Annotated in this window: 106 protein-coding genes and 2 pseudogenes (1 of these 108 running past the window's edge); 60 read left to right on the forward strand and 48 right to left on the reverse strand. The window is 69.2% G+C overall.

The features are described from left to right. From ACODT0_RS19205 to ACODT0_RS19235, 7 genes and pseudogenes are all read left to right on the forward strand, one after another. Positions 1–1196: pseudogene (locus ACODT0_RS19205) on the forward strand (hypothetical protein); the annotation flags it as partial. 93 nt (positions 1197–1289) lie between these two features. Beyond that, positions 1290–1796 carry a peptidoglycan-associated lipoprotein Pal gene (pal, locus tag ACODT0_RS19210; RefSeq protein WP_057594320.1) on the forward strand — a complete coding sequence of 169 codons (507 nt, stop codon included), beginning with the start codon at positions 1290–1292 and terminating at the stop codon, positions 1794–1796. 102 nt (positions 1797–1898) lie between these two features. After that, the gene (locus ACODT0_RS19215) at positions 1899–5012 is read left to right on the forward strand and encodes a glutamate ligase domain-containing protein (protein WP_057594321.1); all 3114 of its coding nucleotides are present in this window, start codon (positions 1899–1901) and stop codon (positions 5010–5012) included. Further along, positions 5009–5302: a hypothetical protein gene (locus ACODT0_RS19220; RefSeq protein ID WP_057594322.1), complete on the forward strand. Its 294-nt coding sequence runs from the start codon at positions 5009–5011 to the stop codon at positions 5300–5302. The genes ACODT0_RS19215 and ACODT0_RS19220 overlap by 4 nt, the downstream gene beginning before the upstream one ends. An 83-nt stretch (positions 5303–5385) precedes the next feature. Beyond that, positions 5386–7200: a peptidase domain-containing ABC transporter gene (locus tag ACODT0_RS19225; protein ID WP_057594323.1), complete on the forward strand. Its 1815-nt coding sequence runs from the start codon at positions 5386–5388 to the stop codon at positions 7198–7200. A gap of 80 nt (positions 7201–7280) precedes the next feature. Beyond that, complete coding sequence (locus ACODT0_RS19230) at positions 7281–8597, forward strand: HlyD family type I secretion periplasmic adaptor subunit (RefSeq protein ID WP_489042021.1); 1317 nt, start codon at positions 7281–7283, stop codon at positions 8595–8597. Then, positions 8594–10153 carry a TolC family protein gene (locus ACODT0_RS19235; protein ID WP_057594325.1) on the forward strand — a complete coding sequence of 520 codons (1560 nt, stop codon included), beginning with the start codon at positions 8594–8596 and terminating at the stop codon, positions 10151–10153. The genes ACODT0_RS19230 and ACODT0_RS19235 overlap by 4 nt, the downstream gene beginning before the upstream one ends. A gap of 45 nt (positions 10154–10198) precedes the next feature. Here the strand turns inward: ACODT0_RS19235 and ACODT0_RS19240 are convergent, their stop codons facing one another. The 17 genes from ACODT0_RS19240 to ACODT0_RS19320 form a co-directional block, all read right to left on the reverse strand. Further along, the gene (locus ACODT0_RS19240) at positions 10199–11635 is read right to left on the reverse strand and encodes a sigma 54-interacting transcriptional regulator (RefSeq protein ID WP_057594326.1); all 1437 of its coding nucleotides are present in this window, start codon (positions 11633–11635) and stop codon (positions 10199–10201) included. A gap of 50 nt (positions 11636–11685) precedes the next feature. Further along, a complete protein-coding gene (locus tag ACODT0_RS19245) occupies positions 11686–13533 on the reverse strand; it encodes a TadG family pilus assembly protein (protein ID WP_489042022.1) in 1848 nt (615 codons plus the stop codon). Between the two features lie 55 nt (positions 13534–13588). Continuing rightward, positions 13589–14089, reverse strand: coding sequence for a TadE/TadG family type IV pilus assembly protein (locus ACODT0_RS19250; RefSeq protein WP_489042023.1), 501 nt, complete (start codon positions 14087–14089; stop codon positions 13589–13591). Continuing rightward, complete coding sequence (locus tag ACODT0_RS19255; RefSeq protein WP_489042024.1) at positions 14086–14577, reverse strand: TadE/TadG family type IV pilus assembly protein; 492 nt, start codon at positions 14575–14577, stop codon at positions 14086–14088. Before ACODT0_RS19255 ends, ACODT0_RS19250 begins: the two co-directional genes overlap by 4 nt. A gap of 43 nt (positions 14578–14620) precedes the next feature. Beyond that, positions 14621–15067, reverse strand: coding sequence for a DUF3613 domain-containing protein (locus ACODT0_RS19260; protein ID WP_489042025.1), 447 nt, complete (start codon positions 15065–15067; stop codon positions 14621–14623). Further along, positions 15064–16017 carry a tetratricopeptide repeat protein gene (locus ACODT0_RS19265; RefSeq protein ID WP_489042026.1) on the reverse strand — a complete coding sequence of 318 codons (954 nt, stop codon included), beginning with the start codon at positions 16015–16017 and terminating at the stop codon, positions 15064–15066. The genes ACODT0_RS19260 and ACODT0_RS19265 overlap by 4 nt, the downstream gene beginning before the upstream one ends. Continuing rightward, positions 16014–16973 (reverse strand): type II secretion system F family protein, encoded by a 960-nt coding sequence (locus ACODT0_RS19270; RefSeq protein WP_489042027.1) that lies wholly within the window; start codon positions 16971–16973, stop codon positions 16014–16016. Before ACODT0_RS19270 ends, ACODT0_RS19265 begins: the two co-directional genes overlap by 4 nt. Next, a complete protein-coding gene (locus ACODT0_RS19275) occupies positions 16970–17983 on the reverse strand; it encodes a type II secretion system F family protein (RefSeq protein ID WP_489042028.1) in 1014 nt (337 codons plus the stop codon). The genes ACODT0_RS19270 and ACODT0_RS19275 overlap by 4 nt, the downstream gene beginning before the upstream one ends. Beyond that, on the reverse strand, positions 17976–19292 hold the full coding sequence (locus ACODT0_RS19280; protein WP_489042029.1) for a TadA family conjugal transfer-associated ATPase: 1317 nt from the start codon (positions 19290–19292) through the stop codon (positions 17976–17978). Before ACODT0_RS19280 ends, ACODT0_RS19275 begins: the two co-directional genes overlap by 8 nt. Positions 19293–19299: 7 nt before the next feature. Next, entirely contained in the window at positions 19300–20595 is a 1296-nt protein-coding gene (locus tag ACODT0_RS19285; protein WP_489042030.1) for a CpaE/TadZ family protein, read from the reverse strand. Between the two features lie 35 nt (positions 20596–20630). After that, positions 20631–21851 carry a type II and III secretion system protein family protein gene (locus ACODT0_RS19290; RefSeq protein WP_489042113.1) on the reverse strand — a complete coding sequence of 407 codons (1221 nt, stop codon included), beginning with the start codon at positions 21849–21851 and terminating at the stop codon, positions 20631–20633. Positions 21852–22042: 191 nt separating this feature from the next. Continuing rightward, positions 22043–23032: a Flp pilus assembly protein CpaB gene (gene cpaB / locus ACODT0_RS19295; protein WP_489042032.1), complete on the reverse strand. Its 990-nt coding sequence runs from the start codon at positions 23030–23032 to the stop codon at positions 22043–22045. Between the two features lie 70 nt (positions 23033–23102). After that, the gene (locus ACODT0_RS19300) at positions 23103–23591 is read right to left on the reverse strand and encodes an A24 family peptidase (protein ID WP_489042033.1); all 489 of its coding nucleotides are present in this window, start codon (positions 23589–23591) and stop codon (positions 23103–23105) included. Between the two features lie 36 nt (positions 23592–23627). Beyond that, positions 23628–23807 (reverse strand): Flp family type IVb pilin, encoded by a 180-nt coding sequence (locus ACODT0_RS19305; protein WP_489042034.1) that lies wholly within the window; start codon positions 23805–23807, stop codon positions 23628–23630. A 413-nt stretch (positions 23808–24220) separates the two neighbouring features. Beyond that, positions 24221–25759, reverse strand: a complete 1539-nt coding sequence (locus tag ACODT0_RS19310; RefSeq protein ID WP_082322186.1) for a L,D-transpeptidase family protein — start codon at positions 25757–25759, stop codon at positions 24221–24223. Then, entirely contained in the window at positions 25759–26907 is a 1149-nt protein-coding gene (locus ACODT0_RS19315; RefSeq protein WP_489042035.1) for a tetratricopeptide repeat protein, read from the reverse strand. Before ACODT0_RS19315 ends, ACODT0_RS19310 begins: the two co-directional genes overlap by 1 nt. Positions 26908–27067: 160 nt before the next feature. Next, positions 27068–28615: an amino acid permease gene (locus ACODT0_RS19320; RefSeq protein WP_057594342.1), complete on the reverse strand. Its 1548-nt coding sequence runs from the start codon at positions 28613–28615 to the stop codon at positions 27068–27070. A gap of 95 nt (positions 28616–28710) precedes the next feature. Between ACODT0_RS19320 and ACODT0_RS19325 the strand changes: the two genes are divergently transcribed. The 14 genes from ACODT0_RS19325 (at position 28711) to ACODT0_RS19390 (ending at position 43200) form a co-directional block, all read left to right on the forward strand. Further along, positions 28711–29655, forward strand: coding sequence for a LysR family transcriptional regulator (locus tag ACODT0_RS19325; RefSeq protein WP_057594343.1), 945 nt, complete (start codon positions 28711–28713; stop codon positions 29653–29655). Between the two features lie 130 nt (positions 29656–29785). Further along, the gene (locus tag ACODT0_RS19330) at positions 29786–30325 is read left to right on the forward strand and encodes a cupin domain-containing protein (protein ID WP_489042037.1); all 540 of its coding nucleotides are present in this window, start codon (positions 29786–29788) and stop codon (positions 30323–30325) included. A 26-nt stretch (positions 30326–30351) separates the two neighbouring features. Next, a complete protein-coding gene (locus tag ACODT0_RS19335; RefSeq protein WP_057594345.1) occupies positions 30352–31359 on the forward strand; it encodes a hypothetical protein in 1008 nt (335 codons plus the stop codon). Positions 31360–31493: 134 nt separating this feature from the next. Continuing rightward, the gene (locus tag ACODT0_RS19340) at positions 31494–32957 is read left to right on the forward strand and encodes an aldehyde dehydrogenase family protein (protein WP_057594356.1); all 1464 of its coding nucleotides are present in this window, start codon (positions 31494–31496) and stop codon (positions 32955–32957) included. A gap of 45 nt (positions 32958–33002) precedes the next feature. Then, positions 33003–34256: an ABC transporter substrate-binding protein gene (locus ACODT0_RS19345; RefSeq protein ID WP_261213373.1), complete on the forward strand. Its 1254-nt coding sequence runs from the start codon at positions 33003–33005 to the stop codon at positions 34254–34256. A gap of 5 nt (positions 34257–34261) precedes the next feature. Then, positions 34262–34981 carry an ABC transporter ATP-binding protein gene (locus ACODT0_RS19350; RefSeq protein WP_057594347.1) on the forward strand — a complete coding sequence of 240 codons (720 nt, stop codon included), beginning with the start codon at positions 34262–34264 and terminating at the stop codon, positions 34979–34981. Beyond that, positions 34978–35697 carry an ABC transporter ATP-binding protein gene (locus ACODT0_RS19355; protein WP_489042039.1) on the forward strand — a complete coding sequence of 240 codons (720 nt, stop codon included), beginning with the start codon at positions 34978–34980 and terminating at the stop codon, positions 35695–35697. The genes ACODT0_RS19350 and ACODT0_RS19355 overlap by 4 nt, the downstream gene beginning before the upstream one ends. Continuing rightward, positions 35690–36550, forward strand: a complete 861-nt coding sequence (locus ACODT0_RS19360) for a branched-chain amino acid ABC transporter permease (RefSeq protein WP_489042040.1) — start codon at positions 35690–35692, stop codon at positions 36548–36550. The genes ACODT0_RS19355 and ACODT0_RS19360 overlap by 8 nt, the downstream gene beginning before the upstream one ends. 7 nt (positions 36551–36557) lie before the next feature. Continuing rightward, the gene (locus tag ACODT0_RS19365) at positions 36558–38150 is read left to right on the forward strand and encodes a sulfatase-like hydrolase/transferase (protein WP_489042042.1); all 1593 of its coding nucleotides are present in this window, start codon (positions 36558–36560) and stop codon (positions 38148–38150) included. Positions 38151–38193: 43 nt separating this feature from the next. Next, complete coding sequence (locus ACODT0_RS19370; RefSeq protein ID WP_489042043.1) at positions 38194–39192, forward strand: Bug family tripartite tricarboxylate transporter substrate binding protein; 999 nt, start codon at positions 38194–38196, stop codon at positions 39190–39192. Positions 39193–39204: 12 nt separating this feature from the next. Further along, positions 39205–40209, forward strand: a complete 1005-nt coding sequence (locus tag ACODT0_RS19375) for a branched-chain amino acid ABC transporter permease (protein ID WP_422095918.1) — start codon at positions 39205–39207, stop codon at positions 40207–40209. 78 nt (positions 40210–40287) lie between these two features. Further along, a complete protein-coding gene (locus tag ACODT0_RS19380; RefSeq protein WP_422095919.1) occupies positions 40288–41295 on the forward strand; it encodes a Bug family tripartite tricarboxylate transporter substrate binding protein in 1008 nt (335 codons plus the stop codon). A 47-nt stretch (positions 41296–41342) separates the two neighbouring features. After that, the gene (locus ACODT0_RS19385) at positions 41343–42230 is read left to right on the forward strand and encodes a helix-turn-helix transcriptional regulator (protein WP_489042044.1); all 888 of its coding nucleotides are present in this window, start codon (positions 41343–41345) and stop codon (positions 42228–42230) included. 46 nt (positions 42231–42276) lie between these two features. Continuing rightward, the gene (locus ACODT0_RS19390; RefSeq protein WP_489042045.1) at positions 42277–43200 is read left to right on the forward strand and encodes an SDR family oxidoreductase; all 924 of its coding nucleotides are present in this window, start codon (positions 42277–42279) and stop codon (positions 43198–43200) included. Between the two features lie 14 nt (positions 43201–43214). Here the strand turns inward: ACODT0_RS19390 and ACODT0_RS19395 are convergent, their stop codons facing one another. Continuing rightward, positions 43215–44003 carry an IclR family transcriptional regulator domain-containing protein gene (locus ACODT0_RS19395; protein ID WP_489042046.1) on the reverse strand — a complete coding sequence of 263 codons (789 nt, stop codon included), beginning with the start codon at positions 44001–44003 and terminating at the stop codon, positions 43215–43217. A gap of 129 nt (positions 44004–44132) precedes the next feature. On the opposite strand from ACODT0_RS19395, the gene ACODT0_RS19400 reads away from it, so the two are divergent. The 8 genes from ACODT0_RS19400 (at position 44133) to ACODT0_RS19435 (ending at position 53929) form a co-directional block, all read left to right on the forward strand. Next, positions 44133–44834 carry a 3-oxoacid CoA-transferase subunit A gene (locus ACODT0_RS19400; protein ID WP_489042048.1) on the forward strand — a complete coding sequence of 234 codons (702 nt, stop codon included), beginning with the start codon at positions 44133–44135 and terminating at the stop codon, positions 44832–44834. Further along, positions 44831–45478 (forward strand): 3-oxoacid CoA-transferase subunit B, encoded by a 648-nt coding sequence (locus tag ACODT0_RS19405; protein ID WP_489042050.1) that lies wholly within the window; start codon positions 44831–44833, stop codon positions 45476–45478. The genes ACODT0_RS19400 and ACODT0_RS19405 overlap by 4 nt, the downstream gene beginning before the upstream one ends. Before the next feature lie 143 nt (positions 45479–45621). Further along, positions 45622–46827 carry a 3-oxoadipyl-CoA thiolase gene (gene pcaF / locus ACODT0_RS19410; protein WP_057596895.1) on the forward strand — a complete coding sequence of 402 codons (1206 nt, stop codon included), beginning with the start codon at positions 45622–45624 and terminating at the stop codon, positions 46825–46827. Positions 46828–47428: 601 nt separating this feature from the next. Next, positions 47429–49624 (forward strand): poly-beta-1,6 N-acetyl-D-glucosamine export porin PgaA, encoded by a 2196-nt coding sequence (gene pgaA, locus ACODT0_RS19415; protein WP_479670824.1) that lies wholly within the window; start codon positions 47429–47431, stop codon positions 49622–49624. Continuing rightward, on the forward strand, positions 49621–51744 hold the full coding sequence (gene pgaB / locus ACODT0_RS19420) for a poly-beta-1,6-N-acetyl-D-glucosamine N-deacetylase PgaB (RefSeq protein WP_489042051.1): 2124 nt from the start codon (positions 49621–49623) through the stop codon (positions 51742–51744). The genes pgaA and pgaB overlap by 4 nt, the downstream gene beginning before the upstream one ends. Continuing rightward, positions 51741–53048 carry a poly-beta-1,6-N-acetyl-D-glucosamine synthase gene (gene pgaC, locus ACODT0_RS19425; protein WP_489042053.1) on the forward strand — a complete coding sequence of 436 codons (1308 nt, stop codon included), beginning with the start codon at positions 51741–51743 and terminating at the stop codon, positions 53046–53048. Before pgaB ends, pgaC begins: the two co-directional genes overlap by 4 nt. Next, on the forward strand, positions 53005–53631 hold the full coding sequence (gene pgaD, locus ACODT0_RS19430) for a poly-beta-1,6-N-acetyl-D-glucosamine biosynthesis protein PgaD (RefSeq protein ID WP_082322244.1): 627 nt from the start codon (positions 53005–53007) through the stop codon (positions 53629–53631). Before pgaC ends, pgaD begins: the two co-directional genes overlap by 44 nt. Before the next feature lie 70 nt (positions 53632–53701). Beyond that, complete coding sequence (locus tag ACODT0_RS19435; protein WP_489042054.1) at positions 53702–53929, forward strand: hypothetical protein; 228 nt, start codon at positions 53702–53704, stop codon at positions 53927–53929. Positions 53930–53951: 22 nt separating this feature from the next. Here ACODT0_RS19435 and ACODT0_RS19440 read toward each other — a convergent pair whose 3' ends face one another. Genes ACODT0_RS19440 through ACODT0_RS19455 form a run of 4 tightly spaced genes read right to left on the reverse strand, consistent with a single transcriptional unit; the run spans position 53952 to position 58500 of the window. Beyond that, the gene (locus ACODT0_RS19440) at positions 53952–54680 is read right to left on the reverse strand and encodes a hypothetical protein (protein WP_489042055.1); all 729 of its coding nucleotides are present in this window, start codon (positions 54678–54680) and stop codon (positions 53952–53954) included. A gap of 12 nt (positions 54681–54692) precedes the next feature. Then, a complete protein-coding gene (locus tag ACODT0_RS19445; protein ID WP_489042056.1) occupies positions 54693–55718 on the reverse strand; it encodes an AraC family transcriptional regulator in 1026 nt (341 codons plus the stop codon). Beyond that, positions 55715–56176 (reverse strand): (2Fe-2S)-binding protein, encoded by a 462-nt coding sequence (locus ACODT0_RS19450; RefSeq protein WP_489042057.1) that lies wholly within the window; start codon positions 56174–56176, stop codon positions 55715–55717. The genes ACODT0_RS19445 and ACODT0_RS19450 overlap by 4 nt, the downstream gene beginning before the upstream one ends. 32 nt (positions 56177–56208) lie before the next feature. Further along, positions 56209–58500 carry a xanthine dehydrogenase family protein molybdopterin-binding subunit gene (locus tag ACODT0_RS19455; RefSeq protein WP_489042058.1) on the reverse strand — a complete coding sequence of 764 codons (2292 nt, stop codon included), beginning with the start codon at positions 58498–58500 and terminating at the stop codon, positions 56209–56211. 405 nt (positions 58501–58905) lie between these two features. Between ACODT0_RS19455 and ACODT0_RS19460 the strand changes: the two genes are divergently transcribed. From ACODT0_RS19460 to ACODT0_RS19480, 5 genes are all read left to right on the forward strand, one after another. Continuing rightward, entirely contained in the window at positions 58906–60327 is a 1422-nt protein-coding gene (locus ACODT0_RS19460; protein ID WP_296741574.1) for an EAL domain-containing protein, read from the forward strand. Continuing rightward, entirely contained in the window at positions 60324–60656 is a 333-nt protein-coding gene (locus ACODT0_RS19465) for a hypothetical protein (protein WP_057596902.1), read from the forward strand. Before ACODT0_RS19460 ends, ACODT0_RS19465 begins: the two co-directional genes overlap by 4 nt. Positions 60657–60781: 125 nt before the next feature. After that, entirely contained in the window at positions 60782–61549 is a 768-nt protein-coding gene (locus tag ACODT0_RS19470) for a Crp/Fnr family transcriptional regulator (protein WP_057596903.1), read from the forward strand. Between the two features lie 178 nt (positions 61550–61727). After that, the gene (locus ACODT0_RS19475; protein WP_261213419.1) at positions 61728–61991 is read left to right on the forward strand and encodes a hypothetical protein; all 264 of its coding nucleotides are present in this window, start codon (positions 61728–61730) and stop codon (positions 61989–61991) included. A gap of 183 nt (positions 61992–62174) precedes the next feature. Continuing rightward, positions 62175–62603, forward strand: coding sequence for a hypothetical protein (locus ACODT0_RS19480; protein ID WP_489042061.1), 429 nt, complete (start codon positions 62175–62177; stop codon positions 62601–62603). Positions 62604–62636: 33 nt separating this feature from the next. Here ACODT0_RS19480 and ACODT0_RS19485 read toward each other — a convergent pair whose 3' ends face one another. From ACODT0_RS19485 to rtcR, 5 genes are all read right to left on the reverse strand, one after another. After that, positions 62637–62921, reverse strand: coding sequence for a hypothetical protein (locus tag ACODT0_RS19485; protein ID WP_489042062.1), 285 nt, complete (start codon positions 62919–62921; stop codon positions 62637–62639). A gap of 134 nt (positions 62922–63055) precedes the next feature. After that, positions 63056–64027 carry a bifunctional Delta(1)-pyrroline-2-carboxylate/Delta(1)-piperideine-2-carboxylate reductase gene (gene lhpI, locus ACODT0_RS19490; RefSeq protein ID WP_261213421.1) on the reverse strand — a complete coding sequence of 324 codons (972 nt, stop codon included), beginning with the start codon at positions 64025–64027 and terminating at the stop codon, positions 63056–63058. Beyond that, complete coding sequence (locus ACODT0_RS19495) at positions 64024–64908, reverse strand: alpha/beta hydrolase (RefSeq protein ID WP_489042064.1); 885 nt, start codon at positions 64906–64908, stop codon at positions 64024–64026. Before ACODT0_RS19495 ends, lhpI begins: the two co-directional genes overlap by 4 nt. Next, positions 64905–65468 carry a 3'-5' exonuclease family protein gene (locus ACODT0_RS19500; RefSeq protein ID WP_413762371.1) on the reverse strand — a complete coding sequence of 188 codons (564 nt, stop codon included), beginning with the start codon at positions 65466–65468 and terminating at the stop codon, positions 64905–64907. The genes ACODT0_RS19495 and ACODT0_RS19500 overlap by 4 nt, the downstream gene beginning before the upstream one ends. 17 nt (positions 65469–65485) lie before the next feature. Then, positions 65486–67096, reverse strand: a complete 1611-nt coding sequence (gene rtcR / locus ACODT0_RS19505) for an RNA repair transcriptional activator RtcR (protein ID WP_057596594.1) — start codon at positions 67094–67096, stop codon at positions 65486–65488. A gap of 696 nt (positions 67097–67792) precedes the next feature. On the opposite strand from rtcR, the gene ACODT0_RS19510 reads away from it, so the two are divergent. From ACODT0_RS19510 to rtcA, 6 genes are all read left to right on the forward strand, one after another. Continuing rightward, complete coding sequence (locus ACODT0_RS19510) at positions 67793–68944, forward strand: slipin family protein (protein WP_057596595.1); 1152 nt, start codon at positions 67793–67795, stop codon at positions 68942–68944. A 289-nt stretch (positions 68945–69233) separates the two neighbouring features. Then, positions 69234–70460: an RtcB family protein gene (locus ACODT0_RS19515; protein WP_057596596.1), complete on the forward strand. Its 1227-nt coding sequence runs from the start codon at positions 69234–69236 to the stop codon at positions 70458–70460. Between the two features lie 60 nt (positions 70461–70520). After that, positions 70521–71438 (forward strand): zinc-ribbon domain containing protein, encoded by a 918-nt coding sequence (locus ACODT0_RS19520; protein ID WP_489042065.1) that lies wholly within the window; start codon positions 70521–70523, stop codon positions 71436–71438. Beyond that, complete coding sequence (locus tag ACODT0_RS19525; protein ID WP_489042066.1) at positions 71435–72112, forward strand: hypothetical protein; 678 nt, start codon at positions 71435–71437, stop codon at positions 72110–72112. The genes ACODT0_RS19520 and ACODT0_RS19525 overlap by 4 nt, the downstream gene beginning before the upstream one ends. Positions 72113–72139: 27 nt before the next feature. Then, positions 72140–73018, forward strand: a complete 879-nt coding sequence (locus ACODT0_RS19530) for a nucleotidyltransferase domain-containing protein (RefSeq protein ID WP_489042068.1) — start codon at positions 72140–72142, stop codon at positions 73016–73018. Positions 73019–73084: 66 nt separating this feature from the next. Then, positions 73085–74170, forward strand: a complete 1086-nt coding sequence (gene rtcA, locus ACODT0_RS19535) for an RNA 3'-terminal phosphate cyclase (RefSeq protein WP_489042070.1) — start codon at positions 73085–73087, stop codon at positions 74168–74170. A 9-nt stretch (positions 74171–74179) separates the two neighbouring features. Here rtcA and ACODT0_RS19540 read toward each other — a convergent pair whose 3' ends face one another. Further along, entirely contained in the window at positions 74180–74629 is a 450-nt protein-coding gene (locus ACODT0_RS19540; RefSeq protein WP_057596600.1) for a MarR family winged helix-turn-helix transcriptional regulator, read from the reverse strand. A 73-nt stretch (positions 74630–74702) separates the two neighbouring features. On the opposite strand from ACODT0_RS19540, the gene ACODT0_RS19545 reads away from it, so the two are divergent. The 6 genes from ACODT0_RS19545 to ACODT0_RS19570 all read left to right on the forward strand — a co-directional run bounded on the left by ACODT0_RS19545 (position 74703) and on the right by ACODT0_RS19570 (position 80848). After that, positions 74703–75689: a Bug family tripartite tricarboxylate transporter substrate binding protein gene (locus tag ACODT0_RS19545; RefSeq protein ID WP_489042072.1), complete on the forward strand. Its 987-nt coding sequence runs from the start codon at positions 74703–74705 to the stop codon at positions 75687–75689. Between the two features lie 7 nt (positions 75690–75696). Beyond that, positions 75697–76668: an amidohydrolase family protein gene (locus tag ACODT0_RS19550; RefSeq protein WP_208508077.1), complete on the forward strand. Its 972-nt coding sequence runs from the start codon at positions 75697–75699 to the stop codon at positions 76666–76668. Position 76669: 1 nt separating this feature from the next. Further along, positions 76670–77890, forward strand: a complete 1221-nt coding sequence (locus ACODT0_RS19555; RefSeq protein ID WP_489042073.1) for a 3-hydroxybenzoate 6-monooxygenase — start codon at positions 76670–76672, stop codon at positions 77888–77890. Beyond that, positions 77887–79278 carry an MFS transporter gene (locus ACODT0_RS19560; protein WP_489042074.1) on the forward strand — a complete coding sequence of 464 codons (1392 nt, stop codon included), beginning with the start codon at positions 77887–77889 and terminating at the stop codon, positions 79276–79278. The genes ACODT0_RS19555 and ACODT0_RS19560 overlap by 4 nt, the downstream gene beginning before the upstream one ends. Further along, complete coding sequence (locus tag ACODT0_RS19565) at positions 79275–79688, forward strand: DoxX family protein (RefSeq protein ID WP_489042076.1); 414 nt, start codon at positions 79275–79277, stop codon at positions 79686–79688. The genes ACODT0_RS19560 and ACODT0_RS19565 overlap by 4 nt, the downstream gene beginning before the upstream one ends. Before the next feature lie 98 nt (positions 79689–79786). Then, a complete protein-coding gene (locus ACODT0_RS19570; protein ID WP_489042077.1) occupies positions 79787–80848 on the forward strand; it encodes a maleylacetate reductase in 1062 nt (353 codons plus the stop codon). A gap of 45 nt (positions 80849–80893) precedes the next feature. Here the strand turns inward: ACODT0_RS19570 and ACODT0_RS19575 are convergent, their stop codons facing one another. Next, positions 80894–81355: a hypothetical protein gene (locus ACODT0_RS19575; RefSeq protein WP_261213452.1), complete on the reverse strand. Its 462-nt coding sequence runs from the start codon at positions 81353–81355 to the stop codon at positions 80894–80896. 168 nt (positions 81356–81523) lie between these two features. Next, positions 81524–83167 carry an adenylate/guanylate cyclase domain-containing protein gene (locus ACODT0_RS19580; RefSeq protein WP_489042078.1) on the reverse strand — a complete coding sequence of 548 codons (1644 nt, stop codon included), beginning with the start codon at positions 83165–83167 and terminating at the stop codon, positions 81524–81526. A gap of 53 nt (positions 83168–83220) precedes the next feature. Between ACODT0_RS19580 and ACODT0_RS19585 the strand changes: the two genes are divergently transcribed. Then, a complete protein-coding gene (locus ACODT0_RS19585) occupies positions 83221–83967 on the forward strand; it encodes a Crp/Fnr family transcriptional regulator (RefSeq protein WP_489042079.1) in 747 nt (248 codons plus the stop codon). Positions 83968–83979: 12 nt separating this feature from the next. Here ACODT0_RS19585 and ACODT0_RS19590 read toward each other — a convergent pair whose 3' ends face one another. Both ACODT0_RS19590 and ACODT0_RS19595 read right to left on the reverse strand, forming a co-directional pair. Next, complete coding sequence (locus tag ACODT0_RS19590) at positions 83980–84444, reverse strand: DoxX family protein (RefSeq protein WP_413762385.1); 465 nt, start codon at positions 84442–84444, stop codon at positions 83980–83982. A 145-nt stretch (positions 84445–84589) separates the two neighbouring features. Then, positions 84590–85522: a LysR family transcriptional regulator gene (locus tag ACODT0_RS19595; RefSeq protein WP_057596609.1), complete on the reverse strand. Its 933-nt coding sequence runs from the start codon at positions 85520–85522 to the stop codon at positions 84590–84592. A 163-nt stretch (positions 85523–85685) separates the two neighbouring features. Between ACODT0_RS19595 and ACODT0_RS19600 the strand changes: the two genes are divergently transcribed. The 3 genes from ACODT0_RS19600 to ACODT0_RS19610 all read left to right on the forward strand — a co-directional run bounded on the left by ACODT0_RS19600 (position 85686) and on the right by ACODT0_RS19610 (position 88058). Next, complete coding sequence (locus ACODT0_RS19600) at positions 85686–86561, forward strand: intradiol ring-cleavage dioxygenase (RefSeq protein ID WP_057596615.1); 876 nt, start codon at positions 85686–85688, stop codon at positions 86559–86561. Positions 86562–86590: 29 nt separating this feature from the next. Then, positions 86591–87196 carry a nuclear transport factor 2 family protein gene (locus ACODT0_RS19605; protein WP_489042080.1) on the forward strand — a complete coding sequence of 202 codons (606 nt, stop codon included), beginning with the start codon at positions 86591–86593 and terminating at the stop codon, positions 87194–87196. Between the two features lie 100 nt (positions 87197–87296). Next, complete coding sequence (locus ACODT0_RS19610; RefSeq protein ID WP_057596611.1) at positions 87297–88058, forward strand: sulfite exporter TauE/SafE family protein; 762 nt, start codon at positions 87297–87299, stop codon at positions 88056–88058. A 16-nt stretch (positions 88059–88074) separates the two neighbouring features. On the opposite strand, the gene ACODT0_RS19615 is transcribed toward ACODT0_RS19610, so the two are convergent. From ACODT0_RS19615 to ACODT0_RS19635, 5 genes and pseudogenes are all read right to left on the reverse strand, one after another. Then, positions 88075–88434: a DUF1428 domain-containing protein gene (locus ACODT0_RS19615; RefSeq protein ID WP_057596612.1), complete on the reverse strand. Its 360-nt coding sequence runs from the start codon at positions 88432–88434 to the stop codon at positions 88075–88077. A gap of 64 nt (positions 88435–88498) precedes the next feature. Further along, positions 88499–89974: a DHA2 family efflux MFS transporter permease subunit gene (locus tag ACODT0_RS19620; RefSeq protein WP_489042081.1), complete on the reverse strand. Its 1476-nt coding sequence runs from the start codon at positions 89972–89974 to the stop codon at positions 88499–88501. A 64-nt stretch (positions 89975–90038) separates the two neighbouring features. After that, positions 90039–90455: pseudogene (locus tag ACODT0_RS19625) on the reverse strand (VOC family protein); the annotation flags it as partial. Positions 90456–90504: 49 nt separating this feature from the next. Beyond that, on the reverse strand, positions 90505–91041 hold the full coding sequence (locus tag ACODT0_RS19630) for an SRPBCC family protein (RefSeq protein ID WP_479670798.1): 537 nt from the start codon (positions 91039–91041) through the stop codon (positions 90505–90507). 45 nt (positions 91042–91086) lie between these two features. Next, complete coding sequence (locus ACODT0_RS19635) at positions 91087–91512, reverse strand: VOC family protein (protein ID WP_057596447.1); 426 nt, start codon at positions 91510–91512, stop codon at positions 91087–91089. Between the two features lie 160 nt (positions 91513–91672). Between ACODT0_RS19635 and ACODT0_RS19640 the strand changes: the two genes are divergently transcribed. Then, positions 91673–92338: a TetR/AcrR family transcriptional regulator gene (locus tag ACODT0_RS19640; RefSeq protein WP_422095955.1), complete on the forward strand. Its 666-nt coding sequence runs from the start codon at positions 91673–91675 to the stop codon at positions 92336–92338. Between the two features lie 17 nt (positions 92339–92355). On the opposite strand, the gene ACODT0_RS19645 is transcribed toward ACODT0_RS19640, so the two are convergent. The 5 genes from ACODT0_RS19645 to ACODT0_RS19665 form a co-directional block, all read right to left on the reverse strand. Further along, positions 92356–92856, reverse strand: a complete 501-nt coding sequence (locus ACODT0_RS19645; protein WP_057596449.1) for a MarR family winged helix-turn-helix transcriptional regulator — start codon at positions 92854–92856, stop codon at positions 92356–92358. 76 nt (positions 92857–92932) lie between these two features. Continuing rightward, positions 92933–93928: a Bug family tripartite tricarboxylate transporter substrate binding protein gene (locus ACODT0_RS19650; RefSeq protein ID WP_489042082.1), complete on the reverse strand. Its 996-nt coding sequence runs from the start codon at positions 93926–93928 to the stop codon at positions 92933–92935. Between the two features lie 29 nt (positions 93929–93957). Continuing rightward, complete coding sequence (locus ACODT0_RS19655) at positions 93958–94722, reverse strand: SDR family NAD(P)-dependent oxidoreductase (protein WP_489042083.1); 765 nt, start codon at positions 94720–94722, stop codon at positions 93958–93960. 29 nt (positions 94723–94751) lie between these two features. Beyond that, positions 94752–96611: a feruloyl-CoA synthase gene (locus tag ACODT0_RS19660; protein ID WP_489042084.1), complete on the reverse strand. Its 1860-nt coding sequence runs from the start codon at positions 96609–96611 to the stop codon at positions 94752–94754. 42 nt (positions 96612–96653) lie between these two features. Then, positions 96654–97427, reverse strand: a complete 774-nt coding sequence (locus ACODT0_RS19665) for a crotonase/enoyl-CoA hydratase family protein (protein WP_057596453.1) — start codon at positions 97425–97427, stop codon at positions 96654–96656. Between the two features lie 103 nt (positions 97428–97530). Here ACODT0_RS19665 and ACODT0_RS19670 point away from each other — a divergent pair, with 103 nt between their 5' ends. Beyond that, positions 97531–98409 carry an amidohydrolase family protein gene (locus ACODT0_RS19670; protein ID WP_489042086.1) on the forward strand — a complete coding sequence of 293 codons (879 nt, stop codon included), beginning with the start codon at positions 97531–97533 and terminating at the stop codon, positions 98407–98409. Here ACODT0_RS19670 and ACODT0_RS19675 read toward each other — a convergent pair whose 3' ends face one another. Beyond that, positions 98410–99297, reverse strand: a complete 888-nt coding sequence (locus ACODT0_RS19675) for a MurR/RpiR family transcriptional regulator (protein ID WP_261213479.1) — start codon at positions 99295–99297, stop codon at positions 98410–98412. It lies immediately after the preceding gene. A gap of 134 nt (positions 99298–99431) precedes the next feature. Here ACODT0_RS19675 and ACODT0_RS19680 point away from each other — a divergent pair, with 134 nt between their 5' ends. Together ACODT0_RS19680 and ACODT0_RS19685 are read left to right on the forward strand one after the other, a co-directional pair. Beyond that, on the forward strand, positions 99432–100427 hold the full coding sequence (locus ACODT0_RS19680; RefSeq protein WP_489042087.1) for a Bug family tripartite tricarboxylate transporter substrate binding protein: 996 nt from the start codon (positions 99432–99434) through the stop codon (positions 100425–100427). Continuing rightward, positions 100424–101374, forward strand: coding sequence for a M14 family metallopeptidase (locus ACODT0_RS19685; protein WP_489042089.1), 951 nt, complete (start codon positions 100424–100426; stop codon positions 101372–101374). The genes ACODT0_RS19680 and ACODT0_RS19685 overlap by 4 nt, the downstream gene beginning before the upstream one ends. Here ACODT0_RS19685 and kefC read toward each other — a convergent pair. Both kefC and kefF read right to left on the reverse strand, forming a co-directional pair. After that, the gene (gene kefC / locus ACODT0_RS19690; RefSeq protein ID WP_489042091.1) at positions 101371–103221 is read right to left on the reverse strand and encodes a glutathione-regulated potassium-efflux system protein KefC; all 1851 of its coding nucleotides are present in this window, start codon (positions 103219–103221) and stop codon (positions 101371–101373) included. The two genes, ACODT0_RS19685 and kefC, sit on opposite strands and share 4 nt — an antisense overlap. After that, positions 103222–103938, reverse strand: coding sequence for a glutathione-regulated potassium-efflux system oxidoreductase KefF (kefF, locus tag ACODT0_RS19695; protein WP_057596459.1), 717 nt, complete (start codon positions 103936–103938; stop codon positions 103222–103224). Positions 103939–104017: 79 nt separating this feature from the next. On the opposite strand from kefF, the gene ACODT0_RS19700 reads away from it, so the two are divergent. After that, entirely contained in the window at positions 104018–104638 is a 621-nt protein-coding gene (locus ACODT0_RS19700; protein ID WP_057596460.1) for a ParA family protein, read from the forward strand. 94 nt (positions 104639–104732) lie between these two features. After that, positions 104733–105194, forward strand: a complete 462-nt coding sequence (locus ACODT0_RS19705; RefSeq protein ID WP_172705582.1) for a MaoC family dehydratase — start codon at positions 104733–104735, stop codon at positions 105192–105194. Between the two features lie 21 nt (positions 105195–105215). Here the strand turns inward: ACODT0_RS19705 and ACODT0_RS19710 are convergent, their stop codons facing one another. The 3 genes from ACODT0_RS19710 to ACODT0_RS19720 all read right to left on the reverse strand — a co-directional run bounded on the left by ACODT0_RS19710 (position 105216) and on the right by ACODT0_RS19720 (position 106838). Continuing rightward, positions 105216–105509 (reverse strand): DUF4148 domain-containing protein, encoded by a 294-nt coding sequence (locus ACODT0_RS19710; RefSeq protein WP_479670793.1) that lies wholly within the window; start codon positions 105507–105509, stop codon positions 105216–105218. A 131-nt stretch (positions 105510–105640) separates the two neighbouring features. Continuing rightward, entirely contained in the window at positions 105641–106102 is a 462-nt protein-coding gene (gene trmL / locus ACODT0_RS19715; RefSeq protein ID WP_261213487.1) for a tRNA (uridine(34)/cytosine(34)/5-carboxymethylaminomethyluridine(34)-2'-O)-methyltransferase TrmL, read from the reverse strand. A 19-nt stretch (positions 106103–106121) separates the two neighbouring features. Next, on the reverse strand, positions 106122–106838 hold the full coding sequence (locus tag ACODT0_RS19720) for a ComF family protein (RefSeq protein ID WP_489042093.1): 717 nt from the start codon (positions 106836–106838) through the stop codon (positions 106122–106124). A 23-nt stretch (positions 106839–106861) separates the two neighbouring features. Between ACODT0_RS19720 and ACODT0_RS19725 the strand changes: the two genes are divergently transcribed. The 4 genes from ACODT0_RS19725 to ctaD all read left to right on the forward strand — a co-directional run. Continuing rightward, positions 106862–107779, forward strand: coding sequence for a methyltransferase domain-containing protein (locus ACODT0_RS19725; RefSeq protein WP_057596465.1), 918 nt, complete (start codon positions 106862–106864; stop codon positions 107777–107779). A gap of 178 nt (positions 107780–107957) precedes the next feature. Further along, positions 107958–108434, forward strand: coding sequence for a DUF2244 domain-containing protein (locus ACODT0_RS19730; protein ID WP_057596472.1), 477 nt, complete (start codon positions 107958–107960; stop codon positions 108432–108434). Between the two features lie 60 nt (positions 108435–108494). Beyond that, on the forward strand, positions 108495–109667 hold the full coding sequence (coxB, locus tag ACODT0_RS19735; protein WP_261213491.1) for a cytochrome c oxidase subunit II: 1173 nt from the start codon (positions 108495–108497) through the stop codon (positions 109665–109667). A gap of 62 nt (positions 109668–109729) precedes the next feature. Then, positions 109730–110744: the 5' portion of a cytochrome c oxidase subunit I gene (gene ctaD / locus ACODT0_RS19740; RefSeq protein WP_057596467.1), read on the forward strand. It continues 623 nt past the right edge of the window; the window shows 1015 of its 1638 coding nt (coding positions 1–1015); it begins with the start codon at positions 109730–109732; the stop codon falls past the right edge of the window.

Raw genomic sequence — 110744 nt, forward strand, 5'->3', positions numbered from 1 at the left:
ACGGCCTGCTGGGTGGCGTGCTCGGCGGTGACGGCGGCCTGCTCGGCGGCGTCCTTGGCGACGGCGGCCTGCTGGGTGGCGTGCTCGGCGGCGACGGCGGCCTCCTGGGCGGTGTCCTGGGCGATGACGGCCTGCTGGGTGGAGTGCTCGGTGGCGTCCTCGGCAACGACGGCCTGCTGGGCGGCGTGCTTGGCGGTGACGGCGGTCTGCTCGGCGGCGTCCTCGGCAACGACGGTCTGCTGGGCGGCGTGCTTGGCGGTGACGGCGGCCTGCTCGGCGGTGTCCTGGGCGATGACGGCCTGCTGGGTGGCGTGCTCGGCGGTGACGGCGGCCTGCTCGGCGGCGTCCTCGGCAACGACGGCCTGCTGGGCGGCGTGCTTGGCGGTGACGGCGGCCTGCTCGGCGGCGTCCTCGGCAACGACGGCCTGTTGGGCGGCGTGCTCGGCGGTGACGGCGGCCTGCTCGGCGGCGTCCTCGGCGGCAGCGAAGGCGGCCTGCTCGGTGGCGTCCTCGGCAACGACGGCCTGCTGGGCGGCGTGCTCGGCGGCGACGGCGGCCTGCTCGGCGGCGTGCTCGGTGGCGACGGCGGTCTGCTCGGCGGTGTCCTCGGCGGCAGCGACGGTGGCCTGCTGGGTGGCGTGCTGGGCAACGACGGCCTGCTGGGCGGCGTGCTCGGTGGCGACGGCGGTCTGCTCGGCGGTGTCCTCGGCGGCAGCGACGGTGGCCTGCTGGGTGGCGTGCTGGGCAACGACGGTCTGCTGGGCGGCGTGCTCGGTGGCGACGGCGGCCTGCTCGGTGGCGTCCTCGGCAACGACGGTCTCGTCGGCGGCCTCCTGGGCAACGACGGCCTGGTCGGCAGCCTGCTCGGCTCGCTCGGCGGCGACGGCCCCGTGGCCAACATCCTGCAGCCGGTGACCGATGTCGCCAGCGGCCTGAGCACCACGCTCGCCCCGGTGGTCGACACGCTGACCGGCGCAGGCTCCGGTGCCCTGGCTCCGGTGACCGACATCCTGGCGGGCGCCTCGGGTGCCGCGGCCCCGGTGGTCGAGCCGGTGGCCAACGTGCTGGACAGCGTGGACCATGCCCTGGGTACCAACCTGGCCCAGACCGTGACCCCGATCACCAGCCAGGTCGAGCACACGGTGGGCAACGTGGTGACCCCGGTCACCAACATCCTGCACGGCCTGCTGGGCTGATCCGGTCACGCGAACAGTGGACGGAAAAAAGAGAAGAACGAGCAGCAGAAGAAAGGACGGACCGGCGACGGTCCGTCCTCTGAAAGGAACGGTATGAAGACGAGTTTCCGGATACTGGCCATCGCAGCGCTCGGCGCCAGCCTGGTGGCCTGTGGCACCGCGCCCAAGCCGGGTCGCGACGACGCGACCTACTACTACTCCAACAAGGGCGCGAGCGCGGTCGCCAAGGTCGAGCCGCCGCCCCCGCCGCCGGTGCAGAACGGCCCGGCCGGCGTGTCGAAGATCGTCTACTTCGACTTCGACAAATACGACATCAAGCCCGAATATCGCGGCATCGTCGAGGCGCACGCCAGCTTCCTGCGCAACCGCCCGACGAGCCGTGTCGTGCTCGAAGGCCACACCGACTCGCGCGGTGGCCGCGAATACAACCTCGCGCTGGGCCAGCGCCGTGCCGAAGCCGTCCAGCGCGCCCTGACGCAGCTGGGCGTGCCCGCCGAACGGCTCGAAGCCATCAGCTGGGGCATGGAAAAACCCGCGTCGCTTGCCAACACCGAGGAGGGCTACCAGCTCAATCGCCGCGCCGAATTCAGCTACCGCTGAACCAGGGAACTGCGATGCCTTCGATGGCAGCTCCCGGTCTTCCGAGTCATCGCGGCAACGCATGACGAAGACGACCGGTTGCCCGTTTTCGACCGGGGCCGAATGATGTCCTTTTCCGATCAGCTCCACGCCTGCCACGAGCGACTCGTCTCGGTGTGCGCGGCGCTGCCGGCGCCCTACCCGGCCTTCACGCTGTTCTTCTCGGTGAGCGACGGCACGCAGCGGGCGCACGTGGTGCACACCCGCGCGGCCGTGCTCGAGACCGCCTGGCGCGAAGGCGCCGAACAGGTCGAACGCTGGGTGCGCGAGCACGGCATCGCCACGCCCTGGTTGCGCATCGACTGGGTCGAGGGCGCGAGCCCGATCGACTGGACCCAGTTCAAGGGACAGCTCGCGTCGGTCAAGCGCAACTACTTCCGCCTCGGCCTGGCCTTCGACAAGGACTTCGAGCTCGCCTTCACCGAGCAGGAGCTCAACGCGAACGCGATGCTCAGCGGCGACTCGACCATCGCGCACGCGGTGGTGAATCCGCGCAATTTCGAGCTCTATGCCGACGAGCGCTTTGGCCGCCGGCTCTCGCTCGACCTGCCGGGCGACCAGCCGGTGTTCCTGCTGGCGACCGTGGGCCTGTTCTGCCAGCCCGACGGCGTGGTGCACAAGCTCGTGGGCACGGGGCTCGATGCCGGGCGGCGCCAGCTGCCCGCGCTCAATCCGCAGTCAACGCTCGACCTGGTGCGCAGCGGCGCCTCGTACCTGGCGCGCCAGGTGCAGGCCGACGGCCTGTTCGTCTACGGCTACTTCCCCTGCTTCGACCGGCGCATCCCGACCTACGACGCGATGCGCCATGCGAGCGCGCTCTACGCCATGATCGAGGCGTGGGAGATCACGCGCGACGAGACGCTGCGCGCGGCCATCGAGCGCGCGCTCGATCGCCTGGTGCACCACCTGATCCGCGACTACAAGCTCGCCGACGGCCGCGACATCTCGTTCCTGGTCGACACCGGCGGCGAGATCCGCCTCGGCGGCAACGCGGCCTGCGTGCTGGCGCTCGTGAAGTACTGCGAGGCCATGGACACGCGGCGCTGGCTGCCGCTGCTCGACAAGCTCGCGCTGGGCATCTCCTCGCTGCAGGACCCGGCGACGGGCCGCTTCAACCATGTCATCCATGCGAACGACCTGACGCTCAAGCAGGCCTCGCGGATCATCTACTACGACGGCCAGGCCTCGTACGGCCTGCTGCGCCTCTATGGCCTCACGCGCGATCCCCAGTGGCTCGCGGTGGTGGAGAAGGCCTTCGACCATTTCATCGCCAGCCAGCACTGGCAGGCGCACGACCACTGGTTGAGCTGCTGCGTCAACGAGCTCGCGCGCTGGAGCCCGCAGGAGCGCTACTTCCGCTTCGGGCTGCAGAACGTCGCGGGCTACCTCGACTTCGTGCTCGACCGCAAGACCACCTTCCCGACGCTGCTCGAGCTGATGCTCGCCGCGCAGCAGATGCTGCAGCGGCTCGAGGGCATGCCCGCGATGCGGCACCTGCTCGACGAGCTCGACGTCGAGAAGTTCTACCGCGCGCTCGACTACCGCGCGCACTACCTGCTCAACGGCTACTTCTGGCCCGAGATGGCGATGTACTTCCGCCGTCCCTCGACCATCGTCGGCTCGTTCTTCATCCGCCACCACGCCTTCCGCGTGCGCATCGACGATGTCGAGCAGTACGTCTCGGGCTTCGTGGCCTTCCACCGCTACCTGGTGGAGCGCCGCACGCTGCACGGCACCGGTGCCGGCGCGGTGGCCGGCGGCGGCATCTCGGTCGGCCAGGGCGGACCGCGCGACGACGGCGGCACCTGGACCGCGAGCGAGATGGCGCGCGTGACCGGCGGCGAGTGGGTGGTGAAGCCCGAGGACGGCTGGCGCGCCAGCGGCGTCGCGCAGCGCTCCTTCCTGCGCAAGGGCCGCGTGGTGTTCGAGAACCAGACCCGCAATGCCAAGGCCCCGCTCGCGGCCGTTGCGCTCAAGGGCGTGCTGCAGCCCGCGGCCGCCGTGCTGTGCGTCGATCCCAAGCCGCACCTCGACAAGCGCGTGCCCGTGCTCAAGGTGGCCGACCTGCCGCAGGCCGTGCTGCAGCTCGGCACCCATGCGCGCGCCGAGTTCGACGGCGGCGTCTGCGCGGTGGTGGGGCAGGGCGTCACGGGCTCGACCGTGGCGGCCATGATGGCCAGTGCGCTCACCGTGTGGGGCGAGGTCGGCCAGCCCGAGGGCAGCATCAGCCTGCCGTCCGGCATCGCCTGGAACCTCACCTGCCTGCCGCGCCACGCCGCCTACTGGGTGCTCGACATGAGCCAGTCGCAGCTGCCCGCGTCGACGCAGCTGGTGCGCCCGACGCTCGCGGTGATCGCCGGTCCCTCGGCCGCGGCGCAGAAGCACCGCGGCCCGGCCGAGGCCGCCGCGCGACAGGACGCGCGCATCTTCCTCGGCATGACCGCCGGCGACAGCGTGGTGTTGAACCGCGACATGCTCGAGTACCCGGTCTTCGCCGAGGTCGCGGCCGAACGCCAGCTGCAGGTGGTGAGCTACGGCGAGCATCGCGCGGCCGACGTGCGGCTGGTCTCCTTCGACCATGGCGAGGTGAAGGCGGTGGTGGCCGGCGAGCCGCTGCAGCTGCGGCTGAACGCGCCGGGCCGCCACATGGGCATGAGCGCCGTCGCCGGCCTGGCCGCGCTGACCGCGCTGCGCCTGCCGCTGGCCGCGGCGGTCGAACCCTTCGCGCAGTTCGAGCCGCCGGGCGGCCGCGGCGCGCTGCACACCATCCACATCGGCGGCGGCAGCTTCAAGCTGATCGACGAGACCTACGACGCCAATCCGAGCTCGATGCGCGCCGCGCTCGAGCTGCTGGCGCAGGCCCCGTGCGAGCCCGCGCGCCGCGTGGCGATCCTCGGCGACATGCAGGAGCTGGGCCCCGCGGCCCAGCGCCATCACCTCGACCTCGAACCCGAGCTGCTGGCCACGCAGGCCGACCGCGTGCTGCTGTGCGGACCGCTGATGCGGGCCCTGCATGCGCGCATCAGCTCGAAGGTGCGTTCGCACTGGTTCGTCGACGTCTCCGATTTGTCGACCGCGCTGGGCAGCCTGCTGCAGCCGGGCGACTGGGTGCTCGCGAAAAGCTCCGCGGGCGTGGGTCTGTCCCGGCTGGCCCGGGTTCTGAAAGCACTGCCATGACCAGACTGGATGCACTCCTTCATCTGCCCGCGCAGCAGGAAGCCGCCCCGGCACGCCGGTGGTGGACGGGCTGGGCCCAGCTGCTGTGCGCGTGGGTCGTCTGCATGCTGCTGTGCGTCAACGTCGCGATCCTGCTGGATCGGGGTTTCTTCGGAGACGACGAACCCGCGCAGGCACGCAGGACGGTGGCTTGCGCCGGCATCGTGCTGCCCACCGAAACCGTCTCGCACCGAGCGGCGACAGGGACTGACCGACCCCTGACCAAAGCCTCGAATTGCACTGCTTTCTAGAGTGAAATATTGCCTTGTAACAATCGGGTAACAGTTGATAATGAAGCCGTTGCGTCATCGCCTGACGGGATCGGCTTTCGCCCATGATCAAGTTTCTCCTGCCCACTCAACTGGTCGCCGAACGGCCCGTGGAGCCCGGTGCCAGTCCCTACGCGGGCGCCCTCCACGCCGCGTTCCGTGATGCCTACCCGCTGATCAAGAGCGCGGCCTGGCGCTCCATTCCGATCAGCCTGTTCGGGCTGCTGCCCTCGATCTTCCTGCTGCAGGTCTACGACCGCGTGCTCTCGCGCAGCGGCGTCTCGACGCTGGCGGCGCTGGTCAGCGGCATCCTGTTCTTCCTGTGCATCGAGTTCTGGCTGCGCACGCGCCGCTCGCGCCTGCTGCGCAACGCGGGCGCGATCATCGACCACGGCGTCTCGGGCGCCTTGATGGGCTCCATGCTCGGTCGTCCGCTGCGCGCGCTCGAGGCGCGGCCGGCCTCGGTGTGGCACCTGTACTTCCGCGACGTCGGCTCGGTGCGCGGCACCGTCACCGGCGGCCTCGCGCAATCGATCTTCGACCTGCCGATGGCGGTGTTCGGGCTGGTGGTGATCGGCATCGTCGCGCTGCCGGTGCTGCCGGTGGTGGTGGCCTTCCTCGCCATCCTCTCGTTCCTCGCCTGGTGGTGGGCCGACGAAGTGCGCGCCGGCCGCGTCGAGGAAGTGCAGCGCGGCCGCGGCCTCGACCGCATGACGGCCGAGATCTGCCATGCGCGCGAGACGCTCAAGTCGCAGGCCAACGACGGCCCCATCATCGAGATGTGGCAGAAGACCTACAACGACTGGCTCACCGAGAGCTTCACCAAGAACGGCCAGATCGAGACCGCGCGCGACGGCACCACGGTGCTGCTGACGGTGTTCTCGGTGATCGTGGTCACGGTGGGCGCGATCTCGGTGATGGAGCAGTGGATGACGGTCGGCGGCCTCGTGGCCTCCAACATGCTCGCGCTGCGCGCGCTGCAGCCGATCGCCGGCCTGGTGTCGAACTGGCGTTCGCTGGCCACCGCCAAGGAAGCCGCCAAGCGCCTGGAGACCGTGCTCGGCGAGCCGGTGGAGAAGCCGCCGGTGGGCATGGCGCTGCCGCAGCCGCTGGGCCGCATCACGCTCAAGGACGTGAGCTTCAGCTTCACCGAGAACGCGCAGAAGGCGGTCATCGAGAACCTCGATCTCGACATCGGCCCCGGCGGCCTGCACGTCATCGTCGGGCGCAACGGCGCCGGCAAGTCCACGCTGGTCAAGCTGCTGTCGGGCCTGTACACGCCCACGCACGGCGTCGTCAGCATCGGCGAGTACGACCTCTCGCAGTTCGGCCGCGAGGAGCTGTCGCGCTGGATCAGCTACCTCTCGCAGGAGGTCTACTGGTTCGGCGGTTCGCTGATCGACGTCATGCGCCGCACCGCGCCGGGCCAGAGCGACGAGCAGATCGTCGCGGCCTGCAAGCTCTCGGGCGCGCACGAGTTCATCTCGCGGCTGCCCGACGGCTACCGCTCGATGGTGGGCGAGGGCGGCACCGGCCTGTCGGTGGGCGAGCGCCGCAAGCTCGCGCTGGCCATGAGCTTCCTGCGCAAGCCCTCGGTGCTGGTGCTCGACGAGCCCAGCAACGACCTCGACTTCCAGAGCGAGCGCGCGCTGCTGGCCACGCTGCTGGCGGTGGCCAAGGTGCGCACCGTGGTGGTGGTCACGCATTCGCTGCGCATCGTCTCGGCCGCCAGCCATGTCTACCACGTGACCGGCGAGGGCACGGTGGAGCAGGGCACGGCCGCGGCGATGGTGCCCAAGCTGTTCGGCGTGAAGAAGGCGCTGGTGGCGCTGCCCGAAGGCGGCGAGGACGGCGAGTCCTCCGCGCGCTCGATCGCCTGAGCTTCGACTTTGTTTATGGATTGGACCGATCGACCGATGACCGAGTGCGACGACCGAGTGACCGCAAGGGAGGCGAGATCTTGAAAGCCGATCTGCCGCAGGTCCTGCAGACCGAAGAACAGAGGCGCGCCGCCCAGGTCACGCCCCAGGGCCGCCGGCGCCAATGGCTGCTCGGCGGCCTGATCGGCGTCTTCGCGTTGGTCGGCCTGGGCTTCCCGATGGAGACCGTCGTGGTCGCGCCCGGGCGCGTGATCCCCTCCGACCGCGTGAAGTCGATCCAGCATCTGGAAGGCGGCATCGTCAGCGCCGTGCTCGTGAAGGAAGGCGACCACGTCAAGCAGGGCCAGTCGCTGGTCGAGATCGACCTCGGCGGCGGTGGCCTCAACCTCGAGGAACTGACCGCGCGCTATGCCGCCACCCAGGCCACGCGCGTGCGCCTGCTGGCCGAGAGCCGCGGCCAGCCGCTCAAGCGCGACAGCTTCGCCAAGGACATCGACGAGGGCGTGTACGCCGGCGAGACCGGCGCCTACGACGCGCGTGCGCTCGAGCAGCGCGGCGTGATGGCCGGCGCCATCTCCGGCCTCGAGGCCGCGCGCAGCCGGCAGCTCGAGCAGCAGGCCAAGGTCAAGGGCCTGAGCGACCGGCTCGACCTGATGCAGAAGGAACTCGAGGTGTCCGAGCAGCTGCTGAAGGAAAAGCTGGTCGGCCAGGTCGAGGTGCTCGAGAAGCGCCGCCAGGCCGAGGCCGCGCGCAGCGAACTCGCGGTGGCGCGCCAGGGCGTGATCTCGGCCAACGCCGCCATCACCGAGGCCCAGGCCAAGATGGCCGAGGCCGAAGGGCGCTTCCGGCGCCGCGCGTCCGACGAACTCGCCACCGTCGAGCGCCAGTTCGCGAGCCTGAGCGAGGACCTCGCGCGCGCACGCACGCAGCGCTCGCGCACCGAGGTCAAGGCGCCCTCGGACGGCATCGTCAAGGGCCTGCGCAGCGGCAGTCCCGGCTGGGTCGTGAAGCCCGGCGAGGCCATCCTCGAGGTGGTGCCCGACAAGGACGAGATCATGGTCGAGGCGCGGCTCAACCCGAACGACCGCGGCTTCGTCGAGATCGGCCAGGCGGCCACCGTCAAGATCACCGCCTACGACTACCTGCGCTACGGCGCCGTCGAGGGCAAGGTCACGCTGGTGGCGGCCGACGCGGACCGCGACCCCGCGATCTCGAACGGCGCGCCGTACTACCGGCTCCTGATCAGCACCGACAAGTCCTTCGTCGGCCACAAGGAAAACCGCATCACCGTCGGCATGGAGTCCGAGGTCGACCTCAAGGTCGGCACCGACCCCTTCATCTGGTACATCCTGCGTCCCGTGCTCAAGCTTCGGCGCGAAGCCTTCCGCGAACCATGAAGCGCCGCATGACCAACGGCCGGCGCCCCGCGGGCACCGGCGTGCTGTGCGCGGCGCTCGCCGCCAGCTTCGCGCTGCCGCCCGCCGCGATGGCGCAGGAGCAGCAGGATCCGCCGCCCTCGCTGGTGCTCGCGCGGCGCCTGTCGCAGCCCTCGATCGGCACCGCCGGCTACGTGCAGCGCGTGAAGCAGGCGCTGGTCGCGCTGTCGCAGGAATACCCCGAGGTGCAGACCGCGCAGGCCGCCGCCAACACCAGCGGCTTCCAGATCGACCAGGCGAAGAAGGCGCGCTATCCGCGCTTCAAGGTCGGCACCTCATCGGGCAACTACAACAGCGGCGCCGCCAACGCGCAGACCCAGAGCTACAACGTGATCACCGCCGAGGCGCGCATGAGCCTGCTCGACGGCGGCGCGATCAGCGCCTCGATCCGCGCCGCCGAGGCCGGCAACGAGGCCGACGGCCAGGCTGTCACCACCACCTCGCAGAAGGTGGTGCTCGATGCCCTGACCGCCTACCTGCAGGTGCAGCGCTTCGACCTCAAGAAGGAGATCGCGCACCGCTCCACCGAGATCGTGGCCGAGCTCTCGAAGGCCGAGGCGCGCCGCGTCGCGCTCGGCGCCACCGGCGAGAACGACCTCAACATGGCCAGCGCGCGCCGCGCCAGCGTGGCCGCGCGCGAGGCCGACTTCGAGGCCCAGCGCGACGAGGCCATCGCCAAGTTCCGCAGCTACTTCAAGTTCACGCCCATCACGCGCAACCTGCCGGTGCTGGCCGCGCCGCCGCAGTGGCGCATCGACTCGCAGGCCGAGGCGCTGCGCCGCGCCGAGGAGCGCAGCACCGAGATCGCCGAGGCGCAGGGCCGCATCAACAAGGCCAAGGCGCTGGTCGAGCAGCAGGAGGCCAGCATCTGGCCCACCGTCGAGGCCGTGATCGTGAAGAGCAAGGACCCGCGCGGCGTGTCGCCGCAGGATCCCACGCGCACCGCGCTCGAGCTGAGCTGGAACTTCGGCAGCGGCTTCGACCGCCAGCTGCGCGTGCGCACCGCCATGGCCGAGGTCGAGAACCAGGAGGCCAAGCTCGAGGGCGTGAAGCTCAACCTGTTCGAGCTCACCAGCGCCTCGTGGTCGCGCACCGTGTCGGGCCGCGAGCGCGAGCGCCAGCTGATGGAGGCCGTGAGCACCTCGGGCCAGGCCTTCCGCGGCCGCCGCCGCCTGCTGGAGTTCGGCCGCGACACCCTGCCGCAGGTGCTCGATGCCCAGCTCGAGTACTACAACCTGCTGTTCGATTACGTCGATGCCGTGTTCGACCTGCGCGTCAACGAGCTGCGCCTGGCGCGCACCACCGGCGAACTGCGCATCGACCCCGAGGGCGGCAACGAATGGGTCGACCGCGTCTTCGGCGCGCCGAGCCGTACCGTGCTGACCGAGGACGGCCTGTTGAGCGGCCCGTGCCTCGCGAGCAATTCGACCTGCGCGAGCGAGGCGCGCGTGGATCGCTCGGAGAACGCGCAGACCGTGACCCTGCGGCGCGCCGAGCGCCTGCCGGCCGGCAACTGACGAACAGAGAAGAAGGGGTGCGCGGCGCGCCGGGCGCGCCGCGGCTCAGGCGTCTTCCGGAATGCCCGGTTCGCCGTCGAGGATCTGGTACTTGCGCATCTTCTCCCACAGCACCTTGCGGCTGATGCCCAGGTGCTGCGCCGTGTCCTGGCGCTTCCAGTCGTTGATCTCGAGCGCCGCGATGATGCGGTTGCGCTCGCTGCCGTTCCAGCCCTTGCGCTGATCGCCGCCGGCGGCATCGAAGGCGCTGCTCGTGCCCACCGCGTTCGCGCCCAGTCCCATGCCGCCGCCCGCGCCGGTGGAGGGCGTGCCGCGGGTCAGCGCGATCGCGCGCTGGATCAGGTGCTGGTCCCAGCTGTGCAGCTGCCGCGCGATCACGCCCACGCGTTCCGCGAGGTTGCGCAGCTGGCGCACGTTGCCGGGGAAGTAGGTCTCGGCCACCGCGTCGCTGAGCCAGTGCGGCGTTTCGCCGAGCGCCTCGAGCTGGTCGCCCAGCACGTTGGCCAGCAGTGCCTTGAAGATCGCGATCTTGTCGATCTCGCCGCGTTCCTCGAGGCTGGGCACGTGCAGCTCGATCACCGCGAGGCGGTAGAACAGGTCGGCGCGGAATTCGCCGCTGGCCACCATCTCGCGCAGGTTGCGGTTGGTCGCCGCCACCAGCCGGAAGTCGACCCGGATCGGAGAGGTCGCGCCGAGCCGCGTGACCGCGCCGTCCTCGAGCACGCGCAGCAGCTTCACCTGCTGGTACTTCGGCAGGTCGCCGATCTCGTCGAGGAACAGCGTGCCGCCCGTGGCCTGCTCGAAATAGCCGCGGTGCGCATGCACCGCGCCCGTGAACGAGCCCTTGGCGTGGCCGAAGAACAGCGACTCGAACAGCCCGTCGGGAATCGCGCCGCAGTTCACTGCTACGAACGCACCCTTGCTGTAGTTCTGGTGCCCCAGGTGCAGCTGCTGCGCGATGCGTTCCTTGCCCACGCCGGTCTCGCCGCGCACCAGCACGCTGTGGTCGCAATCGGCGAAGGCATTGACCTCGGCCAGCAGCGACTTCATCGCTTCGGAGTGCGCCACCAGCTCGTCGAGCGGCTGCGGCGCCACGTCGCGCGCGCGCAGTTGCCGCACCAGCTTCGCGACCATCGTGCGCAGTTCGGCGCAGGTGAAGTCGTAGGGCAGCACGTGCAGGTACTCGGGCGGATAGGTGCGCGAGTCGCGCTCGCGCGAAGCGGCCGCGACCCAGATCACCGGCATGCCCTGCAGCAGTTCGGTGGCCTGCGGCAACCCGCCGCCATCGATGACCGTGACGCTGATGATCGCCACCGACGGCCGCATCGCCGCCGTGCGGTCCTGCGAGGGAGGCGGCATGCCGTCGGCCCGGATCACCTCGACATCGAAGCTCGCCATGCAGCGGGCGATGCGGTCGAGGATGTCGGCCTTTCCTTCCCAGACAAAGAGGTCGAGTTCGTCGAAATTGGGGGAGGCGCTCATCAAGATGCGATTGCTATGTAGATCACGAAATAATTAAATAGGAGAAGAAATCAATGAACCAGCTTCGCTTTGCTTTGACAACTGGCGGAAAGTAGTTGCACATCTGCATATCCCAACTGAAGGCCAAGCGCCTTGAACAGAGGACCCAGTACTGCGCCATCCAGAAGATCTAGTACCGGAGTGAGGATAATATTAAGAACGCCCAACAATCCATTGACGATCGTGATGAGGTTGTTTACGAGTGCATTTAGCACATTGGTTACCAGGCCAAGACCACTCGTATTAAGTACAACATCCAGCGCTCCAGAACTGATTGCACTTCCAATGGCAGCTCCTAGTCTTTGCTCAAGACCGACGGCCTGTATTAAATTTTGCTGAGATGTTGGAATATTGGGGTCAAATCTGTAATTTAATGTTGTTCTGGCAATTGATCCGTTGGCTGGAATTGATAGATCCAGCTTCGCCAGTAAGTCGACCGTGATGGGCGGCGTAAGGATACTTCCTAACAGATCAATTCGTAAGCTCACTAGCTTGAAACGCTCTTTGGGTAAGCTAGCCCAAGGGCTGGTCGTGTTGGTGAAGGCTGTAGGAATATTGCCAAGAAAAACGTGCGCTAATCCCGGGGCTGCGTTTATAGCTACATCGTATTTCCCATCTGCCGCGGTACAGCGGACATCATCCAAGTTGGCGTCACCAGATGCGACTTCCGCATATATAGGAAGATTAATTAATTGGCCTGCGGGAAGGGAAACTCGAAGAAGCAATGGGATATCTAGAAGGCTGTTGTTTCCGCCTGCCGCCGTCAAGACTTGAACATTCAGCCCGGCTCGAATCTGGCCTGTATGCGCTTGAGTTTTTGCGGTGCCATCAGGGTAGTAACCTGGAGGGCCAATCGCGATGGTGGGCGGTTCGATCACTTTGGCGCGCACACCTACTTTTGCCAAGGGTGGTAAAGAGATAGTAGTGGCAGCCGCAGCCGCAGATTGGCCATTTGCGACCTGTAGTGCTACTGACAGGAGGTTTAGTACACTGACGTTTCCATTTAAAGCGCTCCGCGGATCTGTAGTATCTAGGTCTAGACTTAGTAAGCCAGCTTGCTCGGCGGTTTTCAGTAGATTGATGGTCACAGTATTTAGGTCTAGCCCCCCTGTCAGATTTAGCATACCTCTGAGCAGGCTGGCTACGAGGCTGACGGTTTGGCTGTCGTTTCCTTGCGGCAGCACTTCTATGGCAGCATTCAGCAGTTGTGCCAGGGTAATGTTGCTTTGGGCAAGTTGATCCACTGTCCCTGCGTTGAGATGAAGTGCATCTACCATTCCGAGTAGGTTGAGTTTGGCGTTGGCCAGTCCCGTGTAATCGGCGAGACTCAGATTGATGGCCGTACCAAGTAAAAGACTTAATAGTTGGTTCAGGGCGCCTTGGTTCAATCTGGCAACGCCACTACCCACTGAGAAGGACGCTTGCGGCTCGTCCAGCGCTGCAACGGCTTGGACACAAATCGTGCGGTCCCAGGGGAAAAACGGCATCAAGGTTGGTGCTGGTCGATTGATTCGAATTCGAATCGCATTGAGCGGAGTTCCTCCAGTGAGGAAGTTGTCATCCGTATTTGCAAAGCACCCGGCGGCGGCCTCAGAGGCTTGTCCCGCTCTCCAGTTTCCACAGTCGGGAGGGTTAATTGCAATTCCTGGAAGGTTTTGACTGGCATTGCTGATGGCGACGCCAGCTGCCAGACTACAGCGGTTTGTAGCCGTCGTGGTTTGGAGTTTCTGCGCACCTGCCAATGCAGCCAGGTCGGCGGCTTTCTGAAACTCCCGTTTCATAAAGAACAAGTATCCAAGCTCCGTCCCGATCAGAGCGATGATGATCAGACTGAGCGCAATGGCCGCGATGACGATCACGGAGCCACGTTGCCGACGACGGGTTGTGGAGCGTTTCGGTCTCATGGAGGGCGTCTTATGAGGCTGGTCGCATAGCTATTGCCTTTCCTACGAGCTGGGAAGGCATCCAGCCGTTGGTCCAAGGCACAACGCGTGGAAGAACGGGGCTAGCGCTGTACGGATAGGTAACCCTAACTAGGATCTGTTCGGTAGACTGCTGAGAAATCTCCGGTGGTTGCCTGGATCCCATCTGCGTACGTAGCCATGCCTTCTTTTGGGCCACGCTTGTTCCTGCCTCAGGAGGGGTGATCAGTGCAGATGCGAGCGCGTCATAGATGACTTCCTGCACGCGTGAATCGTTTGTTTGGACGCCCTGTCCCAGCCGCAGCACTGCCCGCGCACCATCTTCGGCAGACCTGGATACCACCTGCTGCGTGTACAGAACAACCCCGAACGTGACGATGCCGTACATAGCAAAGAACAGCAAGCTGAACACCAACGCGAACTCAACGGCTGCGATGCCACGCTGGCGTCGCATGATGCTTGTTCGCAATTTGTGAGAAAGTCGCCCAGTCATGAAGAGCTCCCATCAAGCAGCATGCTGGCCTGGCCTGCGATCTGACTCGGTAGCACCACGCTGAATAGCGGTGGGAGCACCGATTCCATCCCCCGTGCTCTCACTGTCACGACGATCCTGCAGCGTTGATCCCACGATGCGTTCGATGTGCAAGTGCTGGTAGTGCATGGACCCGCCTCGCCACCAGCCACGCTGCATTGCGCCGTCACTTCCAGTGGTTTCACGGCCGCCGGCATCCACAGGCTGCGCTGGGTTGCAACCTGAACGGCAGCAACAGCACGTTCCGGCGAGGTCGGCTTGTAGCGCAGGGCTGCCCGCGCGCCATCTTCGGCCGCGTTCTGCAAACCCATGCGAAACGTCAAGAGCATCCCGTAGCTGACGATCCCATAGAGAACCGCGAAGAAGATCAGGAAGACAAACGCAAACTCGATTGCGTACACCCCGCGTTGGAGCCGGATGGGCGAACCATGATGGCGCTTGCTTGTCATGCCGGGCCTTCAGAAGAATGAATTCGGTGCCGGGAATACCAGATCACCTCCCGCTGCTTCCGCTTGTCGATTTGACGGAGGAATTGAATTTCTCGGGAATCGGATAATCGAAGCTCTTGAGATAGCGTTCATAGCTTCGATTAGCTACGATGCCCGCGATAGGGCGAGGCGTGGTCGAGGAAACTTGGCCGCTTCGCTGCCAAGCGAGAAGATTCGAAGTCGCATCGCCGACCTGAAGTGGGATGTCGTAGAACTCTTCTTCCTCTTCTGCCGTTGCCCGCTCATCCTGTGCCGGCGTCATGGCAGTCAGCGCGCCGGGTTGCATGGCCTCGCTCGTCTCGGGCGCTTTGTTTGTCGAGGCGCTGTCTTGACCGGTTCTCGTGGGGGCTGTTTCCGCAGAGGTCGCCGTCGTCAGGAAGAAGAGTGCCGAGGCAAGGACGCATGCGGACAAGGTAGCCATCCGGTTGGCGAACTCGTTGTTGTTGGTCATGGTGTGCCTTGTGAGGTCGGGGTTGGTGAGGGAGAAGCCTCCAGGGTCGAGGCCTGCGGGTTCAATTGGCTGGCGGTTCGGACGCCGCCCATGCCGGCCCAGCGGGACGGCTTGAGTGCCAGCGGGACGGTCGCATCCTCGTGGCTGGCCTGGAGCGAGATGCCGTTCGGCGTGCTGGCGGCTGCTGCGTCTACGGCCACGGCAGAACTGCCGGTTGTTCGCATCTGACGTGCTGCTTCGCGCACGGCGGCGCGCGTCGCTTCCGGCATGCGATTCGCATCCATCAAGGCGGTCGCTTGCTCGCGCTGGTTTGTGACCTCTAGATAGAGCGCGACGTTGGCTTGGGCCTGTTTGCTGTCGGGTTGTAGTTGCAAGGCTTGCATCAGCGGCAGGCGTGCCTCCTCGACCCGGCCGGCCCGAAGGTTGGCATAGCCCAGGTCGCTCAGCAGCAGTGGATCTGTCGGCGTACGGCGTTGCGCCTGCTTCAGCAACTGCGCAGCTTCCGCATAGTTACCACGCGCTCCCGCAATCAGGCCTAGGCCCCTGTAGCCCGCGCTCTCCATCGGAGTGGATAGCAGGCGCTTGTAGGTGGTTTCGGCAAGGTCGGCCTGCCCGGTCTGACGCAGAGCATCGGCACGCAGGCGCGTCGAATCGGGCGTGATCCCCCAGCGCTGTTCCAACGCATCGATGTGTGCGAGCGAAGCGAACCACAAGCCTTGCTGCTGCATCTGGTCCACGACCTTGACGTAGGTGGCTTGGGTGTCGATGTTGGCGCCGGTCTTCGTTTCGCTGGCTGCCTCGAAGGCTTGCCGCTGCTGGGCGTCTTCGCTTGCGGCGTAGTGGTCCTTGGTTGCGGCACAGCCGGCCATTGCGAGTACAGAACCCACAATTGCGGAGTACGCGGTGGCACGCAGGATCGATGGGTGCGCAGGAGAGACGATGGTTCTCATTTGGCGGTGCTCCCCAGTGCACGGAAGATAGCGATGAATCCAGGGCCGGCCGTCACGATCACCAGGGCAGGTAGCAGCGTCGTGACCATGACGGCAGTCATCTTCACGGTGATCTTTCCAATGCGCTCTTTCATCTCGGAGCGGCGATGTTCGCGAAGGCGATCGCTGAAGGTCCGCAGCGGTTCCTGGACGGCTCCGCCGTGGCGATCGACTTGCACCAGCAGCGCCACGAGGCTGCGCAGGTTCTCGTTCTTGTGCAATGTGGCCAGGCGGTGCAGGGAATGCTCGCGGGTACGGCCTTGTGAGTACTGGCGATTGGCAAGCGTCAGTTCGTACCCCAGCACACGCAGCACGTGCGAAAAGTCGGCAGCCATGATCTGGAGACTTTGGTCCAAGCTCATTCCCACGCCCTGCAGCAACTTCAGCAGATCCACGAAGAGAGGGAGTTCCTTGGCGACGCGTTCGCGGCGATTGGCAGCGATCCGTCCGAGCACCCATTTGGGGCTCATGAAGCCCACGACGAAAAGAGCGGCCAGAACTGGAACGACGATGTTCTGCTTTTCCCCCGGATTCCAGAACACGAAGGCAAATGCTGGCAATAGCAATGCGAGGAAGATGCGCGTCACCAAGAAGATCAACTGTGTGCGTTGCGACGACAGCCCGCATTGGTCGATGAGATTGCGGTCCTCGTCCGCGACCAGTGCGCGTCCCAGTGGTGATCGCAGCCAATGGAAGGGAAGCTCGACCTCAGATGCATACGGTTGACCAAGGTCGATCGACGCATCGGTCGAGGTCCCGGGAAGCGCCGTCGTCCCGCGCTCGATGGCCTTGTCGATCGCCTGTCCGCTGCGCGTGCGGCGAAGCTCCGCCGCGACTAGCGTACCGCCGGCGATGAGAAGACCAAGCGCCAGCAGTGCGAGGCTGATGGCGGTCAGTGTATCGGGCGTCAAGGTCATGTGAGTCTCGCGAGCCTGTACAGCAGCAGTGCACCCGTCAGCTGAAGGCCGACACCGGAGAAGATGAGCACGCGGCCAGTGCCGTCGTGCCACATTCCGAGGAAGTAAGCGGGGTTGCTCGCGATGATGGCCGTGCCCACGAGCAATGGAAGCAGGCCAAGGATCCAGGCTGACAGTCTCGTCTCGGAAGACAGGGCGACGAGTTCGTGCTCTGCCTGCTCGCGATCGCGCATGAAGTTGCTCACTCGCTCGAGAAGTAGGTCCGCCCGACCGCCGTATCGCACCCCCAGCCCGAGAATCGACGACAGCAGGAACATCTCCTCGACGCGCGCGTGGGTTGCCGTCTGGTACAGCGCCTTGTCCAAATCCACGCCAGCACGAACCAGCGCAGCGGAACGTTCCAGATGTCCGCGAAGCGGTTCCTGTGTACTGCCGATCGCGAGCTGGAATGCAGCCTGCGTTGAATTACCGATGGTGATGAGGCGCACCATGGTGTCGATGTAGCCGGGCAGTTGGCTGACCAGCTTGCGCCGTACTTTCTGCAGCCGCAGCCAAACGGCGAAGGCACCGAGCAGCGCCAGCAGTACCAAGACGGAAAACCCTGCGAGCCAGCCGCCAAAAGAGCCAGCGATCAGCGACAGCACGACAATGGCGACGATGCCTGCGACCAGCGTCCGGACTTCGATCACTCCCACCAACCAGTCGGGGAGTGCCCGTTCGAGCCAGCGTGTGGGGCGGGCCGCGTTCGCGATCGTTGTCTCGGTCTGCAGCCAGGGATCGGAAGTCAACCCGGTAGAGAGCTCATCGGTGAGCCCGATGGAACGTGGTGGCGGTGCGGCGCCGAATGGCGGGGGAGCTGCCGTGCTTGCGCCAGCTTGTATCTGCAGATCGAGGTGCCGCCCAACAAGGTGCTGTGCTTGGCGCTTTCTTGCCCATTGCCATAGGAAAAGGCCGGACGCCGCCAGCAGCAAAGCCACCACCGCCACTCCGAGCAGCACGGTCTCACGCACGGTGATCTCCCTGCTGTGAGCGCGTGAAAGACTGCCGGAATCGAGCGATCTTCGGTGAATGAGGCGCTATGCCAAGCGATACCCAGCGGTCCTTCTCCTCTCCGTCGGGGGCGACAAGGGGTTCGTAGCGATACAGCTCCTGCATCGCCACCACGTTGTCGTTGACACCTGTAACTTCGCTGAGCGAGATGATGCGGCGCTTGCCATTGGACATGCGGCCAATCTGTACGATGAAATCGATCGCGCTGGCGATCTGCCGACGCAGGCTCACTTCGCTGCCTTGATAGCCGGCGAAACCCGAAAGCATTTCCAGGCGATAAAGGCATTCGCGTGGCGAGCTCGCGTGGATCGTTCCCATCGAGCCTTCGTGGCCCGTGTTCATCGCCTGCAGCATCTCGATCACTTCGGCGCCGCGCACTTCGCCCACGATGATGCGGTCGGGCCGCATGCGCAGGCTGTTGCGCAGCAGGTCGCGGATCGACACCACGCCCTGGCCGTCGAAGCCACCGGGGCGGCTCTCGAGCCGCACCACGTGACTCGTGCTCAGCGAGAGTTCGGCCGTGTCCTCGATCGTGATCACGCGCTCGCGCGAGGGAATGAAGCTCGCCAGTGCATTGAGCAGCGAGGTCTTGCCCGAGCTGGTGCCGCCGCTCACGAGCACGTTGCAGCGTGCGCGCACCGCGATCTCGAGCAGTTGCGCCATGCCGGCATCGAAGGTGCCGAGCTTGACCAGGTCGGCCGGCGTGAGCGGCTCCTTGCGGAACTTGCGGATCGAGACCGACAGGCCGTCGATCGCGAGCGGCTCGATGATCACGTTGATGCGCCCGCCATCGGGCAGGCGCGCGTCGACCATCGGGTTGGCTTCGTCGAGCCGGCGACCCAGCGGCGCGAGGATGCGGCGAACGATGCGCATCACGTGCTCGGAGTCGGCGAAGCGCAGGGTCTCGCGCTCCAGGATGCCGTGGCGCGAGACGTAGACGTTCTGGTAGCCGTTGATCAGGATGTCTTCGACCGCCGGGTCGTTGAGCAGGTCTTCCAGCGGACCGAAGCCCGCGAGTTCCTTCGTGAGCGCATCCGAGATGAGCTGCATCTCGCGGTCGTTGATCGGCACGCGGCGCAGGCGCACGAAGCTGTCGACCTCGAGCTCGACGAACTGCTGGATCGAGGCGCGCGACCAGCGTCCGAACTCCGCGCCCAGCTCCTCGATGCGACTGAGCAGGTGATCGTGCGTCCAGCTCTTGATGTCCTGGAACTGCTGGGATGTGATGAACGCCTGGTCGTCGTCGGCGAATTCGATATCGGTGGACATGGGCTGTTCAACCTTGGGTAGGGCTATTGCGGAAGCCGGTGACTTTCGACATCAGCGCCGTCCAGCGTGGATCCTTCGCCGGTTGCGGGCTGGAGCCAGAGGTGTATTCCTGATGCAGGCCGCGTGCGAGGCCCGCGATGGCTTGCGAGTACGGGTCGTTGCGCGCGGTGCGCACCAGCATCTCGCCGCGGCTCGAGGCCGCCAGCAGCTGCGTGCCGCGCGCGGGCAGCACGTGGCGCAGCGGCAGTTCGAGCCGCTCGGCAATGTCCTTGGCCGCGAGGCCGACGTGACTGTCGAACTTGTTGACCACCAGCGACATCTGGTCGGTCTCGAGGCCACGTGTGCGCAGTTCCTTGAGCATGTTCGCGGTGGAGACGATGGCGCCGATGCTCTGGTCGCAGACGACCCAGCAGCGCTGGGCTTCCTTCGCGGTCTGCGCCACGAAGTCGATGGTCGAGAAGCCCCCGAGGTCGGCGATCTGGAAATCGAAGAAGTCGCCGAGCCGCTTGATCAGTGCGACAGAGTCGGCGTGCGAGATTTCGCGCACTTGCGCGAGTGTCGCTGGCAGCGGCAAGACAGCCAGGCCACTGGTGTGATGTGCGAGTGCGGTATGCAGCAGCGTCTGGTCGAGACGACGTAGATTGCGTACTCCATCGACAAAGCTGAAGCCGCTCTGCGTGTCGAGGTACAGAAGGCCATCGCGCGCCGGCAGGCCCAGATCGAGCAACGCGACTCCATGGCGCGCATTGCGGGTCTGCGGCTGTCCGGAGGCCGGCGCTTGAGGTTGAGTCAGTTGGTCGTTGAGCAGCAGCGACAGGCTGGTCGCGAGCGTGGTCACGCCGACTCCGGCGCGTGCACCTAGCAGCGCGAGAGTGCATCCGCGCGTTCCGACCTGCATGCTGCTGCGCCGGTCCAGCAGCTTGTGCAATGTAAGGATGGCATCGGAGGGCGGCGCGGCCATGTCGACGAAGTCGTCCACGCCAGCGCGTAGCGCGGCCAGCATGGAAGCGGGCTCTACCGAGATGCCGGTCGCCAGCACTGCCAGCGCCGGCCAGTCGCGTTTCAAGCGCTGGTTTAAAGCCGCCGCCGCCTGCGATTGATCCCCCGAGAAATCGAGGAAGACCGCAGAGGGGCTGAGCAAGGCGATGCGTTCATCGATCGACTTGGCATCGGGCGGTAGAACCACCACTGTGCCTAGCTTGCCGAGTGCGTCTGTCAGCCACGTGATGTGGCTGCCATTGCCCGAAGCGAAGACATACGTCTCTGCGCCGGTCTCGGGAAGGTGATCGCGAGGAGCGTTCATGGCGTCGGCCACAGGTCGTGCGCAGTTGGTTCCACTCAACGGGAGAAGCCCGGTACCGTCGTACCGGAGGCAGGCCCCAGCAGGTGAGCGCGCCACACAGGGCCGTCCCGTTGCTCCGCACCACCAGGCAAATAGGGCGTGAGGTCAGTGTCGCGGGCGATGGGCTTCACGAGATGCGGTGTCACGAGGATCACCAGTTCCTTCTCGTTCATCTGGTACTTGTTCTGCTTGAAGAAGGTACCGAGCACCGGGATGTCGCCGAGCAGCGGCACCTTGTCGGCGTTCGAGGTCGTGGTGCGGCTCACCAAACCTCCGATGATGAAGCTCTCGCCGTCTCCGAGCTCCACGGTGGTGTCTGCTCGGCGCGTGGTGATAGCGGGCACTGCAACGCCGCTGATGCTCAGCGAGTTGGTGTAGTCGAGATCGCTGGCTTCGGGTGCGACCTTGAGCACGATGCGATCGTTGGACAGCACCGTGGGCGTGAGCGTCAGGCCGATGCCAAAGGGCTTGTACTCGATGCTGGTGGTGCCCAAGCCTTGAGGGGCTGGGACCGGCAGTTCGCCGCCGGCAAGGAAGCTGGCGCTTTGGCCCGATAGCGCAACGAGCGTGGGTTCGGCGAGTACGCGTGCCATCCCGTTGCCTTCTAGAAAACCGACGTTCAAGCCGATGCCGGCCTTGCCAAAGTTGAAGAGCAGGCTGAAGGCTTGGGAAAGAGGGTTGTTGTAGTCGCCGCTGATGCTTCCGTCCGAACCGAAAGTCGCGGACTTCAGCGACCCCGGTGTGAACGATCCGAAGCTGAAGCCGTTCGAGTTGGCGCGCGTGCTGAAGATATTTAGGCCGGCCTGCTTGAGTACGCTCCGGTTGAACTCGACAACCTTCACCTCGACTTGAACGGTGTTGCTGCGCACGTTGACAACGGAGCGATCGACCAGTGGGGACTTTTCTGCGCCGGCTGCCATTGCGGTGTCGCGCGCTTCTTGGTACGCGATCACGCTGTCGAGCGAACCCGTAAGCGTAGAGCTGCGTCGGCGCACCTCGAGCGAGTAGACGGTCGCGGATGGCTGGCCCTTTTCCCAAATCATCAGTGTGGTCCGACCCGCAGCCTTGCCAGTGATGAGCAGACGCGCGGCTGCGGAGTTGGGCGATTGACGGGTGAGCGTCACTCCCGCCACTGCCTCGTCCGCGATGGCCATGCGCTCAATGCCTTTAGGGATGAGCAGTTCCTTTTGTGTACCGGTATCCAGCAGCAGCTGCATTGGTGCGCGCGCGGCGAGGGCTTGCGCATCGGCTGCCGAAGACGCGACGGGCCATACGCTCGGTGCCAGCAGGCACAACGCCACGAGGATCGGGCGCAGCGCATGGGCCGGGGCATTGGATTTCGCGCGGGGTGGAAGCGTCATGGTGTTTTTTTCCTGCGAGGCATGCATGGCGTGGCGCTGATCGGAGCTCAATAGCGGATGGTTTCGCTGCGGTCGCCGCGGATGACTTCGACCTGAAGTCCGCCACGGTTGCCGCCGCCGTTGCCAGCGGACGGGGCGCGTTGAACAACCGCGATGGGCGGGCGCACGACGCTGGGCTTGCCTCCGGTCACGAAATCGGCAGTCGTCACACCGGCCTGCGCACGGTCCAGCCCTTCGAGCGGGGACCGGCGCGGCTCACCAGGCTTGGTTGGTGCAGGCTGCAAAGCCGTGGGCAGTTCTGCGAATAATTTTGGATCGGGTTCCGACATGTCGGTAGGGTTGCGCAGGGCCAACAGCAGGCGACCGCTGTTCTCCCCGAGCGTGAGGCGGTTGACATCGTCCACCGGCACTGCGAGCACAGCCGTTCGTGCTGCTTCGGCACGTTGCTGTGCCTGCTGATTGCCGCTCTTGTCTGTCTTGGAAGGCAGACCGTCCACCGAGGCATTGCCGAAGGCAAGCACGCGCTTGCGCGACAGCAGCAGGCGTGCTTGGCTCCGGTCGATGTCCTTGCCGTCAGACTTGAGCATCAGAAATACATCGACGAAATCGCCCGGTTGGACCTTGTTTCCCACGCCCATGATCTCGTCAGCTTTGACCGCTACTGCGCGCTCGCCTTCTGTGACGCGCAAGGAGAGGCCTGAAACCAGCTGGCCTTCGAGAAGCGGCGACCCCTCACCCAGGTCGATTACCGGAACGCGACCCGCGAGGGGAGCCGTCTCCTTGAAGGCTCCCGTCGGATTGATCGGCAGTTGCTCGATGCGCAGGGCATCGACCGGAATCGCTTGGCCCGCAGGTAGCGGCTTCGCCGCGACGACGACGGGGAATGTCTGCACCTGTGCGCTCCTCGCAGGCGTGGCGCCGGTGTCTGCTGCCACGGGCGGCGGCGGCGCTTTGCGGCTGAGGACCCATGCATAACCCCCGAGTGCGAGAGCCAGAAGCACAAGGATGGCGGCGAGGATTTTGGTGAGATTGATCATGGGCAGTAGCCAAGGGATGTGGGCTGGCAATCAGGACTTGTCGAGGAGAAACCAGTGTCCAGGGGCGGTATCACCAGAGGTTCTGTCGCCCCCAAGACATCCACGCCACGCTCGCAAACGCAAGGTAGGCCGCATAGGGAATGAATCGGGTTCGTCCCTTGGAGGGTGTTCCGTCGATCGAGGTGGGCTGATGAAAAAGTAGCGCCGTGAGTCGGGGATACAGCGCCCAGCGCCGAAGGAGGAGCCAGAGCAATCCATGGGCAGCGGCCAGAAGGCTGCTGATGATCCAGATGGGAAGCAGGGCGGCGAGACCGACCCAAAGCCCTAGGACGGCGGCGAACTTCACGTCGCCAGCTCCCATGTATCCGAAGGCATAGACGAAAAGAAGACAACCAAATCCGATCGCTGCACCGAGCAGGCTCGACTGCCAGCTGCTCTGGAACGGATTGCTGCCAAGTGCCAGCGCCGCCAGAGCCGCGGTGGCTCCGGCGAGCACAAGCCAGTTGGGGACACGACGTTGTCGAAAGTCGTAGACGGCGACGAAGAGTAGCCAGATCAAGCATGTCGACGCCGATTCCGTCATTTGAACTAATGATCAGGTCGCTGCAGTTCCACCAATTGCGGTCAAGATTTCGTTGAACTTGGCCTTGATCTGCGTACCCAGACCCGTGAGCACGGTCACCAAAACTGCAGCAATCAAACCTGCAATAAGTCCGTATTCAATTGCGGTGGCACCTTCTTCGTCGCGAATAAAACGAGTAATAGCGTTGAGCATGATTAACCTTTCAGAAAAAGTCGTTAACAAGGGCTGGCGGTGCGAATGTTATCCGGCGTAACTCTGTGTATCAACAAGGCAAACCCGATGGAAGGGAGTTCCGCTGTGCTAGTCGAGAACTACTAGCACGATGGCTGCCAACCCCCACGGACATCGGTTGACCAGTCGGTCAAGGACGCTGGGTAACAGTTCGGAAACGAATTTTTCCCTCTGTAGGCGTGCACCGACATCCCATGAAGACGGGAGGGAGTGTTACGGAACAGGGGTGCGCGCGAGGGGCGCGTTACGGGTACAGACGTGTTACGTGTTACGTGACACGACCCGGAACGGCAAAGATGTAACAGTCCAGAAAGGGTTGGACCGTGCGCAAAAAATCACAAGTTCAGGGGTCTGACCCTGCTCGCGAAGGGGGATCAGCCCAGGATTTCCTCGTGGAAGAGCTTCCACTCGCCGCCCTGGCGCAGCCAGTACTGACGGCGCATGCGACCGCTGCGTTCCCCCTCGAACACCTCGCCGAAGGTGGCGACCATGGTGTCCTCGCTGTCGCGCCAATGGAGGTAGGAAACATCCTTTAACTGAATACGCCTGCCCTGGGCGTATTCGACTTCATCGCGAACAATTGAAATTCCGTCGGCCGATTTTTTTGCCTGGCGCTGAAAATCGGGCAAATAGAATTTCTTCAATTGCGCTTCATTTCCCTGGGTCCGGGCGTCTTTCCAGGCATTGATCGCGCTGGTGAAGGATTGGGCGTCCTTTTCGGCCTGGGGCTGGGAAATCCATTGCAGGCTGCGCGCGGTGACGACCGGCGTGGCGCCGATCTGCACCTTGCGCAGCAGCTGGCGCAGGTCGGGGTTGGCCATGACCACGCAGCCGTCGCTGGCCAGCGGCGCGCGTGCGTACTGCTGCGAGGGCGTGCCGTGCAGCCAGATGCCGCTGCCGGTCTTGCCGCGGCGTTGGTCGTAGGCGTTGGGATAGTTGATCGGCAGCGCGCCGGCGCCGTAGAAGTCCTTGAGCGACTTCGGGTCGAGGCTGCTGGTGATGAAGTACACGCCCAGCGGCGTGCGCGCATCGCCTTCGGACGCCTTGTCGATGCCCGACTTGCCGACCGAGATGTAGTAGTCGGCCACGAGCTTCAGGCCCTTGTCGCCGTTCTCGAGCAGGTACAGGCGCGAGCGCGAGGCGTCGATGGCGATCGCGTAGCGGCTGCGCGTGGACAGCTCGAGGAACTGGGAGGGCACGGTGTTCGGCGGCGGCCGTTCGCGCAGCGCCTGCAGGCGGCGGCGCGATTCTTCCTGCAGCTCGGCCATGGCCGGATTGCCCTTCAGGCGCGCCACGCTGGCGGCGTCCGACAGGCTGTGGGCAGCGGGCACCTGCGAGGCGAGCAGGTCGCCGTACACGAGCTGCGCGAGCTGGAAATTCGGGTAGTCGCGCACCAGCTCGCGCGCCTTGGCCAATGCGGGCCGCGCCTGGCCGCGGCCGAAGAGTTCGTAGATCGCGATCAGCCGCGCCTCGGCATTGCCGGCTTCCTGGATCGCGCCCGCGCTCGGCGCCTTGCGCGCGCCGCGGGCTTCGGAAGAAGCGGCGGCGGTGCCGGCCGCCGCGGCGGCCGCGGTCGCCACGGCCCCCTTCTTCAGGCGGACCTGGGCCTTGCCGCCCCTGGCGTCACGGGCTTCGCGTGCCTCCCGGGCTTCGCGCACGCTGCGCGATTCGCGGCCGCCGCGCGCTTCCTTGGCGCCGGCTTTTTCCTTCTGCGCCGAACGGCTGCCAGCGGCGGCAGCCTTGCCGGACTTGGCGCCGGTCGTCTTGGCATGCGAGGTCTTGCTCGTGCTGCCGGCGGCGCCGGCGGGCATGGCGAGCACGAGGGCCGAGGCGGCCATCAGCGCGGCCAGCAGGCTCCCGCCGCGCCGCAGTTCTGGGATCTGGGGCCGGCCCCGCCGGACGATGTCTGCCACTAGCCGCCGACGCTTTCCTTGCGAATGTGCCACTGACCGCCGGAGCGCTGCAGTTCCAGCGTCTTGCGGCTGGAGATGTTGAGGTTGTCGGCGCGGTAGACCTGGCGGAACTTGGCGGTGGCCGACTGTCCGTTGACCTGGATCACGAGGTTCTCGAGGTTCACGCTGATGCTGGACTTGCCGACGATGCGCGCGCGGCGCTCCTCTTCCCAGTTCTTGCGGCTCTGGCCGCCGCCGGGCGTGAAGTCGCTGCCGTAGGCGGCGAGGTAGCGGTCCATGTCCTGGCCGGCCCAGGCGGCCGCCCAGCCGCGCACGGCCGATTCGACTTCCGCGTTGGCGCTGGACGAAGCGGCGGGCGCGGCCGGTGCGGCGGCCGGCGGCGACGCCTCGGGCGCCTTGGCGACCGCGGCGGGGGCCGGTGCCGGGGCGGGCGCGGGGGCCTTGGCGACCGGTGCGGGCGCGGGCGCCGGCACCGGTGCAGCGGCGGGTGCCGGTGCGGGAGTGGGCGCCTTCGCGACCGGTGCGGGTGCCGGAGCTGGAGCCGCCGGTGCCGGGCGCGGTGCCTCGGGCGCCGCCGCCAGCATGGTCGGCTTGGCGCCCGGCACGGCCGGCACGAACAGCGTGCGGATCACCGCCAGCTTGGGCGCGACCGCGGTGTTGTTCTGGTCGAGCTGCAGCGCCTTGCTGTAGGCCTGGCTCGCGAGCCGCGCATACAGGTCGCCGAGGTTTTCCTGGGCGGTGGCATAGCTCGGATTGGTGCGGATCGCGCTCTCGAGGGCGTTGCGCGCCTTGTCGAACTGGTTCTGGCTCGCGTAGATGACCGCGAGGTTGTTGTAGGGCTCGGGCAGCTCGGGGGCGTCCTGCGTGAGCTGGGTAAAGGCGGCGATCGCCTCGGCGCGCTTGCCGGTGTCGAGCTGGATCACGCCCTTGAGGAAGCGCATCTGCGGGTCGCGCGGCTTGTCCTTGAGGAAGGCGTCGGCCTTGGCCGAGGCTTCGTCGAGCTTGCCGGCCTGCATCAGGCGGTCGACTTCCTCGTGCTCGGGGGCCGCCAGCGCGGGCAGGGCCGTGGCGCCGACCGCGGCGGCCAGGAACAGGGCGCGCACGACGGGCGTCAGGCTGAGGGGAGTGCGCAGGGGGCTCTTGGGCATGGCGGCGAGGCCTCGTGAGAGAGGAGAGGAAAGGGGATGCGCCCGGGATTGTAAGTGGGGCGGTTAACCTCCAGACACACTGCGGCGTGCCTGCAACGCCGTTCCATTCCTCGAGGCAACTGGCTGGCGCCCTTCCCACCGAAACCGGTGGGGTCTGCGTTCAGGCGGCGCCGCGCTCCGGTTCGCCGGCGGCATCCGCCAGCCCGTGCCCCGGCGCCGGCCGCAGCATGGCCGGGAAGTGCATGTCGCGGTAGGCCACGAAGCGGCTGCCGCGCGCCAGCCGGTAGCCCCACCAGACCGCCACGAACAGCACCAGCCCGATGTAGGTCGAGAACACGCCGATCCAGTCGATGCGCCCGCCCGTGAAGGCCGCGTAGTTCTGGCCCAGCGTGACCACCAGGCACAGGCCGAAGGCGAACAGCGGGCCGTAGGGGAAGAAGGGCGAGCGGTAGGGCAGCAGCGAGAGATCCAGCCCCTGCGCCATCATTCCCTTGCGGAAGCGGTAGTGGCTCACCGCGATGCCGAGCCAGGCCACGAAGCCGGTCATGCCCGAGAGGTTCAGCAGCCACAGGTACACGCCCTGGCTCTCCGACAGCGAGGTCAAAAAGCACAGCGCGCCGACCGCGGTGGTCGCGAGCAGCGCATTGAGCGGCACGCCCGCGCGCGTGAGCCGCGCGAAGCAGCGCGGCGCGCGGCCGTCCTTCGCGAGGTTGAACAGCATCCGGGTCGAGGCGTACATGCCCGAGTTGCCGGCCGACAGCACAGCCGTGAGGATCACCGCGTTCATCACGCTGGCCGCGAAGGCCAGCCCGGCGTGGCGGAACACCAGCGTGAACGGGCTCACGCCGATCGCGTGGAGGTCGGTCTTGATCAGGTTCGGGTCGGTGTAGGGAATCAGCACGCCGATCACGCCGATCGCCAGCACATAGAACAGCAGGATGCGCCAGAACACCTGGCGCACCGCGCGCGGGATGTTCTTCGCGGGGTCGGCCGATTCGCCGGCCGCCACGCCGATCAGCTCGGTGCCCTGGAACGAGAAGCCCGCGATCATCGCCACGCCGATCATCGCGGGCAGGCCGCCCACGAAGGGCGCGTCGCCGACCGTGAGGTTGCCGAAGCCGGCGGGCCGGTCGCCGCGCAGGATGCCGAAGATCATCAAGAGGCCGATGGCGACGAAGGCGATCACCGTCACCACCTTGACCAGCGCGAACCAGAACTCGGCCTCGCCGAAGCCGCGCACCGAGATCGCGTTGAGCAGGAACATCAGCCCGAGGAACAGCGCGCTCCACAGCACGGCCGGCGTGCCCGGGAACCAGTACTGCATCACCAGCTGCGCGGCCGCGAGCTCGACCGCGATGGTCACGGCCCAGTTGTACCAATAGTTCCAGCCGAGCGCGAAGCCGAAGCCCTCGTCGACGTAGAGCGCGCCATAGGTCGCGAACGAGCCCGACACCGGCATGCAGGCCGCGAGCTCGCCGAGGCTGGTCATGAGGAAATAGACCATCGCGCCGATCAGCAGGTAGGCCGCGAGCGCGCCGCCCGGACCGGCCTGCGACACCGTGGCGCCCGAGGCCACGAACAGGCCGGTGCCGATCGAGCCGCCGATGGCGATCATCGTCAGGTGGCGCGTGCCGAGCGCGCGGCGCAGCGTGGGCTCCTCGGCGGCGGTGCGCGAGGCGAGGGTGGGCGCGGTGGAGTCCGTTGCCATGTCGTTGTGTTCTCCCGTCTGAGGGCGGCGATCATAAGTGCGCCCCCGCGTCGCCCCGGGGTCCGGCCGCGGCGCCCGCACAGTACAGTCCCGCCATGGACCGCCTTCAGAGCATCGAAGCCTTCGTGCGCGTCGCGCAGACGCAGAGTTTCGCGGAGGCGGCGCGCCAGCTGCGGGTGGCGAACTCGGTGGTCACCACGCGCGTCAAGCAGCTCGAGGAGTTCCTCGGCGCGCCGCTGTTCCACCGCAGCACGCGCGTGGTGCGGCTCAGCGACGTGGGCCAGGCCTTCCTGCGCGACTGCGTGGAGCTCGTGGGCCGCGCCAACGACATCGTCGACCAGATGCGCGATGCGCGCGGCACCCCCTCGGGCGTGCTGCGCGTGCATGCGCTCACGGGCATGGTGCTCGGGCGCTTCGCCTCGCTGCTGCACGAGTTCCACACCATCTACCCCGACATCCACCTCGAGCTGATCGTGAGCGACGCGGTGGTCGATCCGGTCAAGGCCGGCGTCGACTGCGCGCTGCAGATCTTCCCGGCCGCCTCCGAGGAGCTGGTGTCGCGCCCGCTGTTCCCGGTGCGCCGGCTGCTGTGCGCCACGCCCGAGTACCTCGAGCGCCACGGCACGCCCGCGAGCCCGCGCGAGCTGCACCGCCACAAGCTGGGCCTGTACTCGGGCTATCCCACGCGCGACCGCTGGACCTTCCACCACCAGGGCGAGCAGACCACCATCTACCTCGCGGCCGCGCTGCTGACCAACAGCGTGCACCTGCTGCGCGAGTACGCGCTCGAGCACGCGGGCATCGTCTGCCTGCCCACGCTGGTGGCCGGCGACGCGATCGCGCGCGGCGAGCTGCGCGTGGTGCTGCCCGAGCACCAGCTCTCGTCGTTCTCGTTGAGCGCGGTCTATGCGGGCACCTCGCGCAACGCGCTCAAGTTGCGGCTGTTCATCGAGCACATCGCGACCCGCTTCACGCGCGTGCCGCCCTGGGACGCCACGCTGATCGAGCGCGGAATGATCCCGGCCGAACTCATCGAGTGAGGGCGCGCCTTCCCGGGTAAACCCCGGCGATTATTCGGAGTCTGCGAATAATCCTCTTCCAATCTGGTCCCTACCGGCGGCCCCGGTTGTTTCCTAGAGTTCGGTCCAAGCCAGAACCAAGGAGACCGCCATGACCCAGACCGCCCAGACCCACCAAGTCCACGAAGGGCCCGCCTACCGCACCCGCTTCGGTTCGCTCGCCCACTACGAGAAGGGCCACGTCGAGCCGATCGCCGACGACGTGCGCCACTACGCCTTCTCCAATTGCTTCGAGATCGCGAACAACAGCCGGCCCTACGAGAAGGTGGTGTTCGGCCAGAACCAGATCTACGTGCTCGAGACCCTGCGCGCCGAGGGCCACTCGCCCTGGTTCACCTGCGCGCACGACGAGTTCGCGCTGGTGATGGATGGCGAGGTCGAGGTGCACCTGGTGCGGCTCGACGCGGCCCAGGCCGTGGCCGACCCCGAGAAGAACGGCGCCGTGCGGGTCGAGGGCGAGCCGCGCGGCAAGAAGATGGGCTGGATGAAGCTCTCGCGCGGCCACCAGGGCCTGCTGCCGAAGAACACCGCCTACCAGTTCCGCAGCGCGCGCCCCGGCGTGATCGTGCTGCAGACCTGCAAGGGCGATCTGTCGGTCGAGAAGTGGGCCGAGATCTGCCAATCGCACTGAACAGCACTGAACCAGGAGCACATGCCATGAACGCACCCGCCGAACTCGCCCGAGTCATCGCCTCGCAACCCGACGCCACGCTCGGCTACAAGGACTTCTCGCTCGGCAGCTTCCGCTTCCGCCGCGACGAGTATTTCGTCCACATCGGCTGGCAGACCCGCGACGGCCGGCCGATGAGCCACACCATGGATGCGGGCAACTACCTGCGCGCGCTGATGCGCGACGTGGCCTGGGGCTTCTTCTACGGCTGGGTCAACTTCGACAGCGTGTTTGGCACCGTCAACCACTACGACTCGGTCGACCTCTATGCCGGCAGCTTCAACGGCACCATGAAGGACGCGGGCATCGACCTGCTCGAGAACTTCCCGACCGCGCAGATCCGCGCCACCTTCGAGGCCATGCTCGACGACTGGACCAATGCGAGTTTCGATCCCTTCGCCGCGCCGCAGGAAACCGGCTCGCCCTACGGTCGCAAGAACGGCAACAACACGGCCAAGATCACGCGGGCGCGCGAGCTCGCCAAGCGCTGCGTGGGCCTGAAGGACGACCTCGACCTGCGCAGCGACGAGCGCGGCGCGCCGGTCAACCGCGCCTTCGCCGACGTGCCGCAGGACCAGCCCGAGCTGCATCCCGAGCCCGGCTTCGAGAACGAGGTGCATGCCTTCAACCTCTTCGGCTTCCTGAGCCGCTCGCAGGTGACCTGGAACCCGAGCTTCACCTCGGTGGTCAAGCACAGCTACATGTGCCCGACGACCGAGGAGCACATCCTGCCGATCATCCACGGCAACGACCGCGTCGAGTGGTTCTTCCAGATGACCGACGAGATCCACTGGGACTGCGGCGACAAGAACACCGGCAAGCCCATGGCGCGCGTGATCATGAAGGCCGGCGACATGGCCGCCATGCCCGCCTACTGCCGCCACCAGGGCTTCAGCCCCAAGCGCTCGATGCTGCTGGTGTGGGAGAACGGCTCGCCGAGCCTGGTGTACGAGATCCAGAAGGGCGAGTCGCCCGAGATTCCCGTGCAGTTCTGACCTGCCTGTCTCCCTCCCCCGCTGGGGGAGGGCCGGGGTGGGGGCTCCGCGAGCCCGCGCCCTCTTCGAAGAAGCCCCCACCCCAACCCTCCCCCAAAGGGGGAGGGAGAGGAATGCTCATGCCCATTGCTTCCATCCGCCACCAGCTCTTCATCGACGGCCGCTTCGTCGACGCCGAATCGGGCGAGACCCTCGCCACTCTGAACCCGCACGACAACACGCCCATCGTCGATGTCGCGCTCGCGGGCAAGGCCGACGTCGACAAGGCCGTCGCCGCCGCGAAGCGCGCGTTCCCGGCGTGGAGCCGCATGGCCGCCGCCGACCGCGGCCGCATCCTGCTCAGGCTCGCCGACCTGATCGAGGCCAACGCCGAGGAGCTCGCGCGCCTCGAATCGCTGGACACCGGCCATCCGATCCGCGACTCGCGCCGCCTCGACGTGCCGCGCACGGCCGCGTGCTTCCGCTACTTCGGCGGCATGGCCGACAAGTTCCAGGGCGAGACCATTCCCGTCGAGGAGGGCTTCCTCAACTACACGCTGCGCGAGCCCGTGGGCATCGTCGGCCAGGTGGTGCCGTGGAACTTCCCGCTGATGTTCACGAGCTGGAAGATGGCGCCCGCGCTCGCGGCCGGCAACTGCATCGTGATGAAGCCGGCCGAGATCACGCCGCTGAGTTCGCTGCGCATCGCCGAGCTGATGGCCGAGGCGGGCCTGCCGCCCGGCGTGGTCAACATGCTGCCGGGCCTGGGCAGCGTGGCGGGCCAGTACATCGCCGAGCATCCGGAGATCGCGAAGATCGCCTTCACGGGCAGCACGGCGACGGGCCGGCGCATCGTGCAGGCCAGCGCGGGCAACCTCAAGAAGGTGCAGCTCGAGCTCGGCGGCAAGGGCCCCAACATCGTGTTCGAGGACGCGAACCTGCAGGCCGCCGTCAACGGCAGCGCCTGGGCCATCTTCCACAACCAGGGCCAGGCCTGCATCGCGGGTTCGCGGCTGATGCTGCACGAGCGGATCGCCGACGAATTCCTCGCGCAGTTCGTTCCGCTCGCGAAGTCGATCCGCCTCGGCAACCCGCTCGACGAGACCACCGAGATGGGCCCGCTGACCAGCGCTCAGCACCGCGAGCGCGTGCTGAGTTACGTGGAAGTGGCACGAGGCGAGGGCGGCGAGCTGCTCGCGGGCGGCCGGTCGCCGGGCGGCGATCTCGCCAAGGGCTGCTACGTCGAGCCCACCGTGATGCGCGCGAAGTCGTACCGCGACCGCGTCGCGCAGGAAGAGGTCTTCGGCCCCTTCGTCACCGTGCTGACCTTCAAGGACGACGAGGAGGCGATGCGCATCGCCAACGGCACCGACTACGGCCTGGGCTCGGGCCTGTGGACGAAGGACCTGCAGCGCGCCCACAAGGTGGCGCGCGAGCTGCACGCCGGCATGGTCTGGATCAACAGCTACAAGCGCGTGAACCCCGGCTCGCCCTTCGGCGGCGTGGGCCAGAGCGGCTACGGCCGCGAGATGGGCTTCGACGCGATGCGCGAGTACACGCAGGTCAAGAGCGTGTGGGTCAACGTCGACGCGCGGATACCGCCGCACTTCGCGCGCTGAGTTTCGGCAGAGCGGCATCCGCAGACACAAGAACAGGAGACAGCCATGACATTCAATCGCAGGCAATTCACCCAGGCCGGCGCGGCCCTCGTCGCCGCGGGCGCGACACCGCTGGCGTTCGCGGCCGACACGCTCAAGATCGGCTACGTGTCGCCGCAGACCGGCCCGCTCGCGCCCTTCGGCGAGGCCGACAAGTGGGTCATCGACCAGATGAAGGCCGCCTTCAAGGACGGCATCGCGGTCGGCGGCCGCAAGTACGCGGTGCAGATCGTGCTCAAGGACAGCCAGTCGAACCCGAACCGCGCGGGCGAGGTCGCGAACGACCTGATCCTCAAGGACAAGGTGGCGCTGGTGCTCACGGCCGGCACGCCCGAGACCGCGAACCCGGTCAGCGATGCCTGCGAGCTCAACGAGGTGCCCTGCATCTCGAGCGTGGTGCCGTGGCAGCCCTGGTTCTTCGGCCGCAAGGGCGATCCGGCCAAGGGCTTCGACTGGACCTATCACCTGTTCTGGGGCCTCGAGGACGTCATCGCCAACTTCACCAGCGGCTGGAAGACGCTGGCCACCAACAAGAAGGTGGGCGGCCTGTTCCCGAACGACGGCGACGGCAATGCCTGGGGCGACAAGGAACTGGGCTTTCCGAAGCCGCTCGCGCAGATGGGCTTCACGCTCACCGACCCGGGCCGTTTCCAGAACGGCACGCAGGACTTCAGCGCGCAGATCGCGGCCTTCAAGAAGGAGGGCGTGGAGATCGTGACCGGCGTGGTGATCCCGCCCGATGCCAAGACCTTCCTCACGCAGGCGCGGCAGCAGGGCTTCAAACCGAAGGCGATCACGCTCGGCAAGGCGCTGCTGTTCCCGGGCGCGATCGAGGCGCTGGGCGAACTCGGCGACGGCCTCTCGACCGAGGTCTGGTGGAGCCCCTCGCATCCCTTCGCGTCGAGCCTCACGAAGCAGAGCGCGAAGGCGCTGGCCGAGGCCTACGAGGCCGGCACCAAGAAGCAGTGGACGCAGCCGATCGGCTTCGCGCATGCGCTGTTCGAGGTGGCGGCCAATGCGCTGGGCCGCGCGAAGTCGCTCAAGGCCGCCGACGTGCGCGATGCGGTGGCCGCGACCTCGATCCAGTCGGTGGTCGGCCCGGTCAAGTGGGGCGGGCAGGGGCCGTTCAGGAACGTCAGCAAGACACCGCTGGTGCTCGGCCAGTGGGGCAAGGGCACGAAGTACAAGGTGGAACTCACCCTCGTGAACAACGAAGCCGCGCCGGCCATTCCCACCGGCGGCAAGCTGCGCGCGCTCTGACCGCCATGGCGCTGCTGGCATTGCATGGCGTGAGCAAGTCCTACGGCGCGCTCAAGGTCACCGACGGCATCACGCTCGCGGTGGCCGAGGGCGAGACGCTGGGCATCCTCGGCCCCAACGGGGCGGGCAAGACCACGCTGTTCAACCTGATCTCGGGCGACGTGCGCGCCGACACGGGCCGGGTCGACTATGCGGGCCGCGACGTGACGCGGCTGCGTCCGCACCAGCGCTGCCGCGCCGGCATCGGCCGCAGCTACCAGGTGCCGCAGCCCTTCGGGCACATGAGCGTGTTCGAGAACCTCGTGACCGCGGCCTGCTTCGGCGGGCAGCAGACCGAGCGCGAGGCCTGGCGCACGGCGCACGAGGTGCTGGCGCAGACCGGGCTGATGGCGCAGGCGAACGCGCCGGCCGGCGGGCTGCGGCTGCTCGACCGCAAGCGGCTCGAGCTCGCGCGCGCCCTCGCGACGAAACCGCGGCTGCTGCTGCTCGACGAGATCGCGGGCGGGCTCACCGAGCCCGAGGCCGCGGTGCTGGTGGGCGAGCTGCGGCGCATCAAGGCGCGCGGCGTGACCATGATCTGGATCGAGCACGTGGTGCATGCGCTGCTGTCGCTCGCGGACCGGCTGTTCGTCATCAACTTCGGGCAGAAGCTGGCCGAGGGCGAGCCGCGCGCGGTGATGAACGATCCGGAAGTGCGGCGCGTGTACATGGGGATGGACGCATGAGCGCATCGCTGCTCACCACCCACGGCCTGCAGGCCTTCTACGGCGACGCCCAGGCCCTGTTCGGCATCGACTTCGCGCTCGCCGCCGGCGAACTCGTCGCCGTCATCGGCGCCAACGGCGCGGGCAAGTCGACCTTCCTCAAGAGCCTCGCGGGCCTGGTGCGCGCGCCGCGCGAGGCGATCCGTTTCAAGGGCGAGTCCATCGGCGGCCTGCCGCCCGGCGAGATCGTGCGGCGCGGCCTCGCGCTGGTACCCGAGGGCCGCCGGCTGTTTCCCAGCCTCAGCGTGGAAGAGAACCTGCTGATGGGCGCCACCGCCAGGCGCCCGGGCCCGTGGAACCTGCAGCGGCTCTACGGCCTCTTCCCCATCCTGGCCGAGAAGCGCCGCCAGCCCGGCACCTCGCTGTCGGGCGGCCAGCAGCAGATGGTGGCGCTGGGGCGCGCGCTCATGAGCAATCCCGAAGTGCTGCTGTGCGACGAACTCTCGCTGGGCCTCGCGCCGGTCGTCATCCGCGAGATCTATGCGGCCATGCCCGGCATCACGGCCGAGGGCATGGCGGTGGTGATCGTCGAGCAGGACGTGACGATGGCGCGCCAGGTCTCGCGCCGCGTCTACTGCTTCCAGGAAGGCCGCGTGTCGCTCGAGGGCCTGTCGGCCGACCTCACGCGTGAGCAGATCGCGCAGGCCTACTTCGGCATCGAGGCGGCCCATGCTTGAGACCCTGCTCCAGGGCGTGCTGCTCGGCGGCCTCTACACGCTGTTCGCGCTCGGCCAGTCGCTGATGTTCGGCGTCATGCGGCTCACCAACACGGCGCAGGGCGACTTCATCGTGCTCGGCGCCTTCGCGGTGATCGGGGGCGTGTCGCTGGCCGGCGCTGCGGCGCCGTGGCTGGTCGCGCTCGCGGTGCTGCCGGTGGCCTTCGGCTTCGGCTACGCGCTGCAGCGCTGGGTGCTCAACGGCACGCTGGGCAAGGACCCGCTGCCTTCGCTGGTCGTCACCTTCGGCCTGTCGATCGTGATCCAGAACCTGCTGCTCGAGCTGTTCTCGGCCGACCCGCGCGCCATCGACACCGGCGGCCTCGGCACGCGCGGCCTGGCGTTCGGCGAGTCGCTCTCGCTCGGCGTGCTGCCGCTGATCGTGCTGGCCGTGGCGCTCGCGGCCACCGGCGCGCTGCAATGGCTGTTCGCGCACACGGCGTTGGGCCGGTCGTTCCGCGCCGTGTCGGACGACCGCGAGATCGCCGAGCTCATGGGGCTCGATGCGAAGAAGGTCTATGCCTTCGCGACCGCCATCGCCTTCGTGCTGATCGCCATCGCGGGCGCGCTGCAGGGCATGCGCACCACGGTGTCGCCCTCGGACGGCCCGCTGCTGCTGCTGTTCGCCTTCGAGGCCGTGATCATCGGCGGCATGGGCTCGTTCTGGGGCACGCTGGCCGGCGCCATGATCCTCGGCATCGCGCAGCAGGTCGGCTTCCGCCTCGATCCGGGCTGGGGCATCTGGTTCGGGCACATCGTGTTCCTGGCGGTGCTCGTGTTCCGGCCGCAGGGCCTTTTTCCACGCACCCGCTGAGGTCCGCATGAGCCGTTCTTCCGCCCGGCCGCTGCGCAACGTGCTGTTCGTCATGTGCGACCAGCTGCGCGCCGACTACCTGTCCTGCTATGGCCACCCGCGCCTGCACACGCCGCACATCGACGCGCTCGCCGCGCGCGGCCTGCGCTTCGACCGGGCCTTCGTGCAGGGCGCGGTGTGCGGCGCCTCGCGCATGTCGACCTACACCGGGCGCTACGTGAGCAGCCACGGCGCGATGTGGAACTTCGTGCCGCTGTCGGTGGGCCAGAAGACGCTCGGCGACCATCTGCGCGCGCACGGCGTGCGCTGCGCGCTGGTCGGCAAGACGCACGTGGAGCCCGACACCGAAGGCGCGGCGCGCCTGGGCCTGGACGTCTCGCAGGGCGCGGGCCTGCTCGCGATGCACGGCGGCTTCGAGCCCTATGCGCGCGACGACGGCATCTGGCCGCCGGGCTTCAAGGTCAGCGGCAACGCCTACTGCGACTGGCTGCGCGAGCGCGGCTATGAATCGGACAACCCCTGGCACGACTTCGCCAATTCGGGCCGCGGCCCGGGCGGCGAGATCCGCAGCGGCTGGGAGATGCGCTGGGCCGGGCTGCCCGCGGCCGTGGCCGAGCCGCACAGCGAGACGCCCTACACCACCGATCGCGCCATCGACTTCATGCGCGAGGCCGGCGACCGGCCCTGGGTGCTGCACCTGTCGTACATCAAGCCGCACTGGCCCTACGTCGCGCCCGCGCCCTACCACGCGATGTACGGACCGCGCGACGTGCTGCCCGCGGTGCGCGGCGAGGCCGAGCGGCGGGACGCGCATCCGGTGCTCGCGGGCTTCCGCGACGACACCGCCAGCCGCAGCTTCAGCCGCGACGAGGTGCGCGAGACCGTGATCCCGACCTATATGGGCCTGGTCAAGCAGCTCGACGACCAGCTCGGGCGCCTGTTCGGCTTCATGGCCGCGCAGGGGCTGGACCGCGACACGCTGGTCGTCTTCACCAGCGACCACGGCGACTACCTCGGCGACCACTGGCTCGGCGAGAAGGAGCTGTTCCACGAACCGATCGTGCGCGTGCCGCTGATCGTGGTCGATCCGCGCGAGCGCGCCGATGCCACGCGCGGCGGCGCCAGCGCGGCGCTGGTCGAGTGCATCGACATCGTGCCCACCGTGCTCGACGCGCTCGGGCTGCCGCAGCCCGCGCAATGGCTCGAGGGCCGCTCGCTGCTGCCGCTGGTGCGCGCCGACCCGCGCGCCGCGGGCAAGGACTTCGTGGTGTGCGAGAACAGCTACGCCTTTCGCGACAGCGTGCGGCTGCCGCTGGGCCAGCCGGTGGAGCGCTGCCACATGACGATGCTGCGCGACGCGCGCTGGAAGTTCGTGCACGTCGAGGACCTGCCGCCGATGCTGTTCGACCTCGAGGCCGATCCGGGGGAGCTGGTCGACCTCGGCCGCGACCCGGCCTTCGCCTGGGTGCGCGAGCGCATGCTGGCGCGCATGTTCGACTGGCTGCGCGAGCGCCGCCGCTTTCCCACCATCGCTCCCGCGGCCGTCGAGGCCTGGAACCGGCGCGAGCGCGAGGCCGGGATCCTGATCGGCGCCTGGTGACTTCGGCGCCCCCCAAAAAAAGACTGACGAGCAAGGAGACTGCATGCGATTTTTCCTCCCCTTTCCCCGGCGCCTCGGCGCGGCATTGGCACTGAGCCTGGGCATGCTGGCGCCGCCGGCCATGGCCGCCACGGAAACCGTCGACGCGGTGGCCTGGCCGGTCCGCCCGCTGCGGCTGGTCGTGGCCTTTCCGGCCGGCGCGCCCGGCGACATCGTCTCGCGCCTGATCCAGCCCGCGCTGCAGAAGGCGCTGGGCCAGCCCGTGGTGGTCGACAACCGGCCCGGCGCGGGCGGCAACATCGGCATGCAGGAGGTGCTGCGCGCCAACGACGGCCACTCGGTGCTGGTCGGGCCCGACACCATGTTCACCATCAACCCGCACCTCTACCGCAAGATGGCCTTCAGGCCGATGGAGGACTTCGTGCCCGTCACCCAGCTCGCGGCCTTCAGCCAGGAACTGGTGTGCCATCCCGCGGCCGGCGTGAAGACGCTGGCGCAGCTGCTGGCGGCGGCGAAGAAGACGCCGATGAGCTATGCCTCGGGCGGGCAGGGCGTGCCGGGCCACATGGCGATGGAGCTGCTGCTGTCGAGCACCGGTGTCTCGATGCAGCACGTGGCCTACCGCGGCCCCGGCCCGGCCATGCAGGACGTGCTCGGCAATGCCGTGCCCTGCGGCTTCCTGGCGTCGCCGGTGGTCGGCCCGCTGATCCGCGAGGGCCGGCTGGTGCCGATCGTGGTCTCGGGCCGCCACCGGCTCGCGAGCCAGCCCGCGGTGCCGACCGCGGCCGAGGCCGGCGTGCCCGGCTACGAGGCCGTCTTCGCCGAGATGATGGCGATGCCGCGCGGCACGCCCGCGCCCGTGGTCGACCGGCTGCGCAACGAGGTCGCGAAGGCCCTGGCCGCGCCCGAGGTGCGCGAGCGCCTCGCCACGCTCGATCTCGAGCCGCTGGCCAACACGCCCGCCGAGGCGGCGGCCCGCTTGCGTGCCGAGAACGCGCGCTGGGGCGCGGTGGCGCAGCGCATCCAGCTGCAGCTCGACTGAACGGTGCCTGCCATGGCCATGCACTCCTCCTTCGAGGTCGAGCGCGCCACCGCCGCCAGCCGCGGCGCGCTCGCCGCCGGCACCGCGTTGGTGCTCGTCGCCGCCAGCCTGCCCTTCTGGGGCGAGTCGAGCTGGATGCGCGAGTTCGTCGAGATCGCCTGCTACTTCATCTTCGCGATGATGTGGAACCTGCTCGCGGGCTATGGCGGCATGGTCAGCATCGGGCAGCAGGCCTTCTTCGGCTTCGGCGGCTACGCGATGCTGGTGCTCGGCAACTTCGCGGGGCTCGATCCCTTCGTCGCCATCCCGCTGGGCGCGCTGGCCGCGGGGCTGGTCGCGATTCCGGTGTCCTTCATCGCGTTCCGGCTCTCGGGCGGCTACTTCGCGATCGGCACCTGGGTCATCGCCGAGGTGTTCCGCCTGAGCTTCGCCAATGTGTCGGCGGTGGGCGGCGGCTCGGGCACCACGCTCACCGCGCTGCGCGGCATCGACAAGGCCACGCGCGAGAGCGTCACCTACTGGATGGCGCTGGGCTGCGTGGTGGCGGCGGTGGCGCTGGTCTACCTGTTCCTGCGCAGCAAGCGCGGCCTCGCGCTGCTGGCGATCCGCGACAACGAGGTGGCGGCCGAATCGCAGGGCGTGCCGGTGGCGCGCATGAAGCTCGCCGTGTACGGCGTCGCGGCCTTCGGCGCGGGGCTCGCGGGCGCGCTGTACTTCGTCGGCAACCTGCGCATCAGCCCCGACGCGGCCTTCAGCGTCAACTGGAGCGCGTTCGCGATCTTCATGGTGGTGATCGGCGGCATCGGCCGCATCGAGGGCCCGCTGGTGGGCGCGCTCGTCTTCTGGGCGCTCAACAAGTTCCTCAGCGACTACGGCACCTGGTACCTGCTGGGGCTCGGGCTGCTCGCGATCGTGGCCACGCTGTTCTTCAAGCAGGGGCTCTGGGGCTTCGCGCAGCAGCGCTGGGGCTGGTCGCTGTTTCCCACGCAGCGCCGGCTGGTCGCCAGCAAGCCGTGATTTCGCGCTGCGCCGCAGCATTGATGTAACGATCTGTTTACAATTAGGGCTCCGCCGCTTCCATCCGGAGTTCCTCCCGTGACGATCACCAAACGCCGCCTGCTCGAGGGCGGCGCCGCCGCGCTGGCTGCCTCTCTCCTCCCTCCGCTTGCCCGCGCCCAGGACAAGTCGCGCGCCGGCGAAGCCGCCTGGCCCACCAAGCCCGTGAAACTGCTGGTCGGCTTTCCGACCGGCGCCTCGCCCGACCTGCTGGCGCGTGCCATCGCCGAGCCGCTCGCCAAGATCCTGCGCCAGCCGGTGCTGGTGGAGAACAAGCCCGGCGAGAGCGGCAACATCGTGGCCGACCAGGTCGCCAAGGCCACCGACGACCACACCATCGGCGCGCTGATCAACGGCAACCTGACGATCGCGAAGCTGCTCAATCCCAAGCTCTCCTTCGATCCCGAGAAGGACTTCGCGCCGGTCGGCATGGTCGGCACCGCGCCGCTGGTGCTGGCCGTGTCGGGCAACGCCACCGGCAAGACCGCGGCCGATCACCTGCTGTGGGTGCGCAACCTCGGCAGCGGCGGCAAGTACGGCACGCCGGGCGTGGGCACGGTGGGCCACCTGGGCATGGAGCTGCTCAAGAGCCGCTCGGCCATCACCGCGCAGCACAAGCCCTACACCGGCAATCCGCAGGTGATCGCGGGCCTGCTCGCGGGCGAGATCCAGCTCGCGCTGCTGCCGCCCGCGCTCGCGATGCCGCACGTGCGTTCGGGCAAGCTCAAGGCCATCGGCGTGACCTCGCCCGAGCGCAGTCCGCTGGTACCCGAGCTGCCGACCATCCGCGACGCCGACGTGCGCGGCGCCGACCTCGAGATCTGGACCGCGCTGGCCGCGCCCGCGGGCATGAACAAGACCGCGCTGGCCAGGCTCAATGCCGCGCTGGTCGAGGTCATCAGTACGGACGAAGTGCGCGAGGCGCTGCTCAAGACCGGCTGGCAGGCCCAGCCCGGCTCGCCCGACGCGCTGGCGCGCCGCATGCGCGCCGACACCGCGCGGCTGGGCGGCGTGATCCTGATGAAGGGCATCCACGCCGAGGGTTGAGCCGCGCCTGTGGCATGCTGGCCGGTCCTTTCCCGGACCGACCCGGCATGAGCGAGCGCCTTTTCCTCCATCTCGACGACGGCCCCTTGCTCGGGCCGCCGATGGACGCGCCCGGCGGTACGGTGCGCTCCTTCGCCGCCAGCGCGCCGCTGCGCCCGCATGTCGCCAACATCCTCGTGTACCGCGAACGCTTCGCCGAAGGCGAGGAGGTGCTCGAGCGCGTGCTGCCCGACGGTGCCGCGCGGCTGGTCTTCAACCTCGGCGACGCTCCCTCAGCCAATGGCGCCGAGGGTCTGGCCATCGAGGCCATCGGCGCCTCGGCCGAGGCCGTGCTGGTGCGGCTGCGCAAGCGCATGGAAGGCCTGTCGATCACCTTGCGGCCCGGCGCCGCGGCCCTGTTGCTCGGCCTGCCCGCGGGCGAACTCGCGGGCCGCGTGCTGCACCTCGACGAACTCTGGCGCGGCGCCGGCGTGCAGCTGCTCGAGCGCATGGCCGAAGCTCCCGGTGACGCCGCGCGCGTCGCGCTGCTCGACGCCGCGTTGTGCCGTCGCCTCGCCGAGGCCGACGGCCGCGCACGGGCGCGGCTCGGCCCGCATCCGGGCGCGCTGCAGGCCGCGCAGCTGATCGCCGCTTCGGCCGGCCGCCGTCCGCTGCGCGAGGTGGCCGAGGCGGTGGGACTCGGCGAGCGCCGGCTGCAGCAGCTGTTCCATGCGCAGGTCGGCCTCTCGCCGCGCGCCTGGCGCCGGCTCGCGCGCATGCACGGCTGCCTGCGCGCGCTGCGCGAGCAATCGGTGCCGGCCTGGGCCGAGGTCGCGGTCGAGCACGGCTTCTACGACCAGTCGCACCTGGCCAACGAGTTCCGCGCGCTGTGCGGCGTCACGCCCACGGAGTTCCTGGGCCGTGCGATTGCGGATTCTTCCAAGACGCTGGTTTAAGGCAGCGCTACCTTCGGCGTCTTCTTCCCTTGCAGCGAGCCGAACGATGACCGACCAGCCCACGGGTGCGAATGCACTGCCCTCCCTGCAAGGCCGCGTGGCCGTGGTCACGGGCGCGAGCCGCGGCGCGGGGCGCGGCATCGCGCTCGAACTCGGCGCGGCCGGCGCCACCGTCTACGTCACGGGCCGCAGCACGCGTGCCGAGCCCGCGGACAGCTACGGTCAGATCCTCGCGCTGTCGGGCCTGCAGCGCGTGCCCGGCAGCATCGAGGACACGGCCGAGGAGGTCACGCGCCTGGGCGGGCAGGGCGTGCCGGTGCGCTGCGACCACACCGACGAGGCGCAGGTGCGCGAGCTGTTCGCGCGCGTCGAACGCGAGGCCGGCCGGCTCGACCTGCTGGTCAACAACGCCTGGGGCGGCCACGAGAGCTTCAACGGCGTGTTCGAGGCGCCGTTCTGGGAGCATCCGCTGTCGAACTGGGAGGCCATGTTCGACCGCGGCGTGCGCAACCACCTCGTGGCCAGCCGCTGCGCCGCGCCGCTGCTGGTGCGCCAGGGTCATGGCCTGATCGTCACCACCACCTTCTGGGACCGCGACCGCTACCTGCGCGGCAGCCTGTTCTACGACCTCGCCAAGACCGCGATGACGCGGCTGGCCTTCGGCATGGCGCAGGACCTGCGCGCGCACGGCGTGGCCTCGGTCGCGGTGTCGCCGGGCTGGATGCGCACCGAGTTCGTGCTGGCCGGCCACCAGACCGACGAGGCGCACTGGCAGGAGCGGCCCGCGCTCGCGCGCACCGAATCGCCGCGCTACATCGGGCGTGCGATCGTGGCGCTGGCCGGCGACGCGAGCGTGATGCACAAGACCGGCCGCGCGCTGCGCGTGGGCGATCTCGCGCGCGAATACGGCTTCACCGACATCGACGGGCGGCAGGTCGCGCCCTTCGAGATCGAGGACGGCGGCGCCTGAGGCCGCCGGGCCACTCAGAGCAGGCTCGAGATCCGCCGCGCCGCCTCGCGCAGCGCGGGCAGCATGCCGTCCTGCATCACCTTCGCGCTGGTGCGGTTGGCCTGGCCGCTGATGTTGAGCGCGGCCACCATGCGGCCCGCGCGGTCGACGATCGGCGCGGCCACCGAGATCAGGCCTTCTTCCAGTTCCTGGTTCACCAGGCACCACTGCTGGCGCCGCGCCTGCGCCACCTTGGCCAGCAGCGCGTCGATGTCGGTCACGGTGTGCTTGGTCAGCGGCTCGATCGCCGAGGCCTCGAGCCGCGCGCGCACCTCCTCGTCGGGCAGGTCGGCCAGCAGCAGCCGGCCCAGCGAGGTGCAGTAGGCCGGCAGCCGCGAGCCCACGCCGAGGCTGATGCGCATGATCTTCTGCGTCGGCACGCGCAGCACGTAGACGATGTCGGTGGCGTCGAGCACCGCGGCCGAGCACGACTCCTGCACCTGCTGCACCAGCGCTTCCATCACGGGCTCGGCGCGGTTCCAGATCGGCATCGACGACAGGTAGGCGAAGCCCAGGTCGAGGATGCGCGGCGTGAGCGTGAACAGCTTGCCGTCGGTGACCACGTAGCCCAGCGTCTGCAGCGTGAGCAGGATGCGGCGCGCGCCCGCGCGCGTGAGGCCGCTGGCGGCCGCCACCTCGCTGAGCGTCTGGTGCGGCGCGCTCGCGCTGAACGAACGGATCACCTGCAGGCCGCGTGCGAAGGACTGCACGTAGCTGTCGCCGGGGGCGGGCGTCCCGGGGGGCGCAAGGGGGCGGGTTGCCATGGGTGTGGATCCTCTCTAGAATTCATTATACGAACAGAAGTTCGATATACGAACAAAATAGAGTTCACCAGGACGCACCGCGACAAGCGTCTTCCCGCCTCTCCACCATCCTTCTTCGGAGACAGATCCATGATCGACAAGATCGCGCCCTCCATCGCCGACGCCCTCGCGGGCGTGGCCGACGGCGCCACCGTTCTCATCGGCGGCTTCGGCACCGCCGGCATTCCCGGCGAGCTCATCGACGGGCTCATCGAGCAGGGCGCGCGCGACCTGACGGTGGTCAACAACAACGCCGGCAACGGCGACACCGGCCTCGCCGCGCTGCTCAAGGCCGGCCGCGTGCGCAAGATCATCTGCAGCTTTCCGCGCCAGGCCGACAGCCACGTCTTCGACGCGCTCTACCGCAGCGGCCAGCTCGAGCTCGAGCTGGTGCCGCAGGGCAACCTGGCCGAGCGCATCCGCGCGGCCGGTGCCGGCATCGGCGCCTTCTTCTGCCCCACGGGCTACGGCACCGAGCTCGCGGGCAACCGCGAGACGCGCGAGATCAATGGCAAGCAGTACGTGCTCGAGTACCCGATCCACGGCGACCTCGCGCTGATCAAGGCCGAGCGCGGCGACCGCTGGGGCAACCTGGTCTACCGCAAGGCCGCGCGCAACTTCGGCCCGGTGATGGCCATGGCCGCGAAGAAGACCATCGCCACGGTGCACGACATCGCCGAGCTCGGCACCATGGACCCCGAGACCATCGTCACCCCCGGCATCTTCGTGCACAAGGTGGTGCGCATCGAGCGCGTCGCCACGCAGGCCGGCGGCTTCAAGAAGGAGGCATGACCATGAGCTACACCCGTCGCACCAAGGACCAGCTGGCCGCCCGCGTGGCGCAGGACATCTTCGACGGCGCCGTCGTCAACCTCGGCATCGGCCAGCCCACGCTGGTGGCCAACCACCTGCCGGCCGGCCGCGAGGTCATCCTGCACAGCGAGAACGGCATCCTCGGCATGGGCCCCGCGCCCGAGGCCGGCGAGGAGGACTACGACCTGATCAACGCCGGCAAGCAGCCGGTGACGCTGCTGCCCGGCGGCGCCTTCTTCCACCATGCCGACAGTTTCGCGATGATGCGCGGCGGCCACCTCGACATCTGCGTGCTCGGCGCCTTCCAGGTCTCGGCCACCGGCGACCTCGCGAACTGGAGCACCGGCGAGGCCGGCGCCATTCCCGCGGTGGGCGGCGCGATGGACCTCGCGATCGGTGCCAAGCAGACCTGGGTCATGATGGACCTGCTGACCAAGAAGGGCGAGAGCAAGATCGTCGAGACCTGCAGCTACCCGCTGACCGGCATCGGCTGCGTGAAGCGCGTGTACTCCGACCTCGCCACGCTCGAATGCACGCCGCAGGGCCTGAAGCTGGTCGACAAGGTCGACGGGCTCGAGCATGCGGAGCTCGAGAGGCTGCTGGGCCTGCCGATCGCCGTCTGATACGGACTTCCGGACGCGAAGGTTGCGCGAAGAGCGCGAAAGAACTTCAGAAATAATTTGTCTTTCTTTCGCGTCCTTCGCGGAACCTTCGCGTCCTCTGCGTCCGGCATCCCGAATTCGTTCCACCTTCATAGAGACACACCATGACCAACCAAGCCTTCATCTGCGACGCCGTGCGCACCCCCTTCGGCCGCTACGGCGGCGCGCTGTCGAGCGTGCGCACCGACGACCTCGGCGCGGTGCCGCTCAAGGCGCTGATCGAGCGCAACAAGAACGTCGACTGGCAGGCCGTGACCGACGTGCTGTACGGCTGCGCTAACCAGGCCGGCGAGGACAACCGCAACGTCGCGCGCATGGCTTCGCTGCTGGCCGGCCTGCCGATCGAGGTGCCGGGCGCCACCATCAACCGCCTGTGCGGCTCGGGCCTCGATGCCGTGGGCAGCGCGGCGCGTGCCATCCGCGCCGGCGAGGCCGGCCTGATGATCGCGGGCGGCGTCGAGAGCATGAGCCGCGCGCCCTTCGTGATGCCCAAGGCCGAGAGCGCCTTCAGCCGCGCCAACGCGGTCTACGACACCACCATCGGCTGGCGCTTCGTCAACAAGCTCATGAAGGCGCAGTACGGCGTCGACTCGATGCCCGAGACGGCCGAGAACGTGGCCACCGACTACAAGATCGAGCGCGAGGCGCAGGATCGGATGGCGCTGAACTCGCAGCTGCGCGCCGTGGCCGCGCAGAAGGCCGGCTTCTTCGACGCCGAGATCGTGCCGGTGAGCGTGCCGCAGAAGAAGGGCGATGCGATCGTCGTCGCCAAGGACGAGCATCCGCGCGAGACCAGCCTCGAAGCGCTGGCCAAGCTCAAGGGCGTGGTGCGGCCCGACGGCACCGTCACCGCGGGCAATGCCAGCGGCGTGAACGACGGTGCCTGCGCGCTGCTGCTGGCCGACGAGGCCAGCGCCGCCAAGCACGGCCTCACGCCGCGCGCGCGCATCGTGGGCATGGCCACCGCCGGCGTCGCGCCGCGCATCATGGGCATCGGCCCGGCGCCGGCCACGCAGAAGGTGCTGGCGCTCACCGGCCTCAGGCTCGACCAGATCGACGTGATCGAGCTCAACGAGGCCTTCGCCGCGCAGGGCCTCGCGGTGCTGCGCCTGCTGGGCCTTTCGGACGACGACGCGCGCGTCAATGTCAACGGCGGCGCGATCGCGCTGGGCCATCCGCTGGGTGCCAGCGGCGCGCGCCTCGCGACCACCGCGGTCAACCAGCTGCACAAGAGCGGCGGCCGCTATGCGCTGTGCACCATGTGCATCGGCGTCGGCCAGGGCATCGCGCTGATCCTCGAGCGCGTCTGATCCCGCGTCCCACCTGAAGCCATCGGCTGCCGCAACCCGCGGCCCGATGGTTTTTTTTCGACTGGAGGACACCTGGGCGCGACGGAAGTGTCCCGGCGCTGTCAAACCAAAGGCTTCGTCGCAGTCGACACCTCCCGTTTCATGGATGTCATTCGGAAAGCGAACGTATCGCCGCACCGGGGCCGCGCGACGCTGCGTACGCCCATGGCGTACGCAGCGTGGAAGCCCCCTGGATTCAGGGGGCGCGGCTTTTTACGCTCCCTTACGGATCGACGAGGTCTTTTGACTATTTCCTACAGCGTGGCTTCGAGGTCGGGCGATATGGTTCAAGCAAATAACCAATCGCAACCCGATCTTGAGAAAGCAACGCCGCCACGCTGTCACACACCCCGCACTCGCTCAACCTCACCCGACCTTCCTTCGTTCCACCTTCCCTCTCTCCGCCGCGGCATTGCTTGTCGCAGCGGTGTGGGCCGGTGCGAGCCCGCAGGTCAGGGCACAGGTGGAGCGGCCCGGTGTCTCGCCTTCCTCTTCTCGCCCTTCGGCTGACGCCGTCGCAGCGGATTACGCAGCCTCCGCCCACGACGCGCTCGTCGAACGGGTGCGTGCCGGCAGCGCGACGCCGGCCGAAGCGCTCGATGCGCTGCGTACCTGGTTCCCGCGCGCCGCGACCGCGGCCCAGCGCGAGCGCATCGCGTCCGATGGCGTGGTGTGGGCATTGCAGGCCGATAACCCACGGGAATCCGTGGGGTGGGCGCAGGCCGTGCCGCTGGATCGTCTCGCGAGCTATGCCTTCGAGTCGGCGTTCGTCGCCGCGCGCCGTGTCGACGACCGCATCCTGCAGTTGCACCTGAGCGCGCTGAAGCCCACGCAGCGCATCGTGCGGCGCGAGAACGCCTTCGCGCTCGAGGACCAGGGCTCGCTGACCGAGGCTCTGGCGCAGGCCGAGGCCGCCGAGCGCGCCACGCCCGGCAGCTTCAGTGCCTTCGAGCTCGCGAGCCTGCGCCAGCAGGCGCTGGGCCAGCGCCTGCGCTGGGCCATCTCGGAGCGCGACCAGCGCGGTGGCGAGGGCCCCGAGCGCTTCGAGTCCATCGACGCACTGCTGCCGCTCTATCCGAACGAACTGCAGGGTGCTTCCGATGCCGTGCAGCGCGCCACGCAGGCCAACGAAGCCGACGACCTCGAGCGCTGGAAGGCGCTGTACCTGCGCCTCTATGCCGACCACCTGCTCGCCGTGTCCGCGCGCGGCCGCTTTCCCGAAGTGACCGCGGCCTACGAGCGCTGGCAGGCCGAGCATCCGCAAGAGCCGCTGCCCTACTACGCGCTGTCCGACGTGGCCGGTGCCTACCAGCAGCAGCGCCGCTCCGACCTCGCCGTGCCGATCTACGAGGAGGCGCTGCGCAGTGGCGGCGATGCCATCCCCGTGCCCAGCGACACCCACACCGGCCTGGTCTATGCCTACCTCGACACCGCGCGCTTCGAGGACGCCGAGGCCCTGCTGCAGAAGCTCGAGCAGGCCACGCCGCCGATGCTGCGGCTCACGCCCGAACAGGGCCGTCCCAATCCCGAGTACGCCGAGGTGCGCAACCTGCGCGCGCTCTACCAGCTCTACACCGAACGGCCCTGGCAGGCCGAGACCAGCTTCCGCGGCCTGACCTCGCTCGCGCCGCTCAACGCGGGCTTCCGCTCGGGACTGGCCGAGACCATGAAGCTGCGCGACAAGCCCGACGAGGCGCTGGGCCGCTACCGCGAGACGCTGGTCGACCATCCCTGGGACGTGGCCGCGCGCGCCGGCTACGCGGGCGCGCTGTTCGATGCGGGCGAGATGCGCGCCGGCCGCGAACTCACCGAGAACCTGCAGGCCGAGGCGCCCGAATCGATCGCCGTGCGCAATGCCGTCGCGCAGCGCGACACGCTCTACGCGGCGCGGCTCGACGTCGAGGCCGACTACGGCCAGGGCCACGGCAGCAGCGTGCTGGCCGACCGCGACTGGCGCGTGGATTCGAAGCTCTCGTCACCGCTGTGGGACGACCGCTGGCGCCTGTTCTTCCGCCAGGTGTTCGCGCGCGGCGACACCTCGCTGGGCAACATCGACCTGTCGCGCACCGGCGTCGGCGTCGAATACCTGCAGGGCCGCTGGCGCGCCAGCGCCGAGCTGCACCAGGCCGACAAAGGCCGCTACCGCACCGGCCTCGCGCTCGGCGTGGACTGGCGCGCCAGCGACAGCTGGCGCTTCTCGGCGCGCTTCGACTCGAACAGCCTCGACACGCCCTGGAAGGCGCGGCTGGCGAACGTCGGCGCGCGCTCGGCCGAACTCGGCGCCACCTACGTGGTCAACGAGTCGCGCGCCTTCGAGGCCCGCTACCAGCGCATGGACTTCAGCGACGGCAATGCGCGCGACGGCTTCGGCCTGCGCTGGCGCGAGCGCCTCGTGAGCGGCCCGCGCTTCCAGCTCGAAGGCACGCTCTCCGGCGAGACCGGGCGCTACGACCGGCAGGACGTCGACTACTTCGCGCCGCGCCGCGAGAGCGCGCTCCAGGTCGGCCTGACCGGCAAGTACCTGGGATGGAAGCGCGACGACCGCCGCTTCTCGCATGTCTTCGGCATCGAGGCCGGCAGCTATCGCCAGCAGGGCTTCGGCGGCGGCGCGCTCTGGTCGCTGCGCTACGGGCACGAATGGGTGTTCGGCCGCTCGGCCACCCTGGCCTACGGCCTGGGCATCGCGAGCCATCCCTACGACGGCGTGCGCGAGCGGCGCCGCTTCGTCTATCTCAATCTGTCGGTGCCGTTCCAATGAAGAACAAGACGTCCATCCCGATGGCGCTGCGCCTGGCCGCGCTGCTGTTCGCCGTGCTGCTGGCCGGCACCGCGCTCGCCCAGGGCCTGCCGCGCGCCACCGCGCTGCCGGCGCCCGATGCCGACGACGGCAAGACCTTCCGCGCCATCGCGCTGCACGACGTGCGCCACAACGTGCGCGAGAGCTTCGTCGACGAGCCCGAACCCACCGCGCTCGACGAGCGCACCGTGGCCGACTTCTTCGCCTGGCTGCGCAGCTCGGGCCACCATCCGGTGAGCCTGCAGCAGATCGTCGACGCGCGCGCCGGCGGCCGGCCGCTGCCCTCGAAGGCCGTGCTGCTGACCTTCGACGACGGCTACGAGAGCTTCTACACCAAGGTCTATCCGCTGCTGAAGCAGTTCGGCTATCCGGCCGTGATGGCGCTGGTCACCGGCTGGCTCGAGGTGCCGCCGGGCCAGGTGGTCGAGGGCTACGGCGCGCGCAATCCCTTGAAGCGCGAGGCCTTCATCACCTGGAGCCAGGCGCGCGAGATGGGCGCCTCGGGCCTGGTCGAGTTCGCGAGCCATGGCGACGCGATCCACACCGGCGTGCCCGGCAATCCGCAGGGCAACCTGCAGCCCGCGGCCGTCACGCACCGCTACGACAGCGCCACCGGCCGCTACGAGGACGACGCGGCCTGGATCGCGCGCGTCGAGGCCGACCTGCGCCGCAGCCGCGGCCTGATCGAGGCGCAGACCGGCACCCGCGTGCGCGCCATGGTCTGGCCCTACGGCGCCTACAACAAGCAGACCTTGCGCGCGGCCGACCGCGCCGGCATGCCGATCACCTTGACGCTCGAGGAGGGCGCCAACACGCCCGAGGTGCCGCTGCAGACCATCCGCCGCGGCCTCGCCACCTACGACATGTCCGTGCCCGACTTCAGCCTGCTGCGCGCTTCACCGCGGCCCGATCCGCGCGCGCTGCACCGCGCCATGCACATCGACCTCGACCACGTCTACGACCCCGACCCGGCGCAGCAGGAGGCCAACCTCTCGCGCCTGCTCGACCGGGTGCAGGCGGTCGGCCCCTCGGCCGTCTACCTGCAGGCCTTCGCCGATCCCGACGGCGACGGCGCGGCCGATGCGCTGTACTTTCCGAACCGGCACCTGCCGATGCGCGCCGACCTGTTCAACCGCGTCGCCTGGCAACTGCGCACGCGCACCGGGGTCGAGGTCTATGCGTGGATGCCGGTGCTGGCGTTCCAGCTGCCCGCGAACAACCCGCTGGCCGATGTGCGCGTGACGCACCTCGCGCCCGCGTCGGCCGCGGCGCGCGACCAGACGCGCTACCACCGGCTCTCGCCGGCCGATGCGCGCGTGCGCGCCCTGATCGGCGACATCTACGAGGACCTCGCGAAGAACGCGCCGATCGCGGGCCTGCTGTTCCACGACGACGCCACCTACAGCGACGACGAGGATGCGAGCCCGGCCGCGCTGCGCGAACTGGCCGCCCAGGGCCTGCCGCCCGACCTGGCCGCGGTGCGCGCCGATCCCGCGCTGCGCGCGCGCTGGACCGCCTGGAAGACGCGCCAGCTCACCGACTTCACGCTCGAGCTCGCGCAGCGCGTGCGCGACTGGCAGCCGCGCATCCTCACCGCGCGCAACCTCTATGCGCGCCCGGTGCTCGAGCCCGCCGCGCAGGAGTGGTTCGCGCAGGACCTCGCGCAGTCGCTGCAGGCCTACGACTACACCGCCGTGATGGCGATGCCCTTCATGGAGCAGGCGGCCGATCCGCAGGCCTGGCTGGCGGCGCTGTTCCGCCAGGTGGCGGCGCAGCCGCAGGGCCTGGCGCGCACCGTGTTCGAGCTGCAGGCGCGCGACTGGCGCACGGGCCGCATGGTCGACAAGGACACCCTGGCCGCGCAGTGGACCCTGCTGCACCGGCTGGGCGCGCGCCATGTCGCGCTCTACCCCGACGACTTCCTCGCGGGCGAGCCGCCGCTGGTGACCGTGCGCGACATCCTGTCGGTGCGCGCCAACCTCGCGGGCGGCAAGGTCGACGGCCTCGAGACGCCGCCGGCGCTCGCCCCCACCAAGCCGGCCGCGGCCTCCGCGCCGACCGCACCGGGAGCCGCGCGATGAACCCCGATTTCTTCGGCGCCGACGTGGTGCGGGTGCTGCTCAACTACGTCTTCTACTACCCCTTCCTCGCGGCCTATGTCTGGATGGCCGGCGGCATCGCGCATGCGCTGGTGTTCGAGCGCGGCCGCCACCGGCGCGGCGATCCGCTGCCGCTGTTGCCCGAGCACCCGCTGGTCAGCGTGATCGTGCCCTGCTTCAACGAAGGCGAGCGCGTGCAGGAGGTGATCGAGCAGCTGATGCGCAGCCGCTATCCGAACTACGAGATCATCGCCGTCAACGACGGCAGCAGCGACGACACCGGCCCCATCCTCGATGCGCTGGCCGCGCGCTACGGCCAGCTGCGCGTGGTGCACCACGCCACCAACCAGGGCAAGGCGGTCGCGCTCAACACGGCGGCGGTGCTGGCCAACGGCGAGTACATCCTCGGCGTGGACGGCGACGCGCTGGTCGACCCCGATGCCATCGCCTGGATGCTGACCCACATGCTGCATTCGGAACGCGTGGGCGCCGTCACCGGCAATCCGCGCATCCGCGGGCGCACCACCCTGCTCGGGCGCATGCAGGTGGGCGAGTTCTCCTCGAACATCGGCCTCATCAAGCGCACCCAGCAGCTGGCCGGGCGGCTGTTCACCGTCTCGGGCGTGCTGTCGATGTTCCGCCGCAACGCGCTGCTCGACGTCGACTTCTGGAGTCCCGACGTCATGACCGAGGACATCGACATCAGCTGGAAGCTGCAGCTCAAGGACTGGCGCGTGCGCTACGAGCCGCGCGCACTGTGCTGGATCCTGATGCCCGAGACCGTGCGCGGCCTCTACCGCCAGCGCCAGCGCTGGGCCACCGGCGGCATCCAGACCCTGCTGCGCTACACGGGCCAGGTGATCAGGCCGCGCAACTTCATGATGTGGCCGGTGTTCCTCGAGTACCTGGCCAGCGTGGTCTGGGCCTACGCCATGTTCGCGGTGCTGGTGCTCGCGCTGGTGCGGCGCTTCCTGCCGCCCGAGTGGCAGTACGTCGGCTTCTGGCCCGAGTGGCACGGGATGCTGCTGGGCATCACCTGCATGCTGCAGATGGGCGTGAGCCTGTGGATCGACCGGCACTACGACCGCGACATCCTGCGCTACCTGGTCTGGACCATCTGGTACCCGCTTGCCTTCTGGATGATCAACATGTTCACCACGGTCGTGGCCTTGCCGGCCACGATCCTGCGGCGCAAGGGCAAGCGCGCCCGGTGGACCAGCCCCGACAGAGGAGTGATTGCGAATGAACGATCGACTGCATCCGTCCGTGCCATCGAGCATGAATGAAGACCTGGGCCTGGGCCCTGGCGCCGCGCCGCCGCTGCCCAACGGCAAGGCGCCGCCGCGCGAGCGGGAGTGGGCCGAGCCCGAGGGCGAGGTGCCGGTGCTCGATGCCGCGCGCATGCCGCTGAGCGCCTTCATGCGCCACAAGACGCCGCAGGGCGCGCTGCTCATGTTCGTGTGGCTGCGCATCGCGCGGCCGCTGCTGCTGGCCGCGTTCTGGGTCGGGGTCGTGTTCTACGCCTGGCACCACTTCTTCCAGGTCTGGCGGCCCGCGGAAGGCGTGAACCTGCTGACGCTCTACGCCCTGTCGGTGCTCGGCATCTTCGCGCTGATGCTGCTGCTCGCGCCGGTGCGCCGGCGCGCCATTGCCGACGAGGAAACGCGCGGCCGCTCGCCCGACAGCACCGTGGCCCAGCTCGCCGAATACACTTCGCTCGCGCCGCAGCGCCTCACGCTGTGGCAGCGCGCGCGGCGCCTGCTGGTGCAGCACGACCGCGAAGGCCGGGTGACCGATGCGGCCGACCTCGACACCGAACCCGCGATGCTCACGCCCTCGGGCACGGCGGTGCGAAAGCGCCGCGCCTGATGCCGCATCGAACCGCCCCGGGACACGGACTTTTCGAATCCGGCCACGCGGCCGTTGCGTACGCATGCCCATGAAAAAGACAGAAGTGATGGCGACGGCGATGGAGATGGCGAGAAAAGGGCTGGGCTTCCCGCCGGCGCTCGCCATCGAGCAGATCGCCGAACTGATCGCGCAGGAGGATCCCGCCGACGAGCTCTACGACAGCAAGGTCGAGCGGCTGCTCAAGCTGGCGGCCTGTGTCTGGAGCCTGCGGCGGGATGTGGTGACGCCGCCCGGAGAGGGCGGACGGCCGCTCTGAGCGGCCGTCCGGGATACCGGGTCTACAGGGCGTCGAGGATTTCCTTGCGCTTTTTCTCGTACTCCTCCTCGGTGATGTCCTTGCGCTCCCGTAACGCCTTGAGCTGATCGAGCCGCTCGGAGGTCGTGCCCCGCTGCCGTTGCGCGGCCGCTCCGCTAAAGGAAGTTTCGCGCAACGCGGCCTGCATGCGCAGCAGGGCGTCCTCCATGGCGCGTCGGCCGGCGAAGCCGTGGTCGAAGATCCGTTCGGAGGTCTCGGCGCTGCCGAAACCCACCACGCGGGGACTGGCGACCAGCGTGCCCGCGGGATCGCGGACCTGGCTCGTCAGGTCGACGGAGAAGCTCGTGGGCGGCCAGGTGAACAGCCCCGAGCCACCCGAGGTCGTGACGATCGTGGGCACGATGACGTAGTGGACGCCGCTGCTCGCCGTTTCCGCGGGGTTGGCAATGGACGCAAGTTTCACGATGTCCGAGAACACGTTCGAAAGCATCTTCTCGAAGCCCGCATCGATGTCGCGGTAGGGGAAGTACCGGATGTTGTCCCCGCCGCCGCCCGGTGTCGTGACTTCCATGTCGGCGAGAGCCGCGGGGATGTGATAGCCCACGCGCAGAGGCATCGGCGCGGGCGCGTCCGCGCTGCGCGCGAGGCGCGCCTGATCGGGAACGACGGCGATCGGATGGGCGCAACCGGCGAGGACCGTGATGGCCAGCAGGGCGAGCCAGGCTTTGAAGGAGTGCAGGGTCGATGTCATGGTGCGCGGAGTTTAGGGGCGCTCCGGCACCGCCTGCGCCGTACGCCAGCGCGCGGGCGTGGTGCCCTCCCAGCCGCGGAACGCGCGCGTGAAGGAATTCAGCTCCTCGAAGCCCAGCACGAAGGCGATCTCGCCGGCTTCGAGTTGCGTGTCCTCGAGCAGTTGCCGCGCGGCCTGGTGCCGCACCTCGTCGAGCAGCCGCTGGTAGCTGGTGCCGGCCTCCTCGAGCCGGCGCTGCAGCGTGCGGGTGCTCACGCAGAGCTCGGCCGCCACCGCCTGGATGCTCGGGCGCTCGCCGCGCAGCGTGCGGCCCAGCACGGCGCGCGCCTGGTCGACCAGCGAGGTGGCAGGCGCCTGCGCGGCCAGCGCGGCTTCGAGGCCGGGCAGCAGCACCGCGAGCAGGTCCTGGTTGTGGGTGACGAAGGGTTGCGCGAGCAGCGCCTCGTCGAACACGATCACATCGGCCGCGGCGCCGAAGCGCGGCGCGCAGCCGAAATGCGCGCCCAGCATCGCGGCCTGCGTGCTCGTGTGTGCGCGCACCAGCTCGACCCGGCGCGGCACCACCCGGGTGCCGGTGCCGCGTCGCGCGAGCTCGAGCACCGACGCGAAGGTGCCGTCGGTCAGCAGCGGCGGCGAATGGCCCTCGGCCAGGAACCAGTGGAAGCGCACGCGCACCTCGCCGTCGCCGCGCTCGATGCGGATCACCTCGGGGCAGGTCAGCCGCTTGAAGCGCGACAGCCGCTGCAGCGCCTCGCCGAAGTTCGGCGAGTGCAGCGCCGCGATCGAGGCGATGTCGTAGTGCTCGGTCGCGCCCTCGGCGCCGATGCGCAGGCCCAGCGCGGGGTCGGGGTTCATCGCGGCCAGCGCGTCCCACACGGCGAACATCTGCCGCGTCGTGATGCGCGCCTTGCCGCTCGCGAACAGGTCGGCCGGCAGGCCCGCGCGGCGCAGCATCGACTGCGTGTCGAAGCCCAGCAGCCGCAGCCGCTGCTGCATCACGGCGGGCACGACGATCAGGTCGGGCGGGCGCTGGGTCATCGCGGGTCGTCGCCCGCCGCGAGGTGGATCGCCGCGCGGATGCGCGGATAGGTGCCGCAGCGGCAGATGTTGCCGCTCATCGCGGCGTCGATGTCGGCGTCGCTGGGCTTCGGCGTGTGGCGCAGCAGCGCGCAGGCCGACATCAGCTGGCCGCTCTGGCAGTAGCCGCACTGCACCACGTCGAGTTCGGTCCAGGCGCGGCGCAGCGCGTCGATCTCGGGGCCCTTCACGCCCTCGATGGTCGACACCGCGCGGCCCTGCACGGCCGCCAGCGGCGTGGCGCAGGAGCGCACCGCCTCGCCGTCGAGCATCACGGTGCAGGCGCCGCACAGCGCCTTGCCGCAGCCGAACTTGGTGCCGTTCATGCGCAGCTCGCCGCGCAGCACCCACAGGAGGGGCGTGTCGTCCTCGGCCGTCACGGCGACGGGGCGGCCGTTGATCTGGAGCGTGGTGGTCATGGGCTTCCTTCCTTTTCTATCGGGCCTTGCGTTCAGGCCAGGCGCAGCGGCAGCGAACGCAGCCGCTGGCCGGTGAGCGCGAACACTGCGTTGGCCACGGCCGGCGCCACCGGCGGCGTGCCCGGCTCGCCCACGCCCGTGGGCGGCGCGCTGCTCGGCACGATCGCGATCTCGATCTGCGGGCATTCGTTCATGCGCAGCGGCGCGTAGTCGTGGAAGTTGCTCTGCTGCACCTGGCCGCGCTCGATGGTGATCTCGCCGTGCAGCGCGGCCGAGAGGCCGAACACGATCGCGCTTTCCATCTGCTGGCGCACCAGGTTCGGGTTCACGGCCAGCCCGCAGTCGACCGCGCAATACATGCGCCGCACGCGGATCTGCCGCTCGGGCGTCAGCGAGACCTCGGCGACCTGCGCCACCACGCTGCCGAAACTGCGGTGCAGCGCGAGGCCGCGCGCGCGGCGCGTGCCGTCGGCCTCGGGCGCCAGCGGCGTGCCCCAGCCCGACATCGCCGCCACCCGCTGCAGCACGCCCAGGTGCCGCGCCTCGGCCGGGCTGCCCGCCAGCAGCGCGCGGCGAAATGCCACCGGGTCCTGGCCCGCGGCATGCGCGCATTCGTCGATGAAGCTCTCGGTGAAGAAGCCGTTCTGCGAATGGTTGACCGAGCGCCAGATGCCGACCGTGACCGCCGACTCCATCGTGCGATGCGCCACGCGTGCGTTGGCGAAGCGGTAGGCGGTGGTGGCCGTGCCCTCGGCCGCCGCGCTCAGGAAGGCCGGCGAGCCCAGGCTCGAGCCCGCGGTGTCGACGCGCCAGGCCACCAGCCGGCCCTGCGCATCGAAGCCGGCCTTGCTGCGCGCCACGTAGGCCGGGCGGTAGTAGTCGTGCGCCATGTCCTGCTCGCGCGACCACATCAGCTGCACCGGCATGCCGTCCGTTTCGCGCGCCAGCGCCGCCGCCTGCATCACGAAGTCGCCGAGGTAGCGGCGCCCGAAGCCGCCGCCGAGGTAGGCCAGCCGGATGTCGACCTTCGCGGCCTCGATGCCCAGCACCTTGGCGATGCCGCCGCGCAGCATGCCGGGCCCCTGCACGCCGACCCAGACGGTGGCCGCGCCGTCCTTGAACTGCACGGTGCAGTTCATCGGCTCCATGGTGGCGTGCGCGATGAAGGGCACGCGGTACTCGGCCTCGATGGTGCGCTCGGCGCTCTTCATCGCGGCGTCGGCGTCGCCGGTCTCGAGGTGCACGTCGGCCTGGTCCGGCGCATCGAGGCTCTGCGCGAGCCGGTCGATCAGCGCGCGGCTCGACAGGCTGGCGGCCGCGCCGTGGTCCCAGTCGATCGCGACCTTGTCGAGCGCGCGCATCGCATGCCAGGGCGTGTCGGCGATCACCGCCACCGCGCCCGAGGTCATGCCGCCCGAGCCCAGGCCGCCGGCCACCGGCGCGAGCGCCACCACCTTGCGCACGCCGGGCATCGCGCGCGCGGCCGTGTCGTCGAAGCGCGCCACGCGGCCGCCCAGCGTGGGGCACATCGCGAGCGTGGCGTGGAGCAAGCCGTCGGGCGGCAGCGCGTCGAGCCCGTAGCGCGCCGAGCCGTCGAGCTTGGCGGCGCTGTCGAGGCGGTGCACCGGCCGGCCGATCAGCGTGTAGCGCGAGGGATCCTTGAGCGTCGGCTGCGCGGGCAATGGCTGCGTCGCCGCGCGTGCCGCCAGTTCGCCGAAGCGCGCGCTGCGTTGCGAGGCCGGATGCGACACCCGGCCGGCCGCCACCTCGCATTCGGCCGCCGGCACGTCCCAGGCCGCCGCCGCGGCGCCCACCAGCATCGCGCGCGCCGAGGCGCCGGCCTCGCGCAGCGGCATCCACTGGTCGACGATGCCCGACGAGCCGCCGCTGCCCCAGAGCCCGGGCACCTCGCGCAGCAGCTTGCCGACCACGTGGCGGGTGCCGCGCTTGAGCGCGCCGTCGTCGTCGGGCTTGAACATCGGCAGGTTGTCGAGCAGCGCCGCCTGGTTGTTGTAGATCGGGTCGTAGCCGGCCTGCTCGAGCCGCAGCTGGGCGAGGTCGGCATCCATCTCCTCGGCCAGCAGCATCGCCAGCCCGGTATGGATGCCCTGGCCCATCTCGGCCGCGGCCATCATCAGCGTGACCGTGTCGTCGCTCGAGACCTTGACCCAGCCGTTCAGAGCCACCTGGCCGCTGGCCGTGGCCGGCAGCGGCTCGGCGGTGGTCAGCCGCTGGCGCGTGGGCGAAGCGGACCAGCCGACGACCAGCGCGCCGAGGGTGGCGGCCGTGCCGAGCAGGAAATGGCGGCGTTTGAGGGCGGGCATGGGGCGAACTCCGGGCGGCTTCGGAGGGCCGCGATGGGCGGGAGTGTGCGCGGCGCGTCGCGCGCTGGCCAATCCGATCGCGCCAATCGAACGGCGGATCGCGCCAGCCCGCCGCGGGCCGTGGCGGGTGCCGGTTTCGGCGCCACGCGCCGGCCAGGCGTTTTCGGCCGTTCGGCGCGTTTTTTGAGTCCCTGCGTTACAGCGCCTGTGAGCTAGGACACATTTGTCACCAGAAAGTTAATGCGGGTTGCTACCGGGATCCGTAGTATTCATTTCGGTTTAAGCATTCCATGCGCAATCCGCATAACGGCCCGTTCTCGAACGTGCAGCGGCCGACCTCGGCGTCGGCAGTGGAACCACCCAGCGTGTTGCGGTTCGGCGAACTTACCTAGCGGAGGAAACCAGATGGCCGTACGTGATCGCGTCACCAGCCCCGTGGCGCTTGCCTTGCCGACGCCAGGGCCCGGTCATGTCGTGCGGTCCTTCGTCGCGCCCGTGGTCGCGCGCCTGCGGGCGGGCTTCGATGGCATGCGCCGCCGCAGTCCGGCCGCGCCGCGCCATGCGCCGATGCCGCGGCCCGCGGCCTCGATGGCCGTGCCGACCGTCCCCGGCGCCGGCGCGCCGGTGCGGGCCTGTGCCTTCGTCTTCATCGCGAACCTGCCGCAGCTCATGGAGGTCTACGGCGCCGAGTTCGCGCTGCATGCCAGCATCGAGATCAAGTACCGCCTGCTGACCGGCTTCGTCAGCGTGGCCGACGCCGACCTCGCGATGCTGCGGCACGACTGCTTCCTGCTGTGGAGCAACCCGGCGTTTCCGGTCGAGGACGCGCAGGCGCGCCAGGGCGCCTCGGCGCGGCTCGAGAGTCTGCTCACCGGCCTCGGCGGCACGCCGGTGCAGCTACGCGACACGCGCGCGCTGGTGCAGCTGCACGTGGGCTGGAGCGACGCGCCCAGCCCCGGGCGCATGAGCCAGTCCGAGGTCGAGCTGCGCCTGTGGGCCGCGCAGCCCGCGCCAGACTTCCAGCTCGTGCGGGCCGAAGGCTGGCAGCAGCTCTACCGCGAGGACATGGCGGTTGCGCTGCAGGTCGGCGACGCACTGCATGCGCGCCGTCTCGCGATCGAATGGCATCCCGTGGTGGGCGCCCCGGCGCAGGCCGCCGCCTTCGCGGCGCCGCTCTATCACGAGGCGCGCTTCCACACCGAGGGCGAACCGCACGCCGCCTCGCTGCGTTCCGAACTCTTCATGCCCTGTCTGCAGCGGCTGGGCCTGGTGCGCACCTTCGACCACCTCGCGGCCGGCTGCGTGGTGCGGCAGCTGCGCCTGGGCGGCACCGTGCGCCTGGGCCTGAGCATCTCGGCGCAGAGCGCGCGGCGCGACCACTGGTGGGCCTCGCTGATGGTGCTGCTGCGGCGCGAGCCCGAGCTGGCGGCGCGCCTCGTGGTCGAGATCGCCGGCGAGCCCACGCTGCCCGATCTCGAATCGGTGCGCGACTTCTGCCTGCAGTTGCAACTCTGCGGCTGCCGCGTCGCCATCAAGCATTTCGGCGGCGACTCCGGCAACCTCGCCGCCGCCAAGGTCTGCCGGCCCGACATCATCAAGCTCGACCCGGTGTTCATCCGGCGTGCGCGCGAGGACCGCTTCGGCCGCGAGCTGCTCGAGGAGATGCTCGCGCTGTGCGGCAGCTTCGCGCCCTCGATCGTGGTCGACGGCATCGAGCGCGAGGAGGACATCCGCGTGGCGCTCGAGGCCGGCGCCGAATGGCTGCAGGGCTGCGGCGTGCCGCTGCACGATGGCGCGCCGGCGCGCGGCCCCGGAGGGCGCGCGTGAATCCCTCGCCCGACTTCCATCTGCAGCTTGCCCGCCTGGGCGCGCAGATCGACAGCCTGCAGCGCACCCTGCACGAGGTCATGCGCCACGGCGTCCTGCTGCATGGCGACGGCGCGCGCGAGAAGCTGCTGGCGCGCGACCAGTACCTGGCGCTCGAGGCCGCGATCCGCGAGCAGGAGCTGCGCGATTCGCCCGCGCTGCGTGCCGTGCGCTCGGTGTGCGCGGCTTGCGCGGCGGGCGCGCAGGCGCCGTCCGCGGCTGCGATGCCCGATCGCGCCGATGACGCCGATGGCTCGCGATCTCGTGGCGTGTCCGACTCCATCGCCTAGGGCCCGTCCGTGGCGCCGAGCGCCGCATCCGTTGGTCGGCGCGCGCTGCCGTCCACGTCGGCCGCGCACGTTCCCCTGCATGTCCCGCCCGGAGAAAGCGAATCGGATGGAGCCTGTTTCCGACCATGTATCTGCATTCCCTTTTTCGAAACGTTCCGGCGGCGGAGCGCGCGGCGCTGGTCGCGCGCAGCGAACTGCGTTCCTTCCGGCGCAACGAGACCGTGCTGCGGATGGACGAGTGGACCGACAAGGTCTATTTCGTCGCCTCGGGACTGCTGCGCGTGGTGGTCGGCGGCAACGGCGGCAGCGCGGGCGTGACCACCGACTTCGTGCGCCCGCGCGACCTGTTCCTGAGTCCGACGCTCGACGAGGCGCGCTACCAGTCGATGGCCAACCTCGTGGCCGCGCTGCCGAGTTCGGTCTACCTCATTCCGGCCTCGGCGCTGCACGACATCTGCGCCCGGCATCCGTCGGTGGCGCTCGAACTGCTCGAGCTCACCGTCAAGCGCATGACGATCATCCGCAGCCAGTTGCGCCGCATCTCCTCGCTGACCTCCGAGACCCTGGTCGCGCGCGTGCTCTATGAGTTGACCCAGCTCGCGCCGGCCGACACCGGCGGCTTCGACAAGCGCATCTCGCAGGCCGTGATCGCGTCGTACGCGGGCCTGTCGCGCGAGGTCGTCAACAAGACCATGCGCGAGATGGAGAGCCGCGGCCTGTTGTGGAAGGACGAGCACGGCATCCACGTGGTGGCCGATTTCGCGTCGACCGACCATGGCAGTTTCGAGTCGCTCGAGCCGCGCGTGCCCGGCGATGAACGCGACGAGGCTGCGCCGTTCGACGATCTCGATCTGCTCAAGGCACTGGGCGAGCGCGGATCGAGCGCGAAGTGATGCCGCGTGCTCGCGTTGTTTTCGCGCGCTGTTTGGCACGAGCTGTGAACCGCCACACAGTTGCGATGCGATCGAAGGTGCATCGACAAGGATCGATTCCTAGCATCGAGACCACGCGGCGATCCGTGCGATTCGGACCCTCGCCGCAACCACCGATTGCGCACCTTTCGAGGCTTTCATGAGTTCCATCTTTTCCGCCTGCAACTGCAGCATCCACTACCTCGGCCGGGTCCAGCGTTCGGGCTGGATGCGGTTCTTTCCCTGGATGCGGCTGTACCAATGCGCGAACTGCAGGAAGCTGCAGTTGCTGCCGCAGAAGGAGGTGGATCGGGCCAAGGTGGAATATGGAAGCCGGGGCGCGTATCGCGATCGGCTGGCGCCGCGGTCGGTCGATCCGAACAAGGGCCTGGGCATCGGGGAGCGGCCCAAGGTCGGCGGCTGAAAGGGCGTACGGCGCACTCGCGCCCCGCCCTGGCAGAAACCGCCCGACTCTGCTGGCGCACTCCTCGTCAACCGGCACGCGCCCGGGGGCGTCATCAGTTCGCCTTACAGGAGGACTACCGTGATCCAGGGTTTTCCCTAGAGAAAAACCCTGTCCAAACAACTCCTCCGACATCCAACCGACATGAAGACCTCCTTCCAACTCGCCCTCGCGGCCGCTTTTTCCGTGATGGCCGTGGCCTCCGTCCAGGCCCAGACCACGGGCGGCCGCAGCCGCGAAGCCGTCGAAGCCGAAGCCATTGTCACGGCCCATGCGCCCAACCAGAACGTGGTCCGCGGCTCGCGCGGCCCCGAAACGGTGAAGCCGATGGCCGACGCCGATGCCATGTACCAGCAGGCCGTGGCCACCGCCCACGCGGCCGACCAGAACGTGACCCGTGGCTCGCGCGGCCCCGAAACGGTGAAGCCGATGGCCGACCCGGCCAAGGTCTACAACGAAGCCGTGGCGGCCGCCGCGGCGCCCGACCAGAACGTGGTGAGCGGCTCGCGCGTGAACAGCAAGGTGATCTCGACGATGCAGAACCCGGCGCTGACCGCGGCGCAGGGCAAGTAAGCGGCAAGCGGCCCGCGGCGCTCCGGGACCTGCTCAGGCGAAGGAGGTGCGCGGCGGCGAACCCGATGCCATGCGCCTCAGCATCGCGTTCTGCCGCGCCTCCTCGGCGTCGCGCAAGCTCTTGGCGGCGCGCGCCGCCACGTAGCTCACGTACAGGGTCTCCACCGCACGGCCCCAGTCATGGGCCTGCTGCGAAACGCCCTCGGCCTGCACCGGCGAGCCCGTGAGCCCATGCGTCGACGGGTCGTCCTCGGGGCGCGCGGGCACGTCGATGCCGGCCTTGCCGAGGATGGCGGCTTTCTGAACGATGGTGAGCATGCGTGGGTCTCCCTGTGTGCCGTGCCAGATTAACGGCCTCCCCCGCGAAGCGCCATCCGTCGCTTGACGTATGCGCGCGCCGTCGCGGGGCGCCGACTGGCCATAAGCACTAGGCGTGCCATGCAGTCATAGGTCTACAGCGGCGCCGCGGCCGACGAGGACTGCCACACCAGCGTGGCAGCGGTCAGGTCCTCGAGCGCGCTGCCGACGGCCTTGAAGACCGTGCGTTCGTCGCTGTCGGGTTGCGTGCGTCCGCCACGTTCGCCACGGCACAGCGCGGCCAGCGTGCCCTGCACCGCCTCGGCGCGCAGCGTGCCGGCCGCGATCGCGTCGAGCAGGTCGCCGGCCTTCGTCAGCGCTTCGGGCGTGTCGATGAAGGTGCGCGCACCCTCGAAGCATCGTGCATCGGCCTCGCGCATGGCGGGCGTGAAGCTGCCGATCAGGTCGAGGTGCGAACCCGGCGCGAGCCATTCGCCGCGCACCAGCGGCGCGGTGGCCAGCGTGGCGCAACTGACGATGTCGGCCTGCCGCACGGCGGCCTCGAGGCCCGCGGGGCCCGGCGCGGCCACGCGCGCACCGGCCCAGCCCTGCGCGCGCCATTGCGCGGCCAGCGCCTCGGCGCCTTCGATGCGATGGTTCCACACCGTCACTTCCTCGATGGGGCGCACGCTCGCATGGGCCGCGGGCAGCATGCGCGCGATGCGGCCGGTGCCCAGCACCAGCAGCCGACGCGCATCGCCACGCGCCAGGAACGAGGCGCCGAGCGCCGAGGCGGCGGCGGTGCGGTGGGCCGTGAGCTCGTCGCCGTCCATCAGCGCCAGCGGCACGCCGGTGCGCGCGTCGTACAGCACGTAGGTGGCATGCAGGCCGGGCAGGCCGCGCGCGCCGTTGCCCGGAAAGATGTTGATGGTCTTGATGCCGAGAAAGCCGGCCTCGCTCCACGCCGGCATGATCAGCACGGTGCCCTTGTCGCCGCTCGCGTTGTCGATGGCGTGCACGTGGCGCTGCGGCACCTGGGCCTCGGCCGCGAAGGCGGCGCGCAGCGCGGGCACGAGGCGCTCGAAGCCCAGCGGGGCGCGGGTGGCGGCGGCGTCGAAGTGCTTCATCGGGCGGGCGGGGTGGGTGCGATGGGGGCGGTCGCCAGCGCGGCTTCGAAGAACCCGGCGAGCGCGCGCTGGTAGGTGGTGCCGAAGCGGGCCTCGTTCATCGGCTCGAGATGGCCGGCGTCGGGCACCTCGATCAGCCGCTTGGGCTCGCGCGCATCGGCCAGCAGGCGCCGCGAGTGGTCGACGGGGATCACGGCATCGGCCGTGCCGTGGATCAGCAGCAGCGGGATCGGCGAGAGGGCGGCCACGTACTTCGAGGCGGCGTAGCGATCGCCCACGAGCAGGCCGGCGCCCGAGACCTTGTCGTTGGCGATCGACGAGTAGGAATAAAAGGTCGACTCGATCGCCACCGCGCGCACGCCGGCGCGGTTGCCCGCGCCCACGGCCGCGATCGCGTTGGTGCCGCCGAGGCTCTGGCCGAACACCAGCAAGCGCGCGGGATCGACGTCGGCGCGCGAGCGCACGTGGTCGATGGCGCTGCCCGAGTCCTCGAACACGCCGCGGGGCTCGGGCTTGCCTTCGGAATCGCCGTAGCCGCGGTAGTCGAACACGAAGACATTGAAGTCCTGCTTCGGCAGCCAGGCGACGAAGCGCCAGTGCGAGGACATGTTCTGCGCATTGCCGTGGAAATGAATCACCGTGCCCTTGGCCTCGCGCGGATCGGCGCGCCCCATGGCCGGAATGAACCAGCCGCTAAGCGCGGTGCCGTCGGTGCTCTGGAAGCGCACCCGCTCGTAGCGCAGCCCCAGCGCATCGGGCGTTTCGTAGCGCACGCGGTCGGGGTAATAGAACATCGACTCGACGCAGCCGCCGAGCAGCAGCAGGGGCAGCGCAAGCAGCGCGCGGCCGGCCAGGCGCGCGAGACGGCGTGGAACGCTCATGGCGTGGCGGCGCGGCTTTCCGCCAGCATGTTGCAGAACAGCGCGCCCTGCTCGATCGCATCGTCGAGCGCCACGTGGGTGTGCGGCAGGCCGGGGTCGAACCAGCGCCGCGGCATCGCGCGCTTGGTGCTGTCGCGGTAGTCGGTCTTCAGCAGGGCCATGGCGAAGGACTTGACGTCGAGCGCCGAATGGCTGAACGGGCTCTCGCCCGCGAAGCGCATCAGGTACCAGTAGACGAACAGGAAGTCGAAGCCCGCCGGGTAGGCCACGAAGACCGGCCGCGCCTTCAGGCCCTTGAGCCAGGCCACGTAGTTCTTCATCGCGTGCGCGGGTTCCTGCGGGTCGCTGCGGCAGGCGGCCCAGGCTTCGGGCTGCGTCCGCCACCACGCGGCGGTCTTCGGGTCGGCCTCGGCGCCGGGCAGGGTGTGCAGGTTGGCGCTGAAGGTGGACACCAGCTTCTTGTCGGCCGTGTAGGCGGCCGAGCCGAAGCTCAGCATCGAATGCGGGCCGGGGATGGGGCCGTCGGATTCGACGTCGGTGCTGATGTAGATCTCGGTCATGGGATTCGATGCTTCGTTCATGCGCTCGTCATGGTGCCCCATTCCAGCCCGAACTTCGCGAGGTACTTGCGCAACCGATCCGCATCGTTCACCACGCTGCGCTGCGCCCGCGAGGCCTGGAACAGCTGCCGCCCCGCGTCCGACAGGCTGCGCGATTTCCGGCACACGCGCAGCACGGCCTCGAGCTGCAGCCGGTCGAACAGGTCGAGCGAGGCGGCGCGCGCCTCGCCGAGCAGCGCGTCGAGGTCGACGGCCCGCGACTCGCCTGCGGAAAGCGCCGGCTGCGCGCGCTTCCATAGCCAGCGCAATCGCGCGATCTCGGCCTCGACCAGCGCGACCGGGATGCGCCCGCCATCGGCCAGCGTGGCCAGCCGCGTGACGCTGGCCGAGAGGTCGCGGAAGTTGCCGCTCCACAGCGCCTCGGGGCTCTGCGCGAAGCGCAGGTAGGCGGCGCGCGCCTCGGCGTTGAAGCGCACCACGCGGTGGTTCTCGGCCGCATGCAGCGCCAGCAGGTGGTCGACGTTGGGCTCGATGTCCTCGGGGCGCTGGGCCAGGCCCGGCAGGTCGTAGGTCCAGAGGTTGATGCGCGCGAACAGGTCTTCGCGGAAGCGCCCCTCTGCCACGTCGCTGCGCAGGTCGCGGTTGGTGCCGGCGATGAGCTGGAAGTCGCTCTCGACCTCCTTGTCGGCCCCGACGGGGAAGAAGCGCTTCTCCTCGATCGCCTTGAGCAGCATGGCCTGCTCGTCGAGGCCCAGCTCGCCGATCTCGTCGAGAAAGAGCACGCCCTGGTGCGCCGTGCGCAGCAGGCCGGCGCGCTCGCTCGCGGCGCCGGTGAACGAACCCTTCTTGTGGCCGAACAGCGTGGAGGCGGCTCCGTCGCCGCGCAGGGTGGCGCAGTTGACCTCGACGAAGGCGCCCGTGGCCTGGTGGCGCGACTGCTTGAGCTCGAACATGCGCCGCGCGAGGAAGGACTTGCCCGCGCCCGTCGGGCCCACCAGCAGGATCGGCGCGCGCGAGCGCACCGCCACGCGCTCGATCTCGTCGATGAGCGCGTTGAAGCGCGCGTTGCGCGTGGCGATGCCGCTCTTGAGGAAGGCGACCGCGTCGCGCTGCTCGGCATCGAAGCGGCGCGCGATGACGTCGTAGCGCGAGAGGTCGAGGTCGATCAGCACGCACTTGCCGGCCTCGCCCTCGCGCTGGCGCCGCGGCGGCGAGGTCTGTGCCAGCACGCCGGGGATGGTGCGCGACTCGGACAGCAGGAACATGCAGATCTGCGCGACGTGGGTGCCGGTGGTGATGTGCGACCAGTACTGCTCGCGCTCGGTGTCGAAGGGGTAGGCGCGTGCCCAGTCGTACAGGCGCGAGTAGACCTCGCCGAAATCCCAGGGGTCGGCCAGGTCCATCGGCACCAGGTTGACCGTGGTCTCGGGCGAGACGGCCGCGATGTCGGCCTTGACGAGCTCGGCCAGCGTCTTGTGCTTGAGCGTGTAGAGCAGCTCCATGCGCGCCACCACCATGTCCTCGTGCTGCGCGAGCGAAACGGTGGGGCGCCACTTGCTCCAGCGGCCGGCGCCCTGGCCGGCGTCGAGCTGGGTGCCGAGGAAGCCGATGACGACGATGGGTTTCATGGATAAGAAACTAGCTCAATTTATAAGTTTATCTAGATGCTAGCCGGATGAGCGGCGAGATGTCAAAGAAGGGCAAGAAGTTTTTCCCAGGAATATCAATGACTTGCACGCTTCCGATCGCTCCGTGCCACGGATTGCCGCGACCTGGCACGCGGCCTGCAATGAAGAACCCGTCCGGATGCAGTTCATCCGCTCGCAGGTACCGCATGAAAGCGGTCCGGTGCCGCAGGCCAGACCTGTCTTGGGTCGGCGGTATGCCGCTGTTGAACTGCCTGGCGACTGGACTCGATCCAGTTTGCTCATGGTTGAGCACCGTGTGGATCACATGGCGTTGCGGGTTCGATTCCCGCGAAACACCCGGCGGTGCGTGCACCGCCATCTGATGGGGCGAAAGCCCCCCGCCCCGGCACACCGGAGCGATGGCGCAGGGCCCCGGCCCTGCGGCGCGCGACACCGTGCCAAGCGCAGGCGGCTTGCGCACCGTGCGTGCGTCAGGGAACTGCGCGCGGCCATCGACGGCGAGGAAGGTGAGGAGGGCGTTGCGATCGCGACGACAGGAGTCACCACCGGACCGCGCGAGCGCCGCGCTGCAGCCCCTGGCGACCGCGAGGCCCGCCGCCTGCCCTTTCGAGGGTCTGGATTCATTGCCAGGAACAAGACGACGAAACGAACGAAAAGCGAAGTAGGAGAGAAGAAATGTTGGGCTTCCACCAGATCACCATCAAGAAGAACGAGCGCGCGCTGCTGCTGCGCAACGGCGATTTCGAGCAATTGCTCGGCCCGGGAAAGCATCGCGTGTTCGCGGGCTTCGATACCGTGAAGCTCGAGCGCTTCGCGCTCGGCGAGCCGGTGTTCGAGCACGAGCTGGCCGACTACTTCCTGGCGCGCGAGCCCGAACTGGTGGCACGCGAGTTCGTGCAGGTTTCCTTGGGCGAGACCCAGGTGGGCCTGCGCCACGAGGACGGTGTGCTGGTGCAGATCCTGCCGCCCGCAACGCGCAAGCTGTACTGGCGCGGGCTGCGCGAGCAGCGCGTCGACGTGGTCGACGTGGCGGTCGATGCGCGCCTGCCGGCCGATCTGCTGTCGAAGCTGCAGAGCGTGGCGCTGCGTCCGCGTGCGGTGCAGGGCCTCGAAGGCGTGCTGCTGGTGCAGGTGCCCGAGTTCCACGTCGGCGTGCTGACGCTCGAGGGCCAGATGCAGGCGCTGCTGCCGGCGGGCAACCACGGCTTCTGGCGCTTCAACCGCCAGGTGGCGGTGAACTGCATCGACCTGCGTTCGCAGATCGCGGAAGTGAGCGGCCAGGAAATCCTGACCCGCGACAAGGTGGGGCTGCGGCTGAACCTGTCGGCGGTGTGGCGCTTCGCCGACGTGCGGCAGGCCCTGGCCCAGATGCCGAAGCCGGCCGAGCATGTCTACCGCGAATTGCAGTTTGGTCTGCGCGCCGCGGTGGGCGAACAGACGCTCGATGCGTTGCTGGAGAACAAGGCGGCCATCGACCAGACGGTGCTGGCGCAGGTGCGCGAACGGCTCGAGGGTTCGGGTGTCGTGCTCGAGAGCGTGGGCGTGAAGGACATCATCCTGCCGGGCGAGATGAAGACCATCCTCGCGCAGGTGGTGGAGGCCGAGAAATCGGCCCAGGCCAACGTGATCCGCCGCCGCGAGGAAACCGCGGCCACGCGCTCGCTGCTGAACACCGCGAAAGTGATGGAGGGCAACCCTGTCGCATTGCGGATGAAGGAACTCGAGACGCTGGAACGCGTGGCCGAGCGGATCGACAAGATCTCGGTGGTCGGCGGCCTGGACCAGGTGCTCAACGGGCTCGTGACGCTGCGGCCGAACGGGGCTTGAGCGACGGGAGATGAGGGTTAAGGGCACGCAGGCATTGAAGGGAGCGCCACTGCCAAAAATGTTGATGTTGCCGGCAGCCTGGGTAAGACCAGGTACGGCGGGCAAGTCGGTCGACGAGCAAGGTTGAGGATGCAGGTGCTGGCTCCGATGACGGGTCTGTCACTGGCGCGCGTTTCCAATCGTCGACTGGGCCGCTGGATTCAAGCACCACGGTCGCCGTATTGATGCGGGTTCGAATCCCGCCGTGTCCACCAGAATGATCGTGAAGAACAGATAGACGGAGAGAAAAATGAAAGAACAGAACTACAACCTGCACGAAGTCCCCAACGGCGTGCCCGTGAAGATGTGGACCCGCGGCGTGCCCGTGGAAGACGAGGCGCGCAAGCAGCTCGAGAACGCGGCTCGCCTGCCGATCGTGTTCAAGCACATCGCGGCCATGCCCGACGTGCACTACGGCATCGGCGCGACCGTGGGTTCGGTGATCCCGACCTTCAAGGCCATCATCCCGGCCGCGGTGGGCGTGGACATCGGCTGCGGAATGATGGCGTGCAAGACCACGCTGCATGCCAACGACCTGCCCGACAACCTGGGCCCGCTGCGCTCGGCGATCGAGAAGGCCGTGCCGCACGGCTCGAACCCCAAGCGCATGGGCCGCGACAAGGGCTCGTGGGAAACGCCGCCCGACGAAACCGACGCTGCCTGGGCCAAGCTGGTGGATGAGTTCGATGCGATCTGCGAGGACTACCCGCGCATCAAGAACACGAACAACCACAAGCACCTGGGAACGCTGGGGACCGGCAACCACTTCATCGAGGTCTGCCTCGACGAGGCGGGTTCGGTGTGGTTCATGCTGCACTCGGGTTCGCGTGGCGTGGGCAACGCGATCGGCACGCACTTCATCGAACTCGCGAAGAAGGACGCCGAGCTGCACCAGCGCAACCTGCCCGACCAGGACCTGGCGTACTTCGAGGAAGGCGCCCGGTACTTCGGCGACTACGTGCGCGCGGTGGGCTGGGCCCAGAAGTTCGCGCGTGCGAATCGCGAGGTGATGATGCAACGCGTGGTCGCGGCCGCGCGCAAGGTCATCGCGAAGCCCTTCGAGGCGCACGTGGAAGCGGTGAACTGCCACCACAACTACGTGAGCCGCGAAACGCACTTCGGCGAGGACGTGCTCGTGACCCGCAAGGGCGCGGTGAGCGCGAAGGCCGGCGAGCTCGGGATCATTCCCGGCAGCATGGGCGCCAAGAGCTACATCGTGCGCGGCAAGGGCAACCCCGAGAGTTTCATGAGCTGCAGCCACGGCGCCGGTCGAAAGATGAGCCGTACCAAGGCGAAGAAGCTGTTCACGATCGCCGACCAGATCGCCGCGACCGAGGGCGTGGAATGCCGCAAGGACGCCGACGTGATCGACGAGATCCCGATGGCCTACAAGGACATCGACGCGGTGATGGACGCGCAGAAGGACCTGGTGGAGGTGGTCTACACGCTCAAGCAGGTGGTGTGCGTGAAGGGTTAGTGCAAGGAGGTCGTCCCGATCGGCCTCCCTTTTTCAGAGAGACCGAACGAGGACGACGAGATGAAGAGCAACAAGCAACGCCGCGCCGAGATCCGCGGCCGCCGCCTCGAGCGCGCGGCGCGCATCGAGACGCAACTGCGCCTGCCCGACCAGCGGCACCTGCTGTCGCGCCGCGCGCCGGGCCTCGAGCCCGCCGACGTGGCGGTGCTGGCACGCCACAACAACACCTACGGCGCGCTGCCCACCTATTACGTCGACCGCGCCTTCACCTGCCGCGACTGCGGTGCCGAGCAGGTGTGGACGGCGAAGCAGCAGAAGTGGTGGTACGAGACGATGCACGCCAGCATCGACAGCCGCGCGGTGCGCTGCCTGCCATGCCGGCGGGCGCTGCGCGCGGCGCGGTCCGCTTCGCGCGAAGGCGAGGGCGCGAACCTGCTGGGCGAGATGTCGCAACGGCTGCGCGCGTTCGCCGGCGCACCCGCAACGCCCGCGGCGCGCGCCGAGGTCGATGCCGCGCTAGAGAGCAAGTGGTGGAGCCTGCGCACGCTGGCGGTCGAGGCACTGGGCCATTGGGGTTCGGCGGCCGATCTCGCGCGGCTGCGCGCGCTGGTCGATGCCTGGCAACCGTCGTGGAACAGCTGGGAGCGGCAGGGCGCGCAGGCGGCGGTCGAGGCGCTGGCCGCGAAGCTGCGCCATCCCGCCGACGAGGACTGGGCACTCGAAGCCTGCCTGCGCGGCCATGCGAACCCGTGGAACTGGCGTGCCTTTCTGGCTGCCATTCCATCGGCGCGCCTCGCGGCATGCGGCGAAGCGGAGTTCGCGCGGCGCGGCGAAGGGCATCATCGGCTGTTGCGATGGCTGGCGGTGGCGCATTGCCTGGGTCTCGCGCCCGGGCCGGCGCAGGTCGCGGCCTTGAACGCCCATGCGGACAAGGAGGTTCGCCAGTGGGCCCAACGATTCGGGAGAAAGCCGGAATGAGCGCATCGAAGGACGAGGTCGTGCCGATGGCATCGGAGGCGGCGGCCGCCCACGACGCGCTGCGCGCCACGCTGCAGCGCGTGGGCGTGGTGTTCGAGTTCAGCGTCTGCCGCGTGGCCGGCGAGGCACCGGTGGTGGGTGAAGCGCATCACCGCGAGGTGCTGCGGCGGCTGGGCGAGGAAACGATGGCGCGGGCCGAACGCCACTGGCGCGAGGCCATGGAAAAGAACCCGTCCCTGCAGCCGGCCAGCTTCGATGCGCAACGGGCCTTCGACGTGGCGAGCGCAAGCGCGACGCGGCTCGACGCGGCGGCGGTGGTCGCGGCCGACAGCTATCCACCGAACCATCGCATCGCGCACACGCGCGAGCTCGACGAGGTGGACTGGTTCGAGTGGCTCTGCCAGGCCTTCGGCGATCCGCCGTATCCGTTGACGGTGGCAGACGAAGCCGAGCGGGCCACGCTGTTCCCGCGCTTCTGCGAGGCCATCGGGCTGCTGCCGGACGATGGCCTGGTGCTGCTCGACTGGGTCGGCGATCCGGAGCGCGAGCCCGAACGCAGTACGTGGAGCGCGTATTTCGAGGACGGCAAGGAGTGGTGGGGCATCTGGTGCTTCACCGTGTGGAATCCGCGGCGCGGCACGCTGGCCGCGGTGATGGCGAGCACGACGGATTGAATGACGAACGACGGGGAAAGGACAACGATGAAACCGCAACGACATGAAGAAGAACGCATCCGCTCGGCCCACCCGGTCGAGCCCGCCATGCGCGCGCAGATCATGGAGGAACTCGCCGCCATCGAGGCCCGGCACGAGGTCACGGTGCTGTTCGCCTGCGAATCGGGCAGCCGCGGCTGGGGCTTCGCCTCGCCCGACAGCGACTACGACGTACGCTTCATCTACGTGAACCGCCTGCCGTGGTACCTCACGGTGACGCCGCGGCGCGACGTGATCGAGCTGCCGATCAGCGGCGAGCTCGACATCAACGGCTGGGACCTGCGCAAGGCGCTGGGGCTGATGCGCGAATCGAACCCGACGCTGCTCGAGTGGCTGCGCTCGCCGATCGTCTACCGCGAGGACGCGCAGGCGATGCCGCGCTTTCGCGCGCTGTCGGAGGCCGTGTTCTCCAACGCGCGCGGCTGGCATCACTACGCCTCGATGGCGAAGAAGAACTTCCGCGAGCACCTGCAGGCCGAGACGGTGCGCTACAAGAAGTACCTCTACGTGCTGCGCCCGCTGCTGGCCGCGCGCTGGATCCGCATGCGGCCCGGCGTGCCGCCGATGCGCTTCGCCGACCTCGCGCAGCACACGCTCGATCCGGTGCGCGACGCCGCGCTGATCGACGAGATCAACGCGCTGCTCGAGGTGAAGATGCGCGCGGGCGAGGCCGCGACCAGCCCGCGCTGGCCGGGCATCCATGCCTTCATCGAGGCGGAGCTGGCCGCGCATGCGGCCGAGCCTGTGACGGCGCTGCCGCCGGCCGATGCGTCGGGGCTCGATGCCTTTCTCAGCGAGACGGTGCTGCGCTTCGGGGCTAGCGATGCGAAGAGCGCGGTGCGCCACGAGTCGCAGGGTTGCGGCTGAGGACGTAGCAAGGACAACGGGGAACAGGGGCGTGCGATGACCGCGCCCATGACAAGAAGAACAGCCATGAAAGAAGAAATCCAACGAGAACAGGCGCCTGCGGCGCCGTTGCAGACCGTCGTGCTCGACGGCTCCCAAGGCGAGGGTGGCGGCCAGATCCTGCGCACCAGCCTCGCGCTGTCGATGGTCACGGGCCAGCCCATGGCCATCGAGAAGATTCGCGCCGGCCGTGCCAAGCCGGGCCTGATGCGCCAGCACCTCGCGTGCGTGAACGCGGCCGCCGCCATCAGCGGCGCGGCCGTCGAGGGCGCCGAACTCGGTTCGCAGTCGCTGTGCTTCACGCCGGGCCCGGTGCGCGCGGGCGAGTACCGCTTCGCGATCTCGGGCGCTGGCAGCTGCATGCTGGTGCTGCAGACCGTGCTGCCGCCGCTGCTGCTGGCGGGTGCTGCGAGCCGGCTGCACCTGAGCGGCGGTACGCACAACCCGATGGCGCCGCCGTTCCATTTCCTCGAGCGCGCCTTCGCGCCGCTGGTGCGCCGGCTCGGCGCCGACCTGCGACTGCAGCTGCGCCGCCATGGCTTCTATCCGGCCGGCGGCGGCGAGGTCGAGGCCGACATCGTGCCGGCGGCCGGCGCGCTGCAGCCCTTCGACCTGCTCTCGCGCGGCGAGGCGCTGGAGCGCCATGCCGAGTGCCTGGCGCCGGGCATCGCGCGCCATGTGATGACGCGCGAACTCGAGACCCTGGGCGCGGCGATGGGCTGGACCGGCGAGCAGCTGCGCTACGGCGCCACGCGGCAGAACGAGGGCCCGGGCAATGCGCTGATCGCGACGCTCGCGCATGCCGAGGTGACCGAGGTGTTCACGGCCTTCGGCGAGAAGACGCTGAGCGCCGAGCAGGTGGCGCATGCGCTGGTGAAGGAACTGCGCGGCTTCCTCAGGAGCGAGGCGGCGGTCGGACCGCACCTGGCCGACCAGCTCGCGCTGCTGCTGGCGCTGGCCACCTGGCAGGGCGGCCGCGGCGCGGCGTTCACCTGCAGCGAGGTGACCGAGCACACGCGCACCAACTGCGCGGTGATCGAGCGCTTCCTGCCGGTGCGCTTCGCGATCGCACAGGCGCGCGCGGCCTCGACGGTGCGCGTCGAGCCGGCCTGAGCCAACCCCTCAGGCCAGCGGCGTCGCGTTCGCGTACAGCCGCAGCAGCATCGCGCGCAGGGTCTTGACTTCGGCCGGGCTGAAGTCGGAGATCGCGACCGCCTCGTAGTGCTGCGCGAGCGGGATCAGCTCGAGCGTGAGCGCGAGCCCGCGCTCGGTCAGCGCGATGCGCACCGCGCGCTTGTCGGTGTCGCACTTCTCCCGCATCACCAGCTCGTTGGCCGCCAGCCGGTCGACGATGCGCGACAGCGCCGACAGGTCGGTCGAGGCGTGCGTCGCCAGCTCCGAGAGCGTCTGGCGCGGCGTGTGCTGCAGCGAGGCGCACACGCGCCACTCGCTGAGGCTCAGCCCATAGGGCTTGAGGGCCTTGGCGAAGGCATTGCCCATGCGCGCGCCGGCGCGTGCCAGCAGGAAGGGAATGGCCTTCTCGAGGTCGTGTTCTTGGCTCAGGGTTTTCATCTAGACATGCTTGATTGTTCAAGTATATAGTCCGCCCACTTATTTGAATAATCAAGTAAATGGAGACAAGAAAATGAGCCTCGGACACTCGCGCAGGCACGCCGTCGCGGCCCTGCTGGCCCTTGCCTCGGCGCTGCCGGCGGCGCAGGCGCAGACGGCCACGAAATGGCCGGCCCAGGCCGTGCGCTTCATCGTGCCGTTCCCGGCCGGCTCGGCGCCCGACGTGCTGATCCGCCTCGTGGGCGCGAAGCTCGGCGAGAAGTGGGGCCAGGGCGTGATCGTCGACAACAGGCCCGGCGGCAGCGGCGTGATCGGCATGAACAGCATCCTCGCCGCGCCCGCCGACGGCTACAGCTTCGGCTTCGTGCAGGGCTCGGCGATCTCGGTGGCGCCGAGCACGATCAAGGGCGTGAGCTACGACTTCAACCGCGACTTCGTGCCGGTCACGCTCGCGGCGGTCGCGCCTTTCATGCTCGCGGTGCCCGGCAACTCGCCGCACAAGACGCTGGCCGACTTCATCGCGGCCGCACGCGCCAAACCGCAGGGCGTCGAGGTGGCCGACAACGGCCGCGGCACGGCGCCGCACCTGGCCTCGGCGCTGCTCGGGCTGCAGTCGGGCGCGCAGTTCCTCGAGGTGCACTACCCGGGCGGCGCGCAGGCGATGCAGGCCACGCTCGGCGGCCAGACCCAGATGATGGTCGAGACCTACAACGTGGTCGCGGGCAACGTGCAGGGCGGCCGCATGCGCATCCTGGCCAGCATGGGTGACCGCGTGGAGCCCGGCCTCGAGGCCTTCCCGCTCGCGAGCAAGACGGTGCCCGGCGCGGTGGCGCACGGCTGGTTCGCGGTGATCGCGAAGAAGGGCGTCGACGCGCAGGTGCTCGCGAAGCTCAACAAGGACATGAACGAGGCGCTGCTGCTGCCCGAGGTGGTCGCCAAGTCGCGCGAGCTCGGCACCTATCCGCGCCCCGGCACGCCTGAACAACTGGCGCGCTACATCGCCGAGGACCGCAAGACCTGGCAGGACGTGCTCGACAAGCTGAACATCAAACCGGAGTGAACACCCCATGAAAGACAAGATTGCGCTCGAAGAGCATTTCGCGATCGACCTGACGATCGCCGACTCGCAGGTCTACGCACGGCCCGAGGTGTGGCAGACGCTGAAGGGAAACCTGCTCGACTTCGAGCAGCAGCGCCTCGAGCAGATGGACCAGTGGGGCACGGCCTTCTCGATCCTCTCGCTGAACTCGCCCGCGGTGCAGGGCATTCCCGACGCGAAGCGCGCGGTGGAAGTCGCGAAGCGCGCCAACGACGTGCTGGCCGAGCAGGTGCGCCGCCATCCCGCGCGCTTCGGCGGCTTCGCGGCGCTGCCGCTGCAGGACCCCGAGGCCGCGGCGCGCGAACTCGAGCGCTGCGTGAAGGAACTGGGCTTCCACGGCTTCCTGGTCAACGGCTTCTCGCAGGTGGGCGACGAGCAGACGGTCGTCTACTACGACGACCCGCGCTTCGCCGATTTCTGGCGCGCCGCCGCGGCGCTGGGCAAGCCCTTCTACATGCACCCGCGCGACCCGCTGCTGCCGCGCGAGCCGATCTACGAAGGCGCGCACTGGCTCACCGGCCCGACCTGGGCCTTCGCGGTCGAGACCGGCATCCATGCGCTGCGCCTGCTGTCGAGCGGCCTGTTCGACCGCCATCCCGAGCTGCAGATGATCCTCGGCCACTTCGGCGAGGGCATCCCGTTCAACATCTGGCGCGTCGACCACATCCTGCGCAAGGGCCGCCGCGGCATGCCCTGCGACAGGGAGATCGGCGACTACCTGCGCAGCAACGTGCACATCACGACCAGCGGCAACTTCCGCACGCCCACGCTGCTGTCGACCCTGCTCGAGGTGGGATCGGACCGCATCATGTATTCGGTCGACTATCCGTTCGAGAAGCACGAGGACGCGGCACGCTGGTTCGACCGCTGCGAGATCAGCGAGAACGACCGCCGCAAGATCGGCCGTGACAACGCGCGCCGGCTGTTCGGGCTGAACTGAGATGGGCGCTGCGAAAGACACACGGCCGGTGCTGGTGGCCGGCGGCGGCATCGGCGGGCTGGCGGCGGCGCTCGCGCTGGTGCGCGAGGGTTACCGCGTCAAGGTGATCGAGCAGGCCGGCCGGATCGGCGAGATCGGTGCCGGCATCCAGCTGAGCCCGAACGCCTTCGCGGCCTGCGATGCCCTCGGGGTGGGCGCGCAGCTGCGCGCCAAGGCGGTCTACACCGACGAGATGGTGATGTTCGACGCGCTCGATGCGCGGCGCGTGGCGGGCATCTCGCTGGCCGACGCTTTCCGCGAGCGCTTCGGCAATCCCTATGCGGTGATCCACCGCGCCGATATCCATGGCGCGCTGCTCGACGGCGTCCAATCGGCGCGCGACGGGCAAATCGAGTTCCTGACCTCGACCAAAGGCGTGAAGATCGAACAGGACGCGGAGGGCGTGACCTTGATCGACGCGCAGGGCGGGCGGCACGAAGGCCAGGCGCTGATCGGCTGCGACGGCGTGCGCTCGGTGGTGCGCCAGCAGTACGTGGGCGACGGCATCCGGGTGTCGGGCCACGTGGTGTTCCGCGCGGTGGTCGACACGGCCGAGTTCCCCGAGGCGCTGCGCTTCACCGCGCCGTGCATCTGGGTCGGCCCCAACTGCCACCTGGTGCACTACCCGCTCAAGGGCGGCGACAAGTTCAACCTGGCCGCCACCTTCCACAGCGACCGGCCCGAGGAATGGGGCTCGATGGATGGCGACCCGGCCGAGCTGCTGCGCTTCTTCGCCGGCACCTGCGAGCGGGTGCAGCAGATCCTGCGCGTGCCCCAGGCCTGGAAGCGCTACTCGACCGCCGACCGCAACCCGATCGAGCAATGGACCTTCGGCCGCGCCACCCTGCTGGGCGATGCCGCGCACCCCATGGTGCAGTACCTCGCGCAGGGCGCCTGCACGGCCTGCGAGGACGCGGTCACGCTCGGCCTCGCGCTGCGCCGCGAACAGGGCGACTGGCCGCGCGCGCTCGCGCTGTACGAGCGGTCGCGCGTGGCGCGCACCGCGCGCGTGGTGCTGTCGGCGCGCGAGATGGGGCGCATCTATCACGCCAGGGGCGTGGAGCGGCAGGTGCGCAACAGCATGTGGAAGGACCGGCCGCAGGAGCGCTTCTACGACGCGCTCGAATGGCTCTACGGCTGGAGCGCCGAGCACTGCCTGGATCTCGACGAGGCGCTCGCGTGAGAGCCATCGCCGAATCCGCGGGCACGGGCGGTGCCGCCGAAGTGCGCGCGCCGATCGACATCCCCGCGCTGATCGACAGCCATCCGGTCAGCCGCTTCCAGCGCTGGATCCTGGTGCTGGTGGGCTGCGCGGTGGTGATGGACGGCTTCGACGTGCAGGCGATGGGCTTCGTGGCGCCCGCGATCGTGCACGAATGGGGCATCGAGAAGGCCGCGCTGGGCCCGGTGTTCGGCGCCGGCCTGCTGGGCATGCTGGTCGGCTCGCTGGTGCTGAGCATCTGCGCCGACCGCTTCGGCCGCCGGCCGGTGCTGATCGCGGCCACTGTGTTCTTCGCGCTGTGCATGCTTGCCACCACGGGGGTCAACACGCTGGGCCAGTTGCTCGCGATGCGCTTCGTCACCGGCATCGGGCTGGGCGGCATCATGGCCAACGCCAGCGCGCTGGCCAGCGAGTACAGCCCGCACCGGCGGCGCGTGACGCTGATGATGTGGGTCTCCTGCGGCTTCACCGGCGGCGCGGTGCTCGGCGGCGCGATCAGCGCGCTGCTGCTGCCGCTGGGCGGCTGGCGCGCGGTGTTCGTGTTCGGCGGCGTGGTGCCGCTGGTGATCGCGGCGCTGATGCTGCGCTACATGCCCGAGTCGATGCAGTTCCTGGTGCTGCGCGGGCGCCGGCTCGACCGGGTGCAGCAGTGGCTGCGCCACATCGCGCCCGGCGTGCCGGTGGATGCCGCCAGCCGCTACGTGGTGCACGAGGCGAAGCAGGACGGCGCGCCGGTGGCCGAGCTGTTCCGCGGCGGCCGCGCGCGCGCCACGCTGCTGTTGTGGGGCATCAACTTCCTCAACCTGCTGAACCTGTTCTTCCTCGCCAACTGGCTGCCCACGCTGGCGGTCGACGCGGGTTACAGCGCGAACGTGGCGGTGGCCGCCGGCACGCTGCTGCAGGTGGGCGGCGTGGTGGGCACGGTGGCGATGGGGCCGCTGATCGACCGCGTGGGCTTCTACCGCGTGCTGGTGCCGGTGTTCGCGCTCGCGGTGCTGACCATCGCGCTGATCGGCCAGCCCGCGCTGCCGCTCGCGGCCATGCTGGCGGCGGTGGTGGTCAGCGGCTTCTGCATCGTCGGCGCGCAGCCGGCGCTGATCGCGCTGGCCTCGAGCGTCTACCCGACCACGGTGCGCGCCACCGGCATGGGCTGGAGCCTCGGCATCGGCCGCGCGGGCTCGATCGCGGGACCGCTGGTGGCGGGCTGGCTGATCGGGCTGCACTGGTCGAACGGCGCGCTGTTCGTGGCGGCGGCGCTGCCCGCGCTGCTGTCGTGCGCGATGGTGTTCTGCATGGGGCGGACTGGATTCACGAACAGCGCCACGGTGCGCGAAGGAGAGAGAGCATGACGAATGGAACGGCGACGAGGCCGATGGATGGCGGCGCGGCGGTGCTGGCGGCCCGCGTGCTGATGGCCGCGATCTTCCTGATCGCGGGCGTGCGCAAGCTCATGACCTATGGCGCCACGCTCGGCTATTTCGCCAAGCTTGGCATCCCGCTGCCCGACGTGGTGCTGCCGCTGACCATCGCGCTCGAGATCGGCGGCGGCCTGCTGCTGGTCGCGGGCTGGCGCGTGAAGTGGGTGGCGGGTGCGCTCGCGCTCTTCACCCTCGCCACCGCCTTCGCGGCCCATGCCTTCTGGTCGGCCGACGCGGCGCAGTTCAATGCGCAGCTCAACAACTTCCTCAAGAACGTCGCGATGGCGGGCGGCTTCCTGCTGCTGATCGTGCAGGCCCGCGCCAGGGACACTGTGCGCTGAGCGGAAAACTGCTTTCCGTTGGCGGCATGGCAGCGCGCACTGGCGCGCGGGAGACTCGCGGCGGGCGCCTCGCGTCCCGAATCCGAAAGCCCGACCCCATGACCCATTCTTCCTTCGTCTACAACAGCGCGCCCCAGCGCGTGGTCTTCGGTGCCGGCGCGCTGCGGCACCTGGCGCGCGAGATCGAGGCGCTCGGCGCGCGCCGCGCGCTGGTGCTGTCCACGCCCGAGCAGCGGCCGCAGGCCGAGCGCATCGCCGCGCTGCTCGGCGACCATGCGGCCGGCGTGTTCGACCGCGCCGTGATGCACGTGCCGATCGAGACCGCGCGCGAGGCGCGCGAGGTGGCGCGGCGGCTCGATGCCGATTGCGCCGTGGCCATCGGCGGCGGCTCGACCACCGGCCTGGGCAAGGCGATCGCGCTCGATTCGGGGCTGCCGATCCTCGCCATTCCCACCACCTATGCGGGCTCCGAGATGACGCCGATCTACGGCATCACCGAGGCCGGCCTCAAGAAGACCGGCAAGGACGCGCGCGTGCTGCCGCGCACCGTGATCTACGACCCCGAGCTCACGCTGAGCCTGCCGGTGGCGATGAGCGTGACCAGCGGCATCAACGCGATCGCGCATGCGGCCGAGGGCCTCTACGCGGTCGATGCCAATCCGATCATGGACCTGATGGCGGTGGAGGGCATCGCCGCGCTGGGTCGTGCGCTGCCCGTGCTGCGTGCCTCGGCCCAGGACGTGGCGGCGCGCGGCGATGCGCTGTACGGCGCATGGCTGTGCGGCACCGTGCTCGGCAACGTGGGCATGGCGCTGCACCACAAGCTCTGCCACACGCTCGGCGGCAGCTTCAACCTGCCGCATGCCGAGACCCACACCATCGTGCTGCCACATGCGCTGGCCTACAACGCCGCGGCGGCGCCGCGCGCCATGGAACGCATCGCCGGCGCGCTCGGCGGCAGCAGCGCGGCGCAGGCCGTGTACGAGCTCGCGCGCGACAACGGCGCGCCGGTGGCGCTGCGCGACATCGGCATGAAGGAGGCCGACCTCGACGTGGCCTGCGCGCAGGCGCTGCAGAACCAGTATCCGAATCCGCGGCCGCTGGAGCGCGACGCGATCCGCGCGCTGCTGCAGAACGCCTGGGAAGGCGCGCGGCCCTGAGCGGCGGGACCTCCGCGCCTTGCGCGCGAGGTCCGTCTGCCGCTCTCAGTTCGCGGCCGCTTCGCCGCCCGCGGGCTGCGTGCTGGCCACCGAGGGCACGCCCTGCAGCTGCTTCACTTCGGCCAGGTAGGCCGGGCTGTTGCGCAGGCGCTCGTAGGCGGCCGTGCGTTGGCGGAAATCGGGGTTGGTGCTGTCGATGCCGTCGATGCGCGCGTACTGGTTGAGGCCGGCGCGGGTCCACAGCGCGAGGTCGGCCTTGACTTCGGCACGGCTCAGCGCGCCCGCGGCCACGTTCTCGCCGGCTTCGCTGCCGACCCATGCTTCCTGCGGCGCCTGGGCCACGGTCTTCGAACGGTCCAGGTCGGCGCGCACGTCGGTGCGGCTCAGCGCGCTGCCGGTGGTGGCGATCGGCGCGCCCACCCAGGCTTCGGCGGGCACGGTCTGGGCCGAGGCGGCGCCGGCTGCGAGTGCGAGAGCGGAGAGGGCGATGAGTTGCTTGGTGTTCATGGTGAGAGTCCCTTCGGATGTCTGTGTGGGCGGCGGACATTCGTCGTTGCCACGGGATGCAGTGTGAAACCGCATCGTGGTTCGCGCTGTGCGTTTGCGCACTGCTTTCGATCGATCGCGCGCGGGCCGTGAACCCCACTGGCAGTGGGGAGAAACGGGGATGAGGGCTCAGGCCGTTCGTGCCGCGTACAGCACCGCCAGCGGCTCGGTGCGCCCGCGCACGGCGAGCATCTCGGGCGCGCCGAGCGCCTCGGCCGCGCCGGCCTGCTGCGCCGCGAACAGCGAGAGCACCAGCCGCGCCGAGGCCTTCTTCGAATGGTCCTGCAGCCGGCTCGCGGTGTTGACCACCTCGCCGATCGCCGTGAAGGTGGTGGTCTCGAGGTAGCCGACCTCGCCGACCGCGGCGCGGCCCGCGTGCAGGCCCATGCCGAAGTCCAGCCGCTGGCCGAACTGGGCCTCGAAGCCCTCGCTCCAGGCGTCCATGCGCTCGCCGATCAGCGCGGTGGCGCGCAGCGCCTGGCGGCAGGCGGTGGCGAGGTCTGTCTCGAGGCCGAAGATCGCCATCACGCTGTCGCCGATGAACTGGTTGGGCACGCCGCCGGCCTCGCGCACGGCGGCGCCCACGGTGGCGAAGTAGCGGTCGAGCACGTAGGCGAGGTCGAAGGGCCACTGGCGTTCCGACAGCCCCGACCAGCGCCGCAGGTCGACGAACAGGATCGCCACGTCGCGCTCGTGGCCGAAGCTGCCCACGGGCGCGGGCCGGCCCTCGTTGGGGCGCGGCGCGAACAGCGGCGTGACCTCGATGTCGCCGCGCGGGCGCAGCTGACAGGCCAGGCGCACGTCGGCCGGCGCGCGCACGCGTTCGAGCGTGCGCTGCTCGTCGCGGCCCGGCGGGTCGACGTGGCCGGCCGGGCCGTTCACGCGCACGCGGCAGGTCGAGCAGCGCGCGCGGCCGCCGCAGGCCGACAGGTGGGCGATGCCGTGCGAGCGGCTGGCCTCGAGCACGCTCCAGCCGTGCGGCACGTGCACCGTGCGCTCGGGATAGCGCAGCGCGACCGAGGGCCGGCCCGACCAGCGGTAGAAGGCCGTGCGGCCCCAGCGCGCGAGCAGCAACGCGGCCAGCGCCAGCGCATAGAAGAGCTTGATGTTGCGTTCGATCGCACCGAGCGCGCGTGACTGCTCGGCAGTCGGGACCACCGTCGGCGGCACGCCGGTCCACTGGAACTCGCGCCCCATCGAGACGAAGCCCAGGGCGGCCAGCAGCGGCAGCACGACGGCGATGGCCAGCAGCAGGTGCGAGAAGCGGCGGTACCAGGGCTGCACGCGCAGCGCGAAGTGCAGGCCCAGGCAGCCGTGCACCCAGGCCGCGAGCATCAGCGCGAACTGCGCGCTCGCGCCCGGCAGGTCCCACAGGCCCCAGACCACGCGCGCGTACGAGCCATCGATGCCGTAGAGGGTGTGGGCGCCGCGCATCGCCGTCAGGTGGGCCGCCAGCAACAGCGGCAGCGAGAAGCCCAGCAGCACGCGCAGGCCCTCGAGCGGCGGCATGCGCAGCGTGCGCCGCTCCCACAGCGCGACCACGGCCAGCGCCAGGTGCGCCAGCGCGGCGCCATACAGCAGCAGGGTGCCGGGCAGGCTGTGCCAGAAGGCGCGCAACTGGTCGAGCACCGCCTCGGCCCGGGCGAAGGAGGCGATGCCTAGCGCATGGTTGAGCAGGTGCAGCGTGACGTAGGCCATCAGCACGATCCCGCTGGCCCAGCGCAGGTTGCGCCGCGTGGGCGTTCTCAGGGCGGGTGGGGAACGTCTTTGCATGCGGCGGGTCGGAAGGGCACCCGAGCATAATGCGCGGCGCCCACCGACCCGGCATGGCCTCCACCACACCTTCCCCGTCTTCCGCCCCGGCTTCGGCCGCCCCGCGTTCCAGCCTCGCGCTGCGCCAGATCGCGCTGCTCGCGGGGCTGTCCGACCAGCGCCTGGACCAGCTCGCGCAGCAGTGCCTGTGGCACAGCGTGGCGGCCGGCAAGCCGCTGCTGCTGCGCGCCGAGCAGCAGGGCGAGGTGTTCCTGCTGGTCTCGGGCCGCGTGCGCGTGACCACCTATTCGGCCAATGGCCGCCAGGTGACCTTCCGCGATTCCGAGGCCGGCGAGCATTTCGGCGACATCGCCGCCATCGACGGCGGGCCGCGCTCGGCCGACGTGGTCACGCTCGAACCCTGCGTGGTCGCCAGCCTCGACCGCACCGCCTTCCTGGCCCTGCTGCGCGACGAGCCGCTGGTGGCCGAGCGCGTGATGCAGCGGCTGGCCGCGCTGGTGCGCCAGCTCAGCGAACGCGTGATCGACCTGAGCACCCTGGGCGTGCAGAACCGGCTGCATGCCGAGCTGCTGCGGCTGGCACGCGGCGCCGGCTTCGACGGCAACCAGGCGCGGCTCGAGCCCGCGCCGCGCCACGCGGCCCTGGCCAGCCAGATCAGCACCAACCGCGAGCAGGTCACGCGCGAGCTCAATGCGCTGGTGCGCAGCGGCGTGCTGCGCAAGGACGGCCGCGCGCTGGTGCTGGAAGACGCCGGCCGATTGGAGCGGATGGTGGCCCAGGTGCGCGGCGACGCGTCCTGAGCCTGCGCGAGATCAGTTCCAGCGGCCGGTCGTGCCGCCCACGCTGAAGCGGCCCGCGCCCAGCAGCACCACGGCGAGCGCGCCGAACAGGTACAGGCCCTGCAGTTCGAGCGCCCAGCCGCCCTGCTTGGTCAGCGCGAAGAAGTCGCCCATGTGCACCAGGCCGAAGGCGAACAGCATGTTGACCACCACCACGGCGGCCGCGGCGCGGGTCCAGAAGCCAGCGATCAGCAGCAGCGGCGCGACGATCTCGCCCACGTAGACCAGGTAGGCCAGGCCGCCGGGCAGGCCGGACTTGGCCAGCATGCCGGCGATGAAGCCGACCCCGGCCGAGAGCTTGAAGATGCCGTGCAGCAGTACGAGCACGCCGATGGCGACGCGCAGCAGCAGCTTGCCGGCGTCGTCGCCGTTGGCGAGGGTGGGGGCGGCGAACGACGAAGCGATCGGCGCATGCGTGGTGGCGGCCTGGGTGTTCATGGCGGTTCCTCGAGCGGTCAGGATAGGAAAGGACTGCGCCCGCCCGCGGGATGCGGGCAGGTCCGTTTCCAGTGTGCGCAGGAGGCGGCGGGCCGGTCGGTGCGTTTACGCACCTTTTTTCGAGAAAGCGGCTCGGGCGAGCGGATCAGCGGCCCAGGAAATGCCCGGTCCACTTGCGCTCGTAGTCCATCTTGTGGAAGTGCGCGGCCATGAAGTCGATGAAGCTGCGCACCTTGGCCGACAGGTGCTTGCGGCTCGGGTAGGCCAGGTTGATGCGCAGGTGCGGCAGGTCCCAGTCGTCGAGCGTGGGCACCAGCCGGCCGGCCACGATGTCGTCGTAGACGATGTAGGTGGGCTGCACCAGGATCCCCATGCCGTCGAGCGCCGCGGCGCGCAGCACCTGGCCGTCGTTCGATTCGAGCAGCCCCTGCACCGCCACCGTGCGGACTTCACCGTCGCGGCCGGTGAAGCGCAGCTCGTTGGGGTTGTTGGCGTAGGTGTAGATCAGGAGCTTGTGCTGCAGCAACTCCTCCAGCGTCTTCGGGAAGCCGTGCTGCGCGAAGTAGCGCGGCGAGGCCGCGAGGATGCGCCGCGTCTCGCCGAGGCGGCGGATCGTCACGTTGGAATCGGGCTCGTACTCGCGCGTGCGGATCGCCACGTCGATGTTGTTGTCGATCAGGTCGAAGTAGCGGTTGGCCGCCTCCACGTGCACCTTCACGCCGGGGTAGCGCTGGGTGTACTCGCGCAGCAGCGGCGCGATGTGGTGGATCGAGAACGACAGCGAGGCCGTGATGCGCAGCGTGCCCGTGGGCTGCAGCGCGGTGGCGTTGACGGCCGTCTCGGCATCCTCGAGGTCCGACAGGATGGTGCGCGCGCGGCCGCAGAACTCGCGGCCGGTGTCGGTCAGGTAGAGCCGGCGCGTGTTGCGCTCGACCAGCCGGGCGCCCAGCCGCGCCTCGAGCGCGCTCAGGTGGCGGCTCGCGGCCGCGTTCGACAGCCCCAGCGCCTCGGCGGCGCGGCTCAGGCTGCCGGCGTCGGCAATCTGCACGAGCAGGGCGATTTCGGTCCAGCGGTCCATGGGTGTCTCCGGCGAGCGTCTTTTTCGGGCTGGGCGATTTTGTGCCAGGCGATGGGTCGACCGTTCCGCTGGGCGGAAAAATCATTTGCGCCGAGGTGCTTTGCGCCCGCCGGTGCGCCGCCTAGAGTCGGGCGAACCCCTCGAACGAATGGAGACAGCCGCCATGCGCAATCTCAACCAGGACAACATCACCCAGGCCGTGCTCGCGCGCTTCGCCGACACCCCGAACCCGCGGCTGCACGAGATCGTGACCAGCCTGGTGCAGCACCTGCACGCCTTCGCGCGCGAGGTGAAGCTGACCGAGGCGGAGTGGAAGCAGGGCATCGACTACCTGACGGCCACGGGCCGGATGTGCGACGACACGCGCCAGGAATTCATCCTGCTGTCGGACGTGCTGGGGCTGTCGATGCTCACGATCGCGATGAACAACGACAAGCCTGCCGGCTGCACCGAGGCGACGGTGTTCGGCCCCTTCTATGTCGAGGGCGCCCCCGAGTACGCGCACGGCGACGACGTGGCCAACGGCGCGGCCGGCGAGCCCTGCGACGTCAGCGTGACGGTGCGCGGCCTCGACGGCGCGCCGGTGGCCGGTGCCGTGGTCGACGTGTGGCAGGCCGACGCGGGCGGGCACTACGACGTGCAGCATCCCGAGCTCGGCCATGCCGAGAACCGTGGCCGGCTGCGCACCGGGCCCGACGGCGCGCTGCATTTCCGCAGCGTGCTGGCCGAGGCCTACCCGATCCCGACCGACGGCCCGGTGGGCCAGCTGCTCGATGCCACGAAGCGCCATCCGTGGCGGCCCGCGCACCTGCACTTCATGATCCAGGCGCCGGGCTACGAGCGGCTCATCACCCACGTGTTCCGCGAGGGCGACCAATGGCTCGATTCCGATGCGGTGTTCGCGGTGCGCGAATCGCTGGTGGCGCCCTGGACGCGGCAGGCCGATGGTCGCTGGCGGCTCGATTTCGACTTCGTGCTGAACCCGCTGGCGCCGTCGCCGGCGACCGGTGCGGCGAAGGCCGTGGCCCAGCCCGCATGACATCCACCCCCCGACAGGAGACGCAGGGAATGAACGACACGCTGCAGCAGGAGCTGCTGATCCGCCGCATGATCGAACGCTGGGCCGTCTGGCGCGATGCCGGCGACTGGGAGCGCTTCGCCACCGTGTGGCATCCCGAGGGCGTGATGATGGCGACCTGGTTCCAGGGGCCGTTCGCCGAGTTCATCCGCGTCACGCGGGAAGGCTGGGCCAAGGGCGTGAGCATCCTGCACTTCCTCGGCGGCTCGGCGATCGAGCTGGCGGGCGAGCGCGCCATCGTGCAGACCAAGATGACGATCTCGCAGCGCGGCCCGGTCGAGGGCGTGCCCTGCGACGTGGTGTGCACCGGCCGCTTCTACGACTTCGTGGTGCTGCACGAGGGGCGGTGGAAGCTGCTGCACCGCCAGCCGATCTACGAGAAGGACCGCATCGACCCGATCGACCCGGCCGCCAGCGTGACGCTCGATGCCGCGAAGCTGGCCGAGCTGCCCGAGGGCTACCGCCACCTGGCCTACATCCAGCAGCGCATCGGCTACACGGTGAAGCTCGACATGCCGATGCTCAAGGGCCCGGCGGTCGAGGCGCTCTACCAGCGCGGCGCGCGCTGGCTCGCGGGCGGCGCGCTCGAGCGCTGAGCCGGGCCGGATCGGGGCCGCAGCGGCCCGCGCGCCTTCCTGCTACGCTCGCCGGGGCCCGCCGCGACGACGGGCTTTTTTTCGCGCGCCCTTCCTGCCCATGGTCTTCCCCCTCATCACCGACCCGCACTTCTACGCGGTCGCCATTCCCGCCGTGCTGCTGCTCGGCATCAGCAAGAGCGGCTTCGGCGCCGGTTTCGGCTCGCTCGCGGTGCCGCTGATGGCGCTGGCGGTCACGGTGCCGCAGGCCGCGGCGATCCTGATGCCGCTGCTGCTGCTGATGGACCTGCTGGGGCTCGCGGCCTTCCGGCGCGACTTCGACCGTTCGCTGCTGAAGTTCCTGATCCCCTTCGGCCTGCTGGGCACGGTGATCGGCACGCTGCTGTTCCGCGCGCTGTCGGCGCACACGGTGGCGGGCATCGTGGGCGTGTTCACGCTGCTCTTCCTGGCGCAGCGCGTGCTGTTCCCGCCCAAGCCGGACGATCCGCTGCCCTCGCGCGGCATCGGCGCCGCGCTGACCACGGTGTCGGGCTTCACGAGCTTCATCGCGCATGCGGGCGGGCCGCCGATCAATGCCTACGTGATCCCGCTGCGGCTGTCGCCGGTGGTGTTCACGGCCACCATGGCCTACTTCTTCTTCGTGGTGAACCTCAGCAAGTGGATCCCCTACGCATGGCTGGGCCTGATCGACCTGCGCACGCTGGCCACCTCGCTGGCGCTGATGCCCTTCGCGCCGCTGGGCGTGTGGGTCGGCATCCGCATCGCGCGGCGCATCGACGCCACCTGGTTCTACCGCTTCGTCTACCTGGGCATGCTGCTGACGGGGCTCAAGCTCGTCTACGACGGCTTCGTGGCGGCCTGAGTCCCCGCCGCGGCGCTCAGAATTCGACGATCGACTTGAAGCCGCCGAAGATCATGCGCCTGGCGTCGAAGGGCATGGTCTTCGGGTCCATCGCCGCGATGCGCGGGTCGGCCATCACCTTGGCGTTGACCGTGTCGCGGTGCTTGCGCGACTTGTAGACGATCCACGAGAACGCGACCACCTCGTCGGCCTTGAGCTTCACGCTCTGCGGGAACGAGGTCAGCTTGCCGGGCTTGACGTCGTCCGCGACGCACTCCACGTATTCGAGCGCGCCGTACTCCATCCAGACCTTGCCGGCCTTGCGCGCCACCTTGCGGTAGGCCTCCACGTTCTTGGCGGGAATCGGCACGATGAAACCGTCGACATAGCGAGCCATGGGAACACTCCTTGAAAAGAAGGGAAAGAGAAACAGAAACGGCGGCCGGCCCAGCAGCAGCCCGTCAGGACGTTGCCGCGCCATTCGCCGCGCTCCCGGGGCCCGCCGCTTCCTCGTTGTCGTGCATCTGCCCCGGCATGGCGGAGCGAAGCAGCAGGGCGCCGAACAAACCCGCCACCGCCGCGAACACGGCGCCGACGAGAAATGCCATCTGGTAACCGCCGGTGAGTGCGAGCGGCGTGCTCGCGCCGGCCGCGAGCATCGAGCCGGTCTGCGCGGCCGCGATGCTCGCGAGCACCGCGAGGCCCAGCGCGCCGCCCATCATGAAGGCGGTGTTGACCACGCCCGAGGCCAGGCCCGATTCGCTAGGGCTCACCTCGCTCATCGCGGCCAGCAGCAGCGGATTGAAGGCCATGCCGGCGCCCAGGCCCAGCAGCAGCATGCCGGGCAGCACGTCGATCGCGAAGCGGCCGTCGACCGGCGCGCGCGCGAACAGCGCCAGCCCGATGGCCGCGAGCCACAGGCCCGCCGCGAGCGGACGGCGGATGCCGAAGCGCATCACGATCTTCGCCGACAGCCCGAGCGAGAACACGGCCATGATGACGTTGGCCGGCAGGAAGGCCAGGCCGATCTGCATCGGCGTGTAGGCGAGCACCAGCTGCATGTAGAGCGCCGAGATGAAGAACCAGGCGAACATCGCCGCGGCCCACAGCACGCCCACCACGTTCGAGACCGAGACGCTGCGCAGCCGGAACAGGCCCAGCGGCATCAGCGGATGCTTCACCCTGGCCTCGATGGCGATGAAGATCGCGAGCAGCGCGACCGCGGTGCCGAGCAGGCCCAGCGTCTGCGCCGAGCGCCAGCCGGCCTCGTTGCCGTTGACCACGCCGTAGACCGCGAGCATCAGCGAGAGCGTGACCGTGACCGCGCCGGCCACGTCGAGCTTCTCGCCATGGGCCTGGCCGCGCGCGCTCGGCAAGAGCGCGATGCACAGCGCGTACACGGCCACGCCGATCGGCAGGTTGACCAGGAAGATCCAGTGCCAGCTCAGCGAGCTGGTGAGCAGGCCGCCGAGCAGCACGCCGATGCTGCCGCCGCCGGCGCAGACGAAGCCGTAGACGCCCATCGCCTTGGCGCGGTCGGCCGGCTCGGTGAAGAGGTTCATGATCAGCGACAGCGAGACGGCCGACACGATCGCGCCGCCCAGGCCCTGCACCGCGCGCGCGGCGATCAGCAGGCCCTGCGTGGTCGAGATGCCGCAGGCCAGCGAGGCCAGCGTGAACAGCACCAGCCCGGCGAGGAAGACGCGGCGGTGGCCGTAGAGGTCGCCGAGCCGCCCGCCCAGCAGCAGGAAGCCGCCGAAGGTCAGCATGTAGGCATTGACGACCCACACCAGCGAGGTCTCGGTGAAGCCGAGGTCGGTGCGGATCGAGGGCAGCGCGACGTTCACGATGGTGGTGTCGAGCACGATCATCAGCACGCCCAGGCACAGCACCATCAGGGCGAGCCAGCGCTTGCGGTTGTCGAGGGATTCGGTCATGGAAAGGATTCCTCAGGGGCCGGGGGGGGGGCGGCCCGGCGGTGGGTTGTGGCGTTCTTCGTGAGACGAGGGAGGCGCCGCCGTTGATCAGCCAGGGCGTGCCGTAGCGGTCGGTCACCATGCCGAAGCCCTCGACCCAGAAGGTCTTCTCGAACGGCATGCCGACCTGGCCGCCTTCGGCGAAGGCGTCGAACACGCGCTTCGCTTCGGCGACCGTCGGGTAGTTGAGCGCGACGCCGAAGCCCTTCATGCCTTCGTACGGCATGCCCGGCATGCTGTCGGAGGCCATGAGCGTGCTGTCGCCGACCACGAGGCTGGCGTGCATCAGGCGGCTCGCGGCCTCGGGCGGCATGTTGGCGGCCTCGGGGCTGTCGCCCACGGTCATGAGCATTTCCATTTTTCCGCCGAGCGTCTTCTCGTAGAAGCGCATGGCCTCGGCCGCGTTGCCGTCGAAGGTGAGATAGGCGTTGAGGAGCGACATGGGAGTTCCTTCGTGAGTGGGTGGATGGGAGAACGGGAGGGGGACAGGCTCAGGATCCCGCCGGCTTCTCGGCCGCGGTCTTGAGGTTGGCGAGGCCGGCTTCGAAGTCCTTGCCGATCAGGGTGTCCATGTCGAAGAACAGGCCCATGAGCTTGGAGATGTAGGGCGCCGGGCCGTGCATGGCCCAGGTGACCTGGGTCGCGTCGCCCTGCGGCTGGAAGCTGAAGTCGGCGGTGTTGCGGGCCTCGAAGGGCTTGAGGAAGTCGAGCTTGATCGAGACCTTGGTGGGCGAGGCCTCGAGGATCTCCATGCGGCCGGCGCCGGCCTTGTCGTTGCCTTCCCAGGCGTAGGTCGCGCCCGGGCCGCTGGCGGCGCCGCCGAAGCTGCGCTTCATGGCCGGATCGAGCTTCTCGTAGGGCGACCACTCGCTCCAGCGGTGGAAGTCGGCGACCAGCGGCGCGATCCGCTCGGGCGGTGCCTGGATGCGCGTGCTGCGCTCGACGCGGAAGCTGTCGGGGCGCGTGGCCGCGTACAGCAGGACGCCGGCGATCAGCACGACGAGGAGGAGGGCGATTTTCTTGAACATGGAGATCCGGGGAGGAAAGGGCGCGGGGTCTTGCGGGGCGTGGCTTCAGTGGCCGACCACCACCATCCAGCCCACGCCGAAGCGGTCGCCGACCATGCCGAAGCCCGGCGAGAAGAAGGTGGGGATCAGCGGCTGCATCACCTGGCCGCCGTCGGCCAGCGCGTCGAACCACTTGCGCGCGTCGGCCTCGGTGGGCGCGGTGATCGCCAGCATGATTCCCTTGAACTCGGCCTGGCCCGAGCAGCGGCCGTCGGAGGCCATGAGCTCGGTCTCGCCGATGCGCAGCACCGCATGCATGACCTTGTCGGGACCGGGCATGGCACCGGCGCAGCCGTCCGCGTCGGGCGGCATGTCGGCGGGGGCGTCGCTGTAGCGCATGAGCTGCACGACCTCGGCGCCGAGCGCCTTCCCGTAGAACGCGATGGCCTCGTCGCAGCGGCCTTCGAACGAGAGATAGGACTGGACTTTCATGGCAATTCCTTTTCGCTGGTGCGGTTATTCCGTGGGCGCCGTTGGGCGAAAAAGGCCCTGGCGAATACGATGGCACTACTTTGTGTACACCGTCCACAAAGAATAGCAAAGATAATGGACACTGTCCACATCGAAAAATCGTAGTCCGAGAAAGAAGGAAATGGTCCGCAACGCCGCCATCGCCGCCGAATCCGCGCCGCCCTCGCGCTCCACCTACCGCCACGGCGACCTGCGCCGGGCCTTGCTGGACGCGGGCATCGAACTGGCGCGCGACGGCGGCCCCGATGCCGTGGTGCTGCGCGAGGCCACGCGCCGCGTGGGCGTGGTGCCCAACGCGGCCTACCGCCACTTCGCGAGCCGGCACGAGCTGCTGCTGGCGGTGCGCGGCGCCGCGCTGTCGGCCGCGGCACGTTCGATGGAGAAGGAACTCGGCGCGATCTCGCACGACCAGCCGCCGGCCGACTATGCGCGCGCCTGGGTGCGGGCGATCGGCTGGGGCTACCTGCGTTTCGCGCAGGACGAGCCGGGGCTGTTCCGCACCGCCTTCGTGATCTCTTCCGACGAGGCGCGCGGCACCATCGGCCCCTCGAGCGCGGGCGCGAGCGGCATGGACCCGTTCCAGCTGCTGGGCTCGGGCCTGGACCGGCTGGTGGAGGCCGGCGCGCTCGATCCGGCACGGCGCCCGAATGCCGAGTACCTGGCCTGGTCGGCGGTGCACGGGCTCGCGCTGCTGATCATCGAGGGCCCGCTCAAGGAGGCCGACCCGTCGGTGCTGGAGCCGCTGACCCTGCGGCTGCTGGAGATGGTGGAGCTGGGCCTGCAGTAGGCGCGGCGCTCAGAGGCTCAGAGATAGACCTTCTGCAGCAGCTTGATCAGCGTCTCGCGCTCGCGCGCGCTGAGCCGCGCGCTGGCATCGAGCTCGAGCTGGATCACGGCCTGCTCGGCCTCGCGCACCAGCGCCTCGCCGGCCGGCGTGAGATGCAGGCCGACCGCGCGGCCGTCGTGCGGATGCGGCTTGCGCTCGATCAGCGCGCGCGCGTCGAGTTCGGCCACCAGGCTCACGAGGTTGGGCGGCAGGATGTCGAGCGTGCTGCAGATCTGGCGCGAGGTGGCGCCCGGGTTGTGCGCCAGCAGCGAGAGCACCGAGAAGTCGATCTGCTTGAGCTTGAAGGCCGCCATGCGCTTGGCGAACAGCGCGCTCACCACCAGCCAGGCGCGGCGCGCGTTGTAGCCGACCAGGGTCTCGAGCACGCGCGCGTCGAGGCGGTCCGTCCTGCCGAGCGGCGCGGCGGCCGCGTCGCTCTTCGCGCCCTTGGGGTTGGCGGATTTCGGGGAGGTGGGCATGCCGCAAGCGTAACCGCGAGCGGGGCCCCGAAGGGCCGGGCCGGTGGCGACTTGGCGACAGCCCTCGAGGCCGGGCTCAGGACTCCGCGGTGAAGCCGATCTTCTTCACCAGCGGGCCCCAGCGCTCGTACTCGGACTGCAGCGACCGGCGCATCTCCTCGGGCGAGGAGCCCTGCGCGAGCAGGCCCACCGACAGCAGGCCGTCGGCCACGGCCTTGTCCTTGAGCGCGGCCTGGATCGCGCCGCTCGCGGCGGCGATCACCGGCGCGGGCGTCTTCGCGGGCGCGAAGAAGCCGAACCACTCGTCGGCCACCAGCTCGGGGAAGCCCTGCTCGGCGAAGGTCGGCACCTCGGGCAGGTAGGCGGCGCGCTGGGCGCCCGAGGTGGCGAGCACGCGCAGCTTGTTGGCCTTGACGAAGGGCAGGTAGTCGCCGCTGGGCGTGAGGCTCGAGGCGATCTGGCCGCCCACCACGTCGTTGACCGCCGGCAGCGAGCCGCGGTAGGGCACGTGGCGCAGGTCGGCGCCGCTGTTGAGGCCCAGCAGCGCGCCGAGGAAGTGCGGCGTGGAGCCCGCGCCCGGCGAGCCGTAGCTGGCCTGGCCCGGGTTGGCCTTGGCCCAGGCCACGTAGTCCTTCAGCGTCTTCACGCTGGCAGGCACCATCGGGCCGACCGCCAGGCCGTGCGTCATCACCGCGCCGATCGAGACCGGTGCGAAGTCGGCCAGGCCGTAGCTCAGCTTGCTGTAGATGTAGGGATAGGTCGACAGCGCCGAGGCCTGCGAGAGCGCGAGCACCGAGCCGTCGGCCGGCGCGCTCTTGAGCGAGTCGAGCGCGATGCGCCCGCCCGCGCCGGGCTTGTTCTCGACCACGGGGTTGAGCTTCGTGAAGTCGGTGCCGCCGAGCTTGTCGGCCACGCGACGGGCCACGCTGTCGCCCGCGCTGCCGGCCGGGAAGCCGTAGTAGATCTTTACCTGCTGGGCGACGATCTCGGCCAGCGCGGCCAGGGGATGCTGCAGGGCGCCGAGCGCGGCTGCGCCGCCGAGCGCCGTCACGAACTGACGTCGGTTGGTCATGGTCTTGTCTCCGGTGGTGTTGCTGGGGCTTATCGCGGCGCCATGCGCAGCGCGCCGTCGAGTCGGATCACCTCGCCGTTGAGGTGGCCGTTGGTCACGACGTGGCAGGCCAGCTCGGCGAATTCCGAGGGCTGGCCCAGCCGCGGCGGGAACGGGATCGAGGCCGCGAGCGACTGCTGCACCGGCTCGGGCAGCTCGAGCACCAGCGGCGTGGCGAACAGCCCGGGCGCGACGGTGCAGACGCGGATCGCGTGTTGCGCGAGGTCGCGCGCCATCGGCAGGGTCATGCCGACCAGGCCGCCCTTCGAGGCGCTGTAGGCCTGCTGGCCGACCTGGCCGTCGAAGGCCGCGACCGAGGCGGTGAACAGCATCACGCCCTTCTCGCCGTTGGCGAGCGCCGCTAGCTTCGCGCAGCGCGCGGCGAACAGGCGCGCCATGTTGTAGCTGCCGATCAGGTTGACGTTGACCACGCGCACGAAGTCCTCGAGCGGCGCCGGGTTGCCGTCCTTGCCGACGATGCGCTTGGCGCTGCCGATGCCGGCCACGTTCATCAGGATGCGCGCCGGACCGTGCGCGGCCTCGGCCCGGTCGAGCGCGGCGCTCACGCTCGCGGCATCGGTGATGTCGCAGGCGCAGGCGATGCCGCCGATCTCGGCGGCGACCTTCGCGGCGAGCTCGGCATTGCGGTCGAGCAGCGCCACCTTCGCGCCCAGGCGCGCGAGTTCGCGCGCGGTGGCCTCGCCGAGGCCCGATGCGCCGCCGGTCACGAGCGCGGCCTGTCCTTCGATCTTCATGGGTTCGTCTCCAGAGATGGGAAAAAGCGTCAGCGAGGCCGCAAGGTGAAGGGCAGCGTGCCGTCGTGCAGCGCCTCGACCAGCGCGGCGCGGTGCTTGAGCACGGCGCGCTGGTTGATCGAGCCCTTGTCGGTGACCTCGCCCTTGTCGATCGAGGGCGGCTCGCTCATCAGGTGCAGCCGCGCGATGCGGTTGGCGCTGCCGGTGCTCGCGGCCGCGAGCTGGTCCAGCACCTGCTGGAAGTGCGCCTGCACCGGCGCGCTCTCGAGCACCTGCCGCATGCTCGCGCCGGCGTCGAGGCCCGCGAGCTGGCGCACCTTCTGCGTAGGGAAGACCAGCGCGCCGACCTCCTTGAGGTTGATGCCGGTCAGCACCGCGTCCTGCACATAGGGCGAGCCGGCCGTCGCGATCTTCGCGCGCAGCGGGCCCACGCTCACGAAGGTGCCGGTGGCGAGCTTGAAGTCCTCGGCGATGCGGCCGTCGAAGCGCAGGCCGCGGTGGATGTCGGTGTCGTCGATCCACTTGACCGCGTCGCCGGTCGAGAAGAAGCCTTCCTCGTCGAAGGCCTCGGCCGTGGCCTCCGGCGCGCGCCAGTAGCCGGGCGTGATGTTGGGGCCGCGATAGCGCACCTCGGTCTTGCCGTCGACCTCGATCAGCTTGAGCTCGATGCCCGCCGCGGGCAGGCCGACGTCGCCCGACTTCACGTCGGGGCCGGTCACGTAGAGCGCGAACGGGCCCGATTCGGTCATGCCCAGGCCGGTGCCCATGACGATGCGCTCGCCGACCTCGGCCTCCTGCGTGCGGTGCAGGCTGTCCCAGACCGGCTGCGACAGCGCCGCGCCCGAGTAGAAGAACATCTTCACGCGCGACAGCAGGTTGCGCCGCAGCACCGGGTCGGTCTCCATCGCCTGCGCGATCGCCTCGAAGCCGGTCGGCACGTTGAAGTAGATGGTGGGCGCGATCTCGCGCAGGTTGCGCAGCGTCTCGGCCATGCCGGTGGCCGTGGGCTTGCCCTCGTCGATGTAGAGCGTGCCGCCGTTGTCGAGCACGATGCCCACGTTGTGGTTGCCGCCGAAGGTGTGGTTCCACGGCAGCCAGTCGACCAGCACCGGCGGCTCGTCGCCCAGCGCCGGGATCGACTGGCGCAGCTGCTGCTGGTTGGCGCACCACATGCGGTGCGTGTTGACCACCGCCTTGGGCATCTTGGTCGAGCCCGAGGTGAACAGGAACTTGGTGATGGTGTCGGGGCCGGTGGCCTGCATCGCGGCGTCGATGGCCGGCGTGGGCACCGTCGCCGCGAGCGCGTCGAACGAGGTGGTGGCGCGCCCGGGCAGCTCGCCTTCGGCCAGCACGATCTCGACGCCGGCATCGGCCGGCAGCGTGGCCTCGATCGCGCGGGCATAGCGCGCGGCGTCGGCCGCGAACACCAGGCCCGGCGTGAGCGTGGCCAGCACGTGGCGCAGCTTGTCGAAATCCTGGCTCACGAGCGAGTAGGGCGGCGAGACCGGGCAATAGGGCACGCCCGCGTAGAGGCAGCCGAGCGCGAGCAGCGCGTGCTCGATGCCGTTCTCGCTGAGGATGGCCACCGGGCGCTCGGCATCGAGGCCGCGCGCGAGCAGGGCCTGGCCGATCGCGCGCGCCTTGTGCAGCGCCTCGGCATAGCTCACGCGCAGCCAGTCGCCGGTGCCGCCGTCGGCCAGCCGCGCGCGGCGCGCGATGAAGGTGCGCTCGGGCGTGGCCTCGGCCCAGTGGTGCAGCCGGTCGGTCATGCGTTCGCGGTAGGGGCGAAGCGGCGTTTCCGCGCTCAGGTACTGCGTGCCCGGCGCGCCGTCGCGCAGCAGCGCGCGCGTGACGCCGAAGGCGAGCGGTCGGTATTGGATGGCCGTCATCGGGGCGCCCGTGCGTGAGTGGATGAGTGAATGAAGAGGGCCTCAGCCCTTGCTGACCTTGGCGCCGCGGCCTTCGAGGAAGTCGCGCACGCGCTGCTTGGCCTCGGGCGCGGCCTGCACGATGCCGGACATCAGCGCCTCGGTGAAGAAGCCGTGGTCGGCCGGCTGCTCGGCGATGCGCGGCAGCGCGTGCATCAGCGCGTAGTTGGTGAGCGGCGCGTTGGTGGCCACACGCTTCGCGAGCTCGAAGGCCTTGTCGAAGGCCGTGCCCTCGTCGACCAGGTACTGCGCGAAGTTGGCGCGCTCGCCTTCCTCGGCGTTGTAGACGCGGCCGGTCATCATCATGTCGGTCATGCGCGCCACTCCGATCAGCCGGGGGATGCGCACCGAGCCGCCGCCGCCCACGAAGATGCCGCGCGAGCCCTCGGGCAGCGCATAGAAGGTGCTGCGGTCGGCCACGCGGATGTGGCAGGCGCTCGCGAGCTCGAGCCCGCCGCCGACCACCGCGCCGTGCAGCGCGGCGATCACCGGCACCGGGCCCTTCTCGATGCAGTCCAGCGCCGCGTGCCACAGGCGCGAATGGGCGAGGCCCTGGCCCGCGTCGCGCTCCTTGAGTTCGCTCAGGTCGAGGCCGGCGCAGAAGTGCGGGCCCTCGCCGTCGATCACGGCCGCGCCCACGCTGGCGGGCAGGTTCTGGAAGGCATCGCGCAGCGCGAGGATCAGGCCATCCGACAGCGCGTTGCGCTTGGCGCCGCGCGTCAGGCGAATGATGGCGACGTCGTCGCGGAGTTCGATGTGAAGGTCGGAAGAGGTCATGTTGCGTTCGGGATTGAAGCGGATTATGGTTATGTGAAATAATCAATTCAAGGCATTCGACGATGCCGCGAACTAGGGACTTTCCCGTAAAGGAGACGATGAAGTGGACCACCAGAACCTGATCGCGATCGATATCCACACCCATGCCGAGGTGAGCTGCTGGAACCCGTTCGACAACTACGGCGAGGAGTACGACCGCGCGGCCGACAAGTACTTCGGCTCGAACCGCCGCCCGACGATCGAGGAGACGGTGGCCTACTACCGCGAGCGCAAGCTGGGGCTGGTGATGTTCATGGTCGACGCCGAGTCGAACATGGGCCGGCGGCGCATCCCGAACGAGGAGATCGCCGAGGCGGCGCAGAAGAACGCCGACATGATGATCGCCTTCGCGAGCATCGATCCGCACAAGGGAAAGATGGGCGCGCGCGAGGCGCGGCGGCTGATCGAGGAGCACGGTGTCAAGGGCTTCAAGTTCCACCCGACGGTGCAGGCCTTCCATCCCTACGACCGCATGGCCTGGCCGCTCTACGAGGTGGTGGCCGAGTACGGCATGCCCGCCATCTTCCACACCGGCCACAGCGGCATCGGCTCGGGCATGCGCTGCGGCGGCGGCCTGCGGCTCGAGTACAGCAACCCGATGCACCTGGACGACGTGGCGATCGCCTTCCCCGACATGCAGATCGTGATGGCCCACCCCAGCTTCCCCTGGCAGGACGAGGCGCTGAGCGTGGCCACGCACAAGCCCAACGTCTGGATCGACCTCTCGGGCTGGAGCCCCAAGTACTTTCCGAAGCAGCTGGTGCAGTACTCCAACACGCTGCTGAAGGACCGCGTGCTGTTCGGCAGCGACTACCCGCTGATCACGCCCGAGCGCTGGATGAAGGACTTCGAGGTCGCGGGCTTCAAGCCCGAGGTGATGCCGGGCATCTTGAAGGGCAACGCGGTGCGGCTGCTGCGGCTCGACGCCGCCGCTGCGGCCTGATCAGTCCGCCTTGCGCGCCGGGCCCGCCGGCGCGGCGGCGTCGTTCCAGTGCTGCTCCCACAGGGCGTCGCCGCGTTCGAGCGCGGCGCCCAGCTCCTTCCTGCGCCGCTGCACGACCGCGGTGACCAGCGCATTGCACAGCGAAAAGGCGGCCGTGTAGGAATCGAAGGGCGAGGCGCTCGAGGTGCGCACCAGCATCAGATGGTCGGCCGAGGCGGCCGCGGCCGCCGAGGGGCTGTCGGTGATCACGATCACCTTCGCGCCGCGTTCGCGGAAGTAGGCCGCCGCGCGCGCCGTGGCCAGCGAGTGGCGCCGGAAGGTGACGGCCAGCAGCACGTCGTTCTCGCCGACCCACAGCAACTGGTCCTCGAGCGGCAGCGCCGCCGTGCCGGCCAGCGGCCGCACCTCGGGCAGGCACAGGTTCAGGTGCAGCGCCAGGTGACCCGCGATCGCGGCCGCATGCCGGTGGCCCAGCACGTGCACGCGCGCCTTGCGCTGCACCAGCAGCCGCACGGCGGCCTCGAAGGCCACCGGGTCGATGGCCGCGAAGGTCGAGCTCAGGTTGTGCTGGTCGTGCAGCAGCGCGTTGGCCAGGCAGGTGCGCACCGAGGCGTCGTCGACGATCACGGCATCGGCGCGCGTGGCGGGCGAGGCCAGTCGCGCCGTGACCTCGGAGCGGGCCTCGAGCTGCGCTTCCGCGTAGCTGGGATAGCCGAGCTTGGCGAGCAGCCGCACCACGGTCGAGGCGCTGGTGCCCACCTTCTTTGCAAGGCTCGTTGCAGATTCGAGCAGGCCCTGGGGATAGCGCGTCTGCAGTTCCTCGATCAGGCGCTGCTCGCTCTTGGTGAGCTTGCGGCCGTAGCCCGAGATGCGTTGGTTGAGGTTCATGGTCGCCGGGCATTCTGCCCGCGCAGGGGGCGCGATGGGCTTCGATTTTGCAATGGTTATTGCAAAAATGTGACGACCTTGCAAGAATGCACGCACATTCAGGCCCCATCCCTTCCCGATTCCAGGACGCTTCCATGACCTTCCCCCTTTCCGCCTCCGCGCTGCGCCGCCGCACCTTCCTGGGCGCGGGCCTCGCGGCCGCGCTGCCGCTGGCGGCGCATGCGCAGGCCTATCCGTCGCGTCCGGTCACGCTGGTGGTGCCGTTTCCGGCCGGCGGCTCGGTGGATCTGATCGCGCGGCTCTATGCCGATCCGCTCGCCAAGGCGCTGGGCGCGCCGGTGGTGATCGACAACCGCGGCGGCGCGGGCGGCTCGATCGCCAGCGCGCAGGTGGCGCGCGCCAAGCCCGACGGCTACACGCTGGTGGTCTCGTCGCAGAGCTCGCACCTCGCGAATCCGCTCACGCAGGCCAACCCCGGCTACGACCCGATCAAGGACTTCGCCTCCATCAGCCAGCTCGCGCGCTCGATCAACGTGCTGCTGGTGAACCCGGCCGTGCCCGCGAAGAACTTCAAGGAATTCGTCGCGCTGCTGAAGGCCCGCCCCGGCGAGCTCAACTTCTGCAGCGCCGGGCCCGGCAGCATGGGCCAGCTCAACGTCGAGCTGATGAAGTCGCAGCTGCAGCTCAATGCCACGCACGTGCCGTACCGCGGCGGCGGGCCGCTGGTCACGGCGCTGATCTCGAACGAGGTGCAGTTCGGCCTCGACAACCTCGCGCCCTTCCTGCCGCACATCCAGGCCGGCAAGCTGCGCGCGCTCGCGGTGGCCGCGCCGTCGCGCGTCGCGGCGCTGCCCGACGTGCCGACCTTCGCGGAGCTCGGCTATCCGGTGCTCAACACCACCTCGTGGATCGGCCTGGCCGCGCCCGCGAAGACGCCGGGCGAGGTGATCGCCACCCTGCACAAGGCCGTGCGCTCGGTGGCCGACCAGCCTTCCATGGTCGAGGCGCTGGAGTCGCGTGGTTCGCTCACGCCCGAGCAGCAGTCGCCCGCGCAGTTCACGGCCATGATGTCGGAGCGTCTCGCGCTGTACGGCGAGATGGTGAAGCGCGCGGGGATCCGCGGCGAATGAGCGCGTCCTCGTTCACCCCCGACACCGCGCCGCTCGAGGTGCTGCCGCGCGACCTCTCGGCCTACCGCGCGGGCAACACCGGCATCGACTACGTCCATCGTTTCGAATCGGGCCGGCCCGGCCCGCATGTGCTGGTCAATGCGCTGACGCACGGCAACGAGATCTGCGGCATGGTGGCCGCCTCCGACCTGCTCGACCGCGGCGTGCGCCCGAAGATCGGCACGCTGACCGTGAGCTTCGCGAACGTCGAGGCCTACGAGGCCTTCGACATCGAGCGGCCCTACGAGAACCGCCAGCTGGTGCACAACCTCAACCGCATCTGGACGCCGGCGCTGCTCGACGGCAACGAGGACAGCCCCGAGCTGCGCCGCGCGCGCGAGCTGCGGCCGGTGCTCGATGCGGCCGACTACGTGCTCGACATCCATTCGACGCGCGCGCCGGTGCAGCCCTTCTGGGTCTATCCGGAGCTCGAGCGCAATGCGCGGCTGGCGCTGGCCGTGGGCGCGCCGCTGGTGCACCTGGTGATGCCCGCGGGCGCGGCGCCGGGCACCGGCGTGATCGGCTACGGCCGCCACGGTGAAGTCGAGGGAAATGGCGCAGCCGTCGTGGTGGAGTGCGGCCAGCACTTCAGCCGCTCGGCCGCCGAGCTCGCGGTCGACGTGACGCAGCGTTTTCTCGCGCATCTCGGGCTGGTCGATCCGGTGGCCCCGCAGGCGCCCGCCGCGCCCGCGCGCCGCTTCCGCCTGCTCGAGGTGCACATGGTGAAGACCGAGAGCTTCGCCTTCACGCGGCCGCTGCTGGGCTTCGAGACCTTCGACCGGGGCGAGCTGATCGCGGTCGACGCGGGGCAGGAGATCCGCTCGCCCTGCGACGGCTGCACGGTCTTCATGCCCACGCGCGCGGCGCTGGTGGGCCGCGAGGGCGTGTACCTGACGGTGCCGGTCTAAGGCACCCGCTCCTCGTCCTCCTCCTGCCGGTCCCAGTCGTTCCCGGCGCGCCGCTTGCGCTCCTCGCGCTCGCGCGCCATCTGCTCCTCGAACTGCTGGCGGCCCGCCTTGTTGACCGCGATCAGCTTCGCGCGGTCCTTGTAGTGCGGGTAGATCTCGTCGGTGAGCTTGAGGTTGCGCTCGCGGAAACGCATGCTCGATTCGCGCGCCTCGTGCGCGGGCCAGCCCAGCACCTCGAGCACCGAGCGCGCGCTGCGCAGCGAGGACTCGAAGACCTCGCGCTCGACCAGCGTCACGCCGCGGTCGCGCAGCTGGAACAGGTGGCTCACGTTGCGCGCCCGCGCGATGATCCGCGCCTGCGGGAAGTTCTCGCGGAACAGGTCGACGATCTCCAGCGACTGCTCGATGTCGTCGACCGCCACCACCACGGCCTTGGCCGTGCCGGCGCCCGCGGTGCGCAGCAGGTCGAGGCGCGTGGCATCGCCGTAGAACACACGGAAGCCGAATTCGCGCAGGCCCTCGACGTTGTCGGCATCGTGGTCGAGCACCGTCACCTGCAGTCCCTGCGACATCAGCATGCGGCCCACGATCTGGCCATAGCGGCCGAAGCCGCAGATCAGCACCTTGGCGTCCTGCTGCTCCGAGATCTCCTCGAGCTGCGGCCCGCCGGAGCGGCTGTAGCGCGGCAGCAGGTAGCGGTCGAGCAGCACCAGCAGGAGCGGCGACAGCAGCATCGACAGCGCGACCGCGCCGATCAGCAGCGAGGTGACCTGCGGCGGCAGCACGTCGGGCCCGGCCGACTGGAACACCACGAAGGCGAATTCGCCGCCCTGCGCCAGCAGCAGCGTGAACACCGGGCGCTCCTGGTAGGCCAGCCCCATCGCCTTGGCCAGCGCGTAGATCACCACCAGCTTGATGGCCATGAAGCCGACCACCAGCATCGCCATGATCCAGGGGCTCGCGAGCAGCACGCCGAAATCGATCGTCATGCCCACGGCGATGAAGAACAGCCCGAGCAAGAGGCCCTTGAAGGGCTCGATGTCGGTCTCGAGCTCGCGCCGGTATTCGCTCTCGGCCAGCAGCACGCCCGCGAGGAAGGCGCCCAGCGCCATCGACAGGCCCACGAACTGCATCAGCGCCGCGATCGCCACCACCAGCAGCAGCGCGGCGGCGGTGAAGATCTCGGGCGTGTCGCTGCGCGCGATCCAGCGCAGCACCGGGCGCAGCGCGAGCCGGCCGCCGAGCACGATGCCGCCGATCACGCCGAAGATCTTCAGGCCCTCGAGCAGGCGGTCGAGTCCGCCCATCGACTGCTCGGCCGCGGTGGCGCCGGCCAGCAGCGGCAGGATGGCGAGGATCGGGATCGCCGCCACGTCCTGGAACAGCAGGATCGAGAAGCCGGCCTGGCCGCTCGGCGTGCGCAGCAGGTTGCGTTCGCCGAACACCTGCAGAGCGATCGCGGTCGAGGACAGCGCCAGCCCCAGCGCCGCCACCAGCGACACGCGCCAGGGCGCGCCGACCGCGCAGCCGATGGCGAACAGCACCGCGGCGCAGCTGAGCACCTGCGCCGTGCCCCAGCCGAAGATCGGCCGGCGCAGGTTCCACAGCCGCTTGGGCTCGAGCTCGAGGCCGACCAGGAACAGCATCAGCACCACGCCGAATTCCGCGAAGTGCAGCACGTCCTCCACGCGCGACACCAGCCCCAGCCCCCACGGGCCGATGGCGATGCCGGCCACCAGGTAGCCGATGATGGAACCGAGGCCCAGGGCCTTGGACAGCGGCACCACCAGCACGGCGGCGCTCAGGTAGATCAGGCTGTTGGTCAGCCAGGCGGGCGCGTGCTCCATTCAGGCGCTCCCGCCGGTCGTGGCGGCCAGCCGGCGGCTCATGGTGGTGTGGAACACCCGCTCGACCACCTTGCCGATGTCGTCCGATTCGGCCGGCCGGTCGCTCTCTGGTACCGGGCAGGCCACGCAGGCGTCGAGCTCGTCCATCTCGGGCCAGTCGGGGTAGCTGCCCAGGCGCTGGGCGAAGACCTCGACATGCGCGGCCACCTCGGCCTCGGGGGCGCTGCGCGCGCCATGGAAGATCAGCGGCGGCAGGAAGCGCATGCCGCACAGCGCGGCGGTCTGCTCGTAGGGCGGCAGGAAGGCGTCGAAGAAATAGCGGTGGTAGCCCTGCGGGTGGTAGCTGCTCTCTGGGCTGCCGGTGGTGGCGACCAGCCACAGGTCCTTGCCTTGCAGCGCGATGCCCTCCGGGCCGTAGGCCCAGCCGTAGGCCAGCACCTCGTCGACCCAGAGCTTCTGCAGCGCCGGCATCGAGTACCACTGGATCGGATGCAGCAGCACCACCAGCTGCGCGCGCTCGAGGCGCCGCTGCTCAGCCTCGACGTCGATCGCGTAATCGGGGTAGGTGCCGTAGAGGTCGTTGACATCGACGCCCGGCACCGCGCGCGCCGCGGCCAGCAGCCGGCGGTTCACGCGCGAATCGCGCCAGTGCGGATGGGCGGCGAGCACGTAGGTGCCTCCACCCTGAGGGGTTCCCGTGGATGTTGTTGTCGTCATCCCGCGAACATAGCGCAGTCCCGGGATTTTGGGCGCCAGCCACTACCATGGCGGACTGTCCCTTCTGGAGGAGATTTCCATGCCGGTGGTTCTGGTCGCCAATCCCAAGGGTGGCGTTGGCAAATCCACGCTCGCGACGAACATCGCGGGCTACTTTGCAAGCCGCGGCCATGCCGTGATGCTCGGCGACGTGGATCGCCAGCAGTCCTCCCGGCTCTGGCTCGGGCTGCGCCCGCCGCAGGCGCGGACCATCTCGACCTGGGACGCCACCGAGGACAACAGCGTGGTGCGCCCGCCGCGCGGCACCACCCATGCGGTGCTCGACACGCCGGCCGGCCTGCACGGATGGCGCTTCAAGGACGTGATCGGGCTGGCCGACAAGCTCATCGTGCCGCTGCAGCCGAGCATCTTCGACATCTACGCCACGCGCGAATTCATCGACCGGCTGCTCGAGCAGCGCCGCGCCGAGAAGACGCAGATCGGCCTGGTCGGCATGCGCGTCAACGCCCGCACGCTGGCGGCCGACCGGCTCAACGAATTCATCGCGGGGCTGGGCGTGCCGGTGGTCGGCGAGCTGCGCGACACGCAGAACTACGTGCAGCTCGCGGCGCGCGGACTCACCGTGTTCGACATCGCGCCGGGACGGGTGCAGCGCGACCTCGAGCAATGGCAGCCGATCTGCCAATGGCTCGACAGCTGAGCCGCCGCGTGCCTGGACGCCCCAGGTATTCCCTGAGGCCGCTTGTCGCGGTGCCGACACCCGCGGCCGCGGCCTTGCCGCTAGAGTGCGGCGCATGACCAAGAAGACCTTCCAGACCCTTCAGGATCTGGCCGCCTGCGTCGGCCAGGAAGTCGCGGTGAGCGACTGGATCACCATCACCCAGGAGCAGGTCAACCAGTTCGCCGAGGCGACCGGCGACCACCAGTGGATCCACGTCGACCTCGAACGCGCGAAGGCCGGTCCCTTCGGCGGGCCGATCGCCCACGGCTTCCTCACCCTGTCGCTGCTGCCGCGCTTCTACGAGACCGCGCTCGACGTGGTGGAGTCGCGCATGGGCGTGAACTACGGCCTGAACCGGGTGCGCTTCATGTCGCCCGTGCCGGTGGGCAAGCGGCTGCGCGCGCGCATGAAGCTGCTGACCGCCGAACCCATTGCCGACGACGGCATCCAGATGACCTGGGAAACCACCATCGAGCTCGAAGGCGCGGCCAAGCCCGCCTGCGTGGCCGAGTCGGTGGTGCGCCGCTACCGCTGAGGCGGGCGGCCCCTTCTTTTCTTACATGCGGCGGTCGCTGATCTCGCCATAGGCGGCCGCGCCCTGGCGCGTGATGCCCACCGCGCTGGCGCGCACCGCGGCGCGGTCGGTCATGCCGTCGGTCGGGCGGGCCACGCCGGTGCCGCCATTGGTGATGCGCAGCGGCCGCATGGCCTGGGTCTGCACCTCGGCGCGCGACAGCGTCGACTGGAACGGCGCCGCGGGCAGCGGATTCTGTTCGCCCTGGAAGGCCTGGGCGCCATGGCTCAGGACCAGGGTGGCGAGGGCGGCGAAGGCGATGGACTTGGCTTGCATGGTGGAACTCCTCGTGCCCCGTGTGGAGCGTGGGTGGATCGGCATGCCGGAATGCATCGAGCCGGCATGCTTTCCATACGGGGGATTCCGCCGTTCGGATGCGACCCCATCGCGCGAGGGGTCGCGAAGCCTCATTTGAATCCGTTCTGCCGCCAGGCCTCGAACACCGTCACCGCCACCGCGTTCGACAGGTTCAGGCTGCGCTGGCCCTCGCGCATCGGCAGCCGCAGCCACTGCGCGGGATCGAAGCTCTCGCGGATCGCGGGCGGCAGGCCGCTGGTCTCGGAGCCGAACACCAGCCAGTCGCCGGGCGCGAAGCGGATGTCGTGCACGGCGCGGGTGCCGCGCGTGGTGAGCGCGAACAGGCGCTCGGGCGCCGGCCGTTCGCTGTCGACCAGCGCCTGCCAGCTCGCATGGCGGCGCACCTCGGCGTACTCGTGGTAGTCGAGGCCGGCGCGGCGCAGCAGCTTGTCGTCCATCGAGAAGCCCAGCGGCTCCACCAGATGCAGGGTGCAGCCGGTGTTGGCGGCCAGGCGGATCACGTTGCCGGTGTTCGGCGGAATCTCGGGGTGGACCAGGACGATATGGAACATGGCCCGATTGTCGCCACGCTCAGTGCGGCTTGCCGGTGCGCGCCAGCACGATGCCCGCGACATGCGCCGCGCCCGCGCGCCGCAGCACCTGGGCCGCGCTGAACAGCGAGGCGCCGGTGGTCATCACGTCGTCGACCAGCACCACGCGCCGCCCGGCCAGCGCATCGGCGCGCAGCGGCTCGACCGCGAAGGCGCCCTGGAGGTTGCGCATGCGCTCGGCGCGCGAGAGGCCGCGCTGGGCCGGCGTCTCGCGCGTGCGCAGCAGCAGCGTGGCATCGGTCCTGGCGGGCGCGAGCCGGCGCGCCAGCTCGAGTGCCTGGTTGAAGCCGCGCTCGCGCAGCCGGCCCGGCGCGAGCGGCATCGGCAGCACGCGGTCGCAGGCATCGAGCAGCGCCGCCGCCCGCGGGATGGCGCGCAGCAGCTGCGCGAGCGGGCCGGCCCAGCCGGTGTCGCCGCGAAACTTGAAGTCGGCGACGCAGTCCGGCCAGGGCCAGGCGTAGTCGCAGGCCGCGAGGCAGGCATCGAGCGGCGGCGGGTGCACGACGCAGTCGCCGCAGCGCGCCACGCCCGCGGGCAGCGGCAGCGCGCAGGTCTGGCAGCGCGGCGCGCTGGCGGCGAAGCGCGCGGCGCAGGCCTCGCACACCGGGCGCGACGGCCAGTCGCGGCACAGCGCGCACTGGCTGGGCAGCCGTGCCAACAGCGAGGTCAAAGGGCGTGCGGTCCAGCGGCTGAGCATGGGCTCAATATACTCACGCCCCCATGGCCACCGACCCCCAACGACGACCGCCGACCATCGATGCCGCGGCGGCCGCCCGCTGGCGCCGGCTGGCGCCCGCCGACGGCTCGCCCTGGCTGCACGAGGAGATCGGGCGGCGCATGGAAGACCGCCTGCAATGGATCAAGGCCAGGCCGCGCCACTGGGCCGACTGGGCGCCGCTGCGCGGCGGCCTCGAGGCGCACGAGCTGCTGGCGCGCCGCTACCGCGAGGCCGAGGCCTTCGTGATCGAGCCCGAACCCGCGCTGGCCGCCGCGACCTCGGCCGCGCTGGCCGCGCCCTGGTGGAGCGCGCGCCGCTGGCAGGGCGGCAAGCTGCGCTTCGACGGACTGCCCGAGGAGGGCGTCGACCTGCTCTGGGCCAACATGGCGCTGCACATGGCGGCCGACCCGGAGGCGCTGATCGCGCACTGGCACCGGCAGGTCGCCACCGACGGCTTCCTGATGTTCTCGTGCTTCGGCCCCGACACCCTGCGCGAACTGCGCGCCCTGCATGCGCGCCTGGGCTGGCCGGCCGCCAGTCACGAGTTCACCGACATGCACGACTGGGGCGACATGCTGGTGCATGCCGGCTTCGCCGAGCCGGTGATGGACATGGAGCGCATCGTGCTGACCTGGGCCACGCCCGAGGCCGCGCTGGCCGAGCTGCGCACGCTCGGGCGCAACCTGCATCCGGCGCGTTTTCCGGCCCTGCGCGGCCGGGCCTGGCACGCGGCCTTGCGAAAGGCGCTGCCCGAGCTCGCGCCGGCCGAGGGCGGCGAGGGCCGGATCGCGCTGACCTTCGAGATCATCTACGGCCATGCCTTCAAGCCGACCCCGCGGGTCTCGCTGTCGGCCGAGAGCGCGGTCTCGCTGCGCGAGATGCGCGCGATGCTGCAGCGCGGGCGCCCGCCGGCCCACTGAAGCCGGTTGTCGAGCGGCCCGCGCGTGCCGCATTCGGTACACGGCCGCTGGTATCTACCCGCTACAATCCGCCGTTGCGTGAAACTCGTGGGTACATGCCCGCGATCGAAGTCCGTCGGAACCCGTGGAAGACAAGGGTTCGGGCGGGCGCCGATTGACCGATTTGCTGAACTCGCCCGTGTCGAATTCCGTGTTTCGATTTGCCACCGTTTCAGGCCAGAACATCCACTGGTTCCTGAAGCGGAACTGCTCGGTGACGCCGAGCCAGCTCGGCTGGCTCTACGCTTCGCTGTGCGTGGTATCGCTCGGTATAGGCACGGTCTTCTGGCTGCATGGCGCGCCGCTCGTGCTGCCGTTCGCCTGGCTCGAACTGGCCGCCGTGGGGTTCGCGTTCATGGCCTACGCGCGGCATGCGACCGACGGCGAGAGGATCATGTTGCAGGCAGGTCGGCTCGTGGTCGAACTCGAGAACGGCGGGAGCTACGAGCGCACGGAATTTCTTCCGCACCGGGTGCGGATCGAGCCGCAGACCGGCGACCGATCGCTGATCGAGTTGTCGGGCCAGGGTCGGTCGGTCAGGGTGGGACGCTATGTGCGGCCGGAGTTGAGGGCCGCACTGGCGCGCGAGATCCGGATGGCGTTGCGCGGCGCCTGAGGGGGCTCGCGCGGTGCCGCACGGTTGGGTTTGTTGAAAATTTGAAGAAACGTGAACACGATGAAGAGCATTTGGCGCAATAAGTTCATGCCGGCGATGCTGGCGGCCGGCGCGGCTTTCAGCGGCGCGGCGCACGCAGTCAACGATCTGCCCGGCGGCCCCTCGGTGCGCCAGTTGAATCTTCCGGTCGGTGTGACCAAGATTGCGCAGGAGCAGCACTTCCTGCACACGGTGATGATGATCATCTGCACGGTGATCTTCGTGGCCGTGTTCGCGGTCATGTTCTATTCGATCTGGAAGCACCGCAAGTCGGTGGGCCACAAGGCCGCCAACTTCCATGAATCGGTGGTGGTCGAAGTCATCTGGACCATCGTTCCCTTCCTGATCGTGATCGCGATGGCGCTGCCCGCCACCAAGGTGCTGGTGGCCCAGAAGGACACCACCAACGCCGACCTCACGATCAAGACCACCGGCTACCAGTGGAAGTGGGGCTACGACTACCTGAACGGCGAAGGCGAGGGCCTGGCCTTCATCTCCACGCTCGACAGCTCGCAGCGCGCGATGTCCGACGCCGGCGCCAAGGGCGCGATTCCCGACGACTACCTGTTCAAGGTCGACAACCCCATGGTCGTGCCGGTGCAGAAGAAGGTTCGCATCATCACCACCGCCAACGACGTGATCCACGCCTTCGCGGTGCCGCAGCTCGGCATCAAGCAGGACGCGATCCCCGGCTTCGTGCGCGACACCTGGTTCCGCGCCGAGACCGTCGGCGACTACTACGGCCAGTGCCAGGAACTGTGCGGCAAGGAACACGCCTACATGCCGATCCACGTGAAGGTGGTCTCGGCCGCCGACTACACGACCTGGGTCGCCGCCAAGCGCAAGGAAGCCGCCGCCAAGCTCGACGACCCGACCAAGGTCTGGACCCTGCCCGACATGATGGCGCGCGGCGAGAAGGTCTACGCCGCCAACTGCGCGGCCTGCCACCAGGCCAACGGCAAGGGCGCGGGCCCGATCAAGGCGCTCGACGGCGACCCGAAGGTGCTCGACGCCGACCACAAGGTGCAGCTGATGGTGCTGCTCAACGGCCAGAACAACGGCGCGATGCCGTCCTGGAAGCAGCTGAGCGACACCGACCTCGCGGCCGTCGCCACCTACACCAAGAACAGCTGGTCGAACAAGACGGGCCAGATCGTGCAGCCGGCCGAAGTCCTTGCCCTGCGCGGCAAGTGATCGGTTGACCGGAACAACACAGCGAACAGCGCCCAGCGACGAGATATTCAAGGAACGATGAAATGAGTGCAGTCCTCGACCCCCACGGTCACGCCCACGGCGACCACGCGCACGACGACCACCATGACCACCACGCGCCCACCGGCTGGCGCCGCTGGGTGTTCGCGACCAACCACAAGGACATCGGCACGCTCTACCTGCTGTTCAGCTTCACGATGCTGATGGTGGGCGGCGTGCTCGCGCTGTTGATCCGCGCCGAGCTGTTCCAGCCGGGCCTGCAGCTCGTGAACCCCGAGCTGTTCAACCAGTTCACCACCATGCACGGCCTGATCATGGTGTTCGGCGCGATCATGCCGGCCTTCGTGGGCTTCGCGAACTGGATGATCCCGCTGCAGATCGGCGCTTCGGACATGGCGTTCGCGCGCATGAACAACTTCAGCTTCTGGCTGCTGATCCCGGCGGCGCTGATGCTGGTCGGTTCGTTCTTCATGCCCGGCGGCGCACCGGCCGCGGGCTGGACGCTCTACGCGCCGCTCACGCTGCAGATGGGCCCCTCGATGGACGCCGGCATCTTCGCGATGCACATCATGGGCGCCTCGTCGATCATGGGCTCGATCAACATCATCGTGACCATCCTCAACATGCGCGCCCCCGGCATGACGCTGATGAAGATGCCGATGTTCTGCTGGACCTGGCTCATCACCGCCTACCTGCTGATCGCCGTGATGCCGGTGCTCGCCGGCGCCATCACGATGACGCTGACCGACCGCCACTTCGGCACCAGCTTCTTCAACCCCGCCGGCGGCGGCGACCCGGTGATGTACCAGCACATCTTCTGGTTCTTCGGCCACCCCGAGGTCTACATCATGATCTTGCCGGCCTTCGGCATCATCAGCCAGATCGTGCCGGCCTTCGCGCGCAAGAAGCTGTTCGGCTACGCCTCGATGGTGTACGCCACCTCGTCGATCGCGATCCTGTCGTTCATCGTCTGGGCGCACCACATGTTCACGACCGGCATGCCGGTCACGGGCCAGCTGTTCTTCATGTACGCGACCATGCTGATCGCGGTGCCGACGG

The organism is Variovorax sp. FG153, from assembly GCF_057809595.1.

What these genes read in the sequence shown, in the direction of transcription:
- ACODT0_RS19590 (WP_413762385.1), bottom strand. Translation starts at nt 84,444, where the DNA reads ATGAACACCCAGGCCGCCACCACGCATGCGCCGATCGCTTCGTCGTTC.
- pal (WP_057594320.1), top strand. Translation starts at nt 1,290, where the DNA reads ATGAAGACGAGTTTCCGGATACTGGCCATCGCAGCGCTCGGCGCCAGC.
- ACODT0_RS19255 (WP_489042024.1), bottom strand. Translation starts at nt 14,577, where the DNA reads ATGACAAGCAAGCGCCATCATGGTTCGCCCATCCGGCTCCAACGCGGG.
- ACODT0_RS19220 (WP_057594322.1), top strand. Translation starts at nt 5,009, where the DNA reads ATGACCAGACTGGATGCACTCCTTCATCTGCCCGCGCAGCAGGAAGCC.
- ACODT0_RS19265 (WP_489042026.1), bottom strand. Translation starts at nt 16,017, where the DNA reads ATGAGAACCATCGTCTCTCCTGCGCACCCATCGATCCTGCGTGCCACC.
- ACODT0_RS19550 (WP_208508077.1), top strand. Translation starts at nt 75,697, where the DNA reads ATGAAAGACAAGATTGCGCTCGAAGAGCATTTCGCGATCGACCTGACG.
- ACODT0_RS19555 (WP_489042073.1), top strand. Translation starts at nt 76,670, where the DNA reads ATGGGCGCTGCGAAAGACACACGGCCGGTGCTGGTGGCCGGCGGCGGC.
- ACODT0_RS19585 (WP_489042079.1), top strand. Translation starts at nt 83,221, where the DNA reads ATGGCCTCCACCACACCTTCCCCGTCTTCCGCCCCGGCTTCGGCCGCC.
- pcaF (WP_057596895.1), top strand. Translation starts at nt 45,622, where the DNA reads ATGACCAACCAAGCCTTCATCTGCGACGCCGTGCGCACCCCCTTCGGC.
- ACODT0_RS19630 (WP_479670798.1), bottom strand. Translation starts at nt 91,041, where the DNA reads ATGTTCAAGAAAATCGCCCTCCTCCTCGTCGTGCTGATCGCCGGCGTC.
- ACODT0_RS19680 (WP_489042087.1), top strand. Translation starts at nt 99,432, where the DNA reads ATGACCTTCCCCCTTTCCGCCTCCGCGCTGCGCCGCCGCACCTTCCTG.
- ACODT0_RS19660 (WP_489042084.1), bottom strand. Translation starts at nt 96,611, where the DNA reads ATGACGGCCATCCAATACCGACCGCTCGCCTTCGGCGTCACGCGCGCG.
- ACODT0_RS19700 (WP_057596460.1), top strand. Translation starts at nt 104,018, where the DNA reads ATGCCGGTGGTTCTGGTCGCCAATCCCAAGGGTGGCGTTGGCAAATCC.
- ACODT0_RS19620 (WP_489042081.1), bottom strand. Translation starts at nt 89,974, where the DNA reads ATGACCGAATCCCTCGACAACCGCAAGCGCTGGCTCGCCCTGATGGTG.
- ACODT0_RS19305 (WP_489042034.1), bottom strand. Translation starts at nt 23,807, where the DNA reads ATGCTCAACGCTATTACTCGTTTTATTCGCGACGAAGAAGGTGCCACC.
- ACODT0_RS19540 (WP_057596600.1), bottom strand. Translation starts at nt 74,629, where the DNA reads ATGAAAACCCTGAGCCAAGAACACGACCTCGAGAAGGCCATTCCCTTC.
- ACODT0_RS19355 (WP_489042039.1), top strand. Translation starts at nt 34,978, where the DNA reads ATGAGCGCATCGCTGCTCACCACCCACGGCCTGCAGGCCTTCTACGGC.
- ACODT0_RS19480 (WP_489042061.1), top strand. Translation starts at nt 62,175, where the DNA reads ATGAAGACCTCCTTCCAACTCGCCCTCGCGGCCGCTTTTTCCGTGATG.
- kefC (WP_489042091.1), bottom strand. Translation starts at nt 103,221, where the DNA reads ATGGAGCACGCGCCCGCCTGGCTGACCAACAGCCTGATCTACCTGAGC.
- ACODT0_RS19390 (WP_489042045.1), top strand. Translation starts at nt 42,277, where the DNA reads ATGACCGACCAGCCCACGGGTGCGAATGCACTGCCCTCCCTGCAAGGC.
- trmL (WP_261213487.1), bottom strand. Translation starts at nt 106,102, where the DNA reads ATGTTCCATATCGTCCTGGTCCACCCCGAGATTCCGCCGAACACCGGC.
- ACODT0_RS19235 (WP_057594325.1), top strand. Translation starts at nt 8,594, where the DNA reads ATGAAGCGCCGCATGACCAACGGCCGGCGCCCCGCGGGCACCGGCGTG.
- ACODT0_RS19510 (WP_057596595.1), top strand. Translation starts at nt 67,793, where the DNA reads ATGTTGGGCTTCCACCAGATCACCATCAAGAAGAACGAGCGCGCGCTG.
- ACODT0_RS19545 (WP_489042072.1), top strand. Translation starts at nt 74,703, where the DNA reads ATGAGCCTCGGACACTCGCGCAGGCACGCCGTCGCGGCCCTGCTGGCC.
- ACODT0_RS19515 (WP_057596596.1), top strand. Translation starts at nt 69,234, where the DNA reads ATGAAAGAACAGAACTACAACCTGCACGAAGTCCCCAACGGCGTGCCC.
- ACODT0_RS19580 (WP_489042078.1), bottom strand. Translation starts at nt 83,167, where the DNA reads ATGCAAAGACGTTCCCCACCCGCCCTGAGAACGCCCACGCGGCGCAAC.
- ACODT0_RS19455 (WP_489042058.1), bottom strand. Translation starts at nt 58,500, where the DNA reads ATGCCCGCCCTCAAACGCCGCCATTTCCTGCTCGGCACGGCCGCCACC.
- ACODT0_RS19705 (WP_172705582.1), top strand. Translation starts at nt 104,733, where the DNA reads ATGACCAAGAAGACCTTCCAGACCCTTCAGGATCTGGCCGCCTGCGTC.
- ACODT0_RS19575 (WP_261213452.1), bottom strand. Translation starts at nt 81,355, where the DNA reads ATGAACACCAAGCAACTCATCGCCCTCTCCGCTCTCGCACTCGCAGCC.
- ACODT0_RS19440 (WP_489042055.1), bottom strand. Translation starts at nt 54,680, where the DNA reads ATGACATCGACCCTGCACTCCTTCAAAGCCTGGCTCGCCCTGCTGGCC.
- ACODT0_RS19615 (WP_057596612.1), bottom strand. Translation starts at nt 88,434, where the DNA reads ATGGCTCGCTATGTCGACGGTTTCATCGTGCCGATTCCCGCCAAGAAC.
- ACODT0_RS19525 (WP_489042066.1), top strand. Translation starts at nt 71,435, where the DNA reads ATGAGCGCATCGAAGGACGAGGTCGTGCCGATGGCATCGGAGGCGGCG.
- rtcA (WP_489042070.1), top strand. Translation starts at nt 73,085, where the DNA reads ATGAAAGAAGAAATCCAACGAGAACAGGCGCCTGCGGCGCCGTTGCAG.
- ACODT0_RS19225 (WP_057594323.1), top strand. Translation starts at nt 5,386, where the DNA reads ATGATCAAGTTTCTCCTGCCCACTCAACTGGTCGCCGAACGGCCCGTG.
- ACODT0_RS19280 (WP_489042029.1), bottom strand. Translation starts at nt 19,292, where the DNA reads ATGTCCACCGATATCGAATTCGCCGACGACGACCAGGCGTTCATCACA.
- ACODT0_RS19610 (WP_057596611.1), top strand. Translation starts at nt 87,297, where the DNA reads ATGGTCTTCCCCCTCATCACCGACCCGCACTTCTACGCGGTCGCCATT.
- ACODT0_RS19365 (WP_489042042.1), top strand. Translation starts at nt 36,558, where the DNA reads ATGAGCCGTTCTTCCGCCCGGCCGCTGCGCAACGTGCTGTTCGTCATG.
- ACODT0_RS19595 (WP_057596609.1), bottom strand. Translation starts at nt 85,522, where the DNA reads ATGGACCGCTGGACCGAAATCGCCCTGCTCGTGCAGATTGCCGACGCC.
- ACODT0_RS19450 (WP_489042057.1), bottom strand. Translation starts at nt 56,176, where the DNA reads ATGACCACCACGCTCCAGATCAACGGCCGCCCCGTCGCCGTGACGGCC.
- ACODT0_RS19650 (WP_489042082.1), bottom strand. Translation starts at nt 93,928, where the DNA reads ATGACCAACCGACGTCAGTTCGTGACGGCGCTCGGCGGCGCAGCCGCG.
- cpaB (WP_489042032.1), bottom strand. Translation starts at nt 23,032, where the DNA reads ATGATCAATCTCACCAAAATCCTCGCCGCCATCCTTGTGCTTCTGGCT.
- ACODT0_RS19500 (WP_413762371.1), bottom strand. Translation starts at nt 65,468, where the DNA reads ATGACCGAGATCTACATCAGCACCGACGTCGAATCCGACGGCCCCATC.
- ACODT0_RS19285 (WP_489042030.1), bottom strand. Translation starts at nt 20,595, where the DNA reads ATGAACGCTCCTCGCGATCACCTTCCCGAGACCGGCGCAGAGACGTAT.
- ACODT0_RS19215 (WP_057594321.1), top strand. Translation starts at nt 1,899, where the DNA reads ATGATGTCCTTTTCCGATCAGCTCCACGCCTGCCACGAGCGACTCGTC.
- ACODT0_RS19325 (WP_057594343.1), top strand. Translation starts at nt 28,711, where the DNA reads ATGGACCGCCTTCAGAGCATCGAAGCCTTCGTGCGCGTCGCGCAGACG.
- ACODT0_RS19520 (WP_489042065.1), top strand. Translation starts at nt 70,521, where the DNA reads ATGAAGAGCAACAAGCAACGCCGCGCCGAGATCCGCGGCCGCCGCCTC.
- ACODT0_RS19725 (WP_057596465.1), top strand. Translation starts at nt 106,862, where the DNA reads ATGGCCACCGACCCCCAACGACGACCGCCGACCATCGATGCCGCGGCG.
- ACODT0_RS19635 (WP_057596447.1), bottom strand. Translation starts at nt 91,512, where the DNA reads ATGAAAGTCCAGTCCTATCTCTCGTTCGAAGGCCGCTGCGACGAGGCC.
- ACODT0_RS19710 (WP_479670793.1), bottom strand. Translation starts at nt 105,509, where the DNA reads ATGCAAGCCAAGTCCATCGCCTTCGCCGCCCTCGCCACCCTGGTCCTG.
- ACODT0_RS19405 (WP_489042050.1), top strand. Translation starts at nt 44,831, where the DNA reads ATGACCATGAGCTACACCCGTCGCACCAAGGACCAGCTGGCCGCCCGC.
- ACODT0_RS19350 (WP_057594347.1), top strand. Translation starts at nt 34,262, where the DNA reads ATGGCGCTGCTGGCATTGCATGGCGTGAGCAAGTCCTACGGCGCGCTC.
- ACODT0_RS19460 (WP_296741574.1), top strand. Translation starts at nt 58,906, where the DNA reads ATGGCCGTACGTGATCGCGTCACCAGCCCCGTGGCGCTTGCCTTGCCG.
- ACODT0_RS19345 (WP_261213373.1), top strand. Translation starts at nt 33,003, where the DNA reads ATGACATTCAATCGCAGGCAATTCACCCAGGCCGGCGCGGCCCTCGTC.
- ACODT0_RS19240 (WP_057594326.1), bottom strand. Translation starts at nt 11,635, where the DNA reads ATGAGCGCCTCCCCCAATTTCGACGAACTCGACCTCTTTGTCTGGGAA.
- coxB (WP_261213491.1), top strand. Translation starts at nt 108,495, where the DNA reads ATGAAGAGCATTTGGCGCAATAAGTTCATGCCGGCGATGCTGGCGGCC.
- ACODT0_RS19665 (WP_057596453.1), bottom strand. Translation starts at nt 97,427, where the DNA reads ATGACCTCTTCCGACCTTCACATCGAACTCCGCGACGACGTCGCCATC.
- ACODT0_RS19335 (WP_057594345.1), top strand. Translation starts at nt 30,352, where the DNA reads ATGAACGCACCCGCCGAACTCGCCCGAGTCATCGCCTCGCAACCCGAC.
- pgaB (WP_489042051.1), top strand. Translation starts at nt 49,621, where the DNA reads ATGAAGAACAAGACGTCCATCCCGATGGCGCTGCGCCTGGCCGCGCTG.
- pgaC (WP_489042053.1), top strand. Translation starts at nt 51,741, where the DNA reads ATGAACCCCGATTTCTTCGGCGCCGACGTGGTGCGGGTGCTGCTCAAC.
- ACODT0_RS19435 (WP_489042054.1), top strand. Translation starts at nt 53,702, where the DNA reads ATGAAAAAGACAGAAGTGATGGCGACGGCGATGGAGATGGCGAGAAAA.
- ACODT0_RS19640 (WP_422095955.1), top strand. Translation starts at nt 91,673, where the DNA reads ATGGTCCGCAACGCCGCCATCGCCGCCGAATCCGCGCCGCCCTCGCGC.
- ACODT0_RS19385 (WP_489042044.1), top strand. Translation starts at nt 41,343, where the DNA reads ATGAGCGAGCGCCTTTTCCTCCATCTCGACGACGGCCCCTTGCTCGGG.
- ACODT0_RS19445 (WP_489042056.1), bottom strand. Translation starts at nt 55,718, where the DNA reads ATGACCCAGCGCCCGCCCGACCTGATCGTCGTGCCCGCCGTGATGCAG.
- ACODT0_RS19320 (WP_057594342.1), bottom strand. Translation starts at nt 28,615, where the DNA reads ATGGCAACGGACTCCACCGCGCCCACCCTCGCCTCGCGCACCGCCGCC.
- ACODT0_RS19470 (WP_057596903.1), top strand. Translation starts at nt 60,782, where the DNA reads ATGTATCTGCATTCCCTTTTTCGAAACGTTCCGGCGGCGGAGCGCGCG.
- ACODT0_RS19565 (WP_489042076.1), top strand. Translation starts at nt 79,275, where the DNA reads ATGACGAATGGAACGGCGACGAGGCCGATGGATGGCGGCGCGGCGGTG.
- ACODT0_RS19570 (WP_489042077.1), top strand. Translation starts at nt 79,787, where the DNA reads ATGACCCATTCTTCCTTCGTCTACAACAGCGCGCCCCAGCGCGTGGTC.
- ACODT0_RS19645 (WP_057596449.1), bottom strand. Translation starts at nt 92,856, where the DNA reads ATGCCCACCTCCCCGAAATCCGCCAACCCCAAGGGCGCGAAGAGCGAC.
- ACODT0_RS19675 (WP_261213479.1), bottom strand. Translation starts at nt 99,297, where the DNA reads ATGAACCTCAACCAACGCATCTCGGGCTACGGCCGCAAGCTCACCAAG.
- ACODT0_RS19720 (WP_489042093.1), bottom strand. Translation starts at nt 106,838, where the DNA reads ATGCTCAGCCGCTGGACCGCACGCCCTTTGACCTCGCTGTTGGCACGG.
- ACODT0_RS19375 (WP_422095918.1), top strand. Translation starts at nt 39,205, where the DNA reads ATGGCCATGCACTCCTCCTTCGAGGTCGAGCGCGCCACCGCCGCCAGC.
- ACODT0_RS19400 (WP_489042048.1), top strand. Translation starts at nt 44,133, where the DNA reads ATGATCGACAAGATCGCGCCCTCCATCGCCGACGCCCTCGCGGGCGTG.
- ACODT0_RS19315 (WP_489042035.1), bottom strand. Translation starts at nt 26,907, where the DNA reads ATGCCCAAGAGCCCCCTGCGCACTCCCCTCAGCCTGACGCCCGTCGTG.
- ACODT0_RS19485 (WP_489042062.1), bottom strand. Translation starts at nt 62,921, where the DNA reads ATGCTCACCATCGTTCAGAAAGCCGCCATCCTCGGCAAGGCCGGCATC.
- ACODT0_RS19600 (WP_057596615.1), top strand. Translation starts at nt 85,686, where the DNA reads ATGCGCAATCTCAACCAGGACAACATCACCCAGGCCGTGCTCGCGCGC.
- ACODT0_RS19270 (WP_489042027.1), bottom strand. Translation starts at nt 16,973, where the DNA reads ATGACCTTGACGCCCGATACACTGACCGCCATCAGCCTCGCACTGCTG.
- ACODT0_RS19495 (WP_489042064.1), bottom strand. Translation starts at nt 64,908, where the DNA reads ATGAGCGTTCCACGCCGTCTCGCGCGCCTGGCCGGCCGCGCGCTGCTT.
- pgaD (WP_082322244.1), top strand. Translation starts at nt 53,005, where the DNA reads ATGAACGATCGACTGCATCCGTCCGTGCCATCGAGCATGAATGAAGAC.
- lhpI (WP_261213421.1), bottom strand. Translation starts at nt 64,027, where the DNA reads ATGAAGCACTTCGACGCCGCCGCCACCCGCGCCCCGCTGGGCTTCGAG.
- ACODT0_RS19290 (WP_489042113.1), bottom strand. Translation starts at nt 21,851, where the DNA reads ATGCAGCTGCTGCTGGATACCGGTACACAAAAGGAACTGCTCATCCCT.
- ACODT0_RS19530 (WP_489042068.1), top strand. Translation starts at nt 72,140, where the DNA reads ATGAAACCGCAACGACATGAAGAAGAACGCATCCGCTCGGCCCACCCG.
- ACODT0_RS19685 (WP_489042089.1), top strand. Translation starts at nt 100,424, where the DNA reads ATGAGCGCGTCCTCGTTCACCCCCGACACCGCGCCGCTCGAGGTGCTG.
- kefF (WP_057596459.1), bottom strand. Translation starts at nt 103,938, where the DNA reads ATGACGACAACAACATCCACGGGAACCCCTCAGGGTGGAGGCACCTAC.
- rtcR (WP_057596594.1), bottom strand. Translation starts at nt 67,096, where the DNA reads ATGAAACCCATCGTCGTCATCGGCTTCCTCGGCACCCAGCTCGACGCC.
- ACODT0_RS19605 (WP_489042080.1), top strand. Translation starts at nt 86,591, where the DNA reads ATGAACGACACGCTGCAGCAGGAGCTGCTGATCCGCCGCATGATCGAA.
- ACODT0_RS19370 (WP_489042043.1), top strand. Translation starts at nt 38,194, where the DNA reads ATGCGATTTTTCCTCCCCTTTCCCCGGCGCCTCGGCGCGGCATTGGCA.
- ACODT0_RS19330 (WP_489042037.1), top strand. Translation starts at nt 29,786, where the DNA reads ATGACCCAGACCGCCCAGACCCACCAAGTCCACGAAGGGCCCGCCTAC.
- ACODT0_RS19655 (WP_489042083.1), bottom strand. Translation starts at nt 94,722, where the DNA reads ATGAAGATCGAAGGACAGGCCGCGCTCGTGACCGGCGGCGCATCGGGC.
- ACODT0_RS19360 (WP_489042040.1), top strand. Translation starts at nt 35,690, where the DNA reads ATGCTTGAGACCCTGCTCCAGGGCGTGCTGCTCGGCGGCCTCTACACG.
- ACODT0_RS19475 (WP_261213419.1), top strand. Translation starts at nt 61,728, where the DNA reads ATGAGTTCCATCTTTTCCGCCTGCAACTGCAGCATCCACTACCTCGGC.
- ACODT0_RS19260 (WP_489042025.1), bottom strand. Translation starts at nt 15,067, where the DNA reads ATGACCAACAACAACGAGTTCGCCAACCGGATGGCTACCTTGTCCGCA.
- ACODT0_RS19250 (WP_489042023.1), bottom strand. Translation starts at nt 14,089, where the DNA reads ATGACTGGGCGACTTTCTCACAAATTGCGAACAAGCATCATGCGACGC.
- ACODT0_RS19395 (WP_489042046.1), bottom strand. Translation starts at nt 44,003, where the DNA reads ATGGCAACCCGCCCCCTTGCGCCCCCCGGGACGCCCGCCCCCGGCGAC.